The organism is Klebsiella sp. KTE92 (assembly GCF_000398905.1).
In the GTDB taxonomy this organism is placed as follows: Bacteria; Pseudomonadota; Gammaproteobacteria; order Enterobacterales; family Enterobacteriaceae; genus Klebsiella; species Klebsiella variicola.
In genome coordinates, this window is the sequence record NZ_KB976100.1 from 3,832,871 (window position 1) to 3,945,365 (window position 112,495).

Here is a 112,495-nt window from a genome sequence, read left to right on the forward strand (position 1 = left end):
GACATCAATGATGCGTTGAACTACCGCACCATTACCAAGCGCATCATCAGCCATCTTGAGAATGGCCGTTTCTCGTTGCTGGAAAAATTAACTCAGGATGTGCTGAATATCGCATGCGAACATCACTGGGTCACATATGCTGAAGTGGAGATCGATAAACTTCATGCGCTACGCTATGCCGACTCGGTGTCGATGACCATGAGCTGGCGGCGATAACGATGTCAGGGAGGTGGTATGAAGATCCTGCTTACGGGTGGCACCGGCCTGATTGGCCGACATCTGATACCCCGGTTGCTGGAGCTGGGGCATAGCGTCACGGTTTCCACGCGGCACCCGGATAGCGCCCGCGCCCGCCTCGATCCGCGCGTCACGCTGTGGCGCGATTTCGAAGGCCATCACCACCTCAATGATATTGATGCCGTTATTAATCTGGCAGGTGAGCCCATAGCTGATAAACGCTGGACGGCCGAGCAGAAACAACGCTTGTGCCATAGCCGCTGGGATCTCACTCAGCGGCTGGTGGGCCTGATCCACGCCAGCGACACGCCTCCCTCCGTGCTGATCAGCGGGTCTGCCACCGGCTACTACGGCGATCTCGGCGAGGTGGTGGTGACCGAAGAAGAACCACCGCACAATGAGTTTACCCATAAGCTTTGCGCCCGCTGGGAGCAAATTGCCTGTGAAGCGCAAAGCGAACGTACCCGCGTCTGCCTGCTGCGCACCGGCGTGGTACTGGCCCCGCGGGGCGGTATTCTCGGCAAAATGACGCCCGCCTTTAAGCTCGGCCTCGGTGGGCCTATCGGCAGCGGCAGACAGTATCTGGCCTGGATCCATATCGACGATATGGTTAACGGCATTCTGTGGCTGCTGGATAACGATCTACGCGGTCCGTTCAATATGGTTTCTCCCTACCCGGTGCATAACGAACAGTTCGCCCACGCCTTGGGTCATGCGCTCAATCGACCAGCCATTTTCCGCGTTCCTGCCGCTGCTATTCGCCTGCTGATGGGTGAGTCTGCCGTCCTGGTACTCGGTGGCCAGCGCGCGCTGCCTAAGCGTCTGGAAGCCGCTGGATTCGCCTTCCGCTGGTACGATCTGGAAGAAGCGCTAAAGGATGTGCTGCGTTAATGGCTGACACAGGGGAGCATTGGCTCCCCTGATTCCATTCTGCTGGCTCATGCTCCACGCCTGGATGGCGGCCTCACCCTGGCGCTGCAGCATCGCCATATTCAGGACAACCAGCGCCCTTAATCGCCTGAATTCACCGCCAGCCGGCCGGTTCGCCGATGTTACCTGGCGAAGCAAAGTGCTAAGGTAGGCTTTTCTTTCTGCGTATTGACTGCTTTATGACAACCATCACCACACCACGCCTTTCGCTTACCCGCTTTGTTACCGATGACTGGCCCTTTTTTCTGCGCCTGCGCCAGGATCCGCTGGTGATGCGTTTTATGGGGGAAGTGTTAAGCGAGACGGCGCTACGCAGCGTGTTTGCCAGCCGCTGTGCCGATCCCGGGGTGTTTGTTTTGCGTGATAAACGCGGCGACGCGCTGGGCGATATTGGGCTACGCATCAGTCCGAAAAATCCGCACGAGGCTGACGTCGGCTACGCCCTGTTACCGCAGGCTCAGGGAAGAGGCTATGCCAGCGAAGCGCTGCGCGCGATCTGCGATTATGGTTTCAGCACGCTGGGGGTGCAGGCCATCAATGCCTGGGTGCTGAGTGAAAATGATGGCTCATCGCGCCTGCTGGAGAAGCAAGGCTTTGTGCGCACCCAGGTGCTGGAGAAAGCCTATCATCTGAACGGCATCGATTACGATGACTGGATCTATCGGCTGGAGCGGGAAGTTCACCCGACGCCTACAGACGCCGGGTGAGCCGGTTATTTCAGCGACCCTTTCAGAAACTGCTGCAGGCGCGGGCTTTTCGGCGCGCCAAACAGCGCGTCCGGATGCCCTTCTTCTTCAATTTTGCCCTGATGCAGGAAAATAACATGCGAAGAGACGTGGCGGGCAAAGCCCATTTCGTGGGTCACCACCACCATGGTTTTTCCCTCTTCCGCCAGCTGCTGCATGATACGCAACACTTCGCCCACCAGTTCCGGATCCAGAGCGGACGTTGGCTCATCAAACAGCAGCACTTCCGGCTCCATCGCCAGCGCGCGGGCAATCGAGACACGCTGCTGCTGGCCGCCGGAGAGATGCACCGGGTATTTCGCCTGCTGACGTTCGTCAATCCCGACCTTGGCCAGGTATTTTACCGCGCGATCGCGCGCTTCCTGTTTGCTTAAGCCCAGCACCTGAATCGGCGCCTCCATGACGTTCTCCAGCACCGTCATATGGCTCCACAGATTGAAATGCTGGAACACCATGGTCAGGCGGGTGCGCAGCAGGCGCAACTGGTTCTTATCAGCCACCTTCAGCTGGCCGTCCTTATCCCGCACCAGGCCAATATTCTGGCCACTGACGACGATCGTGCCTTCGCTCGGTTTTTCAAGGAAGTTAATGCAGCGCAAAAAGGTACTTTTTCCGGAACCCGATGAACCGATGATACTGATAACGTCCCCGGCTTTCGCCTGCAGGGAGACGCCCTTCAGCACCTCGTGTTCCCCATAGCGTTTGTGCAGATCGATAACGTTTAATTTATTGTCGGACATGGCGTTCTCAATGCGTCGAAGAAGGTTTGATATGCTGCAACCAGCGCTTTTCCGCTTTACGGAACAAGCTAATCAGCACATACGAGATAATTAAATAGAGCACCGCGGCGATGCCAAAGGCAGTGAACGGCTGATAGGTCGCGGAGTTAATATCGCGAGCGATTTTCAGCAGATCCGGCACCGTAGCGGTAAACGCCAGCGCGGTGGAGTGCAGCATCAGGATCACTTCGTTACTGTAGGCCGGTAGCGCAATGCGCAGCGCGGAAGGCAGAATAATGCAGCGGTACAGTTTGACGGACGAGAAGCCGTAGGCCCGTGCCGCTTCAATTTCTCCGGCGGGTACTGAGCGGATCGCCCCGGCGAAAATTTCAGTGGTATAGGCGCAGGTATTCAGGGTTAACGCCAGCACCGTGCAGTTTAGCCCGCTGCGGAAAAAAGCGTTCAGCAGCTCCGTGCCTTTGACGATTTCCAGGGTATACATGCCGGAGTAAAAAACCAGCAGTTGCACATACAGCGGCGTGCCGCGAAAGATGTAAGTGAACAGCCAGATGGGGAACTGGATAAATTTATTGCTCGAGACGCGGCCAATGGCCAGAAACACCGCCAGAATGCCGCCCATCACCACCGATGAGATCAACAACCACAGGGTAATCGCCACGCCGGTAAAGCGATAGCCGTCGGTCCACAGCAGTGATTTCCAGTACTCCTGAATAATTTCAATCACAGGTCAGCCCTCTTCACGCCAACGGTATAGCGGCGTTCGAGCAGCAGCAGTACGCCATTAGAAAGGGTGGTAAACACCAGATAAATCAGGCCGCAGACGATGGCGAAATAGAACGGCTGCCAGGTGCTTTTCCCAGCCAGCTGCGTGGCTTTGACCACATCCTCCAGCCCCAGCAGCGAGACCAGCGCCGTTGCCTTGAGAATAACCTGCCAGTTGTTGCCGATCCCCGGCAGCGCGTAGCGCATCATCGCCGGGAACAGAATACGCCGGAACGTCTGCCCGCCGCTAAAGCCAAAGGCGGTAGCCGCTTCGATATGCCCCTTCGGCACCGCAAGGTAGGCGCCGCGGAAAGTTTCCGTAAAATAGGCGCCATAGATAAAGCCGAGGGTAATAATCCCGGCGATCATCGGATCGATATCAAACTGCGCCATGCCCAGCGCATCGGTGACGCTGTTCAGCGCAATCTGCAGGCCATAGAAAATCAGCAGCATCAGCACCAGATCGGGCACGCCGCGAATCAGTGTGGTATAGCCTTCAAATACCAGCGCCAGAGGACGGTTGCTCGATAACTTTGCGCCAGCGCCCGCCAGCCCTATCAGGACGGCGAGAACGACCGAGCTGAGCGCAAGCTCCAGGGTGACGAGCGCACCCTGCAAAATAACCTGTGAAAACCCATACAGCATGCTGCCTACCCTGTCTGTCATTCACCATTGCGCGCGAAACGCACGCAATGGTGAGGCGTGAGAATTATTCGCCGTATACGTTAAAATCGAAGTATTTTTTCGCCATTTTGTCGTAGGTGCCGTCCTTACGCATCTCTGCAAACGCCTTATTCAGCGCTTCACGCAGTTCGTTGTCTTCCTTACGCAGCCCCATACCGGTACCGACGCCGAACAGCTTCTCGTCTTTAATTGACGGGCCGCCAAACTGGTAATCTTTACCGATTGGCTGTTTCAGGAACCCTTCGCTGGCCGCAACCTCATCCTGGAACGCGGCGTCGATACGGCCGGCGGTCAGGTCGGAATAGATATTGTCCTGCCCCTGATAGGAGACAATTTCGATACCTTTCGGCGCCCAGTGCTCATTGCCATAGGTTTCCTGAGTCGTCCCCTGCAGCACGCCCACGCGCTTACCCTTCAGGGTGGCGAGATCCGGCGTTACCGGGCTGCCCTTTTTCACCACCAGACGCGAATCTGCCGCGTACAGCTTGTCGGTGAAGGCAATTTCCTGCTGGCGCTTTTCGGTAATCGACAGCGAAGACATAATCGCGTCGATTTTCTTCGCTTTTAAGGAGGGGATCAGCGCATCCAGCGGGTTTTCAACAAAGGTACATTGGGTATTAATACGCTTACACAGCTCTTTTGCCAGATCGATATCAAAACCGACCAATTCCCCCTGCGCATTCTTCGATTCGAAGGGGGCATAAGTCGGATCGGTGCCAATACGAATTTTTTGCGGAATGGCGGCAAAGACTGTGGAAACGCTGGAAAGGGCCAGCGCTAAAGAGAGAGACAACGCCAGTTTTTTCATAACTATCCTCGACAGACTGTCATTCTAACGGGTTTATTAGAACTATTTACGCCAGTTATCGTGCCATTATTCGCCCCTTGAGGGCAAAGATTTATGCACCAGAAAGGCCGATTTTTTGCATCAGAAACGCTTAACTATGCATTTTTTAGCCAAAAAACTGGCTGCTTTTGCACTGAAATGATCCACAGCGTTTTTTGTTGCACCGTTCTGGGGCAGGATCACGAGTATGGCGTCAGGCCCACACTATCGTGCGGGCCTGCAGCAGTCTTAGTCGCCGTAAACGTTAAAATCGAAGTATTTCTTCGCCATTTTGTCGTAGGTGCCGTCTTTACGTATCTCGCCCAGCGCTTTATCAAACGCAGCTTTCAGTTCGACGTCGTCCTTACGCAGACCGATACCGGTACCATCGCCAAAGTACTTTTTATCTTTCACCGACGGGCCGGCGAAGGCGAAATCTTTCCCGGCAGGCTGTTTCAGGAAGCCTTCGCTGGCGGCGACTTCATCCTGCAGCGCCGCATCCAGACGGCCAGCTGCGAGATCTGAATAGATCAGATCCTGGTTCTGGTAGGCCACCACGTCAACGCCCTGGCTGCGCCAGCGGTCATTGGCATAGGCTTCCTGAGTAGAACCTTGCAGTACCCCGACGTGCTTGCCTTTCAGCGCCTCCAGCGTCGGCTGGATCGGCGACCCTTTGGCGGCGATCAGACGCGAGTCAGCGGCATAAAGCTTGTCAGAGAAAGCGATCTCTTGCTGACGCTTCTCGGTAATGGAGAGCGAAGAGATGATGGCGTCAATTTTCTTCGCCTTGAGGGAGGGGATCAGGGAGTCAAAATCACTGCCGACCCAGGTACATTTCACCTTAATTCGGGAGCACAGTTCATTGCCTAAATCGATATCAAAACCAACAAAGTCCCCTTTTGCGTCTTTCGACGAAAATGGCGCATAGGTCGCGTCAGTGCCAATGCGAATGCTCTGCGGCAGAGCAGCAAACACGCTGGCCGTGCTGCTCATTCCCACGAGTAAAGAGAGAGCCAGAATCGTCTTCTTCATACAGTACCCTTAAGTGTCGTGTCGTGATGTGGTGCGTTGCTTGTTATGGTGATTGCCGATCAATCCTGCAGTTTTTGTGCCATCTTCCCGGTGCGTGCCGGGAACAGGGTTAAATTTGTTAAAATAAAGTTGCAGGATTGTCTTGGAAGGGAAGATACCAGCATTACTGGCGAAACCGCAGTGCCTCAGCGCAAAAAGACGAAATAAATGTCGAGGATTTGATCGGGACGACAAATTTGCACCACTGCGGCGCAAGCGTACATTGACTGCACTTATTTAGTGCAATCCTGTGCCCCCTGCCAGCGAGTAAACAAGTCTTGAGACAGGCTAATATCGAACTGATCGAGCACCCGGTTGACGGTTTGGTTGATGACATCATCCAGGCTTTGCGGCCGATGATAAAAGGCCGGCACCGGCGGCATTATCACCGCCCCAAGCTCCGCGGCCTGAACCAGTAGTCGCAGATGGCCGAGATGGAACGGGGTCTCCCGCACGCAGAGCACCAGCGGACGACGCTCCTTCAGCACAACATCAGCCGCCCGCGTCAATAGGCCATCCGTATAGCTATGGACAATGCCAGAGAGCGTTTTCATTGAGCAGGGTAAAATCACCATCCCGGCGGTTTTGAACGAACCGGAAGAGATATTGGCGGCGATATCGCGAGCGTCATGTACCACATCGGCCAGCGCCTGCACGTCGCGCACGCTGAAGTCCGTCTCGAGGGCCAGCGTTTGCCGCGCCGCCTGGCTGAGGATCAGATGGGTTTCAATTTCCGGCACATCCCGCAGCACCTGCAGCATCCGCACGCCATAGATAGCGCCGCTGGCGCCAGAAATGCCAATAATCAGTCGTTTCACGTTCTGTTACCCCTTGCGCGTGTGCCGCAGACTTTGCCGGATTATAGCCTGTGGCGCAACTATTGACGCGCAGTTGATGGGCGAAAAAAAGCCCGCCGTCCTTCAGGTACGGCGGGCCCGTGACGCGCGAACGGGTTAACCCTCGTTGTGCATCTCGAGATTTTCGACTTCGTTCTGCAGCTGGACCGCTTTGGCATCATCGTTACGCAGGGAGTCAAGATAGTCGAGGTACTGCTGGTCGACATCCCGGGTCACATATACGCCGTTGAACACCGAGCATTCAAACTGCTGAATATCCGGGTTCTCCGCGCGCACCGCGTCGATCAGATCGTTGAGATCCTGGAAAATCAGGCCATCGGCACCGATGATCTGGCGGATCTCATCCACTTCGCGGCCATGGGCGATCAGTTCGTTGGCGGTCGGCATATCGATACCATACACGTTCGGGAAACGAATTTCCGGCGCAGCGGAGGCCAGATACACTTTTTTCGCCCCCGCTTCGCGCGCCATCTCAATGATCTGCTCCGAGGTGGTGCCGCGTACAATGGAATCATCGACGAGCAGCACGCTCTTATCGCGGAATTCCGCACGGTTGGCGTTGAGCTTACGGCGAACAGATTTACGACGCAGCTGCTGACCGGGCATGATAAACGTCCGGCCGACGTAGCGGTTCTTCACAAAGCCCTGACGATAAGGTTTGTCGAGAATGCGGGCGATTTCCAGAGCGATGTCGCAGGAGGTCTCCGGGATCGGGATAACGACGTCAATATCCAGATCTTCCCACTCGCGGGCAATCTTTTCGCCCAGCTTAGTCCCCATGTTGACGCGGGCGCTGTAGACGGAAATTTTGTCAATAAACGAGTCCGGACGAGCAAAATAGACGTACTCGAACAAGCATGGGTTGCTGACCGGATTATCGGCACACTGACGGGTATACAGCTGGCCTTTCTCAGTAATATAGACCGCTTCGCCCGGCGCGACATCGCGCAGGAATTCAAAACCAAGCGTATCAAGCGCCACGCTTTCCGAGGCCACCATATACTCAGTGCGACCGTCGCCAACGTCACGTTTACCCAGCACCAGCGGACGAATGCCGTTAGGGTCGCGGAAGGCCACCATGCCATGACCGATGATCATCGCGACGCACGCGTACGCGCCGCGGATCAGGCGGTTGGTCGCCGCAATCGCAGCGAAGATGTTGTCCGCTTCCAGCGGGTAGTGACGGAAGTTATCCAGCTCACTGGCGAAAATATTGAGGAGGATTTCGGAATCAGAGGTGGTATTGATATGGCGGCGTTTTTCTTCAAACAGCTTTTTACGCAGCTCGTGCGCATTGGTCAGGTTGCCGTTATGCGCCAATGTGATGCCATACGGCGAGTTAACGTAAAACGGCTGAGCCTCGGAGGCGCTGGAGCTGCCCGCCGTAGGATAACGCACGTGGCCAATACCCATATTGCCCTGCATACGCTGCATGTGGCGGGCTTCGAATACGTCGCTTACCAGCCCGTTAGCCTTACGCAACCGGAAGCAGTTGTTGGCATCAATGGTGATGATGCCAGCGGCATCCTGTCCACGGTGCTGGAGCACCGTTAGCGCATCATAAATCGACTGGTTAACCGGCATAACACCGGCGATACCGACAATACCGCACATACGTCTTTTCCTCGTTCAGCAACGACCCAAAGTCTATACTTTAGGCAAGAAACTTGACGAGCTTTGCAGGTATTCAAAAAACCATCTGATGACGGGGGTAAAATAGGGAATAAACTGCGACTGATGCCAGTCATCGCTCTTCGCCATTCCGGTAAAGGTGTCCAGGAAGAACAAGATAGCGGCGATGATCAGCACCCCACGTAGCGCGCCGAAGCAGATCCCCAATACCCTGTCGGTTCCTGACAAACCGGTCTTCTCCACCAGCTGGCCTATCACATAGTTCACGATAGCGCCAACGATGAGCGTCACGATAAACAGCGCCGCAATAGCAATCCCATTTCGAACCCGTTCATCCTCAAAGCCCGTAAACCAGACAGACAGGTCAGCGTAGTAATGGCTGGCGACATAAAACGCGCAACCCCACGTCACTAACGATAAAGCTTCGCGAACAAAGCCGCGGATCAGGCTGACCAGGCAAGAAAGACCCAGCACCGCCATAATGGCGTAATCAATCCAGACCATATACGTCCCACGATTTACGCCCTGTCGTCCAGTTCGGGGCGCATTCTAACAGAAAAAGAAAACGTTTGCGTAGGGATTTCCATGCCCTACAGAAATAAAAATGGCGCTGAAAAAACATTCAACGCCAGACTGCCTTTCGCCTCTTGAGGGCGGCTGAGACAGGGTTTGCGGGGCGTTTCTCCCCGCCACGTTCTCTCCGCATGGCGGAAAAAACAATCAGTTTGGGGTGAAGCCCATCACGACCCCGCTAAGCCCGGAGATCTGCTGTAGATCGCCCAGCTGGCCTTTCAGCTTGTCTTTTGACGCATCCGGGCCGACGAGGATGCGGGTAATTTTACCCTGTACCGGCGTCGAAGGCGACGTATAGACTTTGAACCCCGAGGCCCGCAGTTTACCCACAATCTCATTCACCTTATCGGCGTTCTTCAACGCGCCCAGCTGAACCACATAGGCTTTCCCGGTCGGCGCCGGCAGGGCCGCCTGCTGCTGCGGTGGCTGTTGCTGCTGTGGCTTAGCCGGCGGCGGCGTTGGCGTCGCGGCCTGCTGTTGCGGCTGCGGCTGTGGTTTCGGCTGCGGCTTGGGCTGCGGTTTCGCGGCCACCACCGGCTCCTGAACGTCGTCGAAGCTGTTGCTGTTCACCGGAATACGCGATGGATCTAACGATGGCGCGGCGGCATCACCCGCCCGCACCTCTTCCGCCGCTCCTTCCGGCGGTTGCGAAGGCAACGCCTGGGTCGCCGCTGGCAACATATCCGGTTCATCGCGATCGCCCGGTTTCGGCACCAGCGGGATCGCGGCAAACTCATCCTGGTAATGCTTTTTCTGCCCGTCCAGCAGCCCTGGCAGGATAATCACCCCCAGCGCCACCAGCACGATTGTCCCGACTAAACGGTTCTGAAACTTACTCGCCACCGATTCTCCCCGCGTCTATCTCTTCCATAACCTGCGCTACGGTGTGAAACGAACCACACACCAGCACGGTATCTTCCACTTTAGCGTCAGCCATGGCCGCATGCCACGCCTGCGCCACGCTGGTATAGACTGTGCCGCCACGCAAATGTTCCACCAGCTGCTCCGCCGTCGCGCCGCGCGGGCCTTCCAGCGGCGCGCAGTACCAGGCGTCGACTTCCGGGGCCAGATTGGCCAGCGTACCGGCAATGTCCTTATCATGCAGCATACCAATAACCGCCAGCACGCGTCCCGTTTTCGCTAACGTTTTGAGACGCCCGGCGAGATAGGCCGCCGCGTGCGGGTTATGCGCTACATCGAGGATCACCCGCGGGGCATCGCTGATTATCTGAAAACGGCCCGGCAGCATCGCGTCGCGGATCCCATCGCGTAGGATGGCGTCATCCACGGCAAGCCCGCTGGCGCGCAGCGCCGCCACGGCCGTCGCCGCATTCGGCAACGGCACCTGAGGCAACGGCAGGCGGCTTAACGCCCCGGCCGCGTCGCGGAAGGACCAAGTCTCGTCCTCCACCTCATAGCACCAGTCGACGCCGCGGCGCTGGAGCAGCGCGCCCTTCTCGCTGGCCACGTCGGCAATGGTGTGCGGCATATCCGGCTCACCCACCACCGCCGGTTTACCGGCGCGAAAGATACCCGCTTTTTCCCGGCCGATACTTTCGCGATCCGGCCCCAGCCAGTCGGTATGATCGAGGGCGATGCTGGTGACCACCGCGACGTCGGCATCTACGATATTGGTGGCGTCGAGACGGCCACCCAGCCCGACCTCAAGGATCACCACATCCAGCTGCGCCTGCTTAAACAGCCATAGCGCCGAGAGCGTGCCGTACTCAAAATAGGTCAACGAGATGTCACCGCGCGCGGCTTCGATTTCAGCAAACGAGGCCGTATGCGCGGCCTCCGGCAGTTCCGCTCCCTGAATGCGCACGCGTTCGGTGTAGCGCACCAGATGCGGGGAGCTGTAGACCCCCACTTTATAGCCGGCCGCCATCAGGACGGTTTCCAGCGTGCGGCAGGTGGTGCCTTTGCCATTGGTGCCCGCGACGGTAAAAACAAATGGCGCCGGTTTAACGATATCCATCTGCCCGGCGACCTCGCTGACGCGCGCCAGCCCCAGGTCGATGGTTTTACTGTGCAGATGTTCCAGATAAGAAAGCCACGTAGCCAGGGGCGACGTGGCCTGAGGAATAGGATCTTTTTCCATGATGCCCGTAAGAATTGACGGTTAACGCGTATGAATAAAAAAGGGCAGCGCCGCCAGGCCCTGCCCTCTGCTTTATCAGGCCTCAGGTTCCTGATCCGGTGCCGGCGGCACCACCACGCCTTCATGAGGCGCTTCCGAAACGGCAACCGGCGCCGGCAGGTTCATCAGCTTCGCCAGAATGCTGGCCAGCTTGAGACGCATTTCCGGGCGGCGAACGATCATATCGATCGCCCCTTTTTCAATCAGAAACTCGCTGCGCTGGAATCCCGGCGGCAGCTTCTCGCGTACGGTCTGCTCAATTACGCGAGGACCGGCAAAGCCGATCAGCGCTTTCGGCTCGGCAATGTTCAGATCGCCCAGCATCGCAAAGCTCGCCGATACGCCGCCCATGGTCGGGTCGGTCAGCACGGAGATGTACGGCAGCCCGCGCTCCTGCATTTTCGCCAGTGCGGCGGAGGTTTTCGCCATCTGCATCAGCGACATCAGCGCTTCCTGCATACGCGCGCCGCCGGAGGCGGAGAAGCAGATCAGCGGGCAGTTGTCTTCCAGCGCCTGCTCCACGGCGCGCACAAAGCGTGCGCCGACGACGGAACCCATCGAGCCCCCCATAAAGGAGAACTCAAAGGCGGCGGCAACCACCGGCATCGCGTAGAGCGTACCTTTCATTACCACCAGCGCGTCTTTCTCGCCCGTCTCTTTCTGAGCGGACGCCAGGCGGTCTTTGTATTTTTTTGAATCGCGGAACTTCAGCACATCTTTTGGCTCAAGTTCGCTACCCAGTTCTACCAGAGAACCTTCATCCAACAGGCTATGCAGGCGATTACGCGCCGACATGCGCATATGGTGATCGCACTTAGGACAAACCTCCAGGTTGCGCTCCAGCTCGGCGCGGTAGAGTACCTGACCGCAGCTATCGCACTTGGTCCATACACCCTCAGGAATGCTCGCCTTGCGGGTGGGAGTGATGTTGCTTTTAATTCGTTCAATCCAGCTCATTGATAACCTTTCTGCCTGAACCTGGTCGATGCCAGTTTTGTCGTAAGGGGCGCATAATGCCATTTTTGCCTCTTACAGACCATGAATGTTGCACATTAAATCATATCATCCCGGAACATGGGATAAAAAAGTGGTCAAACCGCTGCGCGCGACGATCATGCTCGGTCACGCGCAGCGCAGGGCGAACTACTTCGCCTGCTTTGACGCCGCCCGCTTATGGCGGATGATCTCAATCACACCCGGCAGGACGGAGAGGACAATGATCGCCACGATCAGCAGCTTCAGGTTCTCCTGCACCACCGGCAGATCGCCAAACAGATAGCCGGCGTAGGTGAACAGCAGCACCCACAGCAGCGCCCCGACCACGTTATAGGCTGCAAAATGACGATAGGACATATGCCCCATTCCCGCCACAAACGGCGCGAAGGTTCGGACTATCGGCACAAAGCGCGCCAGGATAATGGTTTTTCCGCCGTGACGTTCATAGAAGCTATGGGTTTTATCCAGATAGCTACGACGGAAAATCTTCGAGTTCGGATTACTAAACAGCTTCTCGCCGAACAGTCGGCCAATGGTGTAGTTGACCGCATCGCCGACGATGGCTGCGATGACCATCAGCAGTACCATCAGGTGAACATTGAGATCGTTCGTCGGCAGCGCCGAGAGCGCGCCCGCGACGAACAGCAAGGAATCGCCCGGCAGGAATGGCGTCACCACCAGCCCGGTTTCGCAGAACAGAATCAAAAACAGAATGGCATAAACCCAGACGCCGTACTGGGCAACCAGTTCGGCAAGGTGCACATCAATATGCAGGATGAAATCAATTAAAAAGTGAATCAAGTCCATGTTTGTCTTTACCCTTAATGACTCTATTAGTCCGCCAGAAACAGCGGGCCCATTGGCAGCACCGGTAAATCATAGTGGGCCGGGTAATCCACCGACACCAGATACAACCCTTCCGCTTTTGCCGTTGCCGCAGCGAGCGTCCTGTCTTTTGCTGCCAGCAGTTCTGCCATCCAGCTCTCTGGCTGGTTTCCGGCCCCGACTTCCATCAGGCTGCCCACAATATTCCTGACCATATGATGTACAAAGGCATTCGCTTTGATATCCACCACCACATACGCGCCGTAGCGGGTAACGTTAATATGCATCACATTCCGCCACGGGGTACGCGACTGGCACTGTACCGCGCGAAACGAGGTAAAGTCATTCTCGCCCAGCAGACACTGCGCAGCGCGCTGCATGCGCTCGGCGTCGAGCGGCTGGTGAAAATGCGTCACGCCATGACTTAGCACCGCCGGGCGCAGGCGATGATTATAGATGACGTAGCGATAACGGCGCGCCGTGGCGCTGAACCGGGCGTGAAAATCCGCCGGCACATGTTTAACCCAACGCACCGCGATGTCACCAGGTAAATTCGCATTTACCCCCAGCGTCCAGGCGGCATCTTTACGCTGCGCCCGGGTTTCGAAATGCACCACCTGGCCGGTGCCATGGACACCGGCGTCGGTGCGGCCAGCGCAAAAGACGGTAATCGGTTCGTTCGCCACCTGCGAGAGCGCCTTTTCCAGCTTCTCCTGCACACTGCGCACTTCGTTTTGCCGTTGCCAGCCGTAATATTTGCTACCGTCGTACTCGATGCCCAGCGCGATTTTAAAGATCGGCTGTTGCTCCATCTCAGACATCAGTACAGGTACTCCTCAATCAGCTTCTCGGCGATTTTCACCGCCATCAGCGCCCCGCCGAAGCGCACGTTATCCGCGACGGACCAGAACTGAATCTGCTCCGGCATGCCGTAATCGTTATGCACGCAGCCGATGGAGAGACGAGCGTTGCCGGAGGCATCGCCAACCTGGGTCGGGAATTCTCCCTCTTCAGAAAGTTCGATATCCTCGCCGCGGGTAAAGGCGTCACGCGCCTCTTCCGCCGCCAGCGGACGCATCGCTTCAAAGTTCACCATCTGCGCATGGCCGTAGAAGACCGGCGACTGGACCACGTTGGCGGAGATCATCAGCCCGTCATCCTGAAGAATTTTGCGCGCTTCATCGACGATACGGCGCTCTTCGCGCACGCTACCTTCCCGATCCGGCAGCAGCGGCAGCATGTTGAACGCCAGCTGGCGGCCAAAGAAATCGTCTTCATCGATGGGGATGCCGTTCAGCAGCTTGGCGCTCTGCCCTGCCAGCGCATCCACCGCTTTTTTCCCCTGCCCCGAGGCGGAGAGCAGGTTGGTGACACTGATCCGCGACAGCCCGCCCTGGTCGATAAGCGGCTTGAGCGCCGTCAGCAGCTGGCTGGTCAGGCTATTGGGCACTGCAATCAGATTGCGGTTGCGGTAATCGCCTAACACGAACGGATTCACGTCCGGCACCACCAGCGGTACGTCTGGCTCCAGCGCAAACAGGCCGCTGAGATCGATAACCAGACACCCGGCGTTGGTGGCGTCTTCAATATACGCCGCGCTGGCTTCGACGCCGGCGGCGAAGAAAGCCAACTGGGCCTGGGTCCAGTCAAACTCGGCAGCGTCTTTGACGATCACTGACTTGCCACCAAAACGCAGATGTTCGCCCGCGCTTTCATTGCGCGCCAGAGCAAAAATCTCCCCCACCGGGAACTGGCGTTCAGCAAGAGTTTCGAGCAGGGCTTCGCCTACGGCGCCCGTTGCGCCCAGTACGGCAATATTCCAGCCTTCAGACATGGTGGTTTACTCCAGAAATAAAGCGGCCCTGCCGGAGTATCCGGCAGGGGCATTAAGAAGACATTAACGAACAGGATGATGCACAGCGTTAAAACCGAGCTGGCGCAATAGCGTCGCCGCCTGCGCATCGCTGCACTGTACGTACAGCGAAGACCATTCGCGGCGTTCCTGATAGTTTTTACGCAGCTTGTCAAATTCACCGGCGACGCCGGCCACCTTCCGCAGCGGCGCATCATCGCGGCGCACATCATACACCAAGTGGACCAGCCTTTTCAGCGTCGGCTGATCGAGCTGCCCATGCAGGGTGATGCGGCCAAATTCCGGCGCTGGCAACAGGGTATCCAGCGCCACCTGCTGCGGATGGCCGATAAAGGCGCTGTAGGCTTCAAAAACCTGCGTCGTCCCGCGCGCTTTCCCTTCGAGGGTGTAGCCGGCGATATGCGCGGTACCGATATCCACTCGCTTAAGAAGCTCAACGTTAAGATCCGGCTCCGGCTCCCAGACGTCCAGCACTACGCTCAGCGGCTGTCCAGCTTCCAGCCGTTTCAGCAGCGCAGCGTTATCTACCACCGGTCCGCGGCAGGCGTTGATCAAAATCGTTCCTGGCTTCAGACGGCTAATCAGCGACTCATCCGCCAGATGCAGGGTTTTATATGGCCCTTCTTTATACAGTGGGGTATGGAAGGTGAGAATATCAGCTTCCTGAACCAGCGCATCGAGGGAGCGGAAATCGCCTTCGTCTCCGCGATCGGCGCGCGGCGGATCGCAGAGCAGCGTTTTGATCCCCAGCGCTTCCAGCCGTTTTTGCAGTCGTCCACCGACGTTGCCGACGCCAACGATCCCGACGGTACGATCGCGCAGCGCGAAACCATCGCGTTCGGCCAACATCAGTAGCGATGAAAAGACATACTCCACCACCGCAATGGCGTTGCAGCCGGGCGCCGCGGAGAAACCAATCCCTGCCTGCTGCAGCCACGCCTGATCGACGTGATCGGTGCCAGCGGTAGCGGTGCCGACGAACTTAACGGCCTTACCGGAGAGCAATGCTTCATTGACCCGGGTGACCGAGCGTACCATTAAGGCATCCGCATCGGTCAGGGCCTCAGCCGGGACCGGACGCCCCGGAACCGCTTGCACATCGCCTAAACGGCTAAAAAGCTCACGGGCATAGGGCATATTTTCATCAACGAGGATTTTCACAGTTCAGTACCTGTCTGAGAACGAGAGTTAACCGGGGAAGTGTGCCATAATCTGGCCGCCAGGCATACTCATCACCTGGTTCCAGCACTGCGATATCGAAAGGATGAATCATGACGCACCCCCTTGCAGATATGCCAGACCGCCCTCCGGGGCGAGGTCCATCAGGCACTGCCGCCACCGGCGAACCTTCGCTTTCCATGCAGCAACGCACCGTCCTGGAGCGACTGATCACGCGCCTGGTGGCGCTGACCTCGCAGCAGAATGCGGAAGTGTGGGCCTGCGTCAAGCATGATCTCGGACTGAAAGGCGACACGCCGCTGCTGGCCTGCCATTTCAGCGCCGCGGAGGCCAGTCTCAACCAGCGCTTAGCCGCCGCTCAGGATAATCATCATCATCGCCAGACGCTGGCGCAGCTCAGCGATCTGCTGGGTCAGGGCAATAACCGTCAGGCGGTCAGCGATTATATTCGTCAACATTATGGGCAAACGGCGCTGCATGCGCTAAGCCAGCCGCAGCTGGAGAACATTCTGCACCTGCTGCAGCGCGGCCAGCTGTCGATCCCGCAGCCGCAGCAGCGCCCGCCGACCCTGCGCCCGCTGTTGCCGGCCGAGCACAACACGCTCAATCAGCTGGTGACTAAGCTGGCGGCCGCCACCGGCGAGCCGAGCAAGCTGATTTGGCAATCCATGCTGGAACTTTGCGGCGTCAAATCCGGAGAGCTTATCCCGGCGACGCACTTCACGCCGCTTTCATACTGGCTGCAGGCGCGGCAAACGCTGAGTGCGCAAAGCGCGCCCACGCTCACCTCGCTGCAGGGTGCGCTCAAGCAGCCGCTGGAGGCCGCAGAATGGCAAAAGATTGTCGACTTTGCCCGTCGCAGCTGGCAGGTCACCCCGCAGACGACGCTGAGCCCAGCGCAGATCCTGGCACTGTTGAACAAGGTGTTTGTGCTGCGGGTAGCCCGCGCCCAGGAGACGCTGGCCATCCCGCAGGAAGAGCCCGCGCCGACGCGAGCATGGGCCGCTAAGCCGTGGCAGCTGGCGCTGGGCGGTGTGCTGATCCTGCTCCTCCTGCTTTGGCTCCTGCTGTAGCCCACACCGTAGGAAAGCGCGCCCGCCTCATGCGGGCGCCCGTTAAGTGATTTGCCGGTTACCACCACACCTCGGCCTGAACGCCAACCATAAACTCATCTTTGCTGTCGTCGTTGAACGCAAACTGCGACAACTGGTTATCGAGAATATTGATATACGTACCATAAAAGCGAATTTCAGGACGTGACCCCAGCAGGCTCGGCCCAACCTTCAGCGCATGGTACAGCGTCGTTTTATACGCTGACTCCTGCAGATCGTCGCCCTGACGGGTGTTGTTTTTCTGGGTAAACCACCCCAGCTCGACCCCGGTCTGGTTCCAGGTGTCCCATATCCACGCCGGGCGGATCACCGCGCGCAGGCTGTCGAAATCGCTGTGCGCTCCGCTTTCATAGCTATACACATCATTGCCATGGGCCCACACCAGCGAATTGGCCATGATAATGCGATCGGCGAGATACATTTCCCCCTGCGAGATCAGACGCCAGGCCACGCCGTTGGTATGATCGCCATAGTAATAGCGGCCGCTGGCCATGGAGTTACTGGCGCCGGAGAAGTTGGCGAAACTGCTGGCGTACGAGTTGTTCGCCACCTGCAGCGTAAATTCGTTAAAGCCCTTGCGCTCCAGCTCCTGACGAATAATGGCGGTGGCCATCCAGGTATCTTTGAACCGGAAGTAGCTGTTGTTATCCTCGTTTCTCTCCTGCTCGTCATTTTTATTCGCGAACGCATATTTGCCCATTAGCGACAGAGACCCCGACTGCCACAGGGGAATATTGCGATAGCGCAGGTCGACTGAGTTGGTGTTCATCTGGGTGGTTTGCGTAAAATCACGAGAATATACGTCGACGTCGTTCCGGCTGACGGACGCATCCAGCTGGCCACCCCCCAGCGCCCAGTTCTGGATCCCGACCCCGGCCGCAACGTCGGTGGTCAGTGACTTCCAGTCCAGCATCTGAATTTCATACTCGGGCAGTTTATGTTTGCCGACCCAGAAATCCGCCTCTGGCGCGAACGGCAGGAAGCCTTTGGTGGTCAGGTAAATATCACTAAACTGCAAAATGCTGTCGGTATCCTGGCCAGCAAACCAGGCGTCGTTATACTGCTCGCCGACGTTACCGTCGTACGTCACAACGGCATTCGCCGTTTTGCCATCCTGGTTATAGACCCGCTGATTCAACGTTAAGTCGAACCAGCCACTCATTTCATTACCGAAACGACCCAGCGAGCCGGGGGCGTAGGTCTGCGACGATCCGTGATTTGATGTTCCCCAGCCGGAACGGAAGTACCCCTGGTAGCTAAAGCCAATATCATCTTTAACAAATTTACTGATGTCCTTCAGGGTGACGCTTTCCAGTTTCGGCTTCTGGCCTTCGGTATCAATAACCGCCACCTGCTGAGTGGCTTTCACCTGCACCGGGGCCGCTTTTTTACTCAGTTCATTATTTTCATTGGCTATATTTTCCGCCACCGGCGACGTTGCTGTTGGATAACCCGTCGTGACATGACGTTTTTCATTCTCCTTAATACTTTTTTGTAATTCGGCCACCTTACCTTTATAGGTCGATAATTGTGATTGCGTTTTTTGTAGCTCTTTTTTATTCGCCGAAAGTTCAGACTCCAGTAATTCCAGACGCTGTTCGATGGTTAATTTAGCCGCCATCACATCACTTGTCGAAATAGCCAGCAGTACCGATAAAGACAATAAGCTCACCTTCAATTGACTTGAATACATAGGGTACCTTTACATATTGTTATAATTGGCCTTCAGCCAGAACGGCTGAAGGCGGGTAAATCAGGCAGAGCGCTCCTGGCGCAGGGCAATAATTTCTTTGGCTAAATCCTGGCACAGCATCGCGGTCATTAAGTGATCCTGGGCGTGCACCAGAATAAGGTTAACGGTGATTTTTCCGCAGCCTTCGTCCTCACCTATCAACGCCGTTTGGATCTGATGCGCTGCCCGACAGGCCGCTTCCGAGCTGGCCATCAAATCCGCTGCCCGCTCCCATTCCCGCTGCCGGGAGGCGGCAATCGCCTCCATGGCGTCTGAGCGCGCCTGACCGGCATAAATCAGCAACTCCATGACCGTACTTTCATCTGCAAACATCGCCATCCTCCTGATCCGTCGCCGCCGCGGTATTGACCTTGTTGGCGGCAATCACAAACGGTAAGTAAATCAATGTTGAAACCGCGAGACACAAAATGCCGACAAACAGCGCCAGCCAGTTGCCGCCAGTGCCAAAGAAGGCGATAAGCGGCCCGGGCGTGGTCCAGGGTACGGCGTAAGCAATCGGCGGAATAAACTCCATGCTAATAAAGAAATAACCGATCAGTGAATTCACAAATGGCACCAGAATAAACGGGATCACCAGGATAGGGTTAAGCACAATCGGCAGGCCAAACATCACCGGTTCATTGATGTTAAACAGGCCCGGCACGAAGGCCATTTTTGCCAGGTCACGGTAGTCTTTGCGCCGGGAGGCAATAAAGATGGCCAGTAACAGGCCCAGCGTCATACCCGACCCGCCGCAGTTGGCAAACGCATCGTTGATGCCAGTCCATGTGATGGGGTACGGCGCTCCCCAGGTGCTGCCATGCGAGGCGGCATAGGAGAGATTTTCGAGGTTGGCTTCCGAGAAGATGGTCTCGCGGATGGCGGCCACGGTGTTCGGCCCATGGATCCCCAGCACCCACAGGAAATTCGCCACCAGCCCCAGCACCAGAACCGTCACGATGTTGGTCCCCATATCCTTCAGCGGGGCCTGAATAAGGGTATAGATCAAATCGTTAAGACCGTTAGGCGAAATACGCGTCAACAGATAGTTGAGGATCGAAAAGAAGATCATCACGAAGAAAATCGGCAACAACACCTTAAAGGAACGCGCCACCGCCGGCGGCACCGCAGCCGGCATCGTGATGGTCACCCTTGGGTTGCGCGCCAGGCGGCAAAAGACTTCACTGGAAATCAGCGCGACGATAATCGCCACAAACAACCCCTGCGGGCCAAGATATTTGGTCGCCAGATAGGCCTGGCCATCGATGATGGTATAAGGCGTGTACACCACAAAAAAGGCGCCGATCGCCGTCAGGCCGCACAGGAGATCGTCCTGCTGATAGCTGATCGCCATATTGCGCGCCACCAGAAAGGTGATCAATATCGCCATAATATTGACCGAACCGTTCATTACCGGGGTGAAAATCTGCTGCGCCTCCGCGAGGTGGGGGAATATCGCCCCTAAATGCAGAATACTGGCGATAAATCCGTCAGGCGACAAAATAGCAAAGTTGATAAGAATAATCAGCGAACTGGCCATGACGATGGGAAACGAAAGAATAAACGCATCGCGAATCGCTGAAACGTGGATCTGAGAATTTAACTTAATCGCGACAGGCACGAGGATTTTTTCCATGCCGCGCTCAAAGGTATCCATGAAACTCATGACGAACCCTTATTCATAATAATTTATTAACGTCATCGTGTTTTTTAGCCGCAGCAGCCCAGGGCAGCAACGAAAGTACCCACACGATAACGGGGATAAATGAGAAAACTATTGGTTTGCCAATAATGCCAGCGCACTTTCCAGAACAGCTTTACCGTCCATTTGCCCATAATATTTCATATCAATCACCGCCACGGGTATTTTTCCCTGAGCCACCTCTTCTATTTCCTTTTTTTGAAAGCGGACCTGTGGTCCCAAAAGGACGACATCTACTTCATTGTTCTTAATTTTTTCTTTAGCTTCAGAAATGGCCAGCGCATTGATATTAACCTGAGCCTTAATATTTTCAGCCTGCTCCTGCATGCGTTTCACCAGCATACTGGTCGACATTCCCGCCGCACATACTAATAATATATTTTGCATTACCCCTTCCTGTTTTATTTATGACCTCAATTGACGAGCACTTTAATAATTGTTAATTTTCTTAACCGCGGTTTTGATCACAGTTAGCCATACCAAAGTGGTGCAGAAGCAAAGCAAAAAATGAACGTCTTGCCCTGTATTTAACAACATACGTTAGCAAACCCATGTTTCCAAAGGGATTGTGGAGGTTCAAAAGTGGTTTACAAAAATATCGTCAATTTGCTTAAAAACAAAATTAATAGCCCGTTTTACAACATTGGCGATCTTCTGCCGGCCGAAAAAGAGTTGGCAGAACTTTATGATGTTTCACGCAATACGTTACGTAAGGCGCTGAAAACCCTGGAAGAGGATGGTTTAATCGAACGCCGACATGGCTCAGGTACATGGATTAGAAATAAGCATTTCCAGGCGTCGGTGACACACTTAGACAGTTTTACCGAAATTGCCCGTAATCAGGGGAAAACGCCCTCCAGCCAGATCCTCAAATTCGAGTTACAGCCAGCGTCGGAGGAAATTGCCCGTGGACTGCAATTGCAGCATGGCGAAGCGGTATATTATGCTAAGAGATTACGTTTTATCGATAATATTGCCATGCAATTAGAAGAAACCTGGCTCTCCGCGACCCGTTTTCCCGATCTGACCATCGCGCATATGAAGAAATCGAAGTTTTCATATATAGAAAACGAATGTGGAGTAAGAATAAATGGATGTTACGAATCAATAGTGCCGGTGCTCCCAACGCCTGAGCTGGCAACCCTCCTGCATATCAGCGCTAAAGATCCGATTATCCGCATGCAGACGCAGGCGATTGATGAACACCACCAGCCTATCGATTATTCCATTCTGTATACCAATATGTTTGAATTCCAGGTGAAGTATTATCTGCCGCGACAGACGGCGTCCGGTCTGCCCGCAAGCAAGACCGGACAATAACTTAACCCTGGCGGCGAAAAGAGACGAGGGTGACGAGGATCCCCAGCGCCGCACAGAGGGCGCCGGCAAGGAACACCGACGAGTAGCCCAGCGAGGTCGCCAGCAGGCCGGTCAGCGGCCCGGTCAGGCCATAGGAGATGTCCTGAAAGGCCGCATAGCCGCCGAGCGCGGTGCCGCGCACCTGCGCCGGGACGCGCTTCACCACCTCCACGCCGAGCGACGGGAAAATCAGTGAGCAACCGCATCCGGTTAGCGCCGCACCGGCCAGCGCCAGCCAGGCATTCGGCGCCAGCCCCAGCAGGGTCAGACCAACCGCCTCTATCAGCAGCGAAACCATCGCCACCCTGACGCCGCCAAACCGGTCCGGCATCCAGCCAAACAGAATACGCATCACGACGAAGGCGCCGCCAAACGCCGTCAGGGTAAAGCCGGCCATCGGCCAGCTATGGCTGGCGAAATAGAGGGAAACGAAGGTGCCGATCACCGCAAAACCAACGCCCTGCAGGCCCAGGCCAATGCCTGGCCGCCAGATCATGCCGATGACGCTCCATAATGAAGGCCGCTCGCCACCGTGAGCCGCCACTTTGCGCACGGTACCGTTAATAAGCCAGGCAACGAGCGGTAATCCCATGGTGACGCAGGCCAGCACCGCCACGCCGAAATGGCTATAGATCAATAATCCCAGCGGGGCGCCCACCGCCAGCGAACCGTACATCGCCATGCCATTCCATGACATCACTTTGCCGGAGCGGGCCGGCCCCACCAGCCCCATCCCCCAGCTCAGGTTACCGGTCAGCAGCTGGCTTTCGCCAAACCCGAGGATCAGGCGGCCCAGCAGCAGCAGGCCAAGCCTGGCGAGCACCGGCAACGGCAACAGCGCAGCGGCCAGCCATGCCGCGCCCGCCAGGGCGCAGGCCAGCATCCCTTGCAGGACGGAGCGTTTAGCGCCGTACTGGTCTGCCAGGCGCCCGGCGTAGCCGCGGGTCAGAACGGTGGCGAGGAACTGGATCCCTACCGCCACGCCAACCACGGTGTTGCCAAATCCCAGCTCCTGATGGACAAAGAGCGGGATCACCGGCAGCGGCAAACCAACAGTCATATAGGTCAAAAAAACGGCAAACGTAATACGGAAAAGCGAAAAATTCGCCGAAGAATGGGATGTTGTTTCAGTAACTGCGGACATGCATTACTCCAGATTCGCAGAGTAAGGCGAGCAAAGCGACACGCCCCCTCCACCTGATTATCAGGGTTAAGGCGCGTTGGTTGACGTTAAACGCTTACGCATTAGTGGAGAGACTAATGGATCCGCCAGCAGTGTGCCTGCTGGCCCTTACCCTGTCAAGATAACGAAAAAGGGGAGCCGGTGGCTCCCCTCTGCACTTCGCATGCTGATTAGGCGTTGTATTTACGCATCACCAGCGTGGCGTTGGTGCCGCCGAAGCCGAAGCTGTTGGACATCACGGTGGTCAGCTTAGCGTCAGTCGGTTTGGTGACGATGTTCAGGCCGGCAGCCTGCTCGTCCAGCTCTTCGACGTTAATGCTCGGCGCGATAAAGCCGTGCTCCAGCATCAGCAGGGAGTAGATGGCTTCCTGTACGCCCGCCGCGCCCAGCGAGTGGCCGGTCATCGCTTTGGTTGCCGAGATAGCCGGGCTGTTGTCGCCGAACACTTCGCGGATGGCGCCCAGCTCTTTCACGTCGCCGACCGGAGTAGACGTACCGTGGGAGTTCAGGTAATCGATCGGCGTATCAACGCCGTGCATCGCCATCTGCATGCAGCGCACTGCGCCTTCGCCAGACGGGGCGACCATGTCCGCGCCATCGGAGGTTGCGCCGTAGCCGACGATTTCGGCATAGATGTGCGCGCCACGCGCCAGGGCGTGTTCCAGTTCTTCCACCACGACCATACCGCCGCCGCCGGCGATAACGAAGCCATCACGGTTCGCATCATAAGTACGGGACGCTTTTTCCGGGGTGTCGTTGTATTTGGTGGACAGTGCGCCCATGGCGTCGAACTCGCAGGCCATTTCCCAGCACAGCTCTTCGCCGCCGCCGGCAAAGACGATGTCCTGTTTGCCCAGCTGGATCTGCTCTACCGCGTTACCAATACAATGGGCGGAAGTGGCGCAGGCCGAGCTGATGGAGTAGTTAACGCCGTGGATTTTGAACGGCGTAGCGAGGCAGGCGGAAACGCCGGAAGCCATCGCTTTCGTGACTACATACGGGCCCACGGCTTTCAGACCACGCGGGCTACGCATGGCATCAGCGCCGAAGACCTGGAATTTCGGGGAGCCGCCGCCGGAGCCTGCGATCAGGCCAACACGCGGGTTGCTCTGGTATGCTTCCGGCGCCAGACCTGCGTCGGCAACGGCCTGTTCCATGGACAGGTAAGCATAGATAGAAGCGTCGCTCATAAAGCGCACTACTTTGCGGTCAATGAGGCCAGTGGTATCCAGTTTGACGTTGCCCCATACGTGGCTGCGCATCCCTGAATCTTTAAGCTCCTGAGAGAAAGTGATCCCTGAACGTCCTTCACGCAGAGATGCCAGGACTTCCTGCTGGTTATTACCGATGCTGGAAACGATGCCCAAGCCAGTAATCACTGCACGTTTCATTAAATACCTCTGTAAGTCGCACTATTTTAAGTTTCGTGTCGCACAATAGCGTACACTTGTACGCCGAACAAGTCCGATCAGACATTTTGTGTATAAATTTGCGCCCTCAGGCACACATCGTTAAGATCGTGCTACGCCTTGTGATTCGAGTAACTTACGTGAAACAAAACGCCATACAACCCGCCAACCTGGAATTCAACGCTGAGGGTACACCTGTTTCCCGAGATTTCGACGATGTTTACTTTTCCAATGACAACGGTCTGGAAGAGACTCGCTACGTTTTTCTCGGTGGAAATCGCCTGCCGGAGCGTTTCGCCAGCCACCCTCGCCCGCTGATGATCGTCGCGGAGAGCGGCTTCGGTACCGGGCTCAATTTCCTCACCCTGTGGCAGGCGTTTGACGTTTTTGTTCGTGATAACCCGGACGTTACCCTGCAAAGGTTACATTTCATCAGTTTTGAAAAATATCCGTTAAAGGCTGAGGATCTCCGCCTGGCGCACCAGCGCTGGCCAGAGCTGGCTCCGTGGGCGCACCAGCTGCAGGCGCAATGGCCGTCGGCCTTCGGCGGATGCCATCGTCTGCTGCTCGACGGCGGGCGGGTGACGCTCGATTTGTGGTTTGGCGATATCAATGAGCTGACCAGGGAGCTGGATGATTCGCTGAACCAGCAGGTGGACGCCTGGTTTCTTGACGGCTTTGCCCCGGCCAAAAATCCCGACATGTGGACCCAGGATCTGTTCAATGCCATGGCACGTCTGGCGCGGCCCGGCGGGACGCTGGCCACCTTTACCTCCGCAGGGTTTGTCCGCCGCGGCCTGCAGGAGGCCGGCTTTACCATGCGTAAAAGCAAAGGCTTCGGCCGCAAGCGGGAGATGCTGACCGGCGAGATGGCGCAAACGCTGAGCTTTCCTGCGCGCGTCCCCTGGTTCGCTCGCAGTAGCAGCGATGCCCGCGAGGTAGCCATCATCGGCGGCGGGATCGCCAGCGCCCTGCTCTCCCTTGCGCTGCTGCGCCGCGGCTGGCAGGTGACCCTCTACTGCGCCGACGACGCCCCGGCGCAGGGCGCCTCCGGCAATCGCCAGGGTGCGCTGTATCCGCTGTTAAGCCAGCACGATCCGGCGCTGGCGCGCTTTTTCCCGGCGGCCTTTACCTTTGCCCGCCGAATGTATGACGCGCTGCCGGTGATGTTCGATCATCAATGGTGCGGTGTCACCCAGCTCGGCTGGGATGAAAAAAGCGCGCACAAAATCGCCCAGATGCTGGCGCTGAGTTTACCCCCGGACATCGCCTGCGCGGTGACGGCGGAACAGGTTGTCGGGTTGACCGGCGTCGATACCGGCTGCGGCGGCATCACTTATCCGGCCGGCGGCTGGCTGTGCCCGCAGCAGCTCACCGCCGAATTGCTGGCGCTGGCGGCAACTCGCGGACTGCACGTGCACTATGGTTATCACGTTGAAACGCTCAGCGCGGAGGGCGATGGTTGGCTGCTCAATCAGCAGCGCAATCATCAGGCGGTGGTGCTGGCGAACGGCCACAGCATCGCGGATTTTGCGCAAACCGCGCAGCTGCCGGTCTACCCTGTTGGCGGCCAGGTCAGTCATATACCTACCACTCCGCGGCTTTCCGCCCTGCGCCAGGTGCTGTGCTACGATGGCTACCTGACGCCGCATAATCCGCAAAATCAGCAGCACTGTATTGGCGCCAGCTACCATCGCGGGAAGACCGACACCACCTTCAGCGAGGAAGATCAGCAGCACAACCGGCAACGGTTGATCGACTGTTTCCCGAACGCGGAGTGGACGCTGGACGTGGATATCAGCGCCAATGCCGCCCGCTGCGGCGTGCGCTGCGCCACCCGCGATCACCTGCCAATGGTCGGCAACGTGCCAGACTATGAGGCAACATTGACGCAATACGCCAGCCTCCACGAACAGCTGGATCACGCCGGTCGCGCGCCGGTCTGTCGTAACCTGTTTATGCTTGGGGCGCTCGGATCGCGGGGACTCTGCACCGCGCCGTTAAGCGCTGAGCTGCTGGCGGCGCAGATGAGCGGTGAACCGCTGCCGCTGGATAGCGATACTCTGGCGGCGCTGAATCCGAATCGGCTGTGGGTGAGAAAACTGCTGAAGGGAAAAGCGGTGAAATAAAACCATGAGGGCAGGCAATTTCCCGGGTACGGCTGACGCCTGACCCGGGCTACAATATGGCTCAGGCCTGATTTTTCGCCTGTTGATACAGGTTATGCCACATCCCCTGCACCAGAATTTGGTCCGGCGGCGACAGTTCGCCAGCGCTGATGGCCTTCTCCAGGCTCTGGCTGACCTTACTGTTTACCGCTTCAGCAGAATGCTCGCCCTCACCTTCCAGCTCAGCCACCGCCAGCGTCAGGTGGCCGCGCAGATAACCGCCGGCAAACAGTTCATCATCACTGGCGTGGTCTACCATGTTGTCAATCAGCGCCAGAATGCGTGATTCAAACTCCGCGATCATCATCTTACCTCTTGTCATGTAATGTGTGGCCTTAGTGCAGGTCTTCCGGCCACGGAAAGTGTTCCGCCGTCAATGTCGGCGTTTGATAATAATGTTGCAATGCGCGAATAAAACGCGCCGGACGTTCGGGGATCCCTTGTTCAAGCAAAGTCATCACCCGAGCATGGACCCGGCGCTGGAAGGCGATGCGATCGGGCTCAACGTCTCCTTCCAGATTGTCACAGCTGACGTTAAACGGAAATCCCGCCGCCACGCAGAACAGCCACTCATAGGCCTGCGGTTTCACCTCGACGTCCTCAAACTGGCTTTGAGTCATCGCATCGCGGCCATCCGGGCAGTACCAGTAGCCAAAATCGACTCGTTCGCGGCGCGCTTTGCCGGCGACACACCAGTGAGAAATCTCGTGCAGGGCGCTGGCAAAAAACCCGTGCGCAAACACGATACGGTGATAGGGCGTGTCGTCATCGGCCGGAAGGTAGATCGGCTCATCGTCGCCTTTTACCAGGCGAGTATTAAATTCTTCGGCAAAGCAGCTGTCGAAAAGGTCAATCAGCTGCTGATAATGGTGTTGCTGTTGCATTAATGGATTCCCAACCACTGCAAAATCTCAGCCCCGTGGCTGTCATAGAGAAGCTTCGCGCTCATCACCGCCGAGACGATAACGATCATCGGCCGGATCAGCGACTGTCCTTTACTCAGCACCAGCCGGGAGCCGGCGCGAGCGCCAATAAACTGGCCGGCCATCATCACAAAGCCGGTGGCCCAGATGACCTTCCCGCCGATGATAAACAGCAGCAGACCGCCGACGTTTGAGGTCGCGTTCAGCAGCTTGGCATGGGCCGTCGACTTCGCCAGGTTAAATCCGGCCAGGGTGACAAAAGCCAGTGCATAAAACGAACCGGCGCCGGGGCCAAAAAAGCCGTCGTAGAATCCTACGCTGCCGCCAGCAACCAGCGCAAACGGCAGACCGTACAGCCGACGCTGCCGGTCCGCTTCGCCCAGTTTCGGCATCAGCAGAAAATAGAGACCGATACCGATCACCAGCAACGGCAGGATCTGCTTAAGAATATCGGACTGGACGTGCTGGACCAGCAGCGCACCCGCGGTTGAGCCGATAAAGGTCATCAGAATATTCAGCTTCTGATCGGCGAGGCTGACCACCTTACGGCGGACAAAATAGAGGGTCGCCGATAGCGACCCGCCGCAGGCCTGCAGCTTATTGGTCGCCAGCGCCTGCGCCGGCGGCATGCCGGCCGCCATCAACGCCGGAACGGTCAGTAAACCCCCGCCTCCCGCCAGTGAGTCAATAAAACCGGCCAGGATGGCGACAAAGAAGAGTACCACCAGCACCAACGGCGATACGGCAAACAACTCGATAAAACTATCCATTACAGCACATGCTCATCCAGTAGCGCCTGGCAGGAAGGCGGCAGCGGCGGCGGCGTCTTCTTCACAGGTGGGGTAGACCCGGGTTTAGGTGGTTCGAACCAGCTCTGCAGCTCCGCTCCGCAGCCATCGCCGGGCGGCGGTGGCGCCTGATCCTCGCACTCCAGACTTCCCGCCGGGCAACGCAGTCGGACGTGCATATGAGCGCGATGCTGGAACCAGGGACGGACTTTACGCAGCCACTGGCGGTCGCTGCCCGCGTCCAGGCACAGTTGCTGTTTAATCGCCGGGTTGACGAAAATACGGGTGACCTCGCTATCTTCCGCCGCCAGCTTGATCAGCTGGCTGATTTGCGGGCTCCACAGCGACGGCACCACGTGCTTGCCGTCGCTGGCGACCAGATCCAGCGCCTGCGGCTTCAACAACTGAGACGATGTCCAGCGCGTTTGCGGCAGCTGGAGGAAAATATCGACATCCAGGCCCGTCTGGTGACTGGCGTGACCGCCGTTAAAGCGCCCGCCTGCCGGCATCCCCATGTCGCCAATCAGCACGGTTCCCATTCCTTTATTGTGCACCTGATTACTCAGGCGCTGAATAAACTGAACCAGATCCGGATGACCGAAGTAGCGACGCTGATCGGTACGCATCACCTGATAGCCGGTGGCGCTCAGAGGGAGCGCCTCGGCGCCCACGATACAGCCATTGGAAAATGCGCCGATTGACTGGGCGCTGCCGCCGATCGGCTGGGATATTTTCTGCCACGGCGTCGCGGCCAGGCTACCGGCGCTGGCCAGCAGCGCGAGCAGTGCGATAACGGTGTTTTTCATGGTTACCAGCGTGGAATTGTCGTCGTCACATCGCCATTCTGCGCGCGCTGACGCATAAAGTGATCCATCAGGACGATCGCCAGCATCGCCTCAGCGATCGGTACGGCGCGAATGCCGACGCACGGATCGTGACGCCCTTTGGTGATCATCTCCACTTCTTCGCCAAAGCGGTTAATCGTATGACCGGGAACGGTAATACTGGAGGTAGGCTTCAGCGCGATGTTGGCAACGATCTGCTGGCCGCTGCTGATGCCGCCAAGAATGCCGCCGGCGTGGTTGCTCTGGAATCCGTCTTTGGTGATTTCATCGCGGTTTTCGCTGCCGCGCAGCTTCACCACTTCAAAGCCGTCGCCAATTTCCACCCCTTTCACGGCGTTGATGCTCATCAGCGCGTGGGCGATATCGGCATCCAGGCGATCGAAGACCGGCTCGCCGAGGCCCGGCGGTACGCCGTCAGCCACCACCGTCACTTTCGCGCCAATGGAGTCACCCTCTTTTTTCAGGCCGCGCATCAGTTCATCCAGGGCGTCGATTTTATCCGGGTCTGGGCAGAAGAACGGGTTCTGCTCGACCTGATCCCAGTCTTTGATGGCCAGCGGAATATCGCCCATCTGCGTCAGGCAGCCGCGAATGACGATGCCGAACTTCGCGGCAAGGTATTTTTTGGCAATCGCCCCGGCCGCTACGCGCATCGCGGTTTCGCGCGCAGAAGAACGACCGCCGCCGCGATAGTCGCGCAGACCATACTTTTGCTCGTAGGTGTAATCGGCGTGGCCCGGACGGAACAGATCTTTGATTGCGCCGTAATCCTGCGAACGCTGATCGGTGTTCTCAATCAGCAGACCGATACTGGTCCCGGTAGTAACGCCTTCGAAGACGCCGGAAAGAATTTTGACCTGATCCGGCTCGCGACGCTGCGTGGTGTAACGCGAGGTGCCCGGGCGACGACGATCGAGGTCGTGCTGCAGGTCGGCTTCGGTCAGCGGGATGCCCGGCGGCACGCCGTCGACGATGCAGCCCAGCGCCAGGCCGTGCGATTCGCCGAAGGTAGTGACGCGAAAGAGTTGTCCAATTGTATTTCCTGCCATCACGGCTCCAATCTTTTTCGTTATGTTGGCGTGTTGTTTTTTTAGTCTTTATAAATACCGAAGTGCGCGCGGGCGTCAATCAGCTGCTGTTTGGTCAGCATGAAGACACCGTCGCCGCCGTTATCAAACTCAAGCCAGGTAAACGGCACGTCCGGATACTGCTCCATCAGATGTACCATGCTGTTACCGACTTCACAAATCAGAATCCCGTCATCGCTGAGATAATCCGGCGCGTTGCCGAGGATGCGGCGCGTCAGCTTCAGGCCGTCGCTACCGGAGGCCAGACCCAGCACCGGCTCATGCTCATACTCTTCCGGCAGATCGGCCATGTCCTCTTCATCGACATATGGCGGATTGGTGACGATCAGATCGTACTGCAGCTTCGGCAGATCGCGGAACAGGTCGGAGCGGATCGGCGTCACGTGATGGATCAGGCCATGGGACTCCACGTTGTGCTCGGCGACGGCCAGCGCGTCCGGGGAGATATCCACGGCGTCGACTTCGGCTTCCGGGAAAGCATAGGCGCAGGCGATGGCGATGCAGCCGCTGCCGGTGCACATATCAAGGATATGCTGCGGCTTATGGTTAATCAGTCCGGCAAACTGATTGTTGATCAGTTCGCCAATCGGGGAGCGCGGGACCAGCACCCGCTCATCCACGTAAAACTCATGCCCGCAGAACCACGCTTTGTTGGTCAGATAGGCGACGGGAATGCGCTCGTTCACGCGGCGGATCACCCGCTCAACGATGCGGTGTTTCTCGCTGGAGGTCAGACGCGCAGTCCGCATATCTTCCGGGATATCCAGCGGCAGGTAGAGCGACGGCAGCACCAGCTGTACTGCCTCGTCCCACGGGTTATCAGTCCCGTGACCGTACCAGATATTAGCAGCGCTGAAACGGCTTACCGCCCAGCGCAGCATGTCCTGAATGGTATGCAGCTCATTGACTGCCTCATCAACAAAAATTTTATCCACGACAACCTCCAGGGCACACTCTGCTATAAATTCGGCGGCTAGTGTGCCATGAAGACGGCGATAAATCAGCATTCTTGCGTGGGGTGACCGGGGAAAAAACAGGTTTTCCTTGCCCGAAGGGATATTGAGTCGGGTAAACTAGCGCAAAGTATTAATGAGAGTGGACAATGAAAAAGAAGACATCGCTAAGCGAGGAGGATCAGGCGCTGTTCCGTCAGTTAATGACCGGCACGCGCAAGATCAAGCAGGACACCATCGTTCACCGTCCGCAGCGCAAGAAAGTCACTGAGGTTGCTCCGAAGCGTTTGCTGCAGGAACAGGCCGATAACAGCCACTATTTCTCCGATGAGTTTCAGCCGCTACTGAATACCGAAGGCTCAACGAAATATGTCCGCGCCGACGTCAGCCATTTTGAGCTGAAAAAGCTGCGCCGTGGGGATTATTCGCCGGAACTGTTTCTCGATCTGCATGGGCTCACCCAGCAGCAGGCCAAACAGGAACTGGGCGCGCTGATTGCCGCCTGCCGCCGCGAACATGTGTTTTGCGCCTGTGTGATGCACGGGCACGGCAAACATATTCTCAAACAGCAAACCCCGCTGTGGCTGGCGCAACACCCGCATATTATGGCGTTTCACCAGGCACCAAAAGAGTACGGCGGTGACGCCGCACTGCTGGTGCTGATTGAGGTAGAGGAGTGGCAACCGCCGGAGCTGCCTTAACGGCGGGCTCCGGGGCCGTCAGATGGCGTTGGCCATCTTGAGATTGCAGGGGCTTTTCTGCCAGAGGTATTCACCCTTGCCGTCGGCGTCCAGCGTCACGCAGGCGATAGCCGAGGTGGTGAACATCGGAGGCGTTTCCCCCGGACACAGCTCTGAGACCAGGTACCCCACCAGCGGCAGGTGGGAGACGACCAGCGCCGTCGCCACGCCTTCATTCGCCAGCGCCTGCAGATAGGCGCTAACCAGGCCTACGTCGCCGCACGGCGTGAGTTCCGGCATCACGTCGACATGTTTCGGCAGGTTCATGCACTCCCCAACAATATCCAGCGTCTGTTCTGCACGCAGATAGGGACTGACAAGAACGCGCTCAATATCCACTTTTTGACCTTTCAGCCAGGTTGCCATCTGACGAGACTCATCACAACCGCATACGGTTAATGGACGAACTGAGTCGCTGGCTGCATCGAGGGCAGCGTCGCCGTGACGCATAATAAAAACTTGCATATTGCACCGCTTTTGTTAACCAGAAGCACCGTAGTTTGGCCTGCGAAGACAATACGCAGGTGACCCGGTGGCCGGGCATTGTGCCTGATCCATTCAACGAATGAAACGCTGTTTTTTACCTCAATGGCGTAAGTATAGTCAATCATTGTTTACAAAACAGCCAATCAACAGCGTCATCCGCAGCCGGATTTATCTTCTTTGACCACAACTTAGGTCAGCCGTTCATCCGCTGGCCAAAAGGTTGTCCCCTGTTCGGCCATGCGTAATAAAGTGTCACAGGGTGTAAAACGTGGGCCGTACTGGGCGGCCAGGCGCTGCAGGATCGCGGCAACTTCACCCGCGCCGATAGTATCCATATACCGGAACGGGCCGCCAAGAAATGGCGGAAAGCCTATACCAAAGACGGCGCCGATATCGCCATCGCGCGCGCTACGGATAATCTGCTCATCAAAGCAGCGCGCCGCCTCGTTAAGCATCATCATCACACAGCGTTCCGCCACCTGCTGCGCGGAGAGCCGCGACTGGGGGCGGTCGATGCCGAGCAGCGGATAGACTGCCGGGTCGGGCCGTTTTTTGCTTTTACGCCCTTTTGTCTCATAAAGATAGAAACCATGATTATTTTTTCTACCTTTGCGATCGTCCTTCAAAATCGCGTCAATGATGTTTGCAGGTGGGCTAAAACGTTCTCCAAACGCGCTCTCCAGCACGGGGATAATTTTGGTGCCGGTATCGATGCCAACCTCATCCAGTAGCTGGATTGGCCCTACCGGGAAACCGAATTTAACCAGGGCCTTATCAATCTCTTCAACCGGTTCGCCCTCCACCAGCAGGCGCATCGCTTCATTGATATAGGGCGCGAGGATGCGGTTCACATAGAAGCCCGCTTTATCCGCCACCACAATCGGCGTTTTCCCCTGACGTTTAGCCAGTTGCACCACGGTGGCGATAGCCTGCGGATCGGTTCCCTTATGCGGGATCACTTCAACCAGCGGCATTTTTTCCACCGGACTGAAGAAATGCAGGCCGATCACCCGCCCGGGGCGACGGGCCTGGGCGGCAATATCGCCTATCGGTAACGATGAGGTGTTCGACGCAAAGATGGTCTGCGGCCCGCAATATTGCTCCACTTCGCTGACCATCCGCTGCTTCAGGGCCAGGTCCTCAAATACCGCCTCGATCACCACGTCGCGATGAGCAAAGCCCTGATAGTCGGTGGCGCCGGAGATCAGCATCATCTGGCGATCGCGCTCGCTGGGGCGCAGACGACGCTGGCGGACCTGTTTATTCAGTAGATCCCAGCTGTACTTTAAGGCATGGTTAATCCCGCGCGGCTGGATATCTTTAATGCGCACCGGCAGCCCGCCCTTACAGGCGGTCACATAGGCGATCCCCCCGCCCATCAGGCCGCCGCCCAGCACCGCAATGCTTGTCAGCGGTCCGGGCTCGGCTTCGGCGCCACGGTCTTTTTTCAGATCGGTACTGGCAAAGAAGATCGATCGCAGCGCTTGCGACTGCGGGGTCATCGCCAGTTCGCCAAACGCGCGAGCTTCTTCGGCGTAACCGCTGCTGCAACCGTGGGCCAGGCCATTCTCGACAACCTGCAGAATTCGCTTCACCGCCGGATAGTTCCCCTGGGTCTTGCGCTGCGTTTGTTTGCCGACGAAATGGAATAACAGATGGCGGCCCAAAGGCCCCGCCAGCACGCGTTCGCGTACGGGCATATCCCGACTGGCCGGTCGCCCCTTCAGCGCCAGCTCCACCGCCGCCTGCAATAAAATCGCCTGCGGAACCACCTCGTCTACCAGACCGGCCTTCAGCGCCTGGCGCGCACGCAGCTGCCTGCCGGTAAGCATCATATCCAGCGCTGTACTGACGCCAATCAGCCGCGGTAAACGCTGCGTTCCCCCGGAGCCCGGCAGCAGGCCAAGCTGCACTTCCGGCAAACCGAGTCGGGTTTTTTCGTCATCGCTACAGATCCGGCCATGACAGGCCAGCGCCAGTTCCAGACCGCCGCCGAGGCAGGCGCCGTGGATGGCGGCAATCACCGGGATCGACAAGCCATGGATCTCAGCCATAATCTGCTGTCCCTGGCGCGCCAGCGCTTCCGCTTCCTGCGCGCTGCGGCAGCGGGCAATCATGTTAATGTCTGCGCCGGCGATAAAGTTATCCGCTTTGGCGGAGATAAACACCACGCCGCGCACCGACTTATCATCACGAACCTGTCGTATCAGCCCCCGCACCTGATTGCCGAACTCAGCTTTCAGGGTATTCATTTTCTCACCCGGGGCATCGATGGTGATCACCGCGATCTTGTCCGCACGGACCTCAAGCTTAAAAGCGGAAACAGCATCCATTATTCAGCCTCCACGATCATCGCCGCACCCAGACCACCTGCCGCGCAGGCCGTCACCAGACCAAATCCCCCGCCCCGTCGCCGCAACTCATGCAGCGTCTGGGTGATCATCCGCGCGCCGGTGGCAGCAAAAGGATGGCCATAAGCAATAGATCCGCCGAGGACGTTAAACTTGCTCTCATCCACCTCACCGGTGGCCTGCGAGCGTCCCAGCACTTCACGAGCAAAGCGCTCGCTTGCCAGACACTGGAGATTGGCCAGCGTCTGCGCAGCAAAAGCTTCGTGCATATCAATAAGCGTCAGATCCGCCAGCGTCAGACCTGCCCGCTCCAGCGCCAGCGGCGTGGACCATGCGGGACCCAGCAGCATATCCTGCCAGACGTCGATGGCGGTAAAGGCATAGCTGCGCAGATAACCCAATGGCGTCAGCCCCAGCTCTTTGGCCCTCGACTCGGTCATCAGGATCACCGCCGCCGCGCCGTCCGTCAGCGGCGTGCTGTTGGCTGCGGTGACGGTGCCATGTTTGCGGTCAAAGGCAGGGCGTAACTTTTGGTAATCTGCGAGGGTTGAATTTTTACGAATATTGTTGTCCTGCTCCAGCGGCTCGCGGAAGGGGGGCGCGTAGGCCGTCATCACCTCAGCTGACAACTTTCCCTCTTCCCAGGCTTTGGCCGCCAGCTGATGCGAACGATGCGCCAGCGCATCCTGTTGTTCCCGGGTGATGCCCCAACTTTTCGCCATCTGTTCCGCGGTATCGCCCATCCGCAAACCGGTTGAATATTCCGCCACCGCCGGGGGGACCGGCAGCAGGTCGCGCGGCCGCAGACGGGAAAACAGCTTCAGCTTTTGGCTCAGCGTGCGGGCTTTATTGGCATCCACCAGCGTGCGGGCCAGTGTTTTACTGACCCCAATGGGCAATACAGAAGAGGAGTCGGCGCCGCCGGCGATACCGGCGCGGATGCTGCCGGCCATCAGGCTTTCAGCAACATTCGCCACGGCCTGGAAGCTGGTGGCGCAGGCGCGACTGACGCTATAGGCATCGGTGTGCACGCTCATTCCAGTGCCGAGCACGATTTCCCGGGCGATATTCGGCGCTTCCGGCATCTGCACCACCTGGCCAAAAACCAGTTGCTCAATGACGTCCGCGGGAATGTCACTCCGGGCGAGCATTTCGCCAACCACCATTTTCCCTAAATCAACGGCCGGAACGCCATGAAAAACCGTCGCCTGGCGCGCAAATGGCGTGCGTAAACCCCTGACAATGGCAATGCGATCGCCCTGACGGGTGATAAGCGGTAATGCCTGACTCATAACGCTCCCCTGTTAAGCAAAACAACCAAGTGGTCTGACCTGATAACAGTCTTAACTAATTTTTTACATTAAGCCAATCGGGGAAGCGAAAAATTGCGAGCCAAAACACATTGAACAGAAAGGTAACGCCCCTTCTACGGGGCGTTAAACGGAGGGATTAACGTAATCCTAACTGGAAGATCAGCGATTCGGCTTCGCAGCTAAAAATAAAATCGATATCCAGCTGTACGCCGCCGTCAACGTCGGCGAAGGTCGGGTTGATTTTGCACGGTTCAGATTGCACATTACGCGCTTTCTCGCTCAGCGCAGCGAGCGTTTGCTCCGCTTCAGCGCGGTTGGCGAACACGCGGCTGTATGAGGCGGTGCAGTCGGTGTTGTCCACAATGGTGCCAACATCCATACAGCAGCATACCGGGGTTTCATCAGCGCTACATTTACTCATCGTAGATTTCCTCTGTATAGGCACCTTCGGTGCCAGACAAATAATGTGCCTATTTTACGCCCTGCCCCCGGTGAGCCTCCAGCCGAGAATCGCCATCACCGCGTTAAGTGACAGAAATCACACTTAAAAATGATCTAAAACAAAAATCAGCTTTTCTGCCTCTTACTCCCCCCGACAATTTTGCCAGCTGGATCGCGTTTCTGTTATCACAATTGAAAAACTTCATAAACAAACTTGCAACAACTCATCTGGTCAGACCTATACTCAGCGCACTGGTCTGATTTCTCTGTTGTACCACAGACCCTACACTTCCGCGCTTCTGTTACGGCATGTAACATAGTTTAAAAAAAAATAACTCAATGAGGTTATGGGCATGAGCCAGAAAACCCGCTTTACCCAATCTGCCCTTGCAGTGGCTGTAGCACTTGTTTCCACCCAGGCCTGGTCAGCAGGCTTCCAGCTCAACGAATTCTCTTCATCAGGGCTGGGTCGGGCCTATTCCGGTGAAGGGGCTATCGCAGACGATGCAGGCAATGCCAGTCGTAACCCGGCATTAATTATGATGTTTGACCGTCCAACTATGTCGGCGGGCGCCGTTTTTGTTGACCCGGGTGTCAATGTCTCCGGCACCTCTCCCACCGGCAAGAGCCTGAATGCGGACAATATCGCCCCGACGGCGTGGGTTCCCAACTTCCACTTTGTCGCGCCGATTAACGATCAATTCGGTTGGGGGGCATCCATTACCTCCAACTACGGCCTGGCAACGGAATACAACGATGACTATGCGGCTGGCAGCATGGGCGGTAAAACCGACCTGACCACCGCGAACTTCAACCTGAGCGGCGCCTACCGTCTCGACAGCAACTGGAGCTTTGGCTTAGGTTTTGACGCGGTCTACGCCAAGGCGAAGATCGAGCGCTATGCGGGTGACCTGGGTCAGATTGTCGCTGGTTCTGGCGCACTGCCGCCGGCGCTGGCAGGCCAGGTGGCGAAGATCCCTGCCGACACGCAGATCGCCCATCTTAACGGCAACGCCTGGGGCTTTGGCTGGAATGCCGGTATCCTCTATGAGCTGGATAAGAACAACCGCTACGGTTTTACCTACCGTTCCGAGGTGAAGATCGACTTCGACGGTAACTACCGCAGCAGCCTGCCGGCGGCCTATAACCAAATCCTCGGCAACTTCGGTCTGCCAGCGGGCACTAACGGCCAGACCACTGGCGGTTCACTGACCCTTAACCTGCCGGAAATGTGGGAGCTGTCGGGCTATAACCGCGTGGCACCGCAGTGGGCGGTCCACTATAGCCTGACCTACACCAGCTGGAGTCAGTTCCAGGAGCTGAAAGCCACCGGCAGCAACGGCCAGACGCTGTTCTATAAAGAGGAAGGCTTTAAAGACGCCTACCGTCTTGCGCTGGGGACCACGTATTATTACGACGATAACTGGACCTTCCGCACCGGTATCGCTTTCGATGACAGCCCGGTGCCGGCCAACAACCGCTCCATCTCCATTCCTGACCAGGATCGCCTGTGGCTGAGCGCGGGTACCACTTACGCGTTCAACAAGGATGCGTCGGTTGACGTCGGTCTTTCCTATATGCACGGCCAGCACGTTGAAATTAAGGAAGGACCGTATACCTTCCGTTCCGAAGGGACCGCCTGGCTGTACGGCGCCAACTTCAACTACCGCTTCTGATAAGCCGCACGCAACAAAAAAGGGTGAACAACATGTTCACCCTTTTTTTATCATTCGCAGATTACTGTGAATCAATATCCTTCAGCTCATCCTGAATAGCCTGGGCATTCGGGTTGTCCGCCGGGGTCAGCTTACCGCCGTTGGCGATAAAGTCATGGCGCTGGAAATAAGCTTCACGCACCAAAATGTAAGGATCGGAAGACTGACGGAGCAGGCCGTCGGAATCCAGCAGTTGAGCACGCGTTTCAATCCCTTCGACAGCCCATTTACCAATCGACATCGGCCAGGTCAACCAGGAGAGTACCGGGTAGAGGCCATCGGCCATATCACCGCCTTCATCGCGCAGCGTAAAGCTACCGTAGAATGGCAGTTGCACATACGGACCATAGCCGACGCCATAATGGCCGAGCGTGCTGCCGAAACGATGCGGTTCAACGCGCTGCAGCTGCGGATTCGCCATGCCCGCGACATCGATCAGACCGCCCATCCCGAGGATGGTGTTCAGGAAGAAACGGGTAAAGTGCACCATACCTTTATAGGGGTCGCCCTGCAGGAAGGAGTTCACCATTACCGCCGGCTCTTCAAGGTTGCTGGTGAAGTTGCTCAAACCATTGCGCGCCGGCTGCGGGACGTAGTCACGCCATGCCACCGCCACCGGGCGAAGCACGTAAGGATCAACCACGTTAAAGTTGAAATTGAACATCGTGCGGTTAAACCCTTCTAACGGGTCTGAACGCCCCTGCGGCTGATCGCCAGAGCTGGAACTGGCACATCCCACCAGCAATGTGGCGCCAAGCGCAAGCGCCGACAGGCGATAATTCATAGGTGTCTCCCTGGTTTTTATGGCTATCGCGAGTTGCCATCCATGACGGAAAGACAACGTTTCCGCCCGTATAGATGTGAGCGATTGTAACAGCACGTTGAACGATGTCTATATCACCCAAGTTGTTGATTTGATCATAGCCTGGGAATAACGAGATCGCGGGGCTCCTATTCTACTGGAGCAACAAAAATCTGACGTTACCATTTTTGCGATTTCAGAGTATGCCCAGCCAGACGGCAGGGAAAGCCGCTACGCTATATCTATATAGATTGATAGCGAGGGCCACGAAATGGATGAACTAGACAATAACAAATTAAAACCAGCGGATGACGAACGAGAAGTCGAAAGTGAAGAAAAACAGCGCGGAGAGGAAATAGAAGTGGATGAAGATCGCCTGCCCTCGCGGGCGATGGCCATCCATGAACATATTCGCCAGGAAGGGGAAAAAGAGATGGAACGCGATGCGCTGGCCTTGCTGTGGTCAGCCATTGCGGCCGGTCTGTCGATGGGCGCCTCCCTGCTGGCAAAAGGGATTTTTCACGTCAAACTGGAGGGGATCCCGGGCGGGTTTTTACTGGAAAATCTCGGGTATACCTTCGGCTTTATTATCGTGATCATGGCCCGCCAGCAGCTGTTCACTGAAAATACGGTTACCGCCGTTCTGCCGGTGATGCACAATCCCACACCAGGTAACATCGGTTTGCTGATGCGGTTATGGTCGGTGGTGCTGGCTGGCAACCTCATCGGTACCGCAGTGGCCGCATGGGCCTTCAATTTTATGCCCGTCTTTGATGAACCAACTCGTCAGGCCTTTGTCAGCATCGCCGAAGACGTAATGAAAAACAGCCCGACGGAGATGTTCGCTAATGCGATTATTTCCGGCTGGCTGGTCGCCACCATGGTCTGGATGTTTCCTGTCGCCGGTGCGGCCAAGATCGTGGTGATTATTCTCATGACCTGGCTTATCGCCCTGGCGGATACGACTCATATCGTGGTGGGTTCGGTCGAGATCCTTTATCTGGTGTTTAACGGAAGTCTGCCCTGGAGCGACTTTATCTGGCCGTTCGCCCTGCCGACGCTGGCGGGAAATATCTGCGGCGGAACCTTCATCTTCGCGCTGCTGAGCCATGCGCAGATCCGTAACGATATGAGCAGCAAGCGAAAAGCGGAAGCCCGCGCCCAGGCCGCGGAGAAAGCCAAAAACGCCGACCGGGCATAAAAAAAGCGCCGTGAGTGGCGAGGGTTTAAGCAGTCAGACGGTATGGCTCTTACTCAGGCGGGCAAAAAACGCTATACTCGCACCGCCTTGTCCCCTTAGTTAAATGGATATAACGAGCCCCTCCTAAGGGCTAGTTGCAGGTTCGATTCCTGCAGGGGACACCATATAAACGTTGACCGCTATTTCCCACCATTACCTAAACGCCAGCCATGGCATATTCTTCTCGCCATCATAATTTGCCGAAATTATCCACGAGTGGATTAGCCAGGACAGGAAGGGGCGCCCCAGTCAATCGCACAGACAATAAACCGACAAAAACGCGCATTCCGCGTACAATGCCCCTTGGCTTAAACAGTCACAAGCCACTACCCCAGTGCAACCTTCTCTGGACGATACAGGAGCCAGGCGTTGATATGAAACAGATCACCCTCAGCGATATGCAGCAGCAGAGCGAAGCGGCAGCCAGTGCACCGCGCTTGCGTGCCCATCGCAATTTTCATCCCGAACTAAGCGACCCGGTACAGCGCCTCGCCATTGCGATGGAACCCGGCACCTATATCCGTCCGCACCGGCACAGACATACCTTCGAACTTTTGCTGCCCCTGAAAGGCCGCTTTGTGGTACTGAATTTTGATGACAATGGCGTAGTCACCCGCCGGGTGGTGCTGGGTGAAACCTGCACGGCGCTGGAAATGGAAGCCGGTACCTGGCATACGGTGCTCTCGCTCGACCCGGGCGGGATGGTTTTTGAAGTTAAGCAAGGTGCTTATCAGCCGCTTGCCGAAGTTGACACCATGGCCTGGGCGCCTGCCGAAGGCCAACCGGGCACCGCAGAGATGATGGCATGGTATGCCATCGCGCAGCCGGGTGACCGTTTTCTGTCGACGCCACAATAACAACAGCTACACCAAACAGACGCGACTGGCGTCTGTTTGCCCCCCTGCCGACCACGAAGGTCGCCAATTGACTGTCCCTTTCTTCGTACTCCGCTCGTGCTCGCCTTCAACATTCCTGCAAAAAGATTCCTGCCAGAAAGAAATGCTTATATTGAGCAAACTATTTTTCTCTACGAATAAGAGATGATAAGATAACGGGATAAAGTAAATACGCGGCAGCAAAACAATAAAAACAGCCAACTTATCGACATATTATTCTCAATGTGAATGGGTTTTGTTAATCAGGTAAAGGAAGTCAGCGGGAAGAATAAATCCTTGTCATCGATGCTTTTTGCTCACCATGGCGATTTATTTTTTCATCGACGTACAATTCTTATGAATATTACAGAACGGAATATCTGGAAGCTAAATAATTTACCGCCAATGGAGTATTGCTCTCTGGCGCGGGCGCAAAAATTATTAAACTGCGAACTTGAAGACATTCTTCACTGGCATGATATTGGTGCGTTCAATCTCTGTCTGAAGCTTAATCCGACGCGGGGAACATTAAAAATAGCCGTCCTTTCTCATCAGGAAAAAGACGTGACCACCGCGCTTAATCCGCTTACCTCTGCCGAGGAAGTGGAGACTTTCTGGTCACCCCACTCCCATATCCGCAGCATTCTGCGGCTTGATGACGATATTCCGATGGTGGAAACATTACGCGGAAATACGGTGACGCAGTTTAACGTAAAAGTGTCCGCATCCGGACTCTGGCACCCACACAGTCGGAATTTAATGGCGCTACTGGAGACGCCTGATGATATTCTTTACGAAAACAGACTCAGCATGATGCTGCCCGACAAACCGTTTGTCTATTGTCATTTCATTCCGGATGAAGACGAATACTCTGCTATATCATTGAACCGCATCTATATCACCAGCCAGGCCATTGAGAAAATATACGCTCACAGTATTAGCGCCCGGCCTATGGACGTGACAAAAAATTCGCTGCTGGAACAAACCAGTTACATCCATCAGGAATTAACCGTCCTGCCGCAAAATGAGGTATTGCTGGAATTTATCCATTACCTTATTCAGTCCCATACCGTATTTAATGAGAAATTACAGAATATGGCCGAGCCAGACAAGACTCAACTCTTTCATCACGTACTGGAAAGGCTCAAAGAAGAGGGCATGCTCCGGGAGAATACCCTGCCCGATGAGGCCGATATCCTCAGCGAAGCCGATCGTTAGTCCAGGCTCGTCGGCAAGTGACGCAGGTCCTCATACAGGGCCTGGCCGTTTTCCTGCTCAAGCGTTACCGCGATCTCCCGCGCCAGCGCAATGAATTCGCGCGCCGCAGCGCTCTGCCATGCGCCCTGGCGCTGCAGCAAACAGGCCGTGCGCTGCAGCAGCGCGGGCTTAAGCTCAATGGCCACGAGGTCATCATACTGTCCGGCGATCGCCGCTGGCAGCAGCGTCGCAAGCGGCGTGCCGCGAATAACCGTTAGTACGGCGCCGATGGAGTTGGCCTCCATCCGCACGTCTGGTTCGAGCCGATGGCGGCGACAATAGCGGTTGATTTGTTCCCGGGTGGCAAACTCGCTGCTCAGTAAAATCAGCGGCTGTGCGTCAAGAGCCTGCAGCTGCAGGTGGCTTTCATGAGCCAGCGGATGCGCGCGGCTCACCACCAGCGCGAGGGTTTCCGTCAGCAGCGGCTGAACCACAATATCCCGCGAGAGGCTCTCGCCAAAGGCAATTCCCACATCCAGTTCATCCTCCAGGAGCATCGTTTCCATCCGTTCCTGGTTCATCTCCTGGATAAGCAATTTCACTCCGGGGTAGCGTCGATAGTACGCCTCCACCAGCGGCCCCAGCATGTAAGTGGTAAAGGTCGGCGTCATGGCGATGCGGAGTTTACCACGCTGCAGATCTTCTGCGTCGTGCAGGGCGCGCCGCCCCTCCTCAAGATCGCGTAACACGCGGCGGGCATACTCCAGCCAGATCTCTCCGGCATCGGTCAGGCGGGTATAACGACCAGAGCGGTCAAAGAGCTGAACCTCCAGCATCGCTTCCAGCTGGCGGATCTGCTGTGACAGCGCAGGCTGGGAGACATGGAGCGCCGCGGCGGCGCGGGTAAATCCACGATGTTCTGCCACGGCGATAAAGTAGGAAAGATGGCGCAGGAGCATCCGCTTACCTATAAGCAATTCAAATAGGGTTCATCATAAATAAGTCTTTTAACTTATGAAACAAGATACGTACTCTCTACCTACCATCCTCTGCGTTTTTCACCATCAACATCATCTTATGCAGGAGTGACTATGTCCGCTGACGATCGCTATCTCCAGCGCGCATTAGCGCTGGCAAAACAAAATATTGCTGACGGTGGCCGCCCCTTCGGCGCCGTTCTGGTGCGGCATGATGAGATTGTCGCCGAAGCCGTCAATACCTTTCATCTGAACGGTGACCCAACGGCGCATGCCGAACTGAATGCCGTTCGCGATCTTGCCGCCAGACTGGGAAGCGAGGTGCTGCGCGAATGCGTTATCTATGCCAGCGGGCAACCTTGTCCTATGTGCCTGAGCGCACTCTATTTAACCGGCGTGCGGGAAGTATTTTTCGCCAACAGTAATCAGGATGGCGAGCCCTTTCAGCTCTCAACCACCGCGATTTATCAGCAGCTGCAGCAGCCGCTGTCCCGGCAGACGCTGCCAATCCACCACTGCCCGCAGCCGGAGGGGCCGGCACTTTATCAGCGCTGGGCGGAACAGCAACCATGACGCCCATGCTGCGACAGAATCTGACGCTGTGTGTCCTGGTACTCATCGGGATAAACATGCGTCCGCTGCTCACCTCGATAGGTCCCTTGCTGCCGGATATCCGCGCCGCCAGCGGGATGAGCTATACCCTGGTCGCGCTCCTCACCGCCCTGCCGGTCATCGCGATGGGCGTGCTCGCGCTGGCCGGCGGCTGGGTCGATCGCACTGTTGGTCAAAACCGCAGCATTGCGCTGAGCCTGCTGATTATCGCGGCGGGTGCCCTGCTGCGGGAAAGCGCCCCACATAGCGGTTTGCTGCTCAGCAGCGCCCTTGCGGGGGGAATTGGCATCGGCATTATCCAGGCCGCCATCCCGGCGGTGATAAAGCGTCTGTTCGCCCGGCGTACGCCGCTGGTGATGGGACTATGGTCGGCGGCGCTGATGGGCGGCGGCGGGTTAGGCGCTGCGTTCACGCCATGGCTGGCGTCACGCAGTACGGTCTGGCACCAGGCGCTGGCCTGGTGGGCGCTCCCTGCCCTGCTGGCCCTGCTCGGCTGGCTGGCGATTTGCCGGCAATTGCCTCGCGCACCGCATCAGACCAGCGCTTCCCCCCGGGTCGCGATTATTGGCCAGCGCCGCGCCTGGACGCTGGGACTCTATTTCGGACTGATCAATGCCGGTTACGCCAGTCTGATCGCCTGGCTGCCGCCCTACTATATCCAGCTTGGCGATAGCGCCCAGTACAGCGGCTCACTGCTGGCGCTGCTGACCGTCGGGCAAACCGCGGGGGCGCTGCTGCTCCCGGCGCTGGCTCGCCAGGATGACCGACGCCAGCTTCTGCTGTTCGCTCTGGCGCTACAGCTCATTGGCTTCTGCGGCTTCATCTGGCTGCCGCAGCACGTCCCAGCGCTGTGGGCCATCGCCTGTGGAGTGGGTCTGGGTGGCGCCTTTCCCCTGTGCCTGGTGCTGGCGCTGGATCACGCTGGACAACCGGCGGTAGCCGGCCGGCTGGTGGCGTTTATGCAGGGTATCGGATTTATCATCGCAGGCCTCTCCCCCTGGCTTTCCGGCCTGTTGCGTAGCCTGAGCGGGAACTACACGCTTGACTGGTCCTGGCATGCGCTCTGCGTCCTGCTACTCATGGCGCTCACACTGCGCTTTATCCCGGCTCACTACCCGGCCGAGTGGCGGCCGCGCGCCTCTGACCAGCATTAAATCGGCGGCGGCGCGTAGCAAAGAAATTGCGTGCGCCCTCGCTGGCCGTCCTCCATTTTGCCCATCGCCAAAATCCGTTTTAACAGCGTCGCTGGCGTGAAATTTATTACCGGGTGAAATTAATGTGTCGCCGAATCACGACACTCCTAAGTAACTAAAAATTAATAAAAAAATGCCACTTGTTTCCCTCATTTTTTAGGCGTACATTAGCGCCATCTGGAGCACAAAGCGCACAGAATTGCGAGCTGCCGCAACGTGATTTTTCACCTGCGACAGCCCAGGAATAACAGAACAATTAATTCATTTGAACGTCGCACAAGCGCGTGGAGTGATGAATCGTGAAATACTTCTTTATGGGCCTCTCTTTTATGGTCATCGTTTGGGCCGGTACTTTTGCCCTGATGATCTAGACTGCAGCGGTGTCAAAAAAAACGGGAGCCCACTGGCTCCCGTTTTTGTTATGGCGTATTCGCCGAAGCGCTAGCTCGCGGCGGGCAGCAAGCCATCGGCGCGGAACATCGCCTTGATGCCACGGATCGCCTGGCGCGTACGGTCCCGGTTTTCGATCAGCGCGAAGCGGACGTGAGTATCGCCATAGTCGCCAAAGCCTATCCCCGGCGAGACGCAGACCTTCGCTTCATTAAGCAACTTTTTCGCAAACTCCAGCGAGCCCATGGCGGCGTAAGGTTCCGGTATTTTTGCCCAGACGTACATGGACGCTTTCGGACATTCCACCATCCAGCCGGCTTCGTGGAGCCCTTTCACCAGCACATCGCGACGGCGCTTATATTGTTCGGCAATTTCACGCACGCACTGCTGATCGCCCTCAAGGGCAGCGATCGCCGCCACCTGCAGCGGCGTAAACGTGCCATAGTCGTGATAGCTTTTGATGCGAGCGAGGGCATTCACCAGGGTCTTATTGCCGACCATAAAGCCAATGCGCCAGCCGGCCATGTTATAGCTTTTCGACAGGGTAAAGAACTCGACGGCGACATCGCGCGCGCCGGGCACCTGCATGATGGAGGGCGCTTTCCAGCCGTCATACACGATATCGGCATAGGCCAGATCGTGGACGACCAGGATGTCATACTGCTTCGCCAGGGCGACGACCTTTTCAAAGAAGTCCAGCTCCACACACTGCGCCGTTGGATTCGAGGGAAAACCAAGGATCATCATCTTCGGCTTCGGGTAACTCTCGCGGATGGCGCGTTCCAGCTCGTTAAAGAAATCCACACCTTCCACCAGCGGCACCGAGCGCACCTGCGCCCCGGCAATCACCGCGCCATAGATATGAATCGGATAGCTGGGGTTTGGTACCAGCACCGTGTCGCCATGATCCAGGGTCGCCAGCATCAGGTGCGCCAGCCCCTCTTTCGAACCAATGGTGACGATCGCTTCCGATTCCGGATCGATGTCAACGTTATAGCGTTCTTCATACCAGCGTGAAATGGCGCGACGCAGGCGCGGGATCCCCCGCGAGGTAGAGTAACCATGGGTGTCAGGCCGTTGGGCAACGGTGCAAAGTTTTTCCACGATATGCGGCGGCGTCGCGCCATCGGGATTGCCCATACTGAAATCAATAATATCCTCGCCGCGCCGGCGCGCAGCCATTTTCAGTTCAGCAGTAATATTAAAAACGTACGGGGGGAGACGATCGATACGCGTAAAACGGCGTTCAGGACTGGATTCAGCCATAGGTTCCTCTGATTAACGTTAGCGCCCGGACCGTCCGAGCGACGCTGCCGCTGTTGCGGCTCGTTTAGAAAATAACCTGAAAAAAAACATGTTGTCGAGAGGGCCGGTAAAAAATATTCCCTGGCATATAAAACGGGTATCGACGGCGCTAAATACGGCAGTTCATCGCCGGAATAGTCCAGAGTTGTATAAAGAGTGGTAACATATTGATATCTTTCTTAACACAGAATTTTATCGTTAAAAGCCAGGGCTGCCGCTCTCGCGGTGGCCTCCCATCAATCCCCTTTAAAAAGCATGCCTTTTCCTCATTATATTTCTGCGGCTGGTCTTCTGCCGTCAGGTTTTTTATCATGTTCTTTTCTGGCCACTGACGCGGCGCACCCATGCACGAAATTTTTACGATGATGCTGGCGGTCTATGATCGTGCGGCCCTGATGCTTATTTGCCTGTTTTTCCTCATTCGCCTGCGCCTGTTCCGCGAACTGTTGCATAAGTCGGCCCATACGCCGAAAGAGCTGCTGGCCGTGACCGCCATTTTCTCGCTGTTTGCCCTGTTCAGCACCTGGTCCGGCGTCCCGGTGGAAGGTTCGCTGGTGAATGTGCGCATTATCGCCGTCATGTCCGGCGGGATCCTGTTTGGTCCGTGGGTAGGGGCAATTGTCGGGGTGATTGCCGGCGTACACCGCTACCTGATTGATATCGATGGCGTCACCGCTGTACCCTGCTTTATCACCAGCATTGTCGCAGGCCTGCTGTCGGGGTTGATTAACCGTAAAGTGGCCCGCGATCAACGGTGGAAAATCGGCATTCTGGCCGGCATGGTGTGTGAGACCCTGACCATGATCCTGGTGGTGGTCTGGGCGCCTTCCCTGAGCCTCGGCCTGGATATCGTCTCTAAAATTGGTATCCCGATGATCCTCGGCAGCGTCTGCATCGGTTTTATCGTGCTGCTGGTGCAGAGCGTGGAAGGGGAAAAGGAGGCCAGCGCGGCGCGGCAGGCAAAACTGGCGCTCGATATCGCTAACAAAACCCTGCCGCTGTTTCGTCACGTTAACAGCGATTCTCTGCGCCAGGTATGCGAGATTATCCGCCGCGACATTACCGCTGACGCGGTGGCGATCACTAATACCGAACATGTACTGGCCTACGTGGGCGTGGGGGAGGCCAACTATCAACACCACGACGATGTCATCAGCCCTACCACCCGACAAGCGATTCGTTATGGAAAAATCATTATAAAAAACAATGATGAAGCTCACCGCACGCCGGAGATCCACTCCTTGATGGTGATCCCGCTGTGGGAAAAAGGGGTGGTGACCGGCACGCTAAAAATCTATTACTGCCACGCCCATCGCATCACTTCGACGCTGCAGGAGATGGCGATTGGCCTGTCGCAAATTATCTCCACCCAGCTGGAGGTCTCCCGCGCCGAACAGCTGCGGGAGATGGCCAATAAAGCGGAGCTGCGCGCCCTGCAAAGCAAGATTAACCCGCATTTTTTATTTAATGCGCTGAACGCGATCTCCTCCTCGATTCGCCTTAATCCGGACACCGCGCGCCAGCTCATTTTTAATCTGTCGCGCTACCTGCGCTATAACATCGAATTAAAAGACGATGAGCAGATTGATATCAAACGAGAGCTGTATCAGATCAAAGATTATATCGCCATTGAACAGGCGCGATTCGGCGACAAGCTGACGGTCATCTATGATATTGACGACGACGTCAGCTGCGTGATCCCGAGCCTGCTTATCCAGCCGCTGGTGGAGAATGCCATCGTTCATGGTATCCAGCCCTGTAAAGGCAAGGGGGTGGTGACGATCGGCATTAACGAGTGCGGCAATCGGGTTCGCATCAGCGTTCGCGACACCGGCAACGGCATCGATCCCGCCGTGGTCGCTCGCGTGGAAGCCGACGAAATGCCGGGAAATAAAATCGGCCTGCTTAACGTTCATCACCGGGTGAAGCTCCTCTACGGCGAGGGGTTGCATATCCGCACCCTGACGCCAGGAACAGAAATCGCCTTTTATGTCCCCAATCACCTCACGCCGCAGGCGCTGACGGAGTCTCTGTTGTCATGAGCGGAGAAAAGATGAAAGTTATTATTGTGGAAGATGAGTTTCTGGCTCAGCAGGAGCTCTCCTGGCTTATCAACACCCACAGCCAGATGGAGATCGTCGGCAGCTTTGACGATGGCCTGGACGTACTGAAGTTTCTCCAGCACAACAAGGTCGATGCCATTTTTCTCGATATCAATATTCCGTCGCTGGACGGGGTTTTGCTGGCGCAAAACATCAGCCAGTTTGCCCATAAGCCTTTTATCGTTTTTATCACCGCGTGGAAAGAGCACGCCGTGGAAGCCTTTGAGCTGGAGGCGTTTGACTACATCCTGAAGCCCTACCAGGAGTCACGCATCATCAATATGCTACAAAAGCTAACCGCCGCCTGGCAGCAGCAAAATAACGTCGCTGCGGGAGCGACCAGCGCGGCGCCACGAGAAAACGACACCATCAATCTGATAAAAGATGAACGAATAATCGTCACCAGCATTCATGATATTTATTATGCCGAGGCGCATGAAAAGATGACGTTCGTCTATACCCGCCGGGAGTCATTCGTCATGCCGATGAACATCACCGAATTCTGCAGCAAACTGCCCACCGCACATTTCTTTCGCTGCCACCGCTCGTACTGCGTGAATCTCAGCAAGATCCGCGAAATTGAGCCGTGGTTTAACAATACCTATGTGCTGCGCCTGCGCGACCTTGAATTTCAGGTGCCGGTGAGCCGCAGTAAAGTGAAAGAGTTTCGCCAGCTGATGAATCTGTAGAGGCGGGAAGTCCCGCCATCCGGGCTACGACGGTAGCCCGGGAGGGATGCGCTTATAACACCTGGCCCAGCGTCTGACGCAGATGCGCGCCGGAGCCCAGCAGGCCCGGGTTTTCATGCACGATCAGGTAAACCGGAATATCCTGAACATAAGCTTTGAAACGGCCTTTGTCTTCAAAACCGCCGCGGAAGCCGGAGGCTTTAAAGAACTCCAGGAAGCGCGGCACGATGCCCCCGGCGATATACACGCCGCCAAAGGTCCCGAGAGTCAGCGCCAGGTTTCCGCCGAAGCGGCCCATAATGACGCAGAACAGTGACAGCGCCCGGCGACAGTCGGTACAACTGTCCGCCAGCGCTCGCTCGGTGACCTCGCGCGGCTGCAGGTTTTCCGGCAGGCGGCCATCAGATTTCACAATCGCGCGGTACAAATTGACCAGTCCGGGACCCGAGAGCACGCGTTCTGCGGAAACATGCCCCAGCTCGGCGCGCAGCTCTTCCAGAATAATCCCCTCTTCTTCGCTGTTCGGCGCAAAATCGACATGACCGCCTTCGCCCGGCAGGCTGACCCAGCGCTTGTCAACGTGCACCAGATGCGCCACGCCAAGCCCGGTTCCGGCGCCATAAACGGCGATCGGTTTGCCCGCCACCGGAGCGCTGCCGCCAAACTGAATGAGGTGCTCGGCTTTCAGCATCGGGATGGCCATGGAAACGGCGGTAAAATCGTTAATTATCTCCAGATGGGCAAAGCCAAGGTTGCGCTTCATTTCAGCGATGGAGAAGGCCCAGGTATGGTTGGTCATCGCTACCCAGTCGCCGGTGATCGGGCAGGCAATGGCGATACAGCCTTCGTTGACGGTCACCTGGTGCTCCTCCAGATAGACGCGCACCACCGCCTCCAGACTGGGATAATCGAGCCCGGAATAGGTCTTAGCACGAGAGATCTCTCCGCTCGCCAGATCACATAGCGCCAGGCGGGCGTTGGTCCCCCCGACATCTCCTACTAAAGCAAATTTTGTCATTCCGTTACGGCTCCGCTAAAGTCAAAATAATTCTTTTGGCACACTGTAAATTCATGGCGGCTTAACAACAACGTCCAACGCGTAGACGCCCCTTGTTTAGCGACATAGGTCACATTTAGTTTGTAATCTATGCAAGGTAGTCTGTAAACGACGCCGCGGGAATCAGACGCCGCCTTAACTTTATCGTTTCAGCACCATTTGCATCGACGGCCCCAGCCGACGAAGGCAAAGTAGTGCTTCAGAACTTTAACAAGGACATTTTCATGCTCCATCCTCGCGCCAGAACAATGCTGATCCTGTCGGTGCCGGCCATCCTGATAGGTATCGCCTGCAGTCTGATCCTGATCGGCGCGATGAAGGTTGCCGCGCTGCTACAGCGCGTGCTGTGGAGCAACCTGCCCACCCAGTTGGGGATCAGCGCTGACAGCCCGCTATGGATTATCGCCATGCTCACGGCGACAGGGATCGCCGTGGGCCTGATAGTCCGCTACAGCCCGGGACACGCCGGGCCGGATCCGGCGACCGAATCGCTCATTGGCGCCCCCATTGCTACCGGCGCGCTGCCCGGACTGCTGGCCGCGCTGATCCTCGGCCTTGCCGGCGGCGTCAGTCTCGGCCCGGAGCATCCGATTATGGTGGTGAATATTGCGCTGGCCGTCGCCGTCGGTTCACGGCTGTTTCCGCGCGTCAGCTCGCTGGACTGGACCATCCTCGCGGCCTCAGGCACCATCGGCGCCCTCTTTGGCACCCCGGTGGCCGCCGCGCTGATTTTTTCGCAAACCCTCAACAGCAGCAACGAGTCGCCGCTGTGGGATCGTCTTTTTGCGCCGCTGCTTGCCGCCGCCGCGGGCGCGCTGACGACCGGGCTGTTTTTCCATCCCCATTTCACGCTGCCGATCCCCCATTATGGCCAGATGCACTTCGTCGATATCATCAGCGGCATGATCGTCGCTCTGATTGCTATCGCCGTCGGCATGGTGGCCGTCTGGTGTCTGCCGCGCCTGCACGCCCTGATGCATCGCCTGAGACATCCCATCCTGACGCTGGGCATCGGCGGGCTGCTGCTGGGGATCCTGGGGACTATTGGCGGGCCCTTAACGCTGTTTAAGGGGCTGGATGAGATGCAGCAGCTGGCTTTCAGCCAGACGCTAACCGCCGCGGATTTTCTGCTCATCGCGCTGGTCAAACTGGCTGCCCTGGTGCTCGCCTCCGCCAGCGGTTTCCGCGGTGGGCGGATTTTCCCGGCGGTCTTCGTCGGGGTGGCGCTGGGGCTGATGCTGCATGCCCACGTGGATGCCGTGCCAGCGGCGATCACCGTCTCCTGCGCCATTCTCGGCATGGTGCTGGTCGTCACCCGCGACGGCTGGCTTAGCCTGTTTATGGCCGCCGTGGTGGTCCCGGATACGACGCTGCTACCGCTGCTGTGCATTGTGATGCTCCCGGCCTGGCTGCTGCTGGCCGGGAGGCCGTTGATGATTGCCAAACGACATACCGACTAAACGCGGCTGTTTCGTTCCTCCAGCGCCTGCGTCACCGCACGCAGGAAATCGGGGATATCCATTTTCGGTAGCATCACTTCGACCAGGGTAAGGGTATCGGAGGTGATGCTTTCCGCCATCGCTTCCCGTAGCTCAGCCGTGTGCGTGACCCGCCAGCAGCGAGAAACAACGTCCGGGGCGAAGGCTTCCGGCAGCCGCTGCCAGTCCCACAGGGCGATGTCATTGTAGCGCTGCTCAGGGCCATGAATCGCCCGCTCCACGGTATACCCTTCGTTATTCAGCAACAGAATAAGCGGTTTTTGCTTATCGCGAAGCATAGAGCCCATCTCCTGAATCGTCAGTTGGGCGGCGCCATCGCCGACAATCAGCACCACCCGCCGCTCTTCCGCCGCGGTTTGCGCGCCATAGGCGGCCGGGAGGGTAAAACCAATCGACCCCCACAGCGGCTGAACGATCAGCGATGCCTCAGAGGGAAGCTTAAGCGCCGCGATGCCAAACGCCGCCGTCCCCTGATCGGCGAGGATAATATCGCCGGGGCGCAGCGCATCCTGCACAGTCGACCAGAAATTCTTCTGGGTTAACTCGCCTTCGGCCTCCTCTTCCACTTCCGGCGCCACGACCTGAGGCGCCGCCCACTCCGCCGCCAGCGGGGCGGAAAGCGTCATTAATGCAGCCAGGGCTTGATCCATCGGCACGCCGCTGAACCAGTGGTCGCCCACCCTGACGGCGAAGGGCTGGATCTCAATGGTCTTCTCCCGCGCCAGATGCTGGGTGAATCCCGCGGTGATAGTGTCGGTGAAGCGCGTACCAATGCAGATGATGGTGTCGGCGTTTTCAATCGCCTCCCGGGTCTGCGGGGCGCTGGCGATCCCGCTATAGGTCCCGACAAACCCGCTCAGCTGCTCATCGAACAACCCCTTGCCCATTAGCATGGTGGCATGGGCGATGGGGGTTTTCGCCACCCACTCCCGGAGCGTGTTCTGCAGGCCATAGCGTTGCGCCAGGAAATCCGCCAGCAGAGAAATGCGTCGGCTGCCCCGCAGCAGGCGGCTGGCATGTTCTCGGAACCCGGCGAGCTGGTTTTCATCCGCCGGAGCGGGCTCCACCAGTAAGCGCTGGGCTGGGGCAATCGCTGCCGCTCTGGCGACATCGGCCGGCAGCATCAGATAGCCGGGCCGATGATGCGTCAGCATATCGCGCAGGACACGGTCGATCTCATAGCAGGCGTTGCCGGCGGTCAGCAGCGCCTGGCTGCAGGTGATCTGCTCGCTCATGCGGGCGAAATGGCGAAAATCGCCATCGCCGAGGGTATGGTGCAGCAGTTCGCCACGCTGCTGAGCGCCGGTAGAGGGCGCGCCGACGATATGCAATACCGGAATATGTTCCGCATAGCTACCCGCAATGCCGTTCAGCGCGCTCAGTTCGCCGACGCCGTAGGTGGTCAGCAGCGCACCGGCCCCTTTGATGCGCGCATATCCGTCAGCGGCATAGGCCGCATTCAGCTCGTTGGCGCAGCCGACCCACCCCAGGGCGCTGTGCGCGATGACGCGATCGAGAAACTGTAAGTTGTAATCTCCTGGTACGCCGAACAAGCGGTCAATACCGCAGCCAACGAGGCGATCCAGCAGATAATCCCCAATAGTGTAGGTCGGTTGCATGTCCATTATCCTCATTTTGGTGCAGGTGTAATTTGAGTATTGAATAAGCGATCCGCCTGTCCAGAAGGGGGACGATAAAGCCGGTGTAAAGCAATAGTTACGCCCAAAAAGCAGTGTACTCCATGCAGAACATTGATTAGTGTAAACGTATACACACCCTGTTTTATCTGCGGAGGAAGAATGGTTTACCAGGCAAGCACGACGCGATATCAAACGATGGAGTATCGTCGCTGCGGGCGCAGCGGCCTTCAGCTCCCGGCGATTTCTCTCGGCCTGTGGCACAACTTTGGCGACGAAACGCGCGTGGAGATCAGCCGGCAGATGCTCCTGCACGCGTTTGACCTTGGCATAACTCATTTCGACCTCGCCAACAACTATGGGCCGCCGCCGGGTTCAGCAGAGAGCAATTTTGGCCGCATTCTGAAAGAGGCGCTCCAGCCCTATCGCGATGAGTTGATCATCTCCACCAAAGCGGGCTACACCATGTGGGACGGCCCGTACGGCGACTGGGGTTCACGCAAATATCTGGTGGCCAGTCTTAACCAGAGCCTGCAGCGCATGGGGCTGGAGTATGTCGATATTTTTTATCATCACCGCCCGGACCCGCAGACCCCACTGACGGAAACAATGCGTGCGCTCGATCATCTTGTCCGTCAGGGTAAAGCGCTGTACGTCGGGATCTCCAACTATCCGCTGGCCCAGGCGCAGGAGGCGGTGAAGATCCTTAACGACCTCGGTACGCCCTGCGTCATTCACCAGCCCCGCTATTCGATGTTCGAACGCAGTGCGGAAGAGGGGCTGCTGGATTTTCTGCAGACGGAAGGGGTGGGAAGTATAGCGTTTTCACCGCTGGCGGGCGGACAGCTTACCGATCGCTATCTGAACGGTATCCCGGCCGACTCTCGCGCCGCCAGCAGCAGTCGTTTTCTGCAGCCGGAGCAACTGACCGCCGCGCGATTAGAAAAAATTCGTCAGCTAAATACGATAGCGGAAGAGCGCGGGCAGAAGCTGTCGCAGATGGCGCTGGCCTGGGTTCTGCGCGAGGAGAAAGTGACCTCCGTGCTGATCGGCGCCAGCAAAACCGCGCAGCTGGATGATGCCGTCGGCATGCTGCAGAATCGCCATTTCAGCACCGAAGAGTGCGCGGCCATCGACGCCATCCTTGCGCTGTAAAGCAAATGTTACTTTAGCAAAAAGTGCTCTTTTCTGCGCTTTCGGAGTTCGTCCGATGCGGCGGGTCTTTACCGGCCCGTAATATCAGGTTAACAGGCCGCTTACGGCCCCGATCGTGAAGGAGAAGAGTATGTTCAGGTCACTGATTCTGGCAGCAGTACTGCTGGCCGCAGCGCCACTAGTCGCTAACGCTGGTGAAATCACCCTGCTGCCATCGGTAAAATTACAAATAGGCGATCGTGACAATTACGGTAACTACTGGGACGGTGGCGGCTGGCGCGACCGTGATTACTGGCGTCGTCACTATGAATGGCGTGATAACCGTTGGCATCGACATGACAACGGCTGGCACCGCGGCTGGGACAAGGGTAAAAATAAGGCCTGGGAGCGCGGCTATCGTGCTGGCTGGAGCGACCGCGACGACCACCGCGGCGGCTGGGGACGAGGCCCGGGCGGACGTGGCCATGGCCATGGTCATCACTAACAGACGAAAAGGGGAGCCCATTGGCTCCCCTTTGCTTTAACCAGCGCGGGTCAAGAACTACGCCACGCCGAGCAGCGATCCCACAATTAACCAGCCGTTCAGACTCACCACAATGGCGACAATCACCCAGCCAGTGACTCTCACCCAGCGGGTATTCACCAGGTCGCCCATCAGTTGCGCATTGCTGGTAAATATCAGCAGCGGCACCAGAGCAAGCGCAATACCAAAGCTCAGCAGCACCTGACTCATCACCAGGATACGCGTAGGATCCAGCCCCAGCAGGATCACCACAAACGACGGCAGCATGGTGACCGCCCGGCGAAACCACAGCGGAATATGAAAGCGGATAAACCCCTGCATGACGACCTGCCCTGCCAGGGTACCCACTACCGTCGATGATAAACCTGCAGCGACCAGGCTCAGACCAAAGATGGTCGCCGCCGCGTGGCTCAGCAGTGGCTCCAGCGTTCTGTAAGCCTGATCGAGATCGGCGACGCCGGTATGGCCGTTGAAATGGAATGCCGCCGCGGCGGTCGCCATCATCGCCAGGTTGACAAACCCGGCAATGGTCATGGCGATCGCCACATCCCAGCGGGTCGCGTTATAGCGTTCTTTCCGCGTACCGCCGTGCAGATGCTGGGTAAGCGAGGAATGTAAGTAGATAACGTGCGGCATAATGGTCGCCCCCAGTACCCCGGCGGCTAAGAATACCGCCTCGCCGTTGGGCAGCGTAGGGATCACCAGCCCTTTTGTCAGGGGGGCCAGCGCGGGCTGAGAAAAGATCAACTCCACGACATAGGCCACAGCGACAAACAACAGCAGCCCGCCGATCACCTTCTCCAGCGGTTTTTGCCCGCGCCGCTGCAGCATCAGGATCAGGAAGGTCGCCACCCCGGTCAGCACCGCCCCCTGCAGAAGCGACACGCCCAGTACCAGCTTAAAGCCAATCGCGGCGCCGATAAATTCAGCCAGGTCGGTGGCCATCGCAATGATTTCCGCCTGCACCCAATAGAACCACACCACCGGGCGCGGGTAATGGTCACGGATCTGCTCGGCCAGATTTTTGCCGGTGGCAATGCCCAGTTTGGCAGAGAGAACCTGGATCAGCATCGCCATCAGGTTGGCCCATACCACGACCCACAGCAGCTGATAGCCAAAGCTGGCGCCAGCCTGAATGTTAGTGGCGAAATTACCGGGGTCGATATAGCCAATGGCAGCGACGAAAGCGGGCCCCATGAGGGCGAGCTTCACCTTGCGCGCGGCGCGACTACTGCTATTCTCAACGCGACTGCTAGTCATCTTCTGCCTCTGGAAATATAGCCTTTGCTATGTTTCATGCTATCAAAATGCGAATGATTATCAAGTTCATTTAAAATGGAGATAATGATTGCTGTGATAGGCGGGAACAATAGCTGGCCGGAAATGAGAAACGGGCGTTAGAACACGAGAGCGTGCCCAGTACTAAGAGTAGTACAAGAATGCAACTTTTAAAACCTTTACGTAACATAACAAAAGTGGATGTTTGATCACTATTTTTGCCATTGGTCACAGTTCCTTGCAATAGTGTGCAATTGATCTCGTTTTCTTTAAAGCCGTTGCATAGAATGTGCACGGAAATTTAACCTGCCTCATATTTGGAGCAACTATGGACCGCGTCTTGCATTTTGTCCTCGCGATCGTTGTGGTGGCTATACTGGCCCTGTTGGTCAGTCACGACCGTAAAAAGATCCGTATTCGTTATGTTGTTCAACTGCTTGTCATCGAAGTCCTGCTGGCCTGGTTCTTCCTGAACTCCGATATTGGTCTGGGTTTTGTGAAAGGCTTCTCTGAGATGTTTGAAAAGCTTCTCGGGTTTGCCAACGAAGGGACAAACTTCGTGTTCGGCAGCATGAACGATAAAGGTCTGGCCTTCTTCTTCCTTAAGGTTCTGTGCCCTATCGTCTTCATTTCCGCGTTGATCGGTATTTTGCAGCATATTCGTATTCTGCCGATTGTCATCCGTGCCATCGGTACCGTTCTGTCGAAAATCAACGGCATGGGCAAGCTGGAATCCTTCAACGCCGTGAGCTCGCTGATCCTCGGTCAGTCGGAAAACTTTATCGCCTATAAAGATATTCTCGGCAAAATGTCGCGCAACCGCATGTACACCATGGCGGCGACGGCGATGTCCACCGTGTCGATGTCGATCGTAGGCGCGTACATGACCATGCTGCAGCCGAAGTATGTCGTCGCGGCGCTGGTGCTCAACATGTTCAGCACCTTTATCGTTCTGTCATTGATTAACCCGTACCGCGTGGAAGAGAGCGAAGAAAATCTGCAGATGTCGAATCTGCACGAAGGCCAGAGCTTCTTCGAAATGCTGGGCGAGTACATTCTGGCGGGCTTTAAAGTCGCGATTATCGTGGCGGCGATGCTGATCGGCTTCATCGCGCTGATCTCGGCCCTGAACGCCCTGTTCGCCACCGTGACCGGCTGGTTCGGCTACAGCATCTCCTTCCAGGGGATCCTCGGCTATATCTTCTACCCGGTTGCCTGGGTGATGGGTGTGCCGGCAAGCGAAGCGCTGCAGGTGGGCAGTATTATGGCCACCAAGCTGGTCTCCAACGAATTCGTCGCCATGATGGATCTGCAGAAAATCGCCTCGACGCTCTCTCCGCGTGCGGAAGGCATTATCTCTATCTTCCTGGTCTCCTTCGCCAACTTCTCATCTATCGGCATCATCGCCGGGGCGATCAAAGGCTTGAACGAAGAACAGGGTAACGTGGTTTCTCGCTTCGGTCTGAAGCTGGTCTACGGCTCCACGCTGGTTAGCGTGCTGTCCGCTTCGATTGCGGCACTGGTTCTGTAACAGGCGCCTGTCATCTGAGCCGGGCAACGCCCGGCTTTTTTTTACCCGTCATTCGCCCAACGGCTGAGGCTTACCGACCAGGTAACCCTGCAGATAATTCACGCCCAGTTCCAGCAGGCGCGCTTTTTGCGGTTCGCTTTCGACATATTCCGCCACCACGCTCATCTGTTTCGCCCGCGCCATTTCGACAATCGATTTCACCATAATGGCGTCCAGCGGGTCCGTCAGAATATCGCGGACGAAGCAGCCGTCAATCTTAATGATATCGGCCTGCAGATGCTTCAGTCGTTCATAGTTCGCATAACCGGTGCCAAAGTCATCAATGGCGATGGCGCAGCCAAACGCGCGCAGCGCGTCGAGATTTTGCTGGCTGGTGTCGGCATTGGAGAAAGCCTGCTCTTCGGTCACCTCAATGGTGATAAGATCTGGCGAAATGCGATAGCGTTGAAACAGCGCGATAATCTGCGCCGCGCTGTCTTTTTGCATCAGGGTTGAAGGCAGCAGATTGACCGAGAACCGCTGGCCGGGATGCTGATGGAGCGAACTGAACAGGGTCTCCAGCACCAGCATGTCAAAACGCTGGCTGAGGTTAAACTGCACAATCAGCGGAATAAACTGATCCGGCATAATGACGCCGTCACCACAGCGCATGCGCGTGAGGATCTCATGATAGCCCTCCCCCTCCGCGTTTTGAATCGGTTGCGCATAGAGCACCAGCGCCCGCTCTTTGAGAACCTGCTTGACGCGCATCAGGAGGCGTACCTGCTCGGTGGTTTGATCCACCACCAGCTCCTGCTCCTCATCCAACGCCAGTACCCGGCGTTCACTGCCCGCCTGTTCGGAAAGCCAGCTGAGCTGGCCCAGCATCTGGTGCAGCGTCTCACCCTGACCGTCATCACGGCTCCATGCCGCGCCAAACTCAAGATCCAGCGGCTGATTATGCCAGCTGAACTTTTTGTGGTTGAGGATGGCGACCATATGGTTTAGCCGCGCCGCAGGGTCCGGCCCGTCAAGCACGAGGATCAATTCGCTGCCGGGAACCTGGAAGACTTTATCCGTTGCCCCCAACAGCGGCTGAAGCGCCCGGATGATTTGCCGTTTACAGTCCACGCCCATCATTAGCCCATAATGTCGGCTAAGAAAATCGAGATTATCGATACGCAAGCTGCAGATAGCCTGCAGAGGACTGCTCTGTAAATGGCTCACCAGCGCGCGCAGATTAGGTAAGCCCGTCAGCGGATCCTCTTCCGCCTGGCTACGCCAGCGGCGTTTATTGCGATCGCTGCGGGCATAGGTGTCTGCCATATAAAACAAACAGATAGTGAAGGAGATCAGGACTGACAGCACAAAGGATAATGAATACTCGCTTTGGACGCCCTGGAGAAAGTTTTTATTATACACCACCAGCAAAAAGGCTGAGACAGACCATGAAATACGCAGCAGCGCATGACCAATCCGGCTAATCCCGATAAAGTAGACAATAAATATCACCGGAACTAAATAACCGGCAATAAATTCAGACTGATACGGCGCACACAGTAAAGTTAATAAAAGCGCCAGCGAGATAAACCAATATAGGGTAAAAGAACGATGTTTGGGTGCCAGCCATGGTAAACATTCCTGACGCCAGAAACGTCGGGCATAGTGCGGACTGATAATCATCCGCATTGGATAATAAAGAAACGTCGTAAAAATTAATGCCGCGCTGATTAAACTTTGGATATCTATTACGGTATAAATCAACGGCATACTACCAAAGTAACTGGTAATAGATAATGGAAACGCAAAATATTGCCCGGCAAGGTACATGGTGATTTTCAACAGCACCGGCGCGAAGAAGCCGCCCCAGAAGATCCGCGCCCCCATATGTTTCGCCGTGGGGCCACACCGCCAGCGCTTGCCCACCATCAGGCGTAAAACAGCGCAGGAGACAAACACAGCAAACAGCTGACAAAAGAGCAGAATAAGCGCCTGTGACAGCGTTAATTCAATGAGAAAGCTATTGGTAATGGCAAACGCGAGAATTAATGGTGCGATCGCATAGCGGCCAAAGATAAAAATAACAGAAAACATCACGCTGATTGGCAGCCAGGCAATATAAATAAGATTGCCATCAATAACCGTTTGCGGTGAAATAAAACGAGCCAGCGGAATAGCGACTAAACTGACGAGAAAGGCCAACAGAGTTTTTTTGATATTAATGTTAATTTTATCAAGCATTATTGTTAATTAAAACTCCGGCAACCTCATTACGTTTAATGGGGGAAATGTTATGTTGCTTATTTAGGGCAGGCAAGGTGAATTATCAGGAAAAAGTCTGAAATTACTTTCGATTTTAATAGCTGGAGATTAACTGACTTAACCAGAAAGTGCTTTACATGAAAACAGCTAAAAACAAAAACCCCCGCCGAGGCGAGGGTTCTGAATTTTGGTGGAGCTAAGCGGGATCGAACCGCTGACCTCTTGCATGCCATGCAAGCGCTCTCCCAGCTGAGCTATAGCCCCGTAACGTAAAGCGTGTCGTGTTGACGGGCGGCATAATATGAATTCCTCGCTCAGGTGTCAACGGCAAAATTATCCTTCGCAATTCAATCGCTGAAAAAGCAGGCAACTTGCTGACATTGCGAGCCTTATCGCAGCCAGAAGTTAAACAGGTCACTTTTTCACGTAAAAGGATGCTATAACATGTGCAGCTAATTCCCATACATTTACTCAGGAAATAGTATGCTCAAGGAACGAATGACACCTGAAGAAATCGCCCACCTGACCGGCTATAGCCGGCAAACCATCAATAAATGGGTGCGGAAAGAAGGCTGGCAAACCTCTCCGCGGCCTGGCGTCCAGGGTGGCAAAGCGCGGCTGGTCCATGTCAATGAGCAAGTCAGGGAGTTTATCCGCAGCGCTCAGCGCGTGGCAGAGACACCAGGCGCCTATTCTACCCACGACAGCGATCTGGAATCGCTGCTGCTGACCCTTAGCAAAGAGCTCACTCCCAGCGAGCAGAAGCAGCTGATGTCGCTGTTGCTGCGCGAAGGGATCACCGGGTTACTGCTTCGGTTAGGGATCCGCGATCGGTAAAGCATGATGAAACTGAAAGATAAAATGACACCCGCAGAGCTCGCCGACTGCCTGGGACTGGCCAGACAAACGATCAATCGCTGGGTTCGCCAGCAAAAATGGCGCACGGAAGCGATACCCGGCGTCAAAGGAGGACGCGCGCGACTGGTGGTCATCGACAAACCGGTGCTCGAATTTCTGACCAATGCGCCTGCCAGGCGCCATCTGTTTACCGACAATCATTTGGCGGAATCGCCCGGCGCTTATCTGGTCAATGAGGCTGACGTGGTCTGGCGGCAAATCACGGAAACCCTGCAACTGATGACTCCGGCCGAACAGCTGCAGCTTCGCGATCTGCTGGCCCGGGAAGGGATTAGCGGCTTTCTTGCCCGCCTCGGCATCGCCAGCCCGGCGTAACAGACAAAAAAAACGGCAGGAGTAACCTGCCGTTGTTTCATCCACGTCCCAATCAGGACGCCTGACCTTCACGTTCAGCGATAAAAGCCAGCGCTTTGTTGATACGCTCAACGCTACGGGATTTACCGATAGCGTGGACGGTGACGTCAAGCGCAGGAGACTGCCCTGCCCCGGTAACCGCCACGCGCAGCGGCATGCCGACTTTACCCATGCCGACTTCCAGCTCATCAGCGGTTGCCTGAATTGCATGGTGGACGTTCTCCGCTGTCCAGTCGCCGATCGCCGCCAGCTTGTCGCGAACCACTTCCAGCGGCTGACGCGCCACCGGACGCAGATGTTTCTTCGCCGCATCGGCGTCGAACTCAGCGAACTCTTCATAGAAGTAGCGGCAGCTCTGAGCAATCTCTTTCAGCGTTTTGCAACGCTCGCCCAGCAGTTTCACCAGCTCGGCCAGCTGTGGGCCATTACGGGTATCGATATTTTCCTGCTCGATGCGCCACTGCAGATGCGTCGCCACGTATTCCGCCGGCAGCGTATTGATGTAGTGATGGTTCAGCCACAGCAGTTTGTCGGTGTTGAACGCACTCGCGGATTTGCTGACCGCCCCCAGCGAAAAGAACTCGATCATCTCTTCGCGGGTGAAGATCTCCTGATCGCCATGGGACCACCCCAGACGTACCAGATAGTTAAGCAGCGCTTCCGGCAGGTAGCCATCGTCACGATACTGCATCACGCTCACCGCACCGTGGCGTTTGGACAGTTTTTTACCGTCATCGCCGTTGATCATCGACACGTGGGCGTAAACCGGCACCGGCGCATTCAGCGCTTTGAGGATGTTGATCTGGCGCGGTGTGTTGTTGATATGATCTTCACCACGGATCACATGGGTGATCGCCATATCCCAGTCATCTACCACCACGCAGAAGTTATAGGTCGGGGAACCATCGGTACGACGAATGATCAGATCGTCCAGCTCCTGGTTGCTGAACTCGATAGGTCCGCGGATCTGATCGTCAAAGATCACCGACCCTTCCTGCGGGTTGGCAAAACGCACCACGCACGGCTCATCGTCGGCATGATGCTCGTGGCTATGGCGGCAGCGGCCATCGTAACGCGGCTTCTCACCGTTCGCCATTTGCTCTTCGCGCAGCGCTTCCAGACGCTCTTTCGAGCAATAACATTTATAAGCGGTGCCAGCTTCCAGCATCTCATCGATCACGTTGTTATAACGGTCGAAACGTTTGGTCTGGTAATAAGGGCCCTCATCCCATTGCAGATTCAGCCAGTTCATGCCATCCATGATGGCTTCAATTGCTTCCGGGGTGGAGCGTTCGAGATCGGTGTCTTCAATACGCAGCACAAACTCACCGCCGTGGTTACGAGCAAAAAGCCAGGAATAGAGAGCAGTACGCGCACCGCCAACGTGCAGATAGCCTGTTGGGCTTGGCGCGAAGCGAGTTTTGATTTTCATGAATTGGCCTTACGTTTAATAAAGATGCCGATAGCCGGCAATGTCCGGTGGAAATTATGGGTTAATATTCTAACACCGTGGGCTGATTCCTCAATGTTGATCCCGTCGGAACGTCACGGTTTGCCATTTTTGTTTATAAATCATGCTACGCCGCCGGTTTTACGATCGCTTTGTTTAATTTTACGACGAACGAACGAATTCTTTAGAAAAGGCGTTGACTCATTTTCAACTCTCCCTATAATGCGACTCCACACAGCGGGGGTGATTAGCTCAGCTGGGAGAGCACCTCCCTTACAAGGAGGGGGTCGGCGGTTCGATCCCGTCATCACCCACCACTTCGGGTCGTTAGCTCAGTTGGTAGAGCAGTTGACTTTTAATCAATTGGTCGCAGGTTCGAATCCTGCACGACCCACCAATGTAAAAAGGCGCCCTAAAGGCGCCTTTTTGCTATGCGCCGAACTCAACGATTCGAACCTGCAGCAGGTTCGGGTCGAACGCAGTGAGACAACGGAGCCGCTTGCGGCGACGGCCCGAAGGGCGAGGCGAAGCCGAGTCATCCTGCACGACCCACCAATGTAAAAAGGCGCCCTAAAGGCGCCTTTTTGCTATGCGCAGTTTGCGGTCTTGCCGCGAGTTCCCCCGCAGCACTCCCCCTGTCAGCGCTGATACAGCGGATCTTCCACCCTCGCAGCGGTTAAATTTGCCCCTTCTTCACGCACAATTTCCCATAACGCCTGAGCGGCGGTCGACAGCGAGCGATTTTTCCGGCATGCCAGCATCAACTGCCGCTCCATCACCGGGGTCAGCCGCTTCACCGTCAGATGGCTCCCCTGCGGTAACGGCAGCGCCAGCGCCGGCAGAACGCTGATGCCAATTCCCGATTCTACCATCGGAAACAGCGTTGCCGGGTGACCAATCTCCTGCACAATGTTCGCCCGGATAGCCAGCCGGCTAAGGGCCGCATCAATCAGCGGACGGCTGCCGGAGGCATAGTCCTGCAGGATCAGTCTCTCATCCTGCAGCGCTTGCCACGGCACCTCCGTCAGGCCGGCAAAAGGATGATCCTCCCGGCAAAGCAGCAAAAAAGGTTCCGCCAGGACCACTTCACACTGCAGATCTGCCGCCGGGCCGGGGTCGATCACAATGCCGAAATCCACTTCCCCATGGCGAATACTCTCCAGCACCCACTGCTGGGGCCGATCGTGCAACACAAAATCGATATCAGGATAACGACGGTTGCTGTGAGCAATACACTGCGGAATCAGGTGGGCGGAAATCGTCTGACTGGCGGCGACCTTGACGGTACCGCTCATCTGCTGGCCGACGCGCCCGGCGTCGCGCAGGGTAATCGTCAACTCATCGAGCAAACGCTCCAGCCGCCCCGCCAGCTGCTGACCCGCTTCGGTGAGCACGACTTCGCGAGTGGTACGGTCGAGTAACCGAACGCCGGTCTGATGCTCCAGCTCTTTGACGCTATGGCTGACGGCCGACTGACTTAAGCCAATCATCTCCCCTGCCCGGCTGAAGCTTCTGGCCCGGGCGACGGTGACGAATACTTTTAACTGACGCAGAGAGTAATTCATCTTTTTTATTCATGAATAGATGCAATAAATCAATTTTATTTCTCAAATGAAAAAAAGCACAATAGCGCATCTCTTTTCAGGAGCGTTTATGAAACTTTTCCGCATTCTCGATCCGTTTACGGCAACCCTGGTCACCGTTGTCCTGCTGGCCTCATTCTTCCCCGCCCGTGGCGCTTTCGTTCCCTTCTTTGAACATCTGACCACCGCCGCCATTGCCCTGCTGTTTTTTATGCACGGCGCTAAACTCTCCCGGGAAGCGATTATCGCCGGCGGCAGCCACTGGCGTTTGCATCTGTGGGTGATGTGCAGCACCTTTATACTCTTCCCGGTACTCGGGGTTCTGTTTGCCTGGTGGGCGCCGGTGAATGTCGATCCGATGCTCTACAGCGGCTTTATCTATCTGTGCATTCTGCCGGCCACCGTGCAATCCGCTATCGCCTTTACTTCGCTGGCCGGAGGCAACGTCGCGGCGGCGGTGTGCTCAGCCTCGGCCTCCAGCCTGCTGGGGATCTTTGTTTCACCGCTGCTGGTGGGCGTCCTGATGAACCTTCATGGCGCAGGCGGCAGCCTCGAGCAGGTCGGTAAAATCATGCTGCAGCTGCTGCTGCCTTTCGTACTCGGTCACTTATCACGGCCGTGGATCGGCAACTGGGTGGCGAAGCATAAGAAGTGGATTGGTAAGACCGACCAGACCTCGATTCTGCTGGTGGTTTACTCCGCCTTTAGCGAGGCAGTGGTGAATGGCATCTGGCATAAAGTTGGTCTGGGATCGCTGCTGTTTATCGTGGTGGTCAGCCTGGTGCTGCTGGCCATTGTCATCGCTGTTAACGTGTTCGTCGCCCGCCGCTGCGGCTTTAACAAAGCCGATGAGATTACCATCGTCTTTTGCGGTTCGAAAAAGAGTCTGGCCAACGGCATCCCGATGGCCAATATTCTCTTCCCAACCTCCATCCTCGGCATCATGGTGCTGCCGCTGATGATCTTCCACCAAATCCAGCTGATGGTCTGCGCGGTGTTGGCGCGGCGCTACAAGCAGCAAACCGATGCGCGTCTCGCTGAGGAAAAGGCCAACGCCGCCAAAGCTTAACGCGCTTTCTTCAGGGGCTGAACCAGATCGCTCAGCCCCTCGGTTTTAATCAGCAGGGTCAACGCCATCAGCTCGCCGAGATGGCCGGCAGGAAACTGATCCTTACGCGCAAACCACAGTAAATACTCTTCCGGGACATCGATTAAACGACGTCCCTTGTATTTACCGAACGGCATCTCAGTATTGGCTATTTCGACCAGCTGCGCTTTATCCACGTTATTCTCCCAGCAGACGCATCATTTCGGCTTCGTCAATCACCTCAATGCCCAGCTCCTGCGCTTTCGCCAGCTTAGAACCCGCCGCTTCGCCGGCAATCACCAGGTCAGTTTTCTTCGACACACTGCCTGCCACCTTCGCCCCCAGCGCGACGAGACGCGCTTTGGCGTCATCCCGCGATAGCTGACTCAGGCTGCCGGTCAGGACCACGGTTTTACCCGCAAACGGGCTATCAATCTCTTCCGCCTTCACCACGACTGGCGCCGGCCAGTGAACGCCTTCGGCCAGCAGCTGCGCGATGACATCGCGGTTACTCTCTTCGGCAAAGAAGTTGAAGGTATGGGTGGCAACCACGATGCCAACATCAGGGACCTTTTGCAGCTCCTCAATGGAAGCCTGCTCCAGGGCTTCAAGAGTGCCGAAATGCGCCGCCAGGGCCGCCGCTGTCGCTTCGCCTACCTCGCGAATACCCAGAGCGTAGAGGAAGCGTGCGAAGGTCGTCTCTTTGGCTTTTTCCAAAGCATTGACCACATTTTGCGCGGACTTCGGCCCCATCCGATCCAGCCCGGTGAGTTTCCCGGCGCTCAGGCGGAACAGATCCGCCGGCGTATGGACATACTCTTTCTCCACCAGCTGGTCGATGATCTTGTCGCCCATGCCGTCAACGTCGAGCGCACGACGGGAGACGAAGTGCTTAAGCGACTCTTTACGCTGCGCGCCGCAGATAAGGCCGCCCGTACAGCGGGCTACCGCCTCGCCCTCCACTCGCTCAACGTCGGACTGACATACCGGGCAGTGGGTCGGGAAGACAACATCCCGGGCATCCGCCGGACGCTCGGAAAGCACCACATTGACCACCTGCGGGATCACATCGCCTGCCCGACGAATCACTACCTTGTCGCCGATTTTCAGACCTAAGCGTTCGATTTCATCGGCGTTATGCAGGGTGGCATTGCTCACCAGCACGCCGGCGACATGGACCGGCTCCAGGCGCGCCACTGGCGTGATCGCCCCGGTGCGCCCTACCTGGAACTCCACATCCCGGACGAAAGTCATCTGCTCCTGTGCCGGGAACTTAAAGGCCACGGCCCAGCGCGGCGCGCGGGCCACAAAACCCAACTGCTCCTGCAGCGCCAGCGAATCGACTTTGATCACCACGCCATCAATGTCAAAGCCCAGATGAGGACGATCTTCCTCGACTTTACGATAGTAAGTGAGCACTTCCTCGGGAGTATGGCACAGGGTGACGCGATCGCTCACCGGCAGTCCCCATGCTTTGAACTGCTGCAAACGGGCCGAGTGGCTGGCCGGCAGCTCACCGCCCTCCAGCACGCCAACGCCGTAGCAGAAGAAAGTAAGCGGTCGCTTCGCCGTGATGCGCGGATCGAGCTGGCGCAGCGAACCCGCCGCCGCATTACGCGGGTTAGCAAACACTTTTCCGCCGGTGCGGCGCGCTTCTTCATTGATTTTTTCAAACCCGGCCTGCGGAAGGAAAACCTCACCACGCACCTCAAGACGTGCCGGGATATTCTCGCCATGCAGCTTGAGGGGGATAGTGCGAATGGTTCGCACATTGGAGGTAATATCCTCGCCGGTGGTACCGTCGCCGCGGGTCGCGGCCTGCATCAGTACGCCGTTTTCGTAGAGAATACTCACCGCGAGGCCGTCGAGCTTAAGCTCGCAGCAGTAGGTGAGATCGTCAGTGCTTTTCAGGCGATCCTGGACCCGCTTGTTGAAAGCGAGAAAGCTCTCTTCATCAAACACGTTGTCCAGCGACAGCATCGGCACTTCATGGCGGATCTGGCTGAAGGCAGTCAGTGGCGCCGCCCCCACCCGCTGAGTCGGCGAGTCCGGGGTAATCAGCTCCGGATGTTGACTCTCCAGCTCGCGCAGCTCGCGCATCAGGCGGTCATATTCCGCATCGGGCACTTCCGGCGCGTCCATAACGTGGTACAGATATTCATGATGGCGAAGCGTGGTTCGCAGTTCAGTCAGTTGTTGTTCGATCGGTTCCATATCACACCATCAATGATAAAAAACCCCCGACAGGCGGGGGTTGAGAAGGAGTTGAGATAACGCGGGACGTCAGGCGTTCGCGTCTTTCACTTCGCGAATACGATCCTGGTATTCACGCAGTTTTTGCGGCGTCATCATGCGACGCTGATCGTCAAGCACCACGCCGCCCACTTCATCGGCGATATACTGCGCAGACTGCAGCATCAGCTTGAAGTTCTGCAGTTCATCACCGTAGGAAGGGACCTGCATAAAAATAGTCACCCCAGGGGTCATCATATCCGCCATGCAGTCCGGATTGAAGGTCCCCGGCTTCACCATGTTGGCCAGACTGAACAGTACCGGGCCGCTGCCATCCGGACTCAGATGGCGGTGGAAAATATTCATTTCACCAAACTTGAAGCCGGCCTGCTGGATGCTGTTGATCAGCACCTCGCCGTTAAGCTGTGCGCCGTGATGGGCGGCGACGTTCATCACAATGACCGTCTCTTTACGCTCTTTCGGCTGCGGCGCGGCAGGCTGCGGCGGCTCTACCGGCTGCGGCTCGGCGACGGCGGGCTGCGGCGCGGCAACAGGCTGTGGCACAGGCTGCTGTGGGGCGGCTGGCTGCGGCTGGGCAACGGTCGGCGTCACCGGCTGCGGTGCGACGGGCTGCTGCACAACGGGCTGCGGCTGATGTTGGAGTTGCACGGGCGGCTGCGCGGGCTGCGGCTGTTGCCAGCCAGGCTGCGGAGCCGCATGCGGCGCAGGCTGCTGTCCCTGCGGTTGAACCGGGGCCTGGCGCGGCGATTGCTGCGGCTGGCGAACCGGTTCATCAGGACGCACAGGCTGCTGCATCTGGCGCTCGTAAGGCGGCTGGTACTGGTGCTGCGGCGCCTGACGAGGGGCTTCATGCTCCCCATGCGCGCCGTGCGGGGCGTGAGTGACCGGATGAACGCGGACTTCACCTACGCCTTCAACATTATCATCAAAGTCTTCGTTTTCCGACTCATCGTCGCGCGACTTCATACGTTTCAGTGGGCGATCGCGAAACATCGAAGAACGTTCTTTACGGCTGGTCCAAAAACCATGTACCAGTAAAGCGATTATGGCGATCGCGCCAACAATGATTAATATCAGACGCAAATCCTGCATCATTATATTCTCTGTTGTTCTAACACCTTGCCACCACGGCAAACATTTACTCACTAAGAGTATTTGCCGATTACCTCAAGTGCAAGTGCGTCGGTCGCTTTCACCACATAAAGATGAACTAAATCGTGCTTTTTGCTGTTTTTTCGAACATTTCCTAACTGGTTATTGTCTGGCGACCCGATAAAATAAGCGAGCATTCACACTGGATGTTAAAAAAGGAGCATTGCCTGGCTATGGTTTCATCATCCGCACCGACCCCGCGTAGCGGCGTTTATTATTTTTCGCAGGGCTGGAAACTCATCGGGCTGCCTGGCATACGGCGTTATGTCTTTTTGCCTTTGCTGGTTAACGTGCTGCTGATGGGCGGAGCCTTCTGGTGGCTATTTACCCGTCTCGACAGCTGGATCCCCTCGCTGATGAGCCATGTGCCGGACTGGCTGCAGTGGCTGAATTACCTGCTGTGGCCGGTGGTGGTGCTCTCGATTCTGCTGGTGTTTGGTTACTTCTTTTCGACTATCGCCAACTGGATAGCTGCGCCGTTCAGCGGCCTGCTGGCGGAACAACTTGAAGCGCGTCTGACTGGCGCCACCCCGCCGGACGTCGGCGTCTTTGGCATCATGAAGGATATTCCGCGCATCATGAAACGTGAGTGGCAGAAGCTGGCCTGGTACCTGCCCCGCGCCATCGTGCTGTTGCTGCTCTACTTTATACCCGGCGTTGGCCAGACGGTGGCCCCGGTACTCTGGTTCCTGTTCAGCGCATGGATGCTGGCGATTCAATACTGCGATTACCCCTTTGATAATCACAAGGTCCCCTTCAGGACCATGCGCGAAGCGCTGCGCAGCCGCAAAGTGATGAATATGCAGTTTGGGGCGCTCACCAGTCTGTTTACCATGATCCCGGTGTTAAACCTGGTGATCCTGCCAGTGGCCATCTGCGGCGCCACCGCAATGTGGGTCGATTGTTATCGCGATAAACACGCGGTCTGGAAATAGCCCCAACATGTTCACCCCGGGAGCGGCTGAGGCCGCTCCTTATATCTCGCTTATTCCTTCTCGCTTATCATTATTTCCCTTCCGCATATAGATATGCTAAATCCTTACTTCCGCATATTCTTTAAGCGGGTATGCTGATGCCGTACCCCCAAATTTCATACAGTTAAGGACGGGCCATGAGTAAGATTTTTGAAGACAACTCCCTGACTATCGGTCACACGCCGCTGGTACGACTGAACCGCATTGGTAACGGCCGTATCCTGGCAAAGGTAGAATCTCGTAACCCGAGCTTTAGCGTAAAATGCCGTATCGGCGCCAATATGATCTGGGATGCTGAAAAGCGCGGCGTTCTGAAACCTGGCGTGGAACTGGTCGAACCGACCAGCGGCAACACCGGTATCGCCCTCGCCTACGTGGCGGCGGCCCGCGGCTACAAGCTAACGCTAACCATGCCGGAAACCATGAGCATTGAGCGCCGCAAACTGCTGAAAGCGCTGGGCGCCAACCTGGTACTGACCGAAGGCGCAAAAGGCATGAAAGGCGCTATTCAGAAAGCGGAAGAGATCGTCGCCAGCAACCCGGAAAAATTCCTGCTGCTGCAGCAGTTCAGCAACCCGGCTAACCCGGAAATCCACGAAAAGACCACCGGCCCGGAAATCTGGGAAGACACCGATGGTCAGGTGGACGTCTTTATCTCTGGCGTAGGCACCGGCGGTACGCTGACCGGCGTCAGCCGCTACATTAAAAATACCAAGGGCAAAAAAGATCTGATCACCGTCGCGGTCGAACCGACCGATTCGCCGGTCATCTCCCAGGCGCTGGCGGGTGAAGAGCTCAAGCCGGGCCCGCACAAAATTCAGGGTATCGGCGCCGGCTTCATTCCTGGCAACCTGGATCTGAAGCTGGTGGACAAAGTGATCGGCATTACCAACGAGGAAGCTATCTCCACGGCGCGCCGTCTGATGGAAGAAGAAGGCATCCTGGCGGGTATCTCTTCCGGGGCCGCCGTTGCCGCCGCGTTGAAGCTGCAGCAAGATGAGGCCTTTACCAATAAGAATATTGTGGTTATCCTGCCTTCCTCAGGTGAGCGTTATTTAAGCACCGCGCTGTTCGCCGATCTCTTCACTGAGAAAGAACTGCAACAGTAGTGCCAGCTTGTAAATAATGTGTAAAAAAGCACCTTTTCAGGTGCTTTTTTGTGGCATACGTCAAAGTTTTACCCCTCCTGGCATTGATTCACCTCGTAGGGTCTGGTATTTAACCAGCACATTTATTTTGATGCGCGAAATTATTCAGAAGAGGATTTCCGCCAGCTGAATCGATTTTATGATTTGGTTCAAGTCTTCCTTTCGCGGCATAATGTTTAATGACGTGCTAGACGTCAATGGCCCGCAGGTCTTCGCAGCGCCAGGCGCTGCCGACGCCAAGGCCGGAAACGTAACGCCGGCGCTAACAATACAGGCTAAAGTCGAGTCGTTAGACTAGACTTTAGGTCCACAACACTAAACCTATAAGTTGGGGAAATATAATGTTCCAGCAAGAAGTTACCATTACCGCTCCGAACGGTCTGCACACCCGCCCTGCTGCTCAGTTTGTTAAAGAAGCTAAAGGCTTCACTTCTGAGATCACTGTAACCTCCAACGGCAAAAGCGCCAGCGCCAAAAGCCTGTTCAAACTGCAGACTCTGGGCCTGACCCAGGGCACCGTAGTGACCCTCTCCGCTGAAGGCGAAGATGAGCAGAAAGCTGTTGAGCATCTGGTTAAACTGATGGCTGAACTCGAGTAAGTTCACGGGTTCTTTTTCATATCAGTCACAAGTAAGGTAGGGTTATGATTTCAGGCATTTTAGCATCCCCGGGTATCGCCTTCGGCAAAGCACTGCTGCTGAAGGAAGATGAAATTGTCATCGACCGGAAGAAAATTTCTGCCGATAAGGTTGATCAGGAAGTCGAACGTTTCCTGAGCGGCCGCGCCAAGGCCTCCGCCCAGCTGGAGGTCATCAAAACCAAAGCTGGTGAAACTTTCGGTGAAGAAAAAGAAGCCATCTTCGAAGGGCATATCATGCTGCTGGAAGATGAGGAGCTTGAGCAGGAAATCATAGCCCTGATTAAAGATAAGCACATGACTGCCGACGCGGCAGCCAATGAAGTTATCGAAGGTCAGGCCACTGCCCTGGAAGAGCTGGACGATGAATACCTGAAAGAACGTGCGGCTGACGTACGCGACATCGGTAAGCGCCTGCTGCGCAACATCCTTGGTCTGTCGATTATCGATCTGAGCGCGATTCAGGATGAAGTCATCCTCGTCGCCGCCGATCTGACCCCGTCTGAAACCGCACAGCTGAACCTGAAAAAAGTGCTGGGCTTCATCACCGACGCGGGCGGCCGTACCTCTCACACCTCCATCATGGCGCGTTCCCTGGAACTGCCGGCCATCGTGGGCACCGGCAGCATCACGGCGCAGGTGAAAAACGGCGATTATCTGATTCTCGACGCGGTGAACAACCAGGTTCTGGTCAACCCGTCTAACGAGCAAATTGAAGCGCTGCGTAATCTGCAGGCTCAGGTTGCGGAAGAAAAAGCCGAACTGGCGAAACTGAAAGATCTGCCGGCGATTACCCTCGACGGCCATCAGGTTGAAGTCTGCGCCAACATTGGTACCGTTCGCGATGTCGAAGGTGCTGAGCGCAACGGCGCCGAAGGCGTAGGCCTGTATCGTACCGAATTCCTGTTCATGGACCGTGACGCGCTGCCAACTGAAGAAGAGCAGTTTGCGGCCTATAAAGCGGTGGCTGAAGCCTGTGGCTCTCAGGCCGTTATCGTGCGTACCATGGACATTGGCGGCGATAAAGAGCTGCCATACATGAACTTCCCGAAAGAAGAAAACCCGTTCCTCGGCTGGCGTGCCGTGCGTATCGCGATGGATCGTAAAGAGATCCTGCGCGATCAGGTGCGCGCCATCCTGCGTGCCTCCGCTTTCGGTAAACTGCGCATTATGTTCCCGATGATCATCTCTGTTGAAGAAGTGCGTGCGCTGAAGAAAGAGATCGAAATCTACAAACAGGAACTGCGTGACGAAGGTAAAGCATTTGACGAATCCATTGAGATCGGCGTGATGGTGGAAACACCGGCTGCGGCGACCATTGCTCGTCATCTGGCCAAAGAAGTTGATTTCTTTAGTATCGGCACCAATGATTTAACGCAATATACTCTGGCAGTTGACCGTGGTAATGATATGATTTCACATCTTTACCAGCCGATGTCACCGTCTGTACTGAATCTGATTAAGCAAGTTATTGATGCTTCTCACGCTGAAGGTAAATGGACTGGCATGTGCGGTGAGCTTGCGGGCGATGAACGTGCTACACTTCTGTTGCTGGGTATGGGGCTGGACGAATTCTCTATGAGCGCCATTTCCATCCCGCGCATCAAGAAGATTATTCGTAATACGAACTTCGAAGATGCGAAAGTATTAGCAGAGCAGGCTCTTGCTCAACCGACAACGGACGAGTTAATGACGCTGGTTAACAAGTTCATTGAAGAAAAAACAATCTGCTAATCCAAGAGATGCGCGGCCCAAATTACTGCTTAGGAGAAGATCATGGGTTTGTTTGATAAATTGAAATCTCTGGTTTCTGATGACAAGAAAGACACCGGAACTATTGAGATTATTGCTCCCCTCTCCGGTGAGATCGTCAACATCGAAGACGTGCCGGATGTGGTTTTTGCGGAAAAAATTGTGGGCGATGGGATTGCCATCAAACCGACCGGCAACAAAATGGTCGCGCCGGTAGACGGTACCATTGGTAAAATTTTCGAAACCAACCATGCGTTCTCTATTGAATCTGATAGCGGCATCGAGCTGTTCGTTCACTTCGGTATTGATACCGTTGAACTGAAAGGCGAAGGCTTCAAGCGTATCGCTGAAGAAGGCCAGCGCGTGAAAGTCGGTGACCCGGTTATCGAATTCGATCTGCCGCTGCTGGAAGAGAAAGCCAAGTCTACCCTGACGCCGGTGGTTATCTCCAACATGGACGAGATCAAAGAGCTGATCAAACTGTCCGGTAGCGTGACTGTGGGTGAAACCCCGGTTATCCGCATCAAGAAGTAATGCTTGCTGCATAAAAATGGCGCCGAAAGGCGCCATTTTTTTATATCGCGCTGGTCACCGGCTGATAGCACTTCTCCCGGGACAAGATGCGCAATCCCTCCGGCGTGCTCTCCAGAATACGTCGCTCACTGTCAGAGACCAGCAGATCGCACTGATACCCTCCGGCCAGGCCGAACAGCGACCGCGCTACGCAGGCATCCTCCAGCGCCGCCTCCCCTGTGGTATCAAAATGACCAACAATGCGCCCCTGTTGGCGGATCACTAACCGATAGCTTTTCATCAGTTTTTCTCCCGTGGCGGCAGGATCAGTTCGTCACACCCCTGCGCGGCAGTCCAGTTCATGACCTCCAGCACGCGCCGGGCGGCAGCCTGCGTCGCCGCCCCCAGCGCCAGGCCGGTGAGCAGACCGCTCACCAGCTCTGCACAGAACAGATCGCCCGTTCCCTTCAGGTCCGTTTCCACCCGCGGGTGGGCCACCACCTCCACCGCATCGGCCGTCACCACCAGCACATTTATCGTCGAACGCGCCTCTCCCGGCGCGCTGGTGATCACCACCCATTTGAGGGTATCTGACAGCAGGCTTCGCGCCGCGGCGACCGCCTCCTGCTGATTGCGACAGCGCTGGCCGCTCAGCGTTTCCAGCTCAAACAGATTGGGGGTGATCCCTTGCGCCAGTGGCAGAAGATGCTGACGATAGGCGTCCGGGATCTCAGCCTTAACGTAGATGCCGCTGTCGACATCGCCGATGACCGGATCCACCAGAATGCACAGCTCGGGATGGCGGGCCCGCACCCGCGTCAGCCACTGCGCCAGACGTTCGATTTGCACGGCGTTGCCCATATAGCCGGTGGTCACTGCACGCAGTTCGCGCAACGCGTCGCGTTCCTCCAGCGCCTGCAGATACCCGACAAACCACTCCTCCGGAATAATGCCGCCATAGAACGTCTCATAATGGGGCGTATTGCTGAACAGTACCGTCGGCACCGCCAGCACGCGCAAACCGTGCTGTTTAATGGCCGGAACCGCGATGCTGTTGCCAACGCTGCCATAGACTACCTGGGACTGCACAGCGACGATATCGACTTCCGACGCCCGGCTTGTGTCGTGAAAGAGCACTGATTGTATGTCATCTTGCTGGCCCATCTTTTCTCCCCCCGCTGGACAGCGGGTCACGCACTGATTATGATTCGTCCTATGCTAAATTTCATTTTGTCATAGGTCAATAATGTTTACCGGAAAAACCGCCAGCGATATCTTCGATCATATCCGCCATCTGGTGCAGAGCGGTGGGTTGCGGCCCGGAGAGGTTCTGCCACCGGTACGCGAGCTCGCCAGCCAGCTGGAGGTGAATCGCAATACCGTCGCCGCCGCCTATAAACGGCTGGTCACCTCCGGGCTGGCCGTCAGCCAGGGACGAAACGGCACGGCCATTAAAGCACGGGATCCGCTGCCGGCGCTGGAGGGCGGTGACCCAACGACGCCGCTGAACGATATCTCCAGCGGCAATCCGGACCCCGCCAGACTGCCTGAATTAACCCGTTATCTGGGCCAGCTTGCCCGCACACCACGCCTGTATGGCGATGCTCCCATCGAGCCGCGGCTTGGTCAATGGGCCGAGGCGTGGTTTGCCAAAGAGATAGCGGTTCCCTTTGCGGTGAATCTCGCCAGCGGAGCGATTGACGCCCTGGAGCGTCTGCTGAGCGCTCTGCTGCTGCCCGGCGACGGCGTGGTGGTCGAAGATCCCTGTTTTCTCAGCAGCATCAATATGGTGCGTTACGCCGGCTTTACCCCCTGCCCGGTGGCGGTGGATGCTGAGGGGATGGATCCTGACGGCCTGGAGGAGGCGTTACGCAACGGCGCACGGGCGGTGATCTTAACCCCGCGCGCGCATAATCCTACCGGCTGTAGCCTGACGGAAACCCGGGCGCATGCCCTGCGGGAGGTGCTGGCCCGCTATCCGCAGGTACTGGCGATTGTTGATGACCATTTTGCCCTGCTGTCGGCCACGCCATGGCACTCCCCTCTTCCTGCAAGTACGCAACGCTGGGCGCTGGTGCGCTCAATGTCAAAAACCCTCGGGCCAGACCTGCGGCTGGCCTTTATCGCCAGCGATGCCGATACCTCAGCGGCGCTGCGCCTGCGGCTTAACGCCGGCAGCCAGTGGGTCAGCCATCTGCTGCAGGACCTGACGCTGGCCTGTCTGACCGATGAGGCGTTTATCGCCTCGATGACGGAGACCCGTCGTCATTATCGCCAGCAGAATGAGAAACTGGCGGCGGCGCTGGCCCGGCACGGCCACAGCCATGCTACGCCTGGCGATGGACTCAATTTCTGGCTGCCGCTGCCAGCGGCGAGCCAGCCCTACGCCTTACGCCTGGCCCGCGCCGGCTGGCTGGTCCGGGAGGGGGAAATATTTGGTGTCCGAACGCCTGCGCACGGGCTGCGCCTGTCGCTGGGCCGTCTGAGTGACGCTGAGATTTCCCGCCTGGCGGCTGATATTGCGCTGGTCTTAAACCAACCCTGATGCAGGCCGTATCATTCGGCATGTTGAAGCATCTGCCGCACAGGTGAGTGATGGCAGCTGCCGATAAACTAATGAAAAAGTAAACGAAAGCAGGCACAGTCTTACCTGCATACCCTGCTCGCCCGGACGAATAAAACAGTCCCGGTGGCGGAAAAATCGCTCACAAGAAGGAGCACCAGAGATGCATCACACTGACCTGGCACTGAAGGCGGTCATTGAAGCCTGCGACCGCGCTATCTCACAGGAAGATTACGATACCCTGATGGCCTATTACGCAGAAGACGCCGCGCTGGTCGTCAAACCGGGCATGGTGGTCAGAGGGAAAGAGAATATCCGCAAAGCCTTTATCGCCATTGCCGACTATTTCCAGCACCGACTGGTGGTGACTCAGGGGAAAATGGAGGTTATTGAAGGCGGCGGCAATGCGCTGGTGATTATGGAGACCCGGCTGGATATCCCGACGGCGGACGGGATATCCCAGGTCACGCGGCGCGCCACCTATGTCTTTCAGAAGCAGGGCGAGCGCTGGCTGTGTACGGTCGATAACTCCTACGGCACCGACCTGCTTGATGATTAAATGCCAGCCCCCTGGCTAAAATGTTCTTCGCCGAACACGCCGGTGGAAAGGTAACGATCGCCGCGATCGCAGACGATCGCCACCACCACCGCGCCAGGATTTTCACGGGCAATGCGTAACGCGCCCGCCACCGCGCCGCCGGAACTGACCCCGCAGAAAATGCCTTCCCGCACCGCCAGCTGACGCATGGTATTCTCGGCATCCTGCTGATGAATATCCAGCACCGCATCCACCAGCGAAGCGTTAAAGATCCCCGGCATATACTCTGCCGGCCAGCGACGGATCCCGGGAATACTGCTGCCCTCTTCCGGCTGCAGGCCGACAATGGCCACCGGTTTACTCTGTTCGCGCAAAAAGCGCGATACGCCGGTAATGGTGCCGGTGGTCCCCATGCTGGAGACAAAGTGGGTGATACGTCCCGCGGTCTGCTGCCAGATTTCCGGCCCGGTGGTAGTGTAGTGGGCGTAGGGGTTATCCGGGTTGTTAAACTGATCGAGCAGTTTGCCCTCTCCGCGCTGCGCCATCTCAAGAGCCAGGTCGCGGGCCCCCTCCATTCCCTGCTCTTTGGTGACCAGAATCAGCTCGGCGCCGTAGGCACGCATCGCCGCCCGGCGCTCCTGGCTCATGTTGTCAGGCATCAGCAGCTTCATGTGATAGCCTTTCAGCGCGGCGATCATCGCCAGCGCAATACCGGTGTTACCGCTGGTCGCTTCGATCAGCACGTCGCCGGGCTGAATTTCGCCGCGCTTTTCCGCTTCGACGATCATTGACAGCGCGGCGCGGTCTTTCACCGAGCCGGCCGGATTATTGCCTTCGAGTTTGACCCAAACTTCGCTGCCGTTGTCCGGACCCAGACGCTGAAGCTTGACCAGAGGGGTATTGCCGATGGTGTGTTCGAGTGTATTCACGATTTTTACTCAATAAAAAAGCCGGGTTGCGCTTCGCTTACCCGGCCTACAAGACGCGTAAAAATTCCAGGCCCGGAAAGCGTAGCCTTACCGGGCGATAGACCTGCTCAATAAGCTATCAGGCCGACTCCGCCAGAGCAAGCTCGCCGCGCGGCTCGATACGCTCGGTACCATTATACAGGCGCGCGTTTTGCAGGCCAACGAACAGCCGTTCGCCGCGGGACGGCGCCTCATCGCCTGCCAGCACCACGCTCAGCGGTTCGTCATACCACCCCAGAGGCTGAACGACTAATTGGGTGTAGTGCCCTTTCGGGCTGGCTTCCAGCACCTGCACCGGCAGCGGGGAATCCAGGCTGGTCCGGCGGCTGATGTCCACTTCCCACGGACGCAGGAACAGATCCACCGGCCCCTGGTATGTTGGGGTATAGCCTAACGGCCAGCGGTGCGCGCCAACGTGGAACTGTCCACCGCGGATAATGCCCTGCAGGCGGTTTACTTCGCCCATAAACTCCAGTACGAAACGGGTCGACGGTTCACGCCACACGCGCTCCGGGGCATCGGCTTGTTCGATGTTGCCCTGACTCATCACCACCACCCGGTCAGCAACTTCCAGCGCCTCTTCCTGATCGTGGGTGACGAACACGCTGGTAAATTTTAACTCTTCATGCAGCTGACGCAGCCAGCGGCGCAGCTCTTTACGCACCTGCGCATCCAGCGCGCCGAAGGGTTCATCCAGCAACAGAATTTGCGGCTCCACCGCCAGGGCGCGCGCCAGCGCCACACGCTGTTTCTGGCCGCCGGACAACTGCGCCGGATAGCGATCCGCCAGATGGGCTAGCTGCACCATCTCCAGCAGTTTGGTCACTTTGGCTTTAATCGCCGCCGCATTGGGTCGTTCACGGCGCGGCAGCACGGTCAGGCCAAAGGCGATGTTATCGAACACCGTCATATGACGGAACAGCGCATAGTGCTGGAAGACGAAACCCACTTTACGGTCGCGGGCGTGCATCCGGCTGACGTCGGTGCCGTGGAAGCGGATATGACCGCTGGTCTGATGCTCCAGCCCGGCGATAATTCGCAGCAAGGTGGTTTTTCCGGAGCCCGAGGGCCCCAGCAGCGCAACCATTTGTCCGGAAGGGATATCCAGCGAGATATCATTCAGCACCTGGGTGCGACCAAACGATTTCTTAATATTGGCAATCTCAATGCTCATGATTTCCCTCCTGTTGCGCGCGTTCTTTCTGATTGGCCAGACGCCATTGCAACATACTCTTTAAAAACAGGGTCAGAATAGCCATTAACGTCAGCAGGGCCGCAGCGGTAAACGAGCCGACGGTATTGTAATCCTGCTCCAGTAGTTCAATTTGCAGCGGCAGCGACAGCGTTTCTCCACGAATCGAACCGGAGACTACCGACACTGCGCCAAATTCGCCGATGGCGCGGGCGTTGGTCAATACCACGCCGTACAGCAGCGCCCAGCGAATATTCGGCAACGTCACCCGGCGGAACATCTGCCAGCCGGAAGCGCCCAGCAGCACCGCGGCTTCATCTTCATGACTGCCCTGGCTCATCATCACCGGCACCAGCTCGCGCACCACAAACGGACAGGTGACAAAGATGGTCGCCAGCACCATGCCCGGCCAGGCGAACATGATCTGCAGGTTATGCGCATCAAGCCAGCCGCCCAGCGGGCCGTTAGAGCCATAAAACAGCAGATACACCAGACCGGCCACCACCGGCGAGACGGCGAACGGGATATCCAGTAACGTCAGCAGCAGCTGGCGGCCGGGAAAAGTAAAACGTGTCACCAGCCAGGCCAGCAGCGTACCGAACACCAGATTCACCGGTACGGTAATCAACGCAATCATCACCGTCAGCCAGATGGCATGCAGCATGTCCGGGTTGGCCAGGTTTTCCAGCACCGGCATCAGCCCTTTGCTGAAGGCCTGGATAAAGATATAGAGCATCGGCACGACGAGGATGAAGGCGGAGACCACCATCCCGACGCCAATCAGAAACCATTTCCCCCAGTTGATGCGGGGCGCGTCGTAGCGTTTCAATTGAGTAACTTCCGCCATTAGTGACCTACCACGCGTCGACCAAAGCGACTCTGCAGGGTATTGATGGAAAAGAGCAGCAGCAGTGAGGCGGCCAGGATCACCGAGGCGATCGCGCTCGCCGCCGGATAGTCAAACTCCTGCAGACGAATAAAGATCATCAGCGAGGTCACCTCTGTCTTCCACGCGATATTGCCGGCGATAAAAATCACCGCGCCAAACTCGCCGAGGCTGCGGGTAAACGACAGGGCAATGCCCGCCAGCAGCGCCGGCGACAGCTCCGGCAGCACCACTTTGCGGAAACTCTGCCAGCGCGTCGCGCCCAGCGTTTCCGCCGCTTCCTCATACTCGGGTCCCAGCTCCTCCAGCACCGGCTGCACGGTACGTACCACGAACGGGATGCTGGTGAAGGCCATCGCCACAGCGATGCCGAGCCAGGTATAGGTCACTTTAATATCGAACTTCGCCAGCCATTCACCGTAAATTCCGTTAACCGAAAACAGCGAAGCCAGTGTCAGGCCGGCCACCGCCGTCGGCAGCGCAAACGGCAGATCCATTAAGGCATCCAGCAGCGTGCGGCCCGGAAAACGATAACGAGTGAGGATCCAGGCCATCAGCAGACCAAAGACGCCGTTAAAAATCGAGGCCACAAACGCCGACAGCAGCGTCACCTTATAGGCCGCCACCACCTGCGGATTGGTGATCACATCCCAGTATTGCGCCCAGCTCATCTGCGCCAGCTGCATCACCAGCGCGCTGAGCGGTAATAACAAAATCAGACAGACAAACAGCAGGCTGGTGCCGAGGCTCAGGGTAAAGCCCGGCAGCACGCGCTTGGACGACACAGCAAACATTACTTACGCCCCGCCGCCAGCAGTTTGTCCAGTTCGCCGCCGCTGGCGAAGTGGGTTTTCATCACCTCAGGCCAGGAGCCAAACTTGTCCTCTACGCGGAACAGCTCGGTCTGCGGGAATTTATCCTTCAGGGCGTCCATCACTTTCGGGTTGTTTACCCGGTAGTAGTAGTCGGTAATGATGGTTTGCGCCTGCGGGCTGTAGAGCCAGTTCAGGTAGGCTTTCGCCGCCTTTTCCGTGCCATTGGCTTTGACGTTTTTATCCACCCATGCCACCGGGAACTCCGCCAGAATGTTGGTTTTCGGGATCACCACTTCAAATCCCTGCGCCTCATACTGCTTACGAATATTGTTCACTTCCGATTCGAAGCTAATCAGCACATCGCCCAGGCCGCGTTCAGCAAAAGTGGTGGTCGCCCCGCGTCCGCCGGTATCAAAGACTTCGACGTTCTTCAGAAACTGGGTCATAAACTGTTCGGTTTTGGCTTTATCGCCGCCGTCGGCTTTATCCGCCGCGCCCCATGCCGCCAGGTAGGTGTATCGGGCGTTACCCGAGGTTTTCGGGTTCGGGAAAATCAGCTTGACGTCAGAGCGAACCAGATCGTTCCAGTCATGAATGTTTTTCGGGTTGCCTTTACGCACCAGGAAACCCATCGTCGAATAGAACGGTGAGCTGTTGTTCGGCAGGCGGCTTTGCCAGTCGGCCGGGATCAGGTTGCCTTTGTCATGCAGGATCTGCACGTCCGTCACCTGGTTGTAGGTGACCACGTCCGCCTTCAGGCCCTGCAAAATAGCCAGCGCCTGCTTGGATGAACCGGCATGCGACTGCTTAATCGTCAGCGTGTCCCCGCCATTGTCCTTCGCCCACTGCTGCTCAAAAGGCGGGTTAAGGGCGGCAAACAGCTCGCGGGAGACATCATAGGAGCTGTTCAGCAGCTCCGTCGCCTGCGCCTGCGCGGCCAGCAGCATGGAAGCCGCCAGCGCCAGATATCCTTTTTTCAGTGATTTAACGGCCATTGCGCACCCTTATCAACGTTGAACATTTTCTGATGATCATCATATTTATAACGGGTACGAAAGGAGTAACGGTTTTATATACCGTTTGGCGATTTGGAAGTCGAAAAGAGAATAAGCAACTGGCAAAGCTTTGCTGAAAGCGGCTCGCAGATTAGACGTGTCATTGTGACAAACGGCAGCCAGGCGTGCACTGTGTTTATATGAAAAACACACAGATATTTGCTCGTCAGCTCAGACGTAGCTTAACGCCCGCAGAACGTCGACCAGGGTACTTACTGCGCAACCGCCATTTTGCTTGCTATAAGTTTCGCCGCCAGCATCCCGTTGGTCCCTATATTCTCGATTTTGCCTGCTGCGCAACACGGCTGGCGATTGAACTGGACGGCGGCCAACACGATGAGAGGCGTGCCTACGATGTTCGCCGCAGCCGCTGGCTACAGAGCCAGGGATGGCGGGTTTTACGCTTCTGGAATAATGAGTTTGAAGAGTATGAAGATGCGGTGATGCAGAGAATACTTGAAGCGCTTGAGTCGCCGATGCCCTCACCCCGCCCCTCTCCCTGAGGGAGAGGGAGAAAGAGAGTCCGCACGCAGATTCCATAACCGCACCGAACGGTTCCCTCTCCCCCCTGGGGAGAGGGTTAGGGTGAGGGGGGAAATTACAGCGCCTGGATACGCTCCAGCGACGGCGCGAAGTAATAACCGCCGGTCACCGGTTTGGTGAAGCGCAGCATCGCGTCGCGTTTGCCGTCGGTATCGCCGAACATGCTCAGCAGCTGCTGCTCGATGTTATACAGGCGCGCGCAGTAGGCGCAGAAATAGAGACCATGGGTGCCGCTGGCGGTGCCGTACGGCAGGCTCTGACGGACGATTTTCAGCCCTTTGCCATCTTCTTTTAAGTCCACGCGGCTCAGGTGCGACGTGACCGGACGCTCGTCGCCATCGATCTCTTCGTTGGCTTCTTTGGTACGGCCGATCATCATCTCCTGATCCGGTACGCTCATGCGGTTCAGCTGTTTGAGATTATGCTCCCAGCGCTGGACGAACACGTAGCTGCCGCCCGCGTCAACACCGTCTTTAATGACCGCCACTTCGCGGCGGGTTTCTTCCCCCGCCGGGTTTTCGGTGCCGTCGACGAAGCCGCTGAGATCACGCTCTTCCACCCAACGGAAACCGTGGATCTCTTCTTTCACGTCGATAGCATCGCCAAAGGCAGCCATCGCGGCCTGTGCCACCGAGAAGTTAACTTCATGGCGGGCGGATAAAATATGAATCAGCAGGTCATACTGGGTGGACGGCGCCAGCCCTTTGCCATAGACCGGAAAATCTTTTAACTCTTCCGCCCCTTCGCCGCCGCTCAGCTGACGCCAGACGTTATTGCCGAACGCCACCACCGCCCCGAGTTTAGCGTCGGGGAATTTAGCCTGGAAGGTGGCCACGTTATCGACAAAATTTTTGCTCGCTTCGCGCAGGGCGTTAACGTCCCCTTTGACATTGGCTTCAATCCAAATCGCCGCGCGGCAATGTTCCGGCAAAATGCCGCTCTGAACCTGAGACATCGCTCCTCCTGAAATGATGCAACCACAACGCTATCGCGTTGCTAACGCGCCATTGTAACCGTTTTTCAGGGCCGTCGTGTCTCTTCAGATCAATTTAGCGACGCCAGATAATTTTGCTGACCTTCCAGTTTTTCAACGTATCGTCGGAGGGCATCAGCTCGTCCGGGCCGCTCCAGTGGCCGGTAAAGGCATAGCTGATATGCTGGCTCCCCTCGGCCTGACACTCTACGACCGCGCCATTGTCATTGCTGCCTTTCTGGCAGTTGCCGAAGGCTTTGCTGTACAGGTCGCTAAACGGTGTGCCGATTTTCACGCCGCTGGCGGTTTTGATTTCGGCATCACGCACGTCAATCCGGCTGATGGTACCGTTGTCGCCATTGATGGTCAGCGCCACGCTGTTGTCTTTCAGCGCTTCAAAATAGTGGACGATATTGCCCTTATCGGTCTTCATCCCGCTGCGTAAACGGTAGTCGCTCCCCAGCGCATCGCTAATAGCCTGTTCATTGAGCGGCGTGGAGGCCGTCAGTTTACCCACTCCCTGCTCGGTCACCTCGGTGGAAGCGCCAAACCAGTTCCACGGATAGGCCGCCGACCAGTTGACTGCGCTCATCGTGGAGCAGCCGGTCAGCGCCAGCGGAAGCGCACAGAGCATTAAACGTAGCGATTTCATATCACAATCCTTTCTGAGTCATTCAACGCATGTTGGAGTTCACGATCGGCAAAAAGTGCCCTTAAAAGGTGGTCTGGCGAAAACAGGCGCCCAGGCGACGGCTGGTTAACAGCCACCACAGGGCATAACCATCCGCCACCAGCAGCCCGATGGTCAGCGAGGAGGGAGATTCGCCGCTCAGCCATAGCATCGGCTGCCACAGCAACAGCAGCAATTGCGATAGCACCAGCAGCCAGCGCATCGCCCGCCACGCGCGCGGCAGGCGCTGACGGTAGCCGCTAAGCAGAAAGGCCAGCACCGCCGGCACGCCGGGGAGTAAACCGAGCCAGAAGCGGTCGTGATCGGGATAGAACAGATTAAGAATCGCGTCGCCCTGCTGGCGCGATGCGCCGGCCATCAAAAACAGCACCCACGTGCGGGCCTGCAACAACAGCACGCACCAGAAGAGCAAAGGCAGGCGCAGACGGCCATGGGCATCAAAATCGGCGGGGATAAACTCAGTATTCTTCATCTTCGATCAGACGCTTGCCCAGGGTCAGGACATCGGCGTATTCATAGCCCAGCCGCTCATACATTCCCTGCACCACGTCGTTGTCTTCACGAACCATAATGTTGATTTTCGGGCAGCCGCGGGCAATCAGCTTTTTCTCGAGCCGGTTGAGCAGCGCGTTCGCGATACCCCGGCCACGATATTCCGGATGGACGCCGAGATAATAGGCCGATCCGCGATGACCGTCATATCCGCCCATCACCGTGCCGACCACTTCGCCATTCACTTCCGCCACCAGAAACAGGCTGACGTCATGATTCAGCTTGCGCTCAATATCCATCTCCGGATCGTTCCACGGGCGCAGCAGATCGCAGCGCTCCCACAGCGTCACAACCTCTTCGAAATCCTGCTGGCGAAAAACGCGAATCTCCATGGTATTCCCCACCATTGACGGTTAAAAACAGTGATTATGGCGCGAATATAACTGATAGCCAATATCAGGCGAAATCAGCGACAAAAAATGGCATAATATGACTTTGTCATGTATTGAAATGAAAAGTAAAACAATTCTTATTTTGAATGGTCGTAACGGCAAACGCGATACGATATAACATTGGACATCACTTGTTTACAATTCAGGCCGAATGAGCACTTTTAAACCCTTAAAAATACTTGCTTCGCGCCGTCAGGTGCTGAAAGCCGGGCTGGCTGCGATGACGCTGAGTGGCGTCGCCGCACAGGTCAGCGCAAAAGAGCAGCCACTGAAAACATCAAATGGACACAGCAAACCCGCCGCTAAAAAGGCCGGCGCCCGCCGCGTTGTGATGCTCGACCCGGGCCACGGCGGTATCGACACCGGGGCTATCGGCCATAACGGTTCGAAAGAGAAGCATGTGGTGCTGGCGATCGCTAAGAACGTGCGCAGCATTTTGCGCAGCAACGGCATCGACGCCCGCCTGACCCGTACCGGCGATACCTTTATCCCGCTGTACGACCGCGTGGAGATTGCCCATCAGCACGGCGCCGATCTGTTTATGTCGATCCATGCCGACGGCTTCACCAACCCGAGCGCCGCCGGCGCCTCGGTGTTTGCGCTGTCAAACCGCGGCGCCAGTAGCGCCATGGCAAAATACCTCTCCGACCGCGAAAACCGCGCCGATGAAGTTGCCGGTAAGAAAGCGACCGATAAAGATCATCTGCTGCAGCAGGTGCTGTTCGATCTGGTGCAGACCGACACCATTAAAAACAGCCTGACGCTGGGCTCGCATATCCTGAAAAAGATCAAACCGGTGCATAAGCTGCACAGCCGCAATACCGAGCAGGCGGCGTTCGTGGTGCTGAAGTCGCCGTCCATTCCGTCCGTGCTGGTGGAAACCTCGTTTATCACCAACCCGAACGAGGAGAAACTGCTCGGCACCACCGCTTTCCGGCAGAAAATCGCCACCGCGATTGCCAACGGCATTATCAGCTATTTCCACTGGTTCGATAACCAGAAAGCCCATTCGAAGAGACGTTAATGAAACCCGATGCCGCGCAGGTTAAAACTTTTCTGCTCCAGCTCCAGGACAACCTTTGCCAGCAGCTGAGCGCTGTCGATGGCGCACCGTTTATTGAAGACGCCTGGCAGCGGGAAGGCGGTGGCGGCGGGCGCAGCCGGGTGTTGCGCGACGGCAACGTGTTCGAACAGGCCGGGGTTAACTTTTCTCACGTCCATGGCGATGCGATGCCCGCCTCGGCAACGGCCCATCGCCCGGAGCTGGCCGGACGCAGCTTTGAAGCCATGGGCGTCTCGCTGGTGGTTCATCCGCTTAACCCCTATGTGCCCACCAGCCATGCCAACGTGCGGTTCTTTATTGCCGAAAAGCCTGGCGCCGACCCGGTGTGGTGGTTCGGCGGCGGCTTCGATTTAACCCCTTACTATGGCTTTGAAGAGGATGCCGTCCACTGGCATCGTACCGCCCGCGATCTGTGTCTGCCGTTCGGCGAAAAAGTCTATCCGCGCTATAAAAAATGGTGCGATGATTACTTCTATCTCAAGCACCGCCAGGAGCAGCGCGGTATCGGCGGTCTGTTCTTTGACGACCTGAATACCCCGGATTTTGACCACTGCTTCGCCTTTATGCAAGCGGTCGGGAACGGCTATGCTGACGCCTATTTACCCATCGTCGAACGCCGAAAAGCCATGCCGTACGGCGAGCGCGAGCGCCACTTTCAGCTCTATCGCCGCGGCCGCTACGTCGAGTTCAATCTGGTCTGGGACCGCGGCACCCTGTTCGGCCTGCAGACCGGCGGGCGTACGGAGTCGATTCTGATGTCGATGCCGCCGCTGGTGCGCTGGGAATATGATTATCAACCCGAGCCCGGCAGTCCCGAGGCGGCGCTGAGCGAGTTTATTCAGGTGCGCGACTGGCTGTAACGGCCGGATGGCGGCTGGCCACCCGGCAGCGGCGTCGCTTCGCTCACACCCACTGGCGCAGGCGATGGTGCAGCGTCATCGACGGTTTCTCAGCAAACAGCTGCTGATAGTCGGTGGCGAACTGCCCCAGATGCCAGAATCCCCACTGCATGGCCGCCTCCTTGACCGTCTCCCGCTCTGACCAGGGACTTATCAGCTCCCGGCGTACGGCGTTCAGACGGATCCGTTTGAGCCAGGCGTTGGGGCCAATCCCCAGAATCGCATGGAAGGCGTTTTGCAGGGTGCGACGGCTGACGTACAGCTGCTGGCACAGGTCGAGAACGGTTAGCGGCTCCGCGCTGTTTTCCAGCACATATTCGCGGGCCTGCGCCAGCAGGCGGCGGTAGCTCTGGTGGCTGATACTCTCCGCGCTCACCATCGGCTGCGCCTCTTCCAGCATCGTCCCCATCGCCAGCAACAGATTATCCCGCAGCACCTTGCGCACCGCAGGCTGATGAAGGGTATCCGGATGCTCGCTGAAGGTGGCCAGCGCCTGCTGCACAAACCCCCACAGCGCGGCCTTATGCGGCTCCCGAACTGCCAGCGCTGACTGGTTGCGTAGCATATGCAGCACTCGCTCCGGGTGGTGCAGGAAACTGGCATGGCGAGAAATCACCTCCTCTGAAATCACCACACCGAGGATGGTGTAATCATCCGGTGTGCTGAGCTCGAACTCCGTACCGCCGGGACGGGTGGCGATTTCTGCCCGGCCCAGGCACTGCGAACCGATAAACCCCTGCTCTCCCCGCGCCGCCGGAATACCAAACCAAAAGGAGTTCGGCCAGACCACGCAGGACTGGCGCAGCGCCAGCCCGGTATATTCGCGAAAGACCTGGATCTCATCGAGCAGAATTTCGGTAAACTCGCCGCGAAACTGCCCCGGATGCAGCTGATCGTAGATCTGTTGCCAGGCGGTAATGGTCAGGGCGTGCTCATACACATCCGTAGTGTGTCGTTGATGAATATTGTCAATTTCAACCTGGGGCGTCAGCCGGGTATTTTCAGGTAACGCCTCGCAACAGAGATGGTGCAAATTTGCAGAACGACGCTTTTTCATGATCGTTAAAGCCGGGGGCAAGCCGCTCCCGGCACCTCCGACAGGTTATGGATTTTTGAGACGATAGCGGCTACTGCGTTTGCGTAGCGTCCCTGCGGAAAAGAGCTGATCCAGCGCCTGGCGGGCCTTATCCAGCGGCCAGGCAAAATGCGCGGCGACCTCGCCGGCCGTCATGCCCTGACGAACTGATGCCAGCAGCGTCAGTAACGCTTCCGATGATGCCGGGTCAGCAGGCGGCAGGGGCGCTGGCGGCGGTGGCTGAAAGCCGCCGATCAGCCACTGGGTATCCTCTTCCGGACGGCCGATTTCCCGACGGCTGATCACACATCCGGTTCGCTCCGCCGCTACGCTTCCGGCATCCAGCGCGGCACGACAGGCCGCCAGATCCCCCTCCACCACCAGCGTCAATCTGCCGGGGTCGAGCACTTCATGACTGAGCAGGCGCACATTGGCCGCCTTGAGCATGGCATCCGCGGCGTCTACAGCGGCGACCATGCCCTCCACTTCCAGCAATCCCAGCGCATTGATCATCGCTCCCTCCGTTACGCACGCTGAACAGGATGACGGGCAATATCGAGAACGGCATCGGTAAAGGCGTTGCAGGCGGCTTTACAGGCGGCCTGACTTCCCGTCAAAAAGGCGGCCGAATAGTTGGTTTCCGACGGCGGCGGGACGTAGGTCACCAGCTGAACGTCGGCAGACTTCATCGCCGCATCGATGCCGTACGTCGCCTCCAGCGGCGGCGCCACCAGATAAGCGATCGGATCGCCCAACGCGATGCCAGCGGTGGATGAAAGATAAGAGCCGGTACGCGACACCACGTGCGCCAGAAACGCGGTATCTTGCGCGTCGTTAGCCCACTGGAACGCCGCCCCGCTTTCAATATGCGCCATCATGGCATCCAGCCCGGCGCGAACTTCCGCCGGGTTCGGGCCGCCGAGCATAATCAGCACTTCACCGGCGGTGGGCGACGGGCCGTGAGCTGCTCCGGCATACAGGGAGCGGCCATAGACCACCTCCACCATCGCCTGCTTTGTCGCTTCATCGGCGGCAATATACGTCACGTCATCAGAATCTGCCGTGATGAGTCCGAGGCTACGTATATGTGGCGGTAATTTAAGCTCCCGGGCAAAACCGTCATTCACCGAGGCAATGACGCGCATGGCAGTGACCGAGGGTCGAATCAAATCTAATGCGGGCATGATGCCTCCTTAACGGCTCATGTTGATACCGGAGGCTTTCTGCTCCAGCATGCGTTTGGCTAAATCCACGATCACCGCGGCGGCTTCTACCGGCGGGGTGCCGCCCTGGTGAATATTGGAGATACAGGTCCGGTCGGCCTCGACGGTGGTCGCCACCCGCGGGGAGTACACCGCGTAGCAGGAGAGGCTCTCTGACTGGCCAAGTCCCGGGCGCTCGCCAACCAGCAGGATCACCACCTTCGCGCCGAGGATCTCGCCGATCTGATCTTCAATCTTGACGCGGCCATAGCGCACGAAGAACGGCGTCCCGACCTTCAGACCCGCCTGTTTCAGGCCGGCAAGCAGCGGCGGCAGGATCTCTTCGTAGTTGGCGGTGATGGCATCCGTCGACAGGCCATCGGACACCACCACCTGCACATCCGGATCCATCACGCACTGCGCCTTCAGCGCATCGATGGCCTCCGGACTGAGACGGCGTCCCAGATCGGGGCGCGTGAGGTAGCGATTTTTGTCGCTGATTTCCGAACGCACTTCCAGCAGCCCCTGCGCTTTCACCCACGCCTCCGGCACCTCTTTGAGCACCGTATCTTTCGAGCGCGAGTGATCCGCCAGGAAGCGCAGCAACGCGAGGGTGCGCGGACGCGGACCGGCGCGACCGGTGCAAACGCGCGCTGCGGTGCTGCGTTTCAGTTCGGTCAGCACTTCGGCGCGGTGCGGATGTTGTACGCCAATCCAGGCTTTCGCTTCCGCAGAGCCCAGATCCAGCGCGCAGCTTTCCACTGTTGCGTCGGTGGCGCACGCGGCAGCGTGGCAGGCCGGCGTAGTCGCTACGGGGGCCTCTGGCTGTGTCTGTGGCTGTCCCATTGACGCCATTACGCTGCGTACAATGTCTTCAATCTGTTTTTGATCCATGATGTGTCATCCCCGCGTCATCAGAAGAACAGTGACGGATCGCCCGCCCGTTTGGTCAGACGACCATTTGCCATAATGCCCATCCGTTCCAGCCAGCCTTCGAACTCCGGTGACGGACGCAGACCCAGCAGCTGGCGCACGGTCGCGGTATCGTGGAAGGCGGTAGTCTGGTAGTTGAGCATGATGTCGTCGCCGAGCGGCATGCCCATGATGTAGTTGCAGCCAGCGGTCGCCAGCAGGATCATCAGGTTTTCGTTGAGGTTCTGATCGGCATCGGCATGGTTGGTGTAGCAGCAGTCGCAGCCCATCGAGATGCCGCTCAGCTTGCCCATAAAGTGGTCTTCCAGCCCGGCGCGAATAATTTGTCGGTCGTTATAGAGGTACTCCGGCCCGATAAAGCCCACCACGGTGTTGACGAGGAACGGATCGTAGTGCCGCGCCAGGCCATAGTTACGCGCTTCCATCGTCACCTGGTCGGCGCCGAAGTTAGCGCCCGCGGAGAGCGCCGAGCCCTGCCCGGTTTCAAAGTAAAGACAGTTCTCCCCGGCGATGCGGTTAAACTCCGCTCCCACCGCCCGCGCTTCATCGAGCATCGCCAGTTCGACGCCGAACTCTTTTAGCCCTTTTTCGCTGCCGCAGATGCTCTGGAAGATAAGCCCCCCCGGCGCGCCGCGGCGGATAGCTTCGATCTGGGTGGTGACGTGCGCCAGCACGCAGCCCTGGGTCGGGATGGAAAACTTGTCGATCACCCCGTACACCGTATCCAGCACGCGACTCAGGTTCTCCACGTCGTCAGTGACCGGGTTGACGCCAATCACCGCGTCGCCCGCACCGAAGGAGAGCCCTTCGTAGATTTGCGCGGCAATACTCTGCACGTCGTCGCGGGTATCGTTCGGCTGCAGGCGGCAGCTAAAGGTCCCCGGCAGACCGATGGTGGTATTGGCTTTTTTGATCACCGGCATTTTTTTGCCGCCATAGATCAGATCGGCGTTGGAGCAGATCTTGGCCACCGCCGCCACCACCTCGGAGGTCAGCCCTTTGCGGACAAAGGCGATATCGTCGCTGGTGACCTCGTCGTTGAGCACGTATTCGCGCAGGTCGCTGATGGTCCAGTGTTTGATCCGCTGATAGGCGGTTTCGTTCACGTCATCCTGGATCAGGCGCGTCACGCAATCCTCCTCATAGGGGATCACCGGGTTATTGCGGATATCGGCCACCGTCATATCGGAAAGCACCTGCTTGGCGGCCACGCGCTGCTGCGAACTCTCCGCTGCCACGCCCGCCAGCACATCCCCCGAACGCAGTTCGTTGGCTTTCGCCAGCACCTCTTTAACATCCTTAAACTGATAAACATTGCCGAACAATGTGGTCTTTAGTTTCATAAGTCGTTCCCTCAGGAAGGAAATGCGAGTGATTTCACCGTCACCGGCACAACCGATCCGCCAAAAAGAGGCGTACCAATGTCGATATAGTCCCCCGCCCGGACGCTCACCTCATCGATGACCGCCAGCGGAAGGTGTGGAAGCTGCGGCCGCAGCAGCATGCCCAGCGCTTTGCCAAAATCCTGCTCGGCCACCAGCAGCAGCGGACGCGGATTGGGAAAGCGGGCGACAAACGCCAGCAGGGCGTCAATTACGGTCAGTAAGGTGGCGTAGCGCACCGGAAGTGAAGCGGGAAGCGCCAGCACGTAAGCGTCCGCCTCGGGGGCCAGATCGAGCTGCGTCAGCGCCTGCCGCCAGGCGTTCGGCAGATCGGCGGCCTCCTGCGGGATAGCCACCGGCAGATTACGCAGCGGCAATGGAACCCTCTCCAGCCAGATGGTGCTTCCGGACAGGGACAGCGTATGCGCCCCGGCGCCAATCACCGTGGCGCGCACGGTTTGCGTCGGAAACTGCACGTTCATTTCACGCAGGCGCGGATGCTCGTGCAGGGCCGTGGCCAGCAGAGGCCCGACATCGGAAAAACAGAAAGGATCGGCGGGTTGATGGCGGTAGCACTCCCCCACTCCGCCGGAAAGGGTAATCACCTCCGGCTGAACACCCGCAGGCAGTACTTCGGTTTGCATCAGCCCCTGCGCCAGCGGTGAGAGCCTGCCGTCGATCACCTCAACGATCAGCCCCGCCATCCGGCGCGCCACCTGCGCCAGCTGACCCGCAGTCAACGATAAAGCATCGGTTCCCGGGCCGAATACCGCATCGACAATCCGCTGTCCTGGCGAGTGCGCGTGGACCACGCGCCCCTGAGCGTCGGTTTCCAGCAGGCGGCCGCCGACGTTGAGGCAGGCGGTGGCGCTGAGGTTACCGGCGTCAAACAGGGCATAGTTCGAGGTACCGCCGCCAATATCGATATTAAGCACCCGGCACATCCGCTGCTGCGACAGGGTTTGCGCCCCGGCGCCGTGTCCGGCAATGACCGACTCCAGGTGCGGCCCGGCGCTGGCGACGACAAAATCGCCCAGCGACTGCGAGAGCGCCATCACCGCCGGGCGGGCATTGCGGGTTTTCGCGCTTTCACCAGTGATGATGATCGCCCCGGAGTCCACCGCTTGCGGGGCAATCCCGGCGGCCCGGTACTGAGCCAGAATCAGCGCCTCAAGCTCGGCCTCTTTCAGTTCTCCCTGCTTATCAACCGGCGTAAAAAAGACCGGGCTTTGCCAGCTAATGTCGCGTTTGATGAATTCGTAGCGCGGCACCTGGGAGACCGCCGCGCGGTTCACCAGCTCGAGGCGCGAGAAGATCACCTGCGTGGTGGTGGTGCCGATATCAATACCAACGCTCAACAGCTGGCGCGTGTTCACGAGTGCGCCTCCGCTTCGGTGTTGGCAGGCGCCGGTACGTTTTCATCTTTTGGCACCAGCAGCATCGCCACGCCAATCGCGGTAACGCCGCCGACCAGCTTGCCGACGATCATCGGGAAGATCATGGCGTTCATGTTGGCCGCCGCAAAACCGAGATGGTCGCCGAGGGCGAACGCCGCTGACACTGAGAAGGCGCAGTTGATCACTTTTCCACGGGTATCCATCTGCTTCATCATGCCGAACATCGGGATATTGTTCGCGAGGGTAGCGACCATGCCGCCGGCAGCCATATTGTTGATTTTGAGCAGATTACCGACACGCATCAGCGGCTTTTCAAACCAGCGGGTCAGCAGGAGCACCATCGGGTAAGCGCCGAGCAGCACGCAGGAGATAGAGCCAATGACTTCGATGGCGCGCATCACCTCGCCGGGCTGGTCACCAGGCGCCATAAAGATCGGGTCGAGTCCTGGGATCAGCTCCCAGCCGAGCAGGAACTTGATCACCGCCGCCGCCAGGCCGATGGTGATCAGCGCCACGAGGAATTTGGCGAAGATCTGGAAGCCGTTGATCATTTTTTCCGGAATGAACTTCAGCCCCAGCGCCACCAGCACGGCGACGATGATCACCGGGATCATATTCATCAGGATCAGCGCGAAGGTAAACGCTACCGGCTGGCCGTTGATCTCCACCCCGGAATACATCGCCACCAGACCGCCGGCGATACAGCCGATAGGAATAGTGACAATGCCCGCCAGCACGCCGAGCGCCAGCCAGCGGCGATCGGCAGGTTCGATAATGCCGAGTGCCACCGGAATGGAGAACACAATGGTCGGCCCCATCATGGAGCCGAGGATCAGGCCCGAGTACATCCAGGCCGCCACGTCGCCGCCCGCCAGCTCTTTGGCGAGGAAGAAACCGCCCATGTCGCACGCCAGCAGCGTGCCGGCAAACATCGACGGGTTGGCGCCGAGCATCTCATACAGCGGGATAATCACCGGACCGAGCAGATGGGCCAGCACCGGCGCCAGGGCGGTCATCCCGACCATCGCCAGGCCCAGCGCGCCCATCGCCATAAACCCTTCTTCAAACTGACCGCCGGATCCCTCAATGCTTTTCCCCAGTTTGCCGAGAAAGCGCGCCGAGCCGCCGAACTGCGACAGGATCCTGTCCACGGCGGCAATCAGCATAAAGAACATCATGATGTACATGATGATTTCGTTAATTCCCATAGCCCTTACTCCCTGTCATTTATGATTGGTAGATACTGTGAATACGGGGACATTAGCCGCACTCGGGGAACTTTCCCGGGTCGCGGCGTGAACGCCTTACCCGGGCTACGGCATAGCAGACGGCTGTGATCCTGTAGCCCGGCTAAGCGCAGCGCGAGCCGGGAAAGCCACAGCCACACGCCTCCGGGAAAATCCGCATTTATTGCGCCGCCGCGTACAGCTCGATAATCTGCTCCCGGGTGGCGGTGCGTGGATTGGTGCGCAGACAGATGTCGTCCTGCGCCGCCTGTGCCCAGGTGGCGTAGTGCGCGGGCGTCGCGCCGGCATCCGACAGCCGCATCGTCAGACCGACTTCCGCAATCAGTTCACGCACGGCGGCGATTGCCTCAAGGTCATCGGTTTTCCTGCCGGTCAGCGCCCGGCCGATCTGGCTGAAGCGCCCCCGGCACACCATACGGTTGAAGCCCATCACCGTTGGCAGCAGCATGGCGTTGGCCAGACCGTGCGGAATATGCAGCGCCGCCCCCGGCTGATGCGCCATGGCATGGCATAGCCCCAGCCCGGCGCTGGAAAACGCCATCCCCGCCATGCAGGAGGCCAGCAGCATGTTCTCCCGCGCCGCCAGATCCTGGCCGCAGCCCACCGCTTTCGGCAGCGCTTCGCCGATCATGGCTATCGCCCCCATCGCCAGACTGTCGGTAAACGGCGTGGCGTGACGGGCGCTGTAGGCCTCGACGGCGTGGGTCAGCGCATCAATCCCGGTCATCGCCGTGACAGACGGGGGAACGCCCTCAGTTAGGGCGGCGTCGAGGATCGCCACATCCGGCATCAGCGAGGCATGCGCCAGCACCTGTTTGCGTCCACTTACCGCATCAATAATCACCGTCACGTTGGTAGTTTCTGACCCGGTGCCGGCGGTGGTCGGCACCGCGATCAGCGGCAGACGTGGCTGTAATTCGCTGTGCTCCGTCATCTCCCCCAGCGTCTGCTCAGGGTTGGCGACCAGCAGCGCCACCGCTTTCGCCGCATCCAGCGCCGAGCCGCCGCCGAAGGCCACCACGCCGTCGCAGCGCGCGTCCCGCAGCTGGGCGACCGCAGCGCAGACATCAGTGACGCAGGGTTCGCCGGCGGGACAGGGCCAGAGGGTCATGGCAACCCCTTTCATCGCCAGGCTACGCTCCAGCCCGGCGGTCATTCCCGCCTGATGGAGAAAACGGTCAACCATGACAAACAGATGCTTCAGGCCCCGGGCCTGCGCTTGCGGGCCGCAGGCCGCCAGCGCGCCGACGCCGTGCAGCGTCACCGGCGGAACGTTGAAGCTTTTCACTTGCTGAAGATTCAGCGTATCGAAGGCGTGGAACAGCGCCGTCTGCAGTTCAGCTTGCATAGATCCCCTCCGCTTTTTCCCTCCCGCTGTTGGCGATTGCCAGCGGGGTCATAAACAGGCTGTGCCGGGGTAAATGCACCTTCAGCGTCGGGAAACATTGGCAAAAAAGCGCCCTGACGCCCGGCTGCATGCAGGCGCCGCCTGCCAGCCACAAATCACCAATCCCTTGTCCGGTAATATGTCGGGCGACAATCTCAGCCATCTTCTCGTACACCGGTTTCACTACCGGCCAGATCTCTCCGGCATGGCGGCGCTTGTACTGCTCAGCCTCTTCCAGCCCGATGCCGCGATTCCCGGCCAGAGTCAGGGAGATATGGTGTCCGCCGGTGGCTTCATCCGCCGAATACGTCACCCTGCCCTGTTTAACGATGGCGATCCCGGTGGTGCCGCCGCCGATGTCCACCACCCCGGCATTATCGAGCTGCAGCAGATCCGCCACCGCGGTGGGCTCATCCAGCACATGACTGATCTCCAGCCCGGCGGACTCCAGGACGTTGATCGAAATGCGCGGATCGGTGCCGGGCGGAAACGAGGTCGCCGCATGCGTAAAGCGGCAGCCCAGCTGCTGTTCGAGGGTCGCGAGATGACGGCGCACGAGGGTGACGGCGCCGAAGAAGTCCCAGACGATGCCGTCGCGCACCACATCGGCCCAGTCAAGACATACCGCAACCGGCTGGCCATCACGGTCGACCACCATCGACACCACGTCGCAGGTACCTAAATCGATACCCAGCCACAGCGGCGATTCGCTGGCAGCGGGTGCCTGGTTACACAGAGCAGCGGCTTTTTGCAGTCTCGGCGAAAGCCAGCGTTGTTCGTCGTGCGCCATGTTCATCCCTTATACGATTCGAAACGCATCCACCAGCACGCAGCGGCGCAGACGAACGAAGGTCCGCGCGCTGGTTACCCCTTCCCCGGTTGGGGTGGTGATGGTCATGGTGGTCCAGCCCTCGCCGCCCAGCCCAAGCCCGGCGATGCACGGCCCGTTTTTGACGAAGATGCTGGTGTCGATGGCATTCGCCATCTGGTTCATGTTGTCGATGTTGCGCGAGTGCATCGCCGCCGTATGGTGGCAGCCGCCTTCCAGTTGCACCGCCAGGGCGATGGCCTCCTCGACATTCGCCACCCGCACCACCGGCAGCACCGGCATCATCAGTTCAGTCACCGCAAACGGATGGCTGGCGGGGGTTTCCACGAACAGCAGACGGGTTTGCGCCGGCACCTGCAGGCCAATCGCCGCGGCGATTTTGCCCGCATCGCGGCCGACCCAGTCGCGGCTGACCGTGCCTTTGCCGCGCTCGTCGATATTTTTCAGCAGCAGCGGCTGGAGCTGTTCGGCCTGCGCCGCCGTGAGTTTCACCGCCTGCTGGCCTTCCATCAGGCGCATCAGTTCGTCGGCGACGCTATCGACCACGATCAGCACCTTCTCGTCGGCGCAGATGATGTTGTTATCAAACGAGGCGCCTTTGACGATCGCTTGCGCGGCGCGCGGCAGATCGGCGGTCTCATCCACCACCACCGGCGGGTTGCCGGCCCCGGCGGCAATCAGGCGTTTGTTGGTATGTTTGCGCGCCGCCTCGACCACTGCTTCGCCGCCGGTCACCACCAGCAGGCCGATACCAGGGTACTTAAACAGCCGCTGGGCGGTGTCGATATCCGGGTTCGCCACGGTCACCAGCAGGTTGGCCGGGCCGCCGGCGGCCACTACCGCCTGGTTAAGCAAGGTGATCGCCCGCTGCGAGACCTGTTTCGCCGCCGGATGGGGGGCAAAGACCACGCTGTTGCCGGCGGCAATCAGACTGATGGCGTTGTTAATCACCGTCGCCGCCGGATTGGTCGAGGGCGTGACCGAGGCCACCACGCCCCAGGGCGCGTTTTCAATCAGCGTCAGGCCGTTATCGCCGGTCAGCACCTGCGGAGTCAGACACTCCACGCCTGGCGTACCCCGTGCCTGCGCCACGTTTTTGGCAAACTTATCTTCAACGCGTCCCATGCCGGTCTCCGTCACCGCAAGCTCCGCCAGTTCACGGGCATGCTTTTCACCCGCCTCACGAATGGCCTGAATCACCTGCTGACGCATCGCCACCCGCTTTAATCCCTGCTGGGCCGCCGTTGCCGCCGCGACAGCGTCATCCAGTGAGGCAAAAACGCCCCTATCATGAACGGCGTCAGCAGGCTGACTGCTGTCTTTCATTTTCAGCAGTACCGCTTTCACTACCTGTTCAATGTCCTGTTGATTCATGATTTTTCACCCTACTTATGGAAGAGCACCTGACCATCGGCCGCAGCCTCATCCACGATGCCAATCACGCACAGATCGACCGGAGAGGCGCCATGGGCGTGCGCCTGTCGCGCCGAGCTGCCGCTGACCAGCAGCACCCACTCCCCGCATCCCGCGCCGATGTTGTCGATGGCGACCGCGCATTGCCCGTCGGGTTCGCCGCGGGCATTGAGCATCTCCACCATCAGCAGTTTGTCGTGGGCCAGCCCTTCATGGCGTACGGTGCAGACCACATATCCGGTAACAACAGCCAGCTTCATGTCCGTCTCCGCGTGTGATGTGCAGGCCGGATAAGCGCAGCGCCATCCGGCATTCATGCCTTGTCATTGCCAGATAGCGACGCGCTGGCGTCCTGTCCGACCCGGACTGTCCGGCACCCCCTCTCCCGTTAGATGTTGCTATCGCCCTTGAAGCTGATCGGGAAGACCTCTTCCAGATCGCCATGCGGGCGCGGGATGACATGTACAGAGACCAGCTCACCGATACGCTGAGCCGCCGCCGCCCCGGCATCCGTGGCGGCTTTGCACGCCGCGACATCGCCGCGCACCATGGCGGTCACCAGGCCGCCGCCGATCTGTTTCACGCCTACCAGCTTGACGCGGGCCGCTTTGACCATGGCGTCGGAGGCCTCAATCAGTGCAACCAGGCCCCGGGTTTCAATCATTCCTAATGCTTCCATTGTGTTTTCCTCTCATAAGGGGTCCTGAAGGGGACCATTCATTCAACCAGCGTGGACGAGTCGGGGATCCGGCTTGCGTCCGTCTGGCGCGGTACCGACGCCACCAGCGCCAGTTCGATAATTTCCTCTACGCTACAGCCTCGCGAGAGGTCGTGAAGCGGGGCGGCGAGGCCCTGGATCAGCGGCCCGATGGCGCGATATCCACCCAACCGCTGGGCGATTTTGTAGCCGATGTTGCCCGCCTCCAGCGATGGGAAGACCAGCACATTGGCCCGCCCCCTCAGCGGGCTGCCGGGCGCTTTGTGCGCAGCGACGTCCGGTACAAAGGCGGCGTCAAACTGCAGTTCGCCATCGACCATCAGCTGCGGCGCCCGCTGACGCACGATTTCCGTGGCCTGCTGGACGTTAGCCACACAGGGATGCCGGGCGCTGCCGTGCGTGGAGAAAGACAGCATTGCCACCCGCGGCGCTTCGCCAGCGATCGCTTGCCAGGTCTCGGCGCTGGCAATCGCGATATCCGCCAGCTGCGCCGCCGTCGGCTGCGGCACCACGCTGCAGTCGGCAAACCCCAGCGGCTGGCCGGCATACTGCGGCAGCATCAGAAACAGCGAAGAGAGCGTTTTACCCCCCGGCTGCAGGCCGATAAGGCGCAGACCGGCGCGCAGCACGCTGGCGGTTGACGAGAGATTCCCGGCGATACACACCTCAGCCTCACCGCCGCTGACCATCGCCGCGGCGAACATCAGCGGGTCGGCCAGCTTGTCGACGGCGTCAGCGGGCGCTTTATCGCCGGCGCGCGCCTGCCAGGCGGCGGCAAACGCCTCGCGCATCGCCAGGTTGCTGTGCGGATCAATGATCTGCACTCCGGTCAGCGGCAGACGTTCGCCAAGGGCGAACTGCCGCAGCGCGAAGGGACTGGCGACGAGGATCGGACGCGCCAGGCCCTGCTGCTGCAGATAATGCGCCGCCTTCAGCACACGGACGTCCAGCGCATCCGGGAACACCACTCGGGCGGGGGCGCGCAGCGCCAGTTTGCGGCATTGGTCAATAATCATCTTCACCTCCCAGCTGCTGCTGCAGCTGGCTGAGGGTTGGCGGCGAATCCGTCACGCCCAGGATCATCATCACGTAGACCGCGCTGGAGAGACGGTTGAGCGCTTGCATAATATCGGCGCGCCGGACCGCAAATTGCGGCGTGATAAACACCTGCGCCGCGGTCACCTCCGCCTCGCGGACTTTGCCGCGCAGCAGATTAAGCAGCGCGACCTCGCGCCCATGGCGGGCCTCCGGCACCAGGTGATCGTGGCCCAGGAAGCGCAGCGGCTGATGGGACAGACGGTGTAACTGTCCCTCGCTGAATCCGGCTATCGACTGCGCCGCCAGCGGCTCCTCCAGCGCGTCGGCGCGCATGATGTTGCCCAGCCGCGAACGGATATCCATCAGCCACGGCTGCCAGGACTCCGCCAGTTCAATTTGCAGCCACACCGTCAGAGCGATGGTGCTGTCCAGCACCGCACGGAAGGCCAGCCGCGGATCGTTTTTCGCCACCAGGGTATCGGCCGTCAGGTGGGTCAGGGTGTCCGGCTTTTTATCCACCGGCTGGTGACAGAGCTCGCAGCAGGCCTGGGGCGGATGGTCGCGGCTGGTCAGGACATGCACCGGCTGCGGCGTCTGTTCGTCATCCTCGACAAACAGGCGCCCCTGGCGGTCGAGAAATTTGACCCGCAGATGCCGACTTTCCAGCAGCTCCCTCGCCGAGGGCGTCAGGCGAGCGTCGGCAGGAAGATGGATTTCACCGCCTTCGCTGAGCGTATGATTCGCTCTGAGCCACGCTTCGGTAATGAAATCGTTCATAGCGATTGCCAGTTTGCCGGCCAGGCGACGTACAGGAAGCGCACCGTCGACAGGGTACCGAATTCGATGCTGGCGCCTTTCGGGATAAACATGACGTCCCCTGCTTTGGCAATCAGCGTTTCCCCCTGATGGCGCACATGCAGCTCGCCCTCCAGCACCATATCGATTTCGTCGTAGTTCAGCGTCCACGGGAAGAAGGCGTTCTCCCACTGCATAAATCCGGCGGCCATGCTGCTGCCATCCTGGTCGGTCACCAGGTCCGTTAAGCCAACGCAGTGCGGCTGGGCGCCGTCGAAGCGGCCAAACTTCACGCTGCTGCCGTCGATCACTTTGATGCCGCCTTTGCCGGTCACGGAGTCAAATCCTGGCTGCATCGCCTCCTGCTCCAGGGACTGCTTCTCCTTCATCACCTTTTCCATCAGCTGCGCCACCAGGCTTTCGGTAAACTGGCCTTCCGGCAGCTGCGCCAGGATGGTTTCGCGGATCCGCTGGCTTTCCGTTTTGTCGCTGTCCGCCGCTGTCGCCGCCGGCACGGCGCCATCATCCTCGGTGATAGTGAATCCCAGCAGCTCGGCGACTTCGCGCGCTTCCGGGGTGATAATGCTGGCGCGCAGAACAACTGACATCGCCTGTTCGCCGCGCGCGTGGGCGGCACGAATATCGTTAGCGGTAATGAGTTTCTTCACCTGGCCCTTCCTCCTTTTGGCTGAGCTCACTCAAATAATTTTCCAGCGACGCGACGCTTTGCGGATCGCAACCGTTGAGGGCGAAAACCGGCGCCTGAAACCCCATCCCGTCCAGCAGCTGCCGCACCGCGGCGACGTTGGCATCCGGCAGATCCGTTTTACTGATCGCCACGATAAGGTGCTTTCGGCTGCCAATATCCAGTAACCCGGGAGGCAGGCGACTTTCGGTATCATTGGCCGCGTGGACATAAATCAGGGTGTCCACATCCTGCAGGGTTGTAATTAAGGCGTGATACCAGCGCGGATGGCTGAAATATTCCCCGGGTGTATCGATGTCGCCACGATCGTTAAATTCCAGCGCCTGCGTTTTTCTGGCGAGGGAATAATTTCCCTGCAGGGCATTAAATAACGTGGTTTTTCCTGCACCGATGGCGCCGACAATGGCAATACGCTTCATGGTCGCTCTCAATTAACTTTTCGTTAATTCGCACAAGGTATAATTTAATAAGCGGCCTAACCCGCCGATGGTCTGCAGGAGTGCCTCCTCCACCGCGCCGACCGAACCGTAGATCACCAGCGCGCCGCTAAACCGGTCGAGAAAACCGATGTGCACATCGGCGGCCTTCATCGCCAGATCGCCGGCGATCATCGCTGTTTCCCCCGGTGTCAGCGTCATAATGCCGATCGCGCCGGATTCGGGTACGCCGATCTTTTTCGCCAGCTCCGCTCCCGGGTGGGCAATCAGATGCGCCAGTGTGACCTGTTTGCCTGGTACGAATTCCTGAATAATGCGTTCTTTATCCATGACTGATTGCCCCCCTGAAATCTGTCCTCATGGTGACGGTATTTCAGCGCGGCAAATAACAAATTTCGGCAAGTGGGGTTAAAAGGTGAAGTGGATCACTCAGGAGAGAAAATAATAATGCGGCGGAATTAAAAAGGCAGGCTCAGCGTTTTTACTCGCCGGCCTGCCTGATATTGTGCGCGGAAAACTCTCCGCGCGTTAATGGGAAAAAAACGAGATTACAGCGGTTCGGTTTGCGCTTCGACAACCGCCAGCGCCACCATATTCACAATGCGGCGTACGGAGGCGATCGGCGTCAGAATATGCACCGGCTTCGCCACCCCCATCAGCACTGGCCCGACGGTCACCCCTTCCGAACTGGAGACACGCAGCAGGTTATAGCTGATCCGGGCGGCTTCCATATTCGGCATCACCAGAATATTGGCCGATCCCTTCAGCGGGCTGTCCGGCATGCGATCGTTGCGGATGCTTTCCACCAGCGCGGCGTCGCCATGCATTTCGCCATCGATCATCAGCTCCGGGGCGCTCGCCTTCACCAGTTCAAGGGTTTTGCGCATCTTGCTGGCTGACGGGCAGTCGGCGGAACCAAAGTTGGAGTGCGACAGCAATGCCACCCGCGGCTCAATACCGAAGCGACGCACGCTTTCCGCCGCCATCAGGGTGATCTCCGCCAGCTCTTCCGGGGAGGGATCGTGATTGACATAGGTGTCGGCGATAAAGGTGTTGCCGCTCGGCAGCAGCAGCGCATTCATCGCCCCGGCGGTGCTGACGCCGTCGCGATAGCCAAACAGCGGCTGCACCACGCGGTAGTGGTCGTGGTACTCGCCGATAGTCCCGCAGATCATCGCATCCGCTTCACCGCGATGAACCATGATGGCGCCAATCACCGTGGTGTTGCTAATCACCGCCCGCTGCGCCTGCTCCTGGGTAATGCCGCGGCGCTTCATCAGCTGGTAGTACTCGCTCCAGTACTCTTTAAACCGCGGGTCGGATTCATTATTGACGATCTCAAAGTCAACGCCGGCCTTGATCTGCAGACCCAGCTTCTGGATGCGCATTTCAATCACGCTAGGGCGCCCCACCAGAATCGGTTTGGCCAGCCCCAGCGACACCAGCTCCTGAGTGGCGTGCAGCACCCGGGTCTCCTCCCCTTCCGCCAACACCACGCGCTTCGGCTCTTTGCGCGCCTGAGAGAAGATAGGCTTCATAAACAGGTTGGTTTTATAGACGAACTCGCTCAGCTTCTCGATATAGGCGTCAAAATCAGCGATCGGGCGCGTTGCCACGCCGGAGTCCATCGCCGCCTTCGCCACCGCAGGGGCGATTTTGACGATCAGCCGCGGGTCGAACGGTTTCGGAATGATGTAGTCCGGGCCAAAGCTTAAATCCTGATCGCCATAGGCGGAGGCCACCACTTCGCTCTGCTCGGCATGGGCCAGCTCGGCAATGGCGTGCACCGCCGCCAGCTTCATCTCTTCGTTGATCGCCGTCGCGCCGACGTCCAGCGCGCCGCGGAAGATGAACGGGAAGCAGAGCACATTGTTGACCTGGTTAGGGTAGTCGGAGCGACCGGTACAGATGATGGCGTCATCGCGGACCTGCTTCGCCAGCGGCGGCAGAATTTCCGGCTCCGGGTTGGCCAGGGCAAGGATCAGCGGCGCGCGCGCCATCTTCTTCACCATCTCCGGAGTCAGCACTTTCGGGCCAGAGCAGCCGAGGAAAATGTCGGCGCCGTCGATCACATCATCAAGCGTACGTTTGCCGTCGTCTTCCACTGCGTAGGCGGCTTTGGTTTCCGCCATGTTCGGTTCACGGTCTTTATAGATGACACCTTTCGAATCGCAGACCACGATGTTGTGTTTTTGCATCCCCAGCGCCACCAGCAGGTTCATGCAGGCGATCGCCGCCGCGCCCGCGCCGGAGACCACCATCCGCACGTCGGACAGATTCTTCTCGACGACGCGCAGACCGTTGAGGATCGCCGCGGTGCTGATGATCGCCGTGCCATGCTGATCGTCATGGAAAACCGGAATATTCATCCGCTCGCGCAGCTGCTGCTCGATGTAGAAACACTCCGGCGCTTTAATATCTTCCAGATTGATACCGCCGAAGGTCGGCTCGAGGGCGGCGACGACGTTAATGAATTTGTCCGGATCCAGCTCATCGACTTCGATATCAAACACATCGATGCCGGCGAATTTCTTAAACAGGACGCCTTTGCCCTCCATCACCGGCTTGCCGGCCAGCGCGCCGATATTCCCCAGCCCCAGCACCGCGGTGCCGTTGGAGACGACCGCCACCAGGTTGCCGCGGGCAGTGTATTTGTAGGCGGCCAGCGGATCTTTTTCGATTTCCAGACAGGGGGCCGCGACGCCCGGCGAGTAGGCCAGCGCCAAATCGCGCTGGGTGGCGAGAGGTTTGGTCGGCGAGACCTGGATTTTTCCGGGAACCGGAAATTCGTGGAAGTCGAGGGCGCTCTGTTTTAACTGCTCATCCATTTTCTATTCCTTTCTTTCACGTATCGTTCGTAGGGGAAAAGCGTGATGACCATCCTGTCGTTCACCTTTCAGTGGCAGACAGTATCCCTCCTGGCGGGGCGATAAACTTTGAACACCGCCAAACTCTGGCCATCGCTATGATCTGGTTGTTATCAATTTATAGCGGTTATGTTACCCGGATTCGCCGCCAATAATAGCCCCGTCTGCTATGCTTTTTGGTTATGTACCTCATCACTATTTATACCGCATACCGGCAAGCACTCATGTAACACCTTGTTCCAGGAGGACTTATCTATGAATCAGCTAGACAGCATCAAGCAGTTCACCACCGTGGTCGCCGACAGCGGCGACATCGAATCCATTCGCCACTATCATCCGGAAGATGCCACCACTAACCCCTCCCTGCTGCTGAAGGCCGCCGGCCTGGCGTCCTATAGCGGACTCATTGACGACGCCATCGCCTGGGCGAAAAAGCAAGGAGGCGGCCGTGAAGCGCAGGTGACTCACGCCTGCGATAAGCTGGCGGTCAATTTTGGCGCGGAGATCCTCAAAAGCATTCCGGGCCGGGTCTCCACCGAGGTGGACGCCCGGCTCTCCTTCAACCGGGAGAAGAGCATCGAGAAGGCGCGCCATCTGGTGGCGCTGTATCAGGAGATGGGCATTGATAAGTCGCGGATCCTGATCAAACTGGCATCCACCTGGGAGGGGATCCGCGCCGCCGAGACGCTGGAAAAAGAAGGCATCCACTGCAACCTGACGCTGCTGTTTTCCTTCGCCCAGGCCCGGGCCTGCGCCGAAGCCGGGGTCTATCTGATCTCCCCTTTCGTCGGGCGTATTTATGACTGGTATCAGGCGCGTAAGCCGCTGGATCCTTACGTGGTGGAGGAAGATCCGGGGGTGAAATCGGTGCGCAATATCTATGACTACTTCAAACAGCATAAATACACCACCATCGTGATGGGCGCCAGCTTCCGCCGCACCGAACAGATCCTCGCCCTGGTCGGCTGCGACCGGCTGACCATCGCCCCGCCCTTGTTAAAAGAGCTGCAGGCCAGCGACGCCCCGGTGGTGCGCAAACTGATCCCTGCCAGCCAGATCCTGCCGCGCCCGGTGCCGCTCAGCGAGGCGGAGTTCCGCTGGGAACATAATCAGGACCCGATGGCGGTCGAAAAGCTGGCGGAGGGGATCCGCCTGTTCGCCGTCGATCAGCGCAAACTGGAAGATCTGCTTGCCGCCAAACTGTCACTTTAGTCTCACGGAGAAAACTATGTCCCGAAGAGAGCTTGCCAACGCCATCCGCGCCCTGAGTATGGACGCGGTGCAGAAAGCCAATTCCGGCCACCCCGGTGCGCCAATGGGGATGGCAGACATTGCCGAAGTGCTGTGGAACGATTTTCTCAAGCACAATCCGCAGAACCCTGGCTGGGTGGACCGCGACCGCTTTATTCTGTCCAACGGCCACGCGTCGATGCTGCTCTACAGCCTGTTGCACCTGACCGGCTACGATCTGCCGCTGTCAGAACTCAAGCAGTTCCGTCAGTTGCACTCAAAAACGCCGGGCCACCCGGAGCATGGCTATACCCCCGGGGTGGAGACCACCACCGGCCCGCTGGGCCAGGGGCTGGCGAACGCCGTCGGCATGGCCATCGCCGAACGCACCCTGGCGGCACAGTTTAACCGCCCCGGTCATGAGATTATCGACCATCACACCTGGGTTTTCATGGGCGATGGCTGCCTGATGGAGGGGATCTCCCATGAGGCCTGTTCGCTGGCCGGTACGCTCGGACTGGGTAAGCTGATCGGTTTTTACGATCACAACGGCATCTCCATCGACGGCAAAACCGAAGGCTGGTTTTCCGATGATACGGCCGAACGCTTCCGCGCCTATCACTGGCATGTGATCGGTGACATTGATGGTCACGATCCGCAGGCCATTAAACAGGCCATTGCGGAAGCGCAGGCGGTGAAAGATAAGCCGTCGCTGATTATCTGTCGGACCATCATCGGCTTCGGTTCGCCCAACAAAGCGGGGTCGGAAGAGTCTCACGGCGCGGCGCTGGGCGAAAAAGAGGTGGCCCTGGCCCGCCAGCAGCTGGGCTGGAAATATCCGCCCTTCGAGATCCCGAAAGAGATCTATCAGGGCTGGGATGCGCGTCCGCGCGGCGAAAAAGCCGAGCACGCCTGGAACGAGAAATTCGCCGCCTACCAGCAGCAGTTTCCGGAGCTGGCCGCTGAGCTGACTCGCCGCATGGATGGCACCCTGCCGGAAGACTTTGCCGCGACCGCCCGCGACTACGTGGCGAAACTGCAGGCCGAGCCGGCGAAAATCGCCAGCCGCAAGGCCTCGCAAAACGCGCTGAACGCCTACGGCCCGCATCTCCCGGAACTGCTGGGCGGTTCGGCGGATCTTGCGCCGAGTAACCTGACCATCTGGTCTGGCTCGACATCGATTAAAGACGATCCTGCGGGCAACTATATCCACTACGGCGTGCGCGAATTTGGCATGACCGCGGTGGCCAACGGCATCGCCCTGCACGGGGGCTTCATTCCGTATACCTCGACCTTCCTGATGTTTGTGGAATACGCCCGCAACGCCGCGCGCATGGCGGCCCTGATGAAGGCCCGGCAGATCATGGTCTATACCCATGACTCCATCGGTCTCGGGGAAGATGGCCCGACGCACCAGGCGGTGGAACAGCTGGCCAGTCTGCGACTGACGCCCAACTTCAGCACCTGGCGCCCCTGCGACCAGGTGGAGACCGCCGTCGCCTGGCAGGCGGCCATTGCGCGCCAGAACGGACCAACGGCGCTGATCCTGTCGCGGCAAAACCTGGCGCAGATGCCGCGCACCCCGGAACAGGTGCAGGCTATTGCCCGGGGAGGCTACGTGCTGAAAGATGCCGGCGGGAAGCCCGACCTGATCCTCATCGCCACCGGCTCGGAAGTGGAGATCACTGTGCTGGCCGCAGAAAAACTGTTGGCGAACGGGGTGAATGTGCGGGTCGTCTCGCTCCCTTCCACCGATGTGTTTGATGCCCAGGATGAGGCCTGGCGCGAGTCGGTGCTGCCGTCGGACGTCAGCGCCCGGGTGGCGGTCGAGGCCGGGATAGCGGACTACTGGTATAAATATGTCGGCTTAAAAGGCAAGATCGTCGGCATGACCGGCTATGGCGAATCCGCCCCGGCAGAGCAGCTGTTTCCGTTCTTTGGCTTTACGGTCGACCATATCGTCGCCACCGCGGAGCAGGTGCTTAACGGGTGATCCACAGCGTGGGCCAGGCGTCTGGCCCCTGCCAGTTATCACACGTCGGCTGCTGCGCGTAGCGGGAGAGACTGAACCGCTGGCCGTCAAAACGCCAGCGGGTCTGGATCCCGCAATCGCCGGCCTCGCGGCCTTTATCCAGGGTCACCAGCTCATGGCGGCGATCATCGTAGCTGGCGTTGATAAGCTCGATCTCCCGCGGTGCCTCGCCCGGTGGCTGAAACGGCAGCGTCAGCCGCACCTGACGGGCGACATAGGGCCGCTGGCGGGAGACCAGCCAGGCCAGCCAGACGGTGTTGTACGCGCCGGATTCGCAGCTGGTCATCAGCAGCACTTTGTCATCCGTCAGCGCAGTAACGCGAATTTCACGGCGGAAGGGATCGAGGGAGCAGTTGCTGTTGGTCATCCGCTCATTACCGTAGTCCATCAGATCGTTGAGCTCCTCACGCCCCAGCGGCGACTGCGCTGTTTCCGCGGTCGCCACTGCGCGCAGCGCCGGGGCCGGCGGTACGCTGAGCGGCGGCTCTTCCCCTTTGCCGACCCAGGCCGTTTCACTGCCTACCCGCTTTTGCCGATCGTCGATAAAAAACAGAGCCGCTTTCAACCCCTGCAGGGAGATGCTCTGCAGGCCATTGGCCAGCGAGAGAGCTTTCCCCTCCTGAACCTGCTGGAGAAATGCATCGATCGTCACGCTGTCGGCGGTTTTAATGAGCTTATCTTCAATGTGCCAGCGCTTGTCGGTCAGGGACACCGGTTTGCCATCCAGCAGCAGGCGCGGCGCTATCGGCGCTAGCGTCGCCACCGGATTACCGGTGCCCCCCAGTTCGATACGCAGGCTGGCGTCAGTCACTGCTCCGGCGCTGCGGCTGAGGGTCATCACCAGCCCATAATGCAGCCCCACGTTACGGGTGACGCAGAAATTTTGGTTGTTACAGGTGACCTGCCAGTCGTTGAAGCGCTGCTGCGTCGGTGCCGACCATGCCTGCGAGCAAGGCAGCACCGCCAGAAAGAGGAAAAAAATGATGCGAAAAAGCATGAACCGCCCGACCCCAGATAAACCCGACCACGGCGCCTATCCTGGACAACGGCAGCCGCTTACTCAATCGGATTTGTCAGAGTTCCTCGACATCAGGCCGGAGGTTTGCAGATACTGCAGCAGGATGACCGCCTTACCGTCGCGGATCTCACCGTCAGCGACCATCTGCAGCGCCTGGCTAAAAGGCAGCTCCAGCACCTCGATGGCTTCATCATCCACCCCGCCGCCGCTGGTGGTTCGCTGCGCGTCGCTGTACTCGGCGATAAAGAAATGCACCACTTCGGTGACGCCCCCTGGCGACATAAACAGCTCAAACAGCTTACGCACCTCGCCCACTTCGTAGCCGGTCTCTTCCACCGCCTCTTTACGAATGCAGGCTTCCGGCTCGTCGTTGTCCAGCAGCCCGGCGCAGGTTTCAATCAGCATGCCGTCATGATTGCCATTGACCCAGGTGGCGACCCGGAACTGCCGCACCAGGACCACCGTCTGCTTATGGCGGTTATACAGCAGTACGGTGGCGCCATTGCCGCGATCGTAGACTTCGCGCTTATGGCGCACGACGCTGCCGTCCGCCCGCGTTAGCTCATAAGTCATGTTGCGTAGTACGAACCAGTTCTCAGAGAGGATTTTATCTTTAATGACGTGAATATTGAGTGACATACCGACCCCACAGCGTAAAAGGACGCCCTCATACTACGCTGCGGGGCCGGGTTTGTCGTCAGTGAAGCGGCGTCGTTTTCAGCGCCAGATAGTCCAAAATCCCCTGCGCCGCGTGACGGCCTTCCGCCATCGCCGTCACTACAAGGTCTGCGCCGCGCACGGCATCGCCGCCGGCAAAGATCTTCTCCTGACTGGTCTGGTAACGGTAACGGCTCTCGACGCCGGCTTTGATGCGCCCCTGGCTGTCCAGCGCCACGCCCGCCGCTTCCAGCCAGGGCATGCGGTGCGGGTGGAAGCCAAAGGCCATGATCACCGCATCCGCCGGCATAACAAACTCACTGCCGGGGATCGGCGTCGGGCGGCGTCTTCCTCCCGCGTCCGGGGCGCCCAGCTCGGTGCGCAAAAAGCGTACCCCGTTCACTCGCCCGCTTTCGTCCAGCTCCAGGGTCACCGGCTGGACGTTAAACTCAAAGACCGCCCCCTCTTCGCGGGCGTTTTTGACCTCTTTTTTCGAGCCCGGCATGTTGGCTTCATCCCGCCGATAGGCGCAGGTCACCTGGCGGGCGCCGTGGCGCAGCGCGGTGCGCACGCAGTCCATCGCTGTATCGCCGCCGCCCAGCACAACGACGTTCAGCCCGGCGGTGTTGATATAAGGCTCCTGAGCCGATGCCGCCAGCCCCATCACCTGTTTGGTGTTGGCAATGAGGAACGGCAGCGCATCGTAGACGCCGGGGGCCTCTTCGTTCGGCAGCCCCGCCTTCATGGAGCGATAGGTTCCGGCGCCGACAAACACCGCGTCATAATCGGCCAGCAGCGTCGCCATGGGGATATCTTTCCCCACCTCGCAATTGAGCTCAAAGCGGATACCCATCTCGCTGAAAATGGCCCGCCGCCGGGCCAGCAGCGATTTATCCAGCTTGAACGCCGGGATGCCGAAGGTCAGCAGACCGCCAATCTCCGGATGACGGTCAAAAACCACCGGCTGGACGCCGTGACGCACCAGCACATCGGCGCAGGCCAGCCCGGCCGGCCCGGCGCCGATAATCGCCACCCGCTTACCGCTCGGCTTAACCTGCGAGAGGTCCGGACGCCAGCCGCTGGCCAGCGCCTGGTCGGAAATATAGCGCTCAATGTTGCCGATGGTGACTGCGCCGCTTTCATCGCGCAGGGTGCAGGCACCTTCACACAGCCGGTCCTGGGGGCAGACGCGACCGGTGATCTCCGGCAGGCAGTTGGTCTGATGGGAAAGCGCGACCGCGGCGGCGATATCCCCCGCCTTAACCAGCTCGACCCACTGCGGGATATGGTTATGCAGCGGGCAGGTCCATTCGCAAATACTGTGTTCCCCACACGTGAGGCAGCGGGCGGCCTGCTGCTGCGCCTGCGCCGGGGTGAACGGCTGATAGATCTCCTCAAAGTGGCTCTTACGCGCCTCCGCCGCCAGCTTATCCGGCTCCCCGCGCGGCGGCGTCATCGCCATTTGCCTGACCTTCGCGCCAACATTGGGCTGGCTGCAGGTCGGCGTACCGCGCTGCCACGGCTGCACCTCCTGGCATGCCGAGCGCAGTCGCCGCTGCTTCGCCAGCGCGGTCAACGTCTCATCGTCGGCGAGGGTCAGTGCCTGCGCGGGACAGTTTTCCACACAGGCCGGTCCCGCCTCGCGGCCCTGGCACAGATCGCATTTCTGCGCGCTGGCCTTTACCTGGCCCGCAGCCTGCGGCGTCACCACCACCTGCATCACCCCGAACGGGCAGGCCACCATGCAGGATTTACAGCCAATGCATTTCTCCTGACTGACCTGAACGCTGTCGCCGGACTGGGCAATGGCGTCGTTGGGGCAACTGCGGACGCAGGGGGCGTCTTCACAGTGGCGGCAGGTGATAGCGTTACGCTGGCCCGCCGCTTTGATGACGGTGATACGAGGTAAAAAGCGCTGCGGGGTCAGCACGTGTTGCTCCTCGTTATGCGCCATTACGCAGGCCACTTCGCAGGCCTGGCAGCCGATACATTTTCGACTATCGCTCAAAATAAAGTGGTTCATGGCTTCCTTTTGTCTTTTTGGTGAATAACCCCTCAATGCGCATGACTATTTATTACCCGACAAGACGGCGCCGGAACAATGTCCAAATGCCCAGGATAAACTTTTTCTGGAGAGAATCCGTTTTGGATCAATTTTTTTGACTTAAATGAAATGAGGTTTCACACCGGCAAGAGATAATGCGCCTGTCTGAGGCTGCAAAGCAGACTCACTGCCTGCTGGCAGGAAAGTTCGAGGTTTCTTTACGATACGGCAAAAGCAACATGATAAATTACACTATCTCCTTAATTTCTCCACGATTGCCGGAGGCGCTGGCGCTAAAGTGGCACAGGCTGTGCAATAACAAAAAAATGTGCATATGAGGTCTTTATTCTGATGGCGAATTTCTTTATCGATCGCCCCATTTTTGCGTGGGTGCTGGCAATCCTGTTATGTCTGACGGGCACCCTTGCCATTTTGTCGCTTCCCGTTGAACAGTA

At 57.8% G+C, this 112,495-nt stretch carries 113 protein-coding genes, 4 tRNA genes, 1 other RNA gene and 2 pseudogenes (2 of these 120 cut by a window edge); 42 read left to right on the forward strand and 78 right to left on the reverse strand.

Going from position 1 to position 112,495, the window contains the following annotated elements; genetic code table 11:
* Together folX and A1WC_RS07585 are read left to right on the forward strand one after the other, a co-directional pair.
* On the forward strand, window positions 1-216 hold the 3' portion of the coding sequence (gene folX / locus A1WC_RS07590; protein WP_002913200.1) for a dihydroneopterin triphosphate 2'-epimerase. 147 nt of this gene lie to the left of the window's left edge; the window shows 216 of its 363 coding nt (coding positions 148-363); its start codon lies beyond the left edge, outside the window; the stop codon is at window positions 214-216.
* Between the two features lie 18 nt (window positions 217-234).
* Complete coding sequence (locus tag A1WC_RS07585) at window positions 235-1,128, forward strand: TIGR01777 family oxidoreductase (RefSeq protein WP_008803933.1); 894 nt, start codon at window positions 235-237, stop codon at window positions 1,126-1,128.
* Here A1WC_RS07585 and A1WC_RS28030 read toward each other — a convergent pair.
* Window positions 1,108-1,227: a hypothetical protein gene (locus A1WC_RS28030; protein ID WP_046621444.1), complete on the reverse strand. Its 120-nt coding sequence runs from the start codon at window positions 1,225-1,227 to the stop codon at window positions 1,108-1,110. The genes A1WC_RS07585 and A1WC_RS28030 overlap by 21 nt on opposite strands.
* Before the next feature lie 119 nt (window positions 1,228-1,346).
* Between A1WC_RS28030 and A1WC_RS07580 the strand changes: the two genes are divergently transcribed.
* On the forward strand, window positions 1,347-1,874 hold the full coding sequence (locus tag A1WC_RS07580; protein ID WP_016161592.1) for a GNAT family N-acetyltransferase: 528 nt from the start codon (window positions 1,347-1,349) through the stop codon (window positions 1,872-1,874).
* 5 nt (window positions 1,875-1,879) lie between these two features.
* On the opposite strand, the gene hisP is transcribed toward A1WC_RS07580, so the two are convergent.
* From hisP to argT, 5 genes are all read right to left on the reverse strand, one after another.
* Window positions 1,880-2,653, reverse strand: coding sequence for a histidine ABC transporter ATP-binding protein HisP (gene hisP, locus A1WC_RS07575; protein WP_008803931.1), 774 nt, complete (start codon window positions 2,651-2,653; stop codon window positions 1,880-1,882).
* 7 nt (window positions 2,654-2,660) lie between these two features.
* Window positions 2,661-3,377, reverse strand: a complete 717-nt coding sequence (hisM, locus tag A1WC_RS07570; protein ID WP_002913207.1) for a histidine ABC transporter permease HisM — start codon at window positions 3,375-3,377, stop codon at window positions 2,661-2,663.
* The gene (locus A1WC_RS07565) at window positions 3,374-4,060 is read right to left on the reverse strand and encodes a histidine ABC transporter permease HisQ (protein WP_004201769.1); all 687 of its coding nucleotides are present in this window, start codon (window positions 4,058-4,060) and stop codon (window positions 3,374-3,376) included. Before A1WC_RS07565 ends, hisM begins: the two co-directional genes overlap by 4 nt.
* A gap of 64 nt (window positions 4,061-4,124) precedes the next feature.
* Window positions 4,125-4,907 (reverse strand): histidine ABC transporter substrate-binding protein HisJ, encoded by a 783-nt coding sequence (gene hisJ, locus A1WC_RS07560; RefSeq protein WP_012540977.1) that lies wholly within the window; start codon window positions 4,905-4,907, stop codon window positions 4,125-4,127.
* A 267-nt stretch (window positions 4,908-5,174) separates the two neighbouring features.
* Window positions 5,175-5,957, reverse strand: coding sequence for a lysine/arginine/ornithine ABC transporter substrate-binding protein ArgT (gene argT / locus A1WC_RS07555; protein ID WP_008803930.1), 783 nt, complete (start codon window positions 5,955-5,957; stop codon window positions 5,175-5,177).
* A 45-nt stretch (window positions 5,958-6,002) separates the two neighbouring features.
* Between argT and A1WC_RS28035 the strand changes: the two genes are divergently transcribed.
* A complete protein-coding gene (locus A1WC_RS28035; RefSeq protein WP_012540975.1) occupies window positions 6,003-6,164 on the forward strand; it encodes a hypothetical protein in 162 nt (53 codons plus the stop codon).
* A gap of 65 nt (window positions 6,165-6,229) precedes the next feature.
* Here A1WC_RS28035 and A1WC_RS07550 read toward each other — a convergent pair whose 3' ends face one another.
* The 10 genes from A1WC_RS07550 to pdxB all read right to left on the reverse strand — a co-directional run bounded on the left by A1WC_RS07550 (window position 6,230) and on the right by pdxB (window position 16,053).
* On the reverse strand, window positions 6,230-6,814 hold the full coding sequence (locus A1WC_RS07550; RefSeq protein WP_016161593.1) for a UbiX family flavin prenyltransferase: 585 nt from the start codon (window positions 6,812-6,814) through the stop codon (window positions 6,230-6,232).
* Between the two features lie 135 nt (window positions 6,815-6,949).
* Window positions 6,950-8,467 carry an amidophosphoribosyltransferase gene (gene purF / locus A1WC_RS07545; protein ID WP_016161594.1) on the reverse strand — a complete coding sequence of 506 codons (1,518 nt, stop codon included), beginning with the start codon at window positions 8,465-8,467 and terminating at the stop codon, window positions 6,950-6,952.
* Between the two features lie 33 nt (window positions 8,468-8,500).
* Complete coding sequence (gene cvpA, locus A1WC_RS07540) at window positions 8,501-8,989, reverse strand: colicin V production protein (protein ID WP_002913214.1); 489 nt, start codon at window positions 8,987-8,989, stop codon at window positions 8,501-8,503.
* Between the two features lie 216 nt (window positions 8,990-9,205).
* The gene (gene dedD / locus A1WC_RS07535; protein ID WP_008803928.1) at window positions 9,206-9,901 is read right to left on the reverse strand and encodes a cell division protein DedD; all 696 of its coding nucleotides are present in this window, start codon (window positions 9,899-9,901) and stop codon (window positions 9,206-9,208) included.
* Window positions 9,891-11,159 carry a bifunctional tetrahydrofolate synthase/dihydrofolate synthase gene (gene folC, locus A1WC_RS07530; RefSeq protein ID WP_012540972.1) on the reverse strand — a complete coding sequence of 423 codons (1,269 nt, stop codon included), beginning with the start codon at window positions 11,157-11,159 and terminating at the stop codon, window positions 9,891-9,893. Before folC ends, dedD begins: the two co-directional genes overlap by 11 nt.
* Window positions 11,160-11,234: 75 nt before the next feature.
* Window positions 11,235-12,155, reverse strand: a complete 921-nt coding sequence (gene accD / locus A1WC_RS07525) for an acetyl-CoA carboxylase, carboxyltransferase subunit beta (protein WP_002913220.1) — start codon at window positions 12,153-12,155, stop codon at window positions 11,235-11,237.
* A 186-nt stretch (window positions 12,156-12,341) separates the two neighbouring features.
* Window positions 12,342-13,001, reverse strand: coding sequence for a DedA family protein (locus A1WC_RS07520; RefSeq protein ID WP_008803926.1), 660 nt, complete (start codon window positions 12,999-13,001; stop codon window positions 12,342-12,344).
* Between the two features lie 26 nt (window positions 13,002-13,027).
* Window positions 13,028-13,840: a tRNA pseudouridine(38-40) synthase TruA gene (gene truA / locus A1WC_RS07515; RefSeq protein WP_008803925.1), complete on the reverse strand. Its 813-nt coding sequence runs from the start codon at window positions 13,838-13,840 to the stop codon at window positions 13,028-13,030.
* Complete coding sequence (locus A1WC_RS07510) at window positions 13,840-14,853, reverse strand: aspartate-semialdehyde dehydrogenase (RefSeq protein WP_012967501.1); 1,014 nt, start codon at window positions 14,851-14,853, stop codon at window positions 13,840-13,842. The genes truA and A1WC_RS07510 overlap by 1 nt, the downstream gene beginning before the upstream one ends.
* Before the next feature lie 63 nt (window positions 14,854-14,916).
* The gene (gene pdxB / locus A1WC_RS07505) at window positions 14,917-16,053 is read right to left on the reverse strand and encodes a 4-phosphoerythronate dehydrogenase PdxB (RefSeq protein ID WP_016161595.1); all 1,137 of its coding nucleotides are present in this window, start codon (window positions 16,051-16,053) and stop codon (window positions 14,917-14,919) included.
* A 110-nt stretch (window positions 16,054-16,163) separates the two neighbouring features.
* Between pdxB and flk the strand changes: the two genes are divergently transcribed.
* On the forward strand, window positions 16,164-17,144 hold the full coding sequence (gene flk / locus A1WC_RS07500; RefSeq protein ID WP_016161596.1) for a flagella biosynthesis regulator Flk: 981 nt from the start codon (window positions 16,164-16,166) through the stop codon (window positions 17,142-17,144).
* A gap of 58 nt (window positions 17,145-17,202) precedes the next feature.
* Here the strand turns inward: flk and A1WC_RS07495 are convergent, their stop codons facing one another.
* The 4 genes from A1WC_RS07495 to A1WC_RS07480 form a co-directional block, all read right to left on the reverse strand.
* Window positions 17,203-18,876, reverse strand: a complete 1,674-nt coding sequence (locus tag A1WC_RS07495) for a carbohydrate porin (protein ID WP_016161597.1) — start codon at window positions 18,874-18,876, stop codon at window positions 17,203-17,205.
* 60 nt (window positions 18,877-18,936) lie between these two features.
* On the reverse strand, window positions 18,937-19,248 hold the full coding sequence (locus A1WC_RS07490; protein WP_016161598.1) for a PTS lactose/cellobiose transporter subunit IIA: 312 nt from the start codon (window positions 19,246-19,248) through the stop codon (window positions 18,937-18,939).
* Entirely contained in the window at window positions 19,235-20,581 is a 1,347-nt protein-coding gene (locus tag A1WC_RS07485) for a PTS sugar transporter subunit IIC (RefSeq protein ID WP_016161599.1), read from the reverse strand. The genes A1WC_RS07490 and A1WC_RS07485 overlap by 14 nt, the downstream gene beginning before the upstream one ends.
* 108 nt (window positions 20,582-20,689) lie before the next feature.
* Window positions 20,690-21,004, reverse strand: coding sequence for a PTS sugar transporter subunit IIB (locus A1WC_RS07480; protein WP_008803918.1), 315 nt, complete (start codon window positions 21,002-21,004; stop codon window positions 20,690-20,692).
* Between the two features lie 195 nt (window positions 21,005-21,199).
* On the opposite strand from A1WC_RS07480, the gene A1WC_RS07475 reads away from it, so the two are divergent.
* On the forward strand, window positions 21,200-21,937 hold the full coding sequence (locus A1WC_RS07475) for a GntR family transcriptional regulator (RefSeq protein ID WP_012540966.1): 738 nt from the start codon (window positions 21,200-21,202) through the stop codon (window positions 21,935-21,937).
* A gap of 1 nt (window position 21,938) precedes the next feature.
* Here the strand turns inward: A1WC_RS07475 and A1WC_RS07470 are convergent, their stop codons facing one another.
* Both A1WC_RS07470 and fabB read right to left on the reverse strand, forming a co-directional pair.
* A complete protein-coding gene (locus A1WC_RS07470) occupies window positions 21,939-23,120 on the reverse strand; it encodes an MFS transporter (RefSeq protein ID WP_016161600.1) in 1,182 nt (393 codons plus the stop codon).
* 209 nt (window positions 23,121-23,329) lie between these two features.
* On the reverse strand, window positions 23,330-24,550 hold the full coding sequence (fabB, locus tag A1WC_RS07465; protein WP_008803915.1) for a beta-ketoacyl-ACP synthase I: 1,221 nt from the start codon (window positions 24,548-24,550) through the stop codon (window positions 23,330-23,332).
* Between the two features lie 158 nt (window positions 24,551-24,708).
* Between fabB and mnmC the strand changes: the two genes are divergently transcribed.
* Entirely contained in the window at window positions 24,709-26,697 is a 1,989-nt protein-coding gene (mnmC, locus tag A1WC_RS07460) for a bifunctional tRNA (5-methylaminomethyl-2-thiouridine)(34)-methyltransferase MnmD/FAD-dependent 5-carboxymethylaminomethyl-2-thiouridine(34) oxidoreductase MnmC (protein WP_016161601.1), read from the forward strand.
* A 61-nt stretch (window positions 26,698-26,758) separates the two neighbouring features.
* On the opposite strand, the gene A1WC_RS07455 is transcribed toward mnmC, so the two are convergent.
* From A1WC_RS07455 to prmB, 6 genes are read right to left on the reverse strand one after another with little or no spacing between them, the layout of a single operon-like run.
* Window positions 26,759-27,040 (reverse strand): YfcL family protein, encoded by a 282-nt coding sequence (locus A1WC_RS07455; protein ID WP_008803913.1) that lies wholly within the window; start codon window positions 27,038-27,040, stop codon window positions 26,759-26,761.
* A 31-nt stretch (window positions 27,041-27,071) separates the two neighbouring features.
* Window positions 27,072-27,620 (reverse strand): elongation factor P hydroxylase, encoded by a 549-nt coding sequence (locus A1WC_RS07450; RefSeq protein WP_012540963.1) that lies wholly within the window; start codon window positions 27,618-27,620, stop codon window positions 27,072-27,074.
* Complete coding sequence (locus A1WC_RS07445) at window positions 27,620-28,429, reverse strand: sulfite exporter TauE/SafE family protein (protein ID WP_008803911.1); 810 nt, start codon at window positions 28,427-28,429, stop codon at window positions 27,620-27,622. The genes A1WC_RS07450 and A1WC_RS07445 overlap by 1 nt, the downstream gene beginning before the upstream one ends.
* Complete coding sequence (mepA, locus tag A1WC_RS07440; protein ID WP_008803910.1) at window positions 28,429-29,253, reverse strand: penicillin-insensitive murein endopeptidase; 825 nt, start codon at window positions 29,251-29,253, stop codon at window positions 28,429-28,431. Before mepA ends, A1WC_RS07445 begins: the two co-directional genes overlap by 1 nt.
* Window positions 29,254-29,255: 2 nt before the next feature.
* Window positions 29,256-30,341, reverse strand: a complete 1,086-nt coding sequence (aroC, locus tag A1WC_RS07435) for a chorismate synthase (RefSeq protein ID WP_008803909.1) — start codon at window positions 30,339-30,341, stop codon at window positions 29,256-29,258.
* A 41-nt stretch (window positions 30,342-30,382) separates the two neighbouring features.
* The gene (prmB, locus tag A1WC_RS07430; protein ID WP_002913346.1) at window positions 30,383-31,315 is read right to left on the reverse strand and encodes a 50S ribosomal protein L3 N(5)-glutamine methyltransferase; all 933 of its coding nucleotides are present in this window, start codon (window positions 31,313-31,315) and stop codon (window positions 30,383-30,385) included.
* A gap of 167 nt (window positions 31,316-31,482) precedes the next feature.
* On the opposite strand from prmB, the gene smrB reads away from it, so the two are divergent.
* On the forward strand, window positions 31,483-32,034 hold the full coding sequence (smrB, locus tag A1WC_RS07425) for an endonuclease SmrB (RefSeq protein WP_008803907.1): 552 nt from the start codon (window positions 31,483-31,485) through the stop codon (window positions 32,032-32,034).
* Window positions 32,035-32,052: 18 nt separating this feature from the next.
* Here the strand turns inward: smrB and sixA are convergent, their stop codons facing one another.
* From sixA to A1WC_RS07410, 4 genes are all read right to left on the reverse strand, one after another.
* Window positions 32,053-32,538: a phosphohistidine phosphatase SixA gene (gene sixA / locus A1WC_RS0125305; protein WP_008803906.1), complete on the reverse strand. Its 486-nt coding sequence runs from the start codon at window positions 32,536-32,538 to the stop codon at window positions 32,053-32,055.
* A gap of 209 nt (window positions 32,539-32,747) precedes the next feature.
* On the reverse strand, window positions 32,748-34,892 hold the full coding sequence (gene fadJ / locus A1WC_RS07420; RefSeq protein ID WP_016161603.1) for a fatty acid oxidation complex subunit alpha FadJ: 2,145 nt from the start codon (window positions 34,890-34,892) through the stop codon (window positions 32,748-32,750).
* Window positions 34,892-36,202: an acetyl-CoA C-acyltransferase FadI gene (fadI, locus tag A1WC_RS07415; protein ID WP_016161604.1), complete on the reverse strand. Its 1,311-nt coding sequence runs from the start codon at window positions 36,200-36,202 to the stop codon at window positions 34,892-34,894. The genes fadJ and fadI overlap by 1 nt, the downstream gene beginning before the upstream one ends.
* 157 nt (window positions 36,203-36,359) lie before the next feature.
* Window positions 36,360-36,644 carry a YfcZ/YiiS family protein gene (locus A1WC_RS07410; RefSeq protein ID WP_016161605.1) on the reverse strand — a complete coding sequence of 95 codons (285 nt, stop codon included), beginning with the start codon at window positions 36,642-36,644 and terminating at the stop codon, window positions 36,360-36,362.
* 373 nt (window positions 36,645-37,017) lie between these two features.
* On the opposite strand from A1WC_RS07410, the gene fadL reads away from it, so the two are divergent.
* Entirely contained in the window at window positions 37,018-38,340 is a 1,323-nt protein-coding gene (gene fadL / locus A1WC_RS07405; RefSeq protein WP_012967490.1) for a long-chain fatty acid transporter FadL, read from the forward strand.
* Between the two features lie 61 nt (window positions 38,341-38,401).
* Here fadL and mlaA read toward each other — a convergent pair whose 3' ends face one another.
* The gene (gene mlaA / locus A1WC_RS07400; RefSeq protein ID WP_008803901.1) at window positions 38,402-39,163 is read right to left on the reverse strand and encodes a phospholipid-binding lipoprotein MlaA; all 762 of its coding nucleotides are present in this window, start codon (window positions 39,161-39,163) and stop codon (window positions 38,402-38,404) included.
* Between the two features lie 289 nt (window positions 39,164-39,452).
* Here mlaA and A1WC_RS07395 point away from each other — a divergent pair, with 289 nt between their 5' ends.
* From A1WC_RS07395 to A1WC_RS07380, 4 genes are all read left to right on the forward strand, one after another.
* Window positions 39,453-40,382, forward strand: a complete 930-nt coding sequence (locus A1WC_RS07395; protein WP_008803900.1) for a formate/nitrite transporter family protein — start codon at window positions 39,453-39,455, stop codon at window positions 40,380-40,382.
* Between the two features lie 89 nt (window positions 40,383-40,471).
* Window positions 40,472-40,546, forward strand: a tRNA-Arg gene (locus tag A1WC_RS07390).
* Window positions 40,547-40,795: 249 nt separating this feature from the next.
* A complete protein-coding gene (locus A1WC_RS07385; RefSeq protein WP_008803899.1) occupies window positions 40,796-41,278 on the forward strand; it encodes a WbuC family cupin fold metalloprotein in 483 nt (160 codons plus the stop codon).
* A gap of 375 nt (window positions 41,279-41,653) precedes the next feature.
* Window positions 41,654-42,514: a hypothetical protein gene (locus tag A1WC_RS07380; protein ID WP_016161606.1), complete on the forward strand. Its 861-nt coding sequence runs from the start codon at window positions 41,654-41,656 to the stop codon at window positions 42,512-42,514.
* On the opposite strand, the gene cynR is transcribed toward A1WC_RS07380, so the two are convergent.
* Window positions 42,511-43,452: a transcriptional regulator CynR gene (cynR, locus tag A1WC_RS07375; protein WP_008803897.1), complete on the reverse strand. Its 942-nt coding sequence runs from the start codon at window positions 43,450-43,452 to the stop codon at window positions 42,511-42,513. The genes A1WC_RS07380 and cynR overlap by 4 nt on opposite strands.
* Window positions 43,453-43,584: 132 nt before the next feature.
* Between cynR and A1WC_RS07370 the strand changes: the two genes are divergently transcribed.
* The 3 genes from A1WC_RS07370 to ypdK all read left to right on the forward strand — a co-directional run bounded on the left by A1WC_RS07370 (window position 43,585) and on the right by ypdK (window position 45,646).
* Window positions 43,585-44,043 (forward strand): nucleoside deaminase, encoded by a 459-nt coding sequence (locus tag A1WC_RS07370; RefSeq protein WP_016161607.1) that lies wholly within the window; start codon window positions 43,585-43,587, stop codon window positions 44,041-44,043.
* A complete protein-coding gene (locus tag A1WC_RS07365; RefSeq protein ID WP_016161608.1) occupies window positions 44,040-45,236 on the forward strand; it encodes a cyanate transporter in 1,197 nt (398 codons plus the stop codon). Before A1WC_RS07370 ends, A1WC_RS07365 begins: the two co-directional genes overlap by 4 nt.
* 338 nt (window positions 45,237-45,574) lie before the next feature.
* Window positions 45,575-45,646, forward strand: a complete 72-nt coding sequence (gene ypdK, locus A1WC_RS27600) for a membrane protein YpdK (protein ID WP_099119320.1) — start codon at window positions 45,575-45,577, stop codon at window positions 45,644-45,646.
* A 70-nt stretch (window positions 45,647-45,716) separates the two neighbouring features.
* Here the strand turns inward: ypdK and alaC are convergent, their stop codons facing one another.
* Window positions 45,717-46,931, reverse strand: coding sequence for an alanine transaminase (gene alaC, locus A1WC_RS07360; RefSeq protein ID WP_008803894.1), 1,215 nt, complete (start codon window positions 46,929-46,931; stop codon window positions 45,717-45,719).
* Between the two features lie 88 nt (window positions 46,932-47,019).
* Here alaC and A1WC_RS26560 point away from each other — a divergent pair.
* Window positions 47,020-47,194: pseudogene (locus A1WC_RS26560) on the forward strand (phytanoyl-CoA dioxygenase); the annotation flags it as partial.
* Window positions 47,195-47,205: 11 nt separating this feature from the next.
* Here the strand turns inward: A1WC_RS26560 and A1WC_RS28445 are convergent.
* Window positions 47,206-47,316: pseudogene (locus tag A1WC_RS28445) on the reverse strand (hypothetical protein); the annotation flags it as partial.
* Between A1WC_RS28445 and A1WC_RS07355 the strand changes: the two are divergent.
* Window positions 47,315-49,012 (forward strand): sensor histidine kinase, encoded by a 1,698-nt coding sequence (locus tag A1WC_RS07355; protein ID WP_016161609.1) that lies wholly within the window; start codon window positions 47,315-47,317, stop codon window positions 49,010-49,012. The pseudogene A1WC_RS28445 and the gene A1WC_RS07355 overlap by 2 nt on opposite strands.
* A gap of 11 nt (window positions 49,013-49,023) precedes the next feature.
* Window positions 49,024-49,761: a LytR/AlgR family response regulator transcription factor gene (locus A1WC_RS07350; RefSeq protein WP_012967486.1), complete on the forward strand. Its 738-nt coding sequence runs from the start codon at window positions 49,024-49,026 to the stop codon at window positions 49,759-49,761.
* A 52-nt stretch (window positions 49,762-49,813) separates the two neighbouring features.
* On the opposite strand, the gene glk is transcribed toward A1WC_RS07350, so the two are convergent.
* The gene (gene glk, locus A1WC_RS07345; RefSeq protein WP_012540954.1) at window positions 49,814-50,779 is read right to left on the reverse strand and encodes a glucokinase; all 966 of its coding nucleotides are present in this window, start codon (window positions 50,777-50,779) and stop codon (window positions 49,814-49,816) included.
* A gap of 263 nt (window positions 50,780-51,042) precedes the next feature.
* On the opposite strand from glk, the gene A1WC_RS07340 reads away from it, so the two are divergent.
* Window positions 51,043-52,278, forward strand: coding sequence for an ion channel protein (locus A1WC_RS07340; RefSeq protein WP_016161610.1), 1,236 nt, complete (start codon window positions 51,043-51,045; stop codon window positions 52,276-52,278).
* On the opposite strand, the gene A1WC_RS07335 is transcribed toward A1WC_RS07340, so the two are convergent.
* On the reverse strand, window positions 52,275-53,936 hold the full coding sequence (locus A1WC_RS07335) for an alpha-keto acid decarboxylase family protein (RefSeq protein ID WP_016161611.1): 1,662 nt from the start codon (window positions 53,934-53,936) through the stop codon (window positions 52,275-52,277). The two genes, A1WC_RS07340 and A1WC_RS07335, sit on opposite strands and share 4 nt — an antisense overlap.
* 180 nt (window positions 53,937-54,116) lie before the next feature.
* Here A1WC_RS07335 and mgrA point away from each other — a divergent pair, with 180 nt between their 5' ends.
* Both mgrA and A1WC_RS07325 read left to right on the forward strand, forming a co-directional pair.
* Window positions 54,117-55,109 (forward strand): L-glyceraldehyde 3-phosphate reductase, encoded by a 993-nt coding sequence (gene mgrA / locus A1WC_RS07330; protein WP_012967483.1) that lies wholly within the window; start codon window positions 54,117-54,119, stop codon window positions 55,107-55,109.
* Window positions 55,110-55,239: 130 nt separating this feature from the next.
* Window positions 55,240-55,593, forward strand: a complete 354-nt coding sequence (locus tag A1WC_RS07325; protein ID WP_008803887.1) for a DUF2502 domain-containing protein — start codon at window positions 55,240-55,242, stop codon at window positions 55,591-55,593.
* A 57-nt stretch (window positions 55,594-55,650) separates the two neighbouring features.
* On the opposite strand, the gene A1WC_RS07320 is transcribed toward A1WC_RS07325, so the two are convergent.
* A complete protein-coding gene (locus tag A1WC_RS07320; RefSeq protein WP_012540951.1) occupies window positions 55,651-56,892 on the reverse strand; it encodes an Nramp family divalent metal transporter in 1,242 nt (413 codons plus the stop codon).
* A 346-nt stretch (window positions 56,893-57,238) separates the two neighbouring features.
* Here A1WC_RS07320 and nupC point away from each other — a divergent pair, with 346 nt between their 5' ends.
* The gene (gene nupC, locus A1WC_RS07315; protein ID WP_012540950.1) at window positions 57,239-58,441 is read left to right on the forward strand and encodes a nucleoside permease NupC; all 1,203 of its coding nucleotides are present in this window, start codon (window positions 57,239-57,241) and stop codon (window positions 58,439-58,441) included.
* 48 nt (window positions 58,442-58,489) lie between these two features.
* Here nupC and A1WC_RS07310 read toward each other — a convergent pair whose 3' ends face one another.
* Both A1WC_RS07310 and A1WC_RS07305 read right to left on the reverse strand, forming a co-directional pair.
* Window positions 58,490-60,661, reverse strand: a complete 2,172-nt coding sequence (locus A1WC_RS07310; protein ID WP_012967481.1) for an EAL domain-containing protein — start codon at window positions 60,659-60,661, stop codon at window positions 58,490-58,492.
* A 209-nt stretch (window positions 60,662-60,870) separates the two neighbouring features.
* Window positions 60,871-60,946: transfer RNA gene (locus tag A1WC_RS07305), tRNA-Ala, on the reverse strand.
* Between the two features lie 219 nt (window positions 60,947-61,165).
* Here A1WC_RS07305 and A1WC_RS07300 point away from each other — a divergent pair.
* Both A1WC_RS07300 and A1WC_RS07295 read left to right on the forward strand, forming a co-directional pair.
* The gene (locus A1WC_RS07300) at window positions 61,166-61,519 is read left to right on the forward strand and encodes a YfeC-like transcriptional regulator (RefSeq protein ID WP_008803883.1); all 354 of its coding nucleotides are present in this window, start codon (window positions 61,166-61,168) and stop codon (window positions 61,517-61,519) included.
* A gap of 3 nt (window positions 61,520-61,522) precedes the next feature.
* The gene (locus tag A1WC_RS07295) at window positions 61,523-61,915 is read left to right on the forward strand and encodes a MerR family transcriptional regulator (RefSeq protein WP_008803882.1); all 393 of its coding nucleotides are present in this window, start codon (window positions 61,523-61,525) and stop codon (window positions 61,913-61,915) included.
* A 52-nt stretch (window positions 61,916-61,967) separates the two neighbouring features.
* On the opposite strand, the gene gltX is transcribed toward A1WC_RS07295, so the two are convergent.
* Window positions 61,968-63,386: a glutamate--tRNA ligase gene (gltX, locus tag A1WC_RS07290; RefSeq protein WP_016161612.1), complete on the reverse strand. Its 1,419-nt coding sequence runs from the start codon at window positions 63,384-63,386 to the stop codon at window positions 61,968-61,970.
* Between the two features lie 259 nt (window positions 63,387-63,645).
* Between gltX and A1WC_RS07285 the strand changes: the two genes are divergently transcribed.
* The 3 genes from A1WC_RS07285 to A1WC_RS26570 all read left to right on the forward strand — a co-directional run bounded on the left by A1WC_RS07285 (window position 63,646) and on the right by A1WC_RS26570 (window position 63,959).
* Window positions 63,646-63,721: transfer RNA gene (locus A1WC_RS07285), tRNA-Val, on the forward strand.
* Window positions 63,722-63,725: 4 nt separating this feature from the next.
* Window positions 63,726-63,801, forward strand: a tRNA-Lys gene (locus tag A1WC_RS07280).
* A gap of 22 nt (window positions 63,802-63,823) precedes the next feature.
* A non-coding RNA gene (locus A1WC_RS26570) (RtT sRNA) lies at window positions 63,824-63,959 on the forward strand.
* 83 nt (window positions 63,960-64,042) lie between these two features.
* On the opposite strand, the gene A1WC_RS07275 is transcribed toward A1WC_RS26570, so the two are convergent.
* On the reverse strand, window positions 64,043-64,969 hold the full coding sequence (locus A1WC_RS07275) for a LysR family transcriptional regulator (protein WP_008803880.1): 927 nt from the start codon (window positions 64,967-64,969) through the stop codon (window positions 64,043-64,045).
* 88 nt (window positions 64,970-65,057) lie between these two features.
* On the opposite strand from A1WC_RS07275, the gene A1WC_RS07270 reads away from it, so the two are divergent.
* Entirely contained in the window at window positions 65,058-66,056 is a 999-nt protein-coding gene (locus A1WC_RS07270) for a bile acid:sodium symporter family protein (RefSeq protein ID WP_008803879.1), read from the forward strand.
* On the opposite strand, the gene A1WC_RS07265 is transcribed toward A1WC_RS07270, so the two are convergent.
* From A1WC_RS07265 to zipA, 3 genes are all read right to left on the reverse strand, one after another.
* On the reverse strand, window positions 66,053-66,271 hold the full coding sequence (locus tag A1WC_RS07265) for a DUF3820 family protein (RefSeq protein WP_002913440.1): 219 nt from the start codon (window positions 66,269-66,271) through the stop codon (window positions 66,053-66,055). The two genes, A1WC_RS07270 and A1WC_RS07265, sit on opposite strands and share 4 nt — an antisense overlap.
* Window position 66,272: 1 nt before the next feature.
* Window positions 66,273-68,288: an NAD-dependent DNA ligase LigA gene (ligA, locus tag A1WC_RS07260; protein WP_012540946.1), complete on the reverse strand. Its 2,016-nt coding sequence runs from the start codon at window positions 68,286-68,288 to the stop codon at window positions 66,273-66,275.
* Between the two features lie 69 nt (window positions 68,289-68,357).
* Window positions 68,358-69,422 (reverse strand): cell division protein ZipA, encoded by a 1,065-nt coding sequence (zipA, locus tag A1WC_RS07255; protein ID WP_016161613.1) that lies wholly within the window; start codon window positions 69,420-69,422, stop codon window positions 68,358-68,360.
* A gap of 230 nt (window positions 69,423-69,652) precedes the next feature.
* Between zipA and cysZ the strand changes: the two genes are divergently transcribed.
* The 5 genes from cysZ (at window position 69,653) to crr (ending at window position 74,524) form a co-directional block, all read left to right on the forward strand.
* Window positions 69,653-70,414, forward strand: a complete 762-nt coding sequence (gene cysZ, locus A1WC_RS07250) for a sulfate transporter CysZ (RefSeq protein ID WP_008803876.1) — start codon at window positions 69,653-69,655, stop codon at window positions 70,412-70,414.
* A gap of 176 nt (window positions 70,415-70,590) precedes the next feature.
* Window positions 70,591-71,562 (forward strand): cysteine synthase A, encoded by a 972-nt coding sequence (cysK, locus tag A1WC_RS07245; RefSeq protein ID WP_012967478.1) that lies wholly within the window; start codon window positions 70,591-70,593, stop codon window positions 71,560-71,562.
* Window positions 71,563-71,942: 380 nt separating this feature from the next.
* Window positions 71,943-72,200, forward strand: coding sequence for a phosphocarrier protein Hpr (gene ptsH, locus A1WC_RS07240; RefSeq protein ID WP_002913505.1), 258 nt, complete (start codon window positions 71,943-71,945; stop codon window positions 72,198-72,200).
* Between the two features lie 44 nt (window positions 72,201-72,244).
* Window positions 72,245-73,972: a phosphoenolpyruvate-protein phosphotransferase PtsI gene (gene ptsI / locus A1WC_RS07235; protein WP_008803874.1), complete on the forward strand. Its 1,728-nt coding sequence runs from the start codon at window positions 72,245-72,247 to the stop codon at window positions 73,970-73,972.
* A 42-nt stretch (window positions 73,973-74,014) separates the two neighbouring features.
* Window positions 74,015-74,524: a PTS glucose transporter subunit IIA gene (gene crr / locus A1WC_RS07230; RefSeq protein ID WP_008803873.1), complete on the forward strand. Its 510-nt coding sequence runs from the start codon at window positions 74,015-74,017 to the stop codon at window positions 74,522-74,524.
* A gap of 40 nt (window positions 74,525-74,564) precedes the next feature.
* Here the strand turns inward: crr and A1WC_RS07225 are convergent, their stop codons facing one another.
* On the reverse strand, window positions 74,565-74,804 hold the full coding sequence (locus tag A1WC_RS07225; protein ID WP_012540941.1) for a hypothetical protein: 240 nt from the start codon (window positions 74,802-74,804) through the stop codon (window positions 74,565-74,567).
* Entirely contained in the window at window positions 74,804-75,667 is an 864-nt protein-coding gene (gene pdxK / locus A1WC_RS07220; RefSeq protein WP_016161614.1) for a pyridoxine/pyridoxal/pyridoxamine kinase, read from the reverse strand. Before pdxK ends, A1WC_RS07225 begins: the two co-directional genes overlap by 1 nt.
* Before the next feature lie 82 nt (window positions 75,668-75,749).
* Here pdxK and ptsJ point away from each other — a divergent pair, with 82 nt between their 5' ends.
* Both ptsJ and A1WC_RS07210 read left to right on the forward strand, forming a co-directional pair.
* Window positions 75,750-77,048, forward strand: coding sequence for a transcriptional regulator PtsJ (gene ptsJ / locus A1WC_RS07215; protein ID WP_016161615.1), 1,299 nt, complete (start codon window positions 75,750-75,752; stop codon window positions 77,046-77,048).
* Between the two features lie 181 nt (window positions 77,049-77,229).
* Window positions 77,230-77,625 (forward strand): YybH family protein, encoded by a 396-nt coding sequence (locus A1WC_RS07210; RefSeq protein ID WP_008803870.1) that lies wholly within the window; start codon window positions 77,230-77,232, stop codon window positions 77,623-77,625.
* On the opposite strand, the gene cysM is transcribed toward A1WC_RS07210, so the two are convergent.
* The 5 genes from cysM to cysP form a co-directional block, all read right to left on the reverse strand.
* The gene (gene cysM / locus A1WC_RS07205) at window positions 77,622-78,533 is read right to left on the reverse strand and encodes a cysteine synthase CysM (RefSeq protein ID WP_012540938.1); all 912 of its coding nucleotides are present in this window, start codon (window positions 78,531-78,533) and stop codon (window positions 77,622-77,624) included. The genes A1WC_RS07210 and cysM overlap by 4 nt on opposite strands.
* A 118-nt stretch (window positions 78,534-78,651) precedes the next feature.
* Window positions 78,652-79,746 (reverse strand): sulfate/thiosulfate ABC transporter ATP-binding protein CysA, encoded by a 1,095-nt coding sequence (gene cysA, locus A1WC_RS07200; RefSeq protein ID WP_012540937.1) that lies wholly within the window; start codon window positions 79,744-79,746, stop codon window positions 78,652-78,654.
* Window positions 79,736-80,611 (reverse strand): sulfate/thiosulfate ABC transporter permease CysW, encoded by an 876-nt coding sequence (gene cysW, locus A1WC_RS07195; RefSeq protein ID WP_008803867.1) that lies wholly within the window; start codon window positions 80,609-80,611, stop codon window positions 79,736-79,738. Before cysW ends, cysA begins: the two co-directional genes overlap by 11 nt.
* Window positions 80,611-81,444: a sulfate/thiosulfate ABC transporter permease CysT gene (gene cysT, locus A1WC_RS07190; protein WP_002913626.1), complete on the reverse strand. Its 834-nt coding sequence runs from the start codon at window positions 81,442-81,444 to the stop codon at window positions 80,611-80,613. The genes cysW and cysT overlap by 1 nt, the downstream gene beginning before the upstream one ends.
* On the reverse strand, window positions 81,444-82,460 hold the full coding sequence (gene cysP / locus A1WC_RS07185) for a thiosulfate/sulfate ABC transporter substrate-binding protein CysP (RefSeq protein ID WP_008803866.1): 1,017 nt from the start codon (window positions 82,458-82,460) through the stop codon (window positions 81,444-81,446). Before cysP ends, cysT begins: the two co-directional genes overlap by 1 nt.
* A 200-nt stretch (window positions 82,461-82,660) precedes the next feature.
* On the opposite strand from cysP, the gene A1WC_RS26575 reads away from it, so the two are divergent.
* A complete protein-coding gene (locus A1WC_RS26575; protein ID WP_071599432.1) occupies window positions 82,661-83,023 on the forward strand; it encodes an endonuclease domain-containing protein in 363 nt (120 codons plus the stop codon).
* Between the two features lie 95 nt (window positions 83,024-83,118).
* Here the strand turns inward: A1WC_RS26575 and A1WC_RS07180 are convergent, their stop codons facing one another.
* The 4 genes from A1WC_RS07180 to A1WC_RS07165 form a co-directional block, all read right to left on the reverse strand.
* Window positions 83,119-84,018: a Dyp-type peroxidase gene (locus A1WC_RS07180; protein ID WP_008803864.1), complete on the reverse strand. Its 900-nt coding sequence runs from the start codon at window positions 84,016-84,018 to the stop codon at window positions 83,119-83,121.
* Window positions 84,019-84,112: 94 nt separating this feature from the next.
* Window positions 84,113-84,688 (reverse strand): RpoE-regulated lipoprotein, encoded by a 576-nt coding sequence (locus A1WC_RS07175; RefSeq protein ID WP_008803863.1) that lies wholly within the window; start codon window positions 84,686-84,688, stop codon window positions 84,113-84,115.
* Between the two features lie 61 nt (window positions 84,689-84,749).
* Window positions 84,750-85,199: a DUF2919 domain-containing protein gene (locus A1WC_RS07170; protein WP_008803862.1), complete on the reverse strand. Its 450-nt coding sequence runs from the start codon at window positions 85,197-85,199 to the stop codon at window positions 84,750-84,752.
* Window positions 85,186-85,611 (reverse strand): GNAT family acetyltransferase, encoded by a 426-nt coding sequence (locus tag A1WC_RS07165; RefSeq protein ID WP_002913637.1) that lies wholly within the window; start codon window positions 85,609-85,611, stop codon window positions 85,186-85,188. Before A1WC_RS07165 ends, A1WC_RS07170 begins: the two co-directional genes overlap by 14 nt.
* Window positions 85,612-85,822: 211 nt before the next feature.
* On the opposite strand from A1WC_RS07165, the gene amiA reads away from it, so the two are divergent.
* Complete coding sequence (amiA, locus tag A1WC_RS07160) at window positions 85,823-86,695, forward strand: N-acetylmuramoyl-L-alanine amidase AmiA (RefSeq protein ID WP_008803861.1); 873 nt, start codon at window positions 85,823-85,825, stop codon at window positions 86,693-86,695.
* Complete coding sequence (gene hemF / locus A1WC_RS07155) at window positions 86,695-87,594, forward strand: oxygen-dependent coproporphyrinogen oxidase (RefSeq protein WP_016161616.1); 900 nt, start codon at window positions 86,695-86,697, stop codon at window positions 87,592-87,594. The genes amiA and hemF overlap by 1 nt, the downstream gene beginning before the upstream one ends.
* A 43-nt stretch (window positions 87,595-87,637) precedes the next feature.
* On the opposite strand, the gene eutR is transcribed toward hemF, so the two are convergent.
* The 18 genes from eutR to maeB form a co-directional block, all read right to left on the reverse strand.
* Window positions 87,638-88,690: an HTH-type transcriptional regulator EutR gene (gene eutR, locus A1WC_RS07150; RefSeq protein WP_016161617.1), complete on the reverse strand. Its 1,053-nt coding sequence runs from the start codon at window positions 88,688-88,690 to the stop codon at window positions 87,638-87,640.
* 45 nt (window positions 88,691-88,735) lie between these two features.
* Window positions 88,736-89,221: an ethanolamine utilization microcompartment protein EutK gene (eutK, locus tag A1WC_RS07145; RefSeq protein ID WP_008803858.1), complete on the reverse strand. Its 486-nt coding sequence runs from the start codon at window positions 89,219-89,221 to the stop codon at window positions 88,736-88,738.
* Between the two features lie 11 nt (window positions 89,222-89,232).
* Window positions 89,233-89,892, reverse strand: coding sequence for an ethanolamine utilization microcompartment protein EutL (eutL, locus tag A1WC_RS07140; RefSeq protein WP_008803857.1), 660 nt, complete (start codon window positions 89,890-89,892; stop codon window positions 89,233-89,235).
* A gap of 9 nt (window positions 89,893-89,901) precedes the next feature.
* A complete protein-coding gene (eutC, locus tag A1WC_RS07135) occupies window positions 89,902-90,804 on the reverse strand; it encodes an ethanolamine ammonia-lyase subunit EutC (RefSeq protein ID WP_012967471.1) in 903 nt (300 codons plus the stop codon).
* 20 nt (window positions 90,805-90,824) lie between these two features.
* Window positions 90,825-92,186 carry an ethanolamine ammonia-lyase subunit alpha gene (eutB, locus tag A1WC_RS07130; RefSeq protein WP_012967470.1) on the reverse strand — a complete coding sequence of 454 codons (1,362 nt, stop codon included), beginning with the start codon at window positions 92,184-92,186 and terminating at the stop codon, window positions 90,825-90,827.
* Between the two features lie 11 nt (window positions 92,187-92,197).
* Complete coding sequence (gene eutA, locus A1WC_RS07125; RefSeq protein WP_016161618.1) at window positions 92,198-93,601, reverse strand: ethanolamine ammonia-lyase reactivating factor EutA; 1,404 nt, start codon at window positions 93,599-93,601, stop codon at window positions 92,198-92,200.
* Window positions 93,598-94,830 carry an ethanolamine utilization protein EutH gene (gene eutH / locus A1WC_RS07120; protein WP_008803853.1) on the reverse strand — a complete coding sequence of 411 codons (1,233 nt, stop codon included), beginning with the start codon at window positions 94,828-94,830 and terminating at the stop codon, window positions 93,598-93,600. Before eutH ends, eutA begins: the two co-directional genes overlap by 4 nt.
* A 199-nt stretch (window positions 94,831-95,029) precedes the next feature.
* A complete protein-coding gene (eutG, locus tag A1WC_RS07115; RefSeq protein WP_016161619.1) occupies window positions 95,030-96,217 on the reverse strand; it encodes an ethanolamine utilization ethanol dehydrogenase EutG in 1,188 nt (395 codons plus the stop codon).
* A complete protein-coding gene (gene eutJ, locus A1WC_RS07110) occupies window positions 96,207-97,046 on the reverse strand; it encodes an ethanolamine utilization protein EutJ (protein ID WP_012967467.1) in 840 nt (279 codons plus the stop codon). The genes eutG and eutJ overlap by 11 nt, the downstream gene beginning before the upstream one ends.
* A 9-nt stretch (window positions 97,047-97,055) precedes the next feature.
* Window positions 97,056-98,459: an aldehyde dehydrogenase family protein gene (locus tag A1WC_RS07105; protein WP_016161620.1), complete on the reverse strand. Its 1,404-nt coding sequence runs from the start codon at window positions 98,457-98,459 to the stop codon at window positions 97,056-97,058.
* Window positions 98,460-98,470: 11 nt separating this feature from the next.
* Window positions 98,471-98,758: an ethanolamine utilization microcompartment protein EutN gene (gene eutN, locus A1WC_RS07100; RefSeq protein WP_012967466.1), complete on the reverse strand. Its 288-nt coding sequence runs from the start codon at window positions 98,756-98,758 to the stop codon at window positions 98,471-98,473.
* 128 nt (window positions 98,759-98,886) lie between these two features.
* Window positions 98,887-99,177 (reverse strand): ethanolamine utilization microcompartment protein EutM, encoded by a 291-nt coding sequence (gene eutM / locus A1WC_RS07095; RefSeq protein WP_000387720.1) that lies wholly within the window; start codon window positions 99,175-99,177, stop codon window positions 98,887-98,889.
* Between the two features lie 38 nt (window positions 99,178-99,215).
* Entirely contained in the window at window positions 99,216-100,232 is a 1,017-nt protein-coding gene (gene pta / locus A1WC_RS07090; protein ID WP_012967465.1) for a phosphate acetyltransferase, read from the reverse strand.
* Window positions 100,222-101,031 carry an ethanolamine utilization cob(I)yrinic acid a,c-diamide adenosyltransferase EutT gene (gene eutT / locus A1WC_RS07085; RefSeq protein WP_016161621.1) on the reverse strand — a complete coding sequence of 270 codons (810 nt, stop codon included), beginning with the start codon at window positions 101,029-101,031 and terminating at the stop codon, window positions 100,222-100,224. Before eutT ends, pta begins: the two co-directional genes overlap by 11 nt.
* Window positions 101,028-101,717, reverse strand: coding sequence for an ethanolamine utilization acetate kinase EutQ (eutQ, locus tag A1WC_RS07080; RefSeq protein WP_012967463.1), 690 nt, complete (start codon window positions 101,715-101,717; stop codon window positions 101,028-101,030). Before eutQ ends, eutT begins: the two co-directional genes overlap by 4 nt.
* Window positions 101,695-102,174: an ethanolamine utilization acetate kinase EutP gene (gene eutP, locus A1WC_RS07075; RefSeq protein WP_012967462.1), complete on the reverse strand. Its 480-nt coding sequence runs from the start codon at window positions 102,172-102,174 to the stop codon at window positions 101,695-101,697. The genes eutQ and eutP overlap by 23 nt, the downstream gene beginning before the upstream one ends.
* Before the next feature lie 12 nt (window positions 102,175-102,186).
* Window positions 102,187-102,522, reverse strand: a complete 336-nt coding sequence (gene eutS / locus A1WC_RS07070; protein WP_002913729.1) for an ethanolamine utilization microcompartment protein EutS — start codon at window positions 102,520-102,522, stop codon at window positions 102,187-102,189.
* A gap of 218 nt (window positions 102,523-102,740) precedes the next feature.
* Entirely contained in the window at window positions 102,741-105,020 is a 2,280-nt protein-coding gene (gene maeB, locus A1WC_RS07065; RefSeq protein WP_008803844.1) for an NADP-dependent oxaloacetate-decarboxylating malate dehydrogenase, read from the reverse strand.
* A 294-nt stretch (window positions 105,021-105,314) separates the two neighbouring features.
* Here maeB and tal point away from each other — a divergent pair, with 294 nt between their 5' ends.
* Together tal and tkt are read left to right on the forward strand one after the other, a co-directional pair.
* Window positions 105,315-106,271 (forward strand): transaldolase, encoded by a 957-nt coding sequence (tal, locus tag A1WC_RS07060; RefSeq protein ID WP_008803843.1) that lies wholly within the window; start codon window positions 105,315-105,317, stop codon window positions 106,269-106,271.
* A 16-nt stretch (window positions 106,272-106,287) separates the two neighbouring features.
* Window positions 106,288-108,282 carry a transketolase gene (gene tkt / locus A1WC_RS07055; protein WP_008803842.1) on the forward strand — a complete coding sequence of 665 codons (1,995 nt, stop codon included), beginning with the start codon at window positions 106,288-106,290 and terminating at the stop codon, window positions 108,280-108,282.
* Here the strand turns inward: tkt and A1WC_RS07050 are convergent.
* From A1WC_RS07050 to aegA, 3 genes are all read right to left on the reverse strand, one after another.
* Complete coding sequence (locus A1WC_RS07050) at window positions 108,272-109,318, reverse strand: DUF1176 domain-containing protein (protein ID WP_008803841.1); 1,047 nt, start codon at window positions 109,316-109,318, stop codon at window positions 108,272-108,274. The genes tkt and A1WC_RS07050 overlap by 11 nt on opposite strands.
* 63 nt (window positions 109,319-109,381) lie before the next feature.
* Window positions 109,382-109,978, reverse strand: coding sequence for a GDP-mannose pyrophosphatase NudK (gene nudK / locus A1WC_RS07045; protein ID WP_016161622.1), 597 nt, complete (start codon window positions 109,976-109,978; stop codon window positions 109,382-109,384).
* A gap of 58 nt (window positions 109,979-110,036) precedes the next feature.
* A complete protein-coding gene (gene aegA, locus A1WC_RS07040; protein ID WP_016161623.1) occupies window positions 110,037-112,019 on the reverse strand; it encodes a formate-dependent uric acid utilization protein AegA in 1,983 nt (660 codons plus the stop codon).
* Between the two features lie 372 nt (window positions 112,020-112,391).
* Here aegA and acrD point away from each other — a divergent pair, with 372 nt between their 5' ends.
* Window positions 112,392-112,495, forward strand: partial view of a multidrug efflux RND transporter permease AcrD gene (acrD, locus tag A1WC_RS07035; RefSeq protein ID WP_016161624.1) — the 5' end (the start) only. Its footprint extends 3,010 nt past the window's final position; 104 of the gene's 3,114 nt are visible here — the first part of the coding sequence; the start codon lies at window positions 112,392-112,394; its stop codon lies off the right edge, out of view.

Bases quoted from the DNA above. Each gene is read 5' to 3' on its own strand.
- A1WC_RS07585 (WP_008803933.1), top strand. From the start codon at position 235: ATGAAGATCCTGCTTACGGGTGGCACCGGCCTGATTGGCCGACATCTG.
- A1WC_RS28030 (WP_046621444.1), bottom strand. From the start codon at position 1,227: ATGGCGATGCTGCAGCGCCAGGGTGAGGCCGCCATCCAGGCGTGGAGC.
- A1WC_RS07580 (WP_016161592.1), top strand. From the start codon at position 1,347: ATGACAACCATCACCACACCACGCCTTTCGCTTACCCGCTTTGTTACC.
- hisP (WP_008803931.1), bottom strand. From the start codon at position 2,653: ATGTCCGACAATAAATTAAACGTTATCGATCTGCACAAACGCTATGGG.
- A1WC_RS07565 (WP_004201769.1), bottom strand. From the start codon at position 4,060: ATGCTGTATGGGTTTTCACAGGTTATTTTGCAGGGTGCGCTCGTCACC.
- hisJ (WP_012540977.1), bottom strand. From the start codon at position 4,907: ATGAAAAAACTGGCGTTGTCTCTCTCTTTAGCGCTGGCCCTTTCCAGC.
- argT (WP_008803930.1), bottom strand. From the start codon at position 5,957: ATGAAGAAGACGATTCTGGCTCTCTCTTTACTCGTGGGAATGAGCAGC.
- A1WC_RS28035 (WP_012540975.1), top strand. From the start codon at position 6,003: ATGGTGATTGCCGATCAATCCTGCAGTTTTTGTGCCATCTTCCCGGTG.
- purF (WP_016161594.1), bottom strand. From the start codon at position 8,467: ATGTGCGGTATTGTCGGTATCGCCGGTGTTATGCCGGTTAACCAGTCG.
- cvpA (WP_002913214.1), bottom strand. From the start codon at position 8,989: ATGGTCTGGATTGATTACGCCATTATGGCGGTGCTGGGTCTTTCTTGC.
- folC (WP_012540972.1), bottom strand. From the start codon at position 11,159: ATGGAAAAAGATCCTATTCCTCAGGCCACGTCGCCCCTGGCTACGTGG.
- accD (WP_002913220.1), bottom strand. From the start codon at position 12,155: ATGAGCTGGATTGAACGAATTAAAAGCAACATCACTCCCACCCGCAAG.
- A1WC_RS07520 (WP_008803926.1), bottom strand. From the start codon at position 13,001: ATGGACTTGATTCACTTTTTAATTGATTTCATCCTGCATATTGATGTG.
- truA (WP_008803925.1), bottom strand. From the start codon at position 13,840: ATGTCTGAGATGGAGCAACAGCCGATCTTTAAAATCGCGCTGGGCATC.
- A1WC_RS07510 (WP_012967501.1), bottom strand. From the start codon at position 14,853: ATGTCTGAAGGCTGGAATATTGCCGTACTGGGCGCAACGGGCGCCGTA.
- flk (WP_016161596.1), top strand. From the start codon at position 16,164: ATGACGCACCCCCTTGCAGATATGCCAGACCGCCCTCCGGGGCGAGGT.
- A1WC_RS07495 (WP_016161597.1), bottom strand. From the start codon at position 18,876: ATGTATTCAAGTCAATTGAAGGTGAGCTTATTGTCTTTATCGGTACTG.
- A1WC_RS07490 (WP_016161598.1), bottom strand. From the start codon at position 19,248: ATGTTTGCAGATGAAAGTACGGTCATGGAGTTGCTGATTTATGCCGGT.
- A1WC_RS07485 (WP_016161599.1), bottom strand. From the start codon at position 20,581: ATGAGTTTCATGGATACCTTTGAGCGCGGCATGGAAAAAATCCTCGTG.
- A1WC_RS07480 (WP_008803918.1), bottom strand. From the start codon at position 21,004: ATGCAAAATATATTATTAGTATGTGCGGCGGGAATGTCGACCAGTATG.
- A1WC_RS07470 (WP_016161600.1), bottom strand. From the start codon at position 23,120: ATGTCCGCAGTTACTGAAACAACATCCCATTCTTCGGCGAATTTTTCG.
- fabB (WP_008803915.1), bottom strand. From the start codon at position 24,550: ATGAAACGTGCAGTGATTACTGGCTTGGGCATCGTTTCCAGCATCGGT.
- A1WC_RS07455 (WP_008803913.1), bottom strand. From the start codon at position 27,040: ATGATCGCGGAGTTTGAATCACGCATTCTGGCGCTGATTGACAACATG.
- A1WC_RS07450 (WP_012540963.1), bottom strand. From the start codon at position 27,620: ATGCAACAGCAACACCATTATCAGCAGCTGATTGACCTTTTCGACAGC.
- A1WC_RS07445 (WP_008803911.1), bottom strand. From the start codon at position 28,429: ATGGATAGTTTTATCGAGTTGTTTGCCGTATCGCCGTTGGTGCTGGTG.
- mepA (WP_008803910.1), bottom strand. From the start codon at position 29,253: ATGAAAAACACCGTTATCGCACTGCTCGCGCTGCTGGCCAGCGCCGGT.
- aroC (WP_008803909.1), bottom strand. From the start codon at position 30,341: ATGGCAGGAAATACAATTGGACAACTCTTTCGCGTCACTACCTTCGGC.
- smrB (WP_008803907.1), top strand. From the start codon at position 31,483: ATGAAAAAGAAGACATCGCTAAGCGAGGAGGATCAGGCGCTGTTCCGT.
- sixA (WP_008803906.1), bottom strand. From the start codon at position 32,538: ATGCAAGTTTTTATTATGCGTCACGGCGACGCTGCCCTCGATGCAGCC.
- fadJ (WP_016161603.1), bottom strand. From the start codon at position 34,892: ATGGATGCTGTTTCCGCTTTTAAGCTTGAGGTCCGTGCGGACAAGATC.
- fadI (WP_016161604.1), bottom strand. From the start codon at position 36,202: ATGAGTCAGGCATTACCGCTTATCACCCGTCAGGGCGATCGCATTGCC.
- A1WC_RS07410 (WP_016161605.1), bottom strand. From the start codon at position 36,644: ATGAGTAAATGTAGCGCTGATGAAACCCCGGTATGCTGCTGTATGGAT.
- fadL (WP_012967490.1), top strand. From the start codon at position 37,018: ATGAGCCAGAAAACCCGCTTTACCCAATCTGCCCTTGCAGTGGCTGTA.
- mlaA (WP_008803901.1), bottom strand. From the start codon at position 39,163: ATGAATTATCGCCTGTCGGCGCTTGCGCTTGGCGCCACATTGCTGGTG.
- A1WC_RS07395 (WP_008803900.1), top strand. From the start codon at position 39,453: ATGGATGAACTAGACAATAACAAATTAAAACCAGCGGATGACGAACGA.
- A1WC_RS07385 (WP_008803899.1), top strand. From the start codon at position 40,796: ATGAAACAGATCACCCTCAGCGATATGCAGCAGCAGAGCGAAGCGGCA.
- A1WC_RS07380 (WP_016161606.1), top strand. From the start codon at position 41,654: ATGAATATTACAGAACGGAATATCTGGAAGCTAAATAATTTACCGCCA.
- cynR (WP_008803897.1), bottom strand. From the start codon at position 43,452: ATGCTCCTGCGCCATCTTTCCTACTTTATCGCCGTGGCAGAACATCGT.
- A1WC_RS07370 (WP_016161607.1), top strand. From the start codon at position 43,585: ATGTCCGCTGACGATCGCTATCTCCAGCGCGCATTAGCGCTGGCAAAA.
- A1WC_RS07365 (WP_016161608.1), top strand. From the start codon at position 44,040: ATGACGCCCATGCTGCGACAGAATCTGACGCTGTGTGTCCTGGTACTC.
- alaC (WP_008803894.1), bottom strand. From the start codon at position 46,931: ATGGCTGAATCCAGTCCTGAACGCCGTTTTACGCGTATCGATCGTCTC.
- A1WC_RS07355 (WP_016161609.1), top strand. From the start codon at position 47,315: ATGCACGAAATTTTTACGATGATGCTGGCGGTCTATGATCGTGCGGCC.
- A1WC_RS07350 (WP_012967486.1), top strand. From the start codon at position 49,024: ATGAAAGTTATTATTGTGGAAGATGAGTTTCTGGCTCAGCAGGAGCTC.
- glk (WP_012540954.1), bottom strand. From the start codon at position 50,779: ATGACAAAATTTGCTTTAGTAGGAGATGTCGGGGGGACCAACGCCCGC.
- A1WC_RS07340 (WP_016161610.1), top strand. From the start codon at position 51,043: ATGCTCCATCCTCGCGCCAGAACAATGCTGATCCTGTCGGTGCCGGCC.
- A1WC_RS07335 (WP_016161611.1), bottom strand. From the start codon at position 53,936: ATGCAACCGACCTACACTATTGGGGATTATCTGCTGGATCGCCTCGTT.
- mgrA (WP_012967483.1), top strand. From the start codon at position 54,117: ATGGTTTACCAGGCAAGCACGACGCGATATCAAACGATGGAGTATCGT.
- A1WC_RS07325 (WP_008803887.1), top strand. From the start codon at position 55,240: ATGTTCAGGTCACTGATTCTGGCAGCAGTACTGCTGGCCGCAGCGCCA.
- A1WC_RS07320 (WP_012540951.1), bottom strand. From the start codon at position 56,892: ATGACTAGCAGTCGCGTTGAGAATAGCAGTAGTCGCGCCGCGCGCAAG.
- nupC (WP_012540950.1), top strand. From the start codon at position 57,239: ATGGACCGCGTCTTGCATTTTGTCCTCGCGATCGTTGTGGTGGCTATA.
- A1WC_RS07310 (WP_012967481.1), bottom strand. From the start codon at position 60,661: ATGCTTGATAAAATTAACATTAATATCAAAAAAACTCTGTTGGCCTTT.
- A1WC_RS07300 (WP_008803883.1), top strand. From the start codon at position 61,166: ATGCTCAAGGAACGAATGACACCTGAAGAAATCGCCCACCTGACCGGC.
- A1WC_RS07295 (WP_008803882.1), top strand. From the start codon at position 61,523: ATGATGAAACTGAAAGATAAAATGACACCCGCAGAGCTCGCCGACTGC.
- gltX (WP_016161612.1), bottom strand. From the start codon at position 63,386: ATGAAAATCAAAACTCGCTTCGCGCCAAGCCCAACAGGCTATCTGCAC.
- A1WC_RS07275 (WP_008803880.1), bottom strand. From the start codon at position 64,969: ATGAATTACTCTCTGCGTCAGTTAAAAGTATTCGTCACCGTCGCCCGG.
- A1WC_RS07270 (WP_008803879.1), top strand. From the start codon at position 65,058: ATGAAACTTTTCCGCATTCTCGATCCGTTTACGGCAACCCTGGTCACC.
- ligA (WP_012540946.1), bottom strand. From the start codon at position 68,288: ATGGAACCGATCGAACAACAACTGACTGAACTGCGAACCACGCTTCGC.
- zipA (WP_016161613.1), bottom strand. From the start codon at position 69,422: ATGATGCAGGATTTGCGTCTGATATTAATCATTGTTGGCGCGATCGCC.
- cysZ (WP_008803876.1), top strand. From the start codon at position 69,653: ATGGTTTCATCATCCGCACCGACCCCGCGTAGCGGCGTTTATTATTTT.
- cysK (WP_012967478.1), top strand. From the start codon at position 70,591: ATGAGTAAGATTTTTGAAGACAACTCCCTGACTATCGGTCACACGCCG.
- ptsH (WP_002913505.1), top strand. From the start codon at position 71,943: ATGTTCCAGCAAGAAGTTACCATTACCGCTCCGAACGGTCTGCACACC.
- ptsI (WP_008803874.1), top strand. From the start codon at position 72,245: ATGATTTCAGGCATTTTAGCATCCCCGGGTATCGCCTTCGGCAAAGCA.
- crr (WP_008803873.1), top strand. From the start codon at position 74,015: ATGGGTTTGTTTGATAAATTGAAATCTCTGGTTTCTGATGACAAGAAA.
- A1WC_RS07225 (WP_012540941.1), bottom strand. From the start codon at position 74,804: ATGAAAAGCTATCGGTTAGTGATCCGCCAACAGGGGCGCATTGTTGGT.
- pdxK (WP_016161614.1), bottom strand. From the start codon at position 75,667: ATGGGCCAGCAAGATGACATACAATCAGTGCTCTTTCACGACACAAGC.
- ptsJ (WP_016161615.1), top strand. From the start codon at position 75,750: ATGTTTACCGGAAAAACCGCCAGCGATATCTTCGATCATATCCGCCAT.
- A1WC_RS07210 (WP_008803870.1), top strand. From the start codon at position 77,230: ATGCATCACACTGACCTGGCACTGAAGGCGGTCATTGAAGCCTGCGAC.
- cysA (WP_012540937.1), bottom strand. From the start codon at position 79,746: ATGAGCATTGAGATTGCCAATATTAAGAAATCGTTTGGTCGCACCCAG.
- cysW (WP_008803867.1), bottom strand. From the start codon at position 80,611: ATGGCGGAAGTTACTCAATTGAAACGCTACGACGCGCCCCGCATCAAC.
- cysT (WP_002913626.1), bottom strand. From the start codon at position 81,444: ATGTTTGCTGTGTCGTCCAAGCGCGTGCTGCCGGGCTTTACCCTGAGC.
- cysP (WP_008803866.1), bottom strand. From the start codon at position 82,460: ATGGCCGTTAAATCACTGAAAAAAGGATATCTGGCGCTGGCGGCTTCC.
- A1WC_RS26575 (WP_071599432.1), top strand. From the start codon at position 82,661: ATGAAAAACACACAGATATTTGCTCGTCAGCTCAGACGTAGCTTAACG.
- A1WC_RS07180 (WP_008803864.1), bottom strand. From the start codon at position 84,018: ATGTCTCAGGTTCAGAGCGGCATTTTGCCGGAACATTGCCGCGCGGCG.
- A1WC_RS07175 (WP_008803863.1), bottom strand. From the start codon at position 84,688: ATGAAATCGCTACGTTTAATGCTCTGTGCGCTTCCGCTGGCGCTGACC.
- A1WC_RS07170 (WP_008803862.1), bottom strand. From the start codon at position 85,199: ATGAAGAATACTGAGTTTATCCCCGCCGATTTTGATGCCCATGGCCGT.
- A1WC_RS07165 (WP_002913637.1), bottom strand. From the start codon at position 85,611: ATGGAGATTCGCGTTTTTCGCCAGCAGGATTTCGAAGAGGTTGTGACG.
- amiA (WP_008803861.1), top strand. From the start codon at position 85,823: ATGAGCACTTTTAAACCCTTAAAAATACTTGCTTCGCGCCGTCAGGTG.
- hemF (WP_016161616.1), top strand. From the start codon at position 86,695: ATGAAACCCGATGCCGCGCAGGTTAAAACTTTTCTGCTCCAGCTCCAG.
- eutR (WP_016161617.1), bottom strand. From the start codon at position 88,690: ATGAAAAAGCGTCGTTCTGCAAATTTGCACCATCTCTGTTGCGAGGCG.
- eutK (WP_008803858.1), bottom strand. From the start codon at position 89,221: ATGATCAATGCGCTGGGATTGCTGGAAGTGGAGGGCATGGTCGCCGCT.
- eutL (WP_008803857.1), bottom strand. From the start codon at position 89,892: ATGCCCGCATTAGATTTGATTCGACCCTCGGTCACTGCCATGCGCGTC.
- eutC (WP_012967471.1), bottom strand. From the start codon at position 90,804: ATGGATCAAAAACAGATTGAAGACATTGTACGCAGCGTAATGGCGTCA.
- eutB (WP_012967470.1), bottom strand. From the start codon at position 92,186: ATGAAACTAAAGACCACATTGTTCGGCAATGTTTATCAGTTTAAGGAT.
- eutH (WP_008803853.1), bottom strand. From the start codon at position 94,830: ATGGGAATTAACGAAATCATCATGTACATCATGATGTTCTTTATGCTG.
- eutG (WP_016161619.1), bottom strand. From the start codon at position 96,217: ATGCAAGCTGAACTGCAGACGGCGCTGTTCCACGCCTTCGATACGCTG.
- eutJ (WP_012967467.1), bottom strand. From the start codon at position 97,046: ATGGCGCACGACGAACAACGCTGGCTTTCGCCGAGACTGCAAAAAGCC.
- A1WC_RS07105 (WP_016161620.1), bottom strand. From the start codon at position 98,459: ATGAATCAACAGGACATTGAACAGGTAGTGAAAGCGGTACTGCTGAAA.
- eutN (WP_012967466.1), bottom strand. From the start codon at position 98,758: ATGAAGCTGGCTGTTGTTACCGGATATGTGGTCTGCACCGTACGCCAT.
- eutM (WP_000387720.1), bottom strand. From the start codon at position 99,177: ATGGAAGCATTAGGAATGATTGAAACCCGGGGCCTGGTTGCACTGATT.
- pta (WP_012967465.1), bottom strand. From the start codon at position 100,232: ATGATTATTGACCAATGCCGCAAACTGGCGCTGCGCGCCCCCGCCCGA.
- eutT (WP_016161621.1), bottom strand. From the start codon at position 101,031: ATGAACGATTTCATTACCGAAGCGTGGCTCAGAGCGAATCATACGCTC.
- eutP (WP_012967462.1), bottom strand. From the start codon at position 102,174: ATGAAGCGTATTGCCATTGTCGGCGCCATCGGTGCAGGAAAAACCACG.
- eutS (WP_002913729.1), bottom strand. From the start codon at position 102,522: ATGGATAAAGAACGCATTATTCAGGAATTCGTACCAGGCAAACAGGTC.
- maeB (WP_008803844.1), bottom strand. From the start codon at position 105,020: ATGGATGAGCAGTTAAAACAGAGCGCCCTCGACTTCCACGAATTTCCG.
- tal (WP_008803843.1), top strand. From the start codon at position 105,315: ATGAATCAGCTAGACAGCATCAAGCAGTTCACCACCGTGGTCGCCGAC.
- tkt (WP_008803842.1), top strand. From the start codon at position 106,288: ATGTCCCGAAGAGAGCTTGCCAACGCCATCCGCGCCCTGAGTATGGAC.
- A1WC_RS07050 (WP_008803841.1), bottom strand. From the start codon at position 109,318: ATGCTTTTTCGCATCATTTTTTTCCTCTTTCTGGCGGTGCTGCCTTGC.
- nudK (WP_016161622.1), bottom strand. From the start codon at position 109,978: ATGTCACTCAATATTCACGTCATTAAAGATAAAATCCTCTCTGAGAAC.
- aegA (WP_016161623.1), bottom strand. From the start codon at position 112,019: ATGAACCACTTTATTTTGAGCGATAGTCGAAAATGTATCGGCTGCCAG.